The following is a 115,343-nucleotide window of genomic DNA, read 5'->3' on the forward strand; positions in this document are numbered from 1 at the left end:
TCTATTCTCTCCTCCTCAAGTCGTTAGAACTAGCGAATGGGGACCTACTGCAAGCCTCAGTTAAATTAATAGCCATCCCGCCGCCATGCTCCGCTCACCGATCATCAAATGCCCAAAATAAGGCATGAAGCAAAAACAACCGGATGGGCGTTCCGACTTGCTTACCAAGCAACAACTCGGCGAGCTAAGGCACCCATGACGATCGCGACGAAAATGAGGCCCTGCAAAGTTGTGCCGCATATGAATTCGAAACGCCCCAGCACCAATGTGCCGGAGCCTTGAGGTGTCGATTTATACAGTGGATTGGACATTGCGCAGGCCTATACGACGCGGTGATTTTAAAAGGATTGGCCGGAAGTTGCCTCGAATGTTTATCATTCTGATGAGTCTTTCTACGAGGCCGCGACTGACATTGAAGCCTTCTCGCTGCAACTGTTGCCAGACTTTCCTTACGAAATAGAACTGGAAAGCCTCACTAAGCAATCCGGAGAACCTCAACTTTCAAAGGCAATATCAATTCGTTCACGAGCAGATAGGCGATCCACGTCGTTGCGCTTGGCAGTGGCGTCATTGTAAATGGGCAGATCAATCTGAAGCAGTTTGCAGATCTGCTCGACCCGGAGCGGCGTTCTTGATTAATCATTGCTCACACCGGCGGGCGAGATTCTCAAGACAATAAACGCGGAGGATTTAAGTGAAATCGCACGCGCCCAACGGAGCTAACGATTCTCTCGTTACAGAGGCTTCATTCTCCTCCGCCAAGTCATTTGACAAACCTACGCGTATATGAAGTAAATCGACCTCAGAGCAGTCGATACAAAATGTGAAAAGAACAATGTCCCTTTCACATAATTAAGTCCCTCCCGCGGCTTTCTCTTAAAAGCCCGGATTCCCAAACAACCCAATTTCCTCAATGATTTCAATAAAACCATTTTTCGCATTCGTCTAATGGGTCGTAGCTTTGTGCTACACTCGATGCAACTCGTCAAGAGCGAGCAGTGGCAGCATTTATTTCTGTCTCCTTGGCTTCAATCACATCGACACCAGATCTGTTCCATTCTAATCGCCGTCGTGAAAAAACTTATGAGAAACTGGAAAGACCACATGGCTCTGATTGAGTGAGAGTATGGCGAATAAGTCTTTAGGGTGAAGGAGGCATATAGGGCTCATCTCCATAAATGTCGCTTTGCTTTTTTAGTTTATGCTTTTAAAGGTATTTTCTATAGCGCGTAGGAGAGCGTCTTGCTGATATACAACATGTGTTAAACATCAATTTTTGATCGTGTATTTCGTCGCAAGCCAAAGATAATTGCTTTGTATGCTTACAGACATGACCCTCACCTTGTTCCTGACATGCTTGCAAACCTTCAGCCCTTCATTGACGGATGGATTGCTTGGGATGACACAAAGCGGGATACGCTTTGGTATCATGAGGGTAAGGCTCGCCAAACACTAATTAATGCCGCTCGCCAACATAAAGCTGATTGGGTTTTATGGGTTGCCCCAGATGAGCGTTACGAAGTTGGCACTAAGGATAAAATTGCAGACTTGGTTAAACGTGAGCGCCACATTATTTGGGGCTTTAAACTTCGGGAGATGTACACTGTTTGCCAATACCGTACAGATGGCTTGTGGGGTCAAAAAAGTCTTGGCGCTTATTCGCGCTGAACAAATGTCAATGTGCACTCCCCGTGGCACCCGACCAACCCAGAATATAAAATGCAGATGACTGATATCAATCTGTACCATCTTAAAAAGATTGAGCCAGAAAATAGAAAAGCTCGCGTCGAACTCTATAACGTCGTCGACACTACGGGCGTTCAAGCTATTGGTTATGACTATTTGGCAGACAAATGTGGAATTACACTAGAAACGATACCATCTGGTCGCTACTATTATCCTTATTCCAAAATACCACCTAAAATATTTCAAGCCACACCTGAGAAATATATATCGAAATAAGAAACGAAACACGTAGGTACATCTTGTTAAACATCAATGGAGACAAAACATTAATACGACAGTGTTCAACTTATATAAATTTATCATGCCGTCAAAATTCTTCCTGGATTTATTTTTAATGAATAATTGTCTGAATTTTTTTCGAGAAAGTGCTATTCGTAATTTAGTATATTAAACAATTGGAAAAATATAATAAAATAGACGAGAGAGCCGAACAAATATATGACTTTCTGTAAATTGGTGAAAGAACTGCTTATCCCTACAAGGTTTATTTCAGACGAGAACCGATAGCGAAAGACAGAAGGGTGCTCCACCAAGGAGCAGGTTTTTCAGGAGCATGCACTAGCACTGGAATTTGCAGCGGTGGTGCATTGACCTCGACAAACCAACGCATACCTTCTTCTGCTAAGTCTATTTCCAACAAAGTCGGGCCTAGAATAGATGGAGCCGTAATTCCGAGAGTCATTGCAATGGTTTCTTCTGGTTTCAGAAGGGAGTGTAAAGGCAGTTGGCCATCCGACCAGACTAGAATCTCACCTTTTGTAGTCAGCCAGTGATTACCCACGGCGAGGCCGCTCTGAGTATATGGCATCCAAGGCGTATTGCCAATGTTAGTCAGTTCCAATTGTAGATCATATTTTTGACCCGCGATTAGGTCCAGGCTATGATGCGACGTGCTAATCTTACGGTTATAAAAACCGCTTGCTAGCGGTAGAGGGCTGGGCAAACTCACTGTTTCCAATGTTTGTTTACACCAAGCTATGGCGTCAAGGATCAGTTTGGCCACTGAATGATGATTGGGCTTTTGCCATGTCTCGCTATAGCGCCCAGGATGAATACTAAACATTAGACCCTTAGGCGCTATTTTTCTAAGACCGACAATTGGATCTTTGAACCAACGCTGTGGGTTAAAGCGGCTGCCGCTCATTGCAATTAAGCAGATCGGCATATCAAAAGCCTGATCTTTACTGAGCCGCAAAAAATCCGTATCTGCAATGATGAAAAGTTCGACCTCCCGGCCCGCATTGCGTAAAATTGGGATGATTTCATTCATCATGGTCGCCCCTTGGCAATTCCCCCCTAGAATCAGTGGGCCTTGCGGGGCAAGAATTTGGATTTCGCGCGCATATTGAGCAGCGGCAGCTTGCGATTGTATTGTATCGTAATGGAATAAATATGCGCCGGAACGCAGGATGAAGCTGTTAACTTTTGTATCGAGTGCTTCCTCGATATTTGCCGCTTCGACAGAGGTTTGCGCGCACCAAAACAAGTTGCTTATTCCCGGTAGGAGTTGACCACTGCCAAGTTGACGTATTAATCCGCGCTCCATTCCTGGCTTTCCGGGCCAAGACTGCATTAGATTTTGCATCTTTTCATGCCAAGGTGCCAGCAGAGGTGGATCGTCGGAATTTGAGCCGTTTAGATGCTCTGTAAGGGTGCGCAAGCTTATGACTTCAGGAAAATCTTGGAAATTTAGGCTCTTTGCGTAAACTCGCTCAACTTCGGCAACTAATTGCATTGCCATCAGAGAATCCCCGCCCATAAGGAAGAAATCCTCGTCAGGATCAATGTCGTCTTCAATGTCCAGTATTTGACGCCAAACATCCTGAAGCGGTCCAAAATCCTCGCGAGTTGAGTTTTTCCGGGGGCGTTGGTAGGCGATATTGGGGGCTAACAATTTCGGCAGATACAAGCGACGTATTTTACCCAAAGCCGTGCGGGGAACTTCATCGGGGAGTAGCAAGGATACGCGGGCGGGTACGAATTTGAAAGTTTTGGCCATGGCGAGAGCAATCTCTCGGCCAAGACTTTCGGGATCAGAACAGGTTTCGCAAACTACAAAAATCCCGCACGGTGCACCTTGGGAAGTGGTATTCTCGGTGGACAAAGGAGCAGCGTATATCTCGGGATAACCGGGGATTTTGCGCAATTGAGCTTCGATCTCTTGGCAGGTGTATTTCTTGGCATTAACGAGAATCAGTTCCTTGTCACGACCCGTCACCGTTAATTTGCCTTGATGCAGTAGTCCCAGATCTCCGGTGCGCAACCAATGATCGGCGGTAAAAAGCCTACTATTTGCCTCTAGATCACCGATATAGCCAGAGGTCATCGTCGGGCCGCACACTTCGATGGCCCCGATAGTGCCTTCAGGCAAAAGCGCGCCTTCCTCGTCAGTAATACGTATCGCATGGCCTGCGGTGGGTCCGTCTAATTCTTGTGGACCATCGTCGGATTGATTTTGAAGTATTAGGGAAGTGCCGCCTCCAACAACAGGGCCACATTCCGAAAGCCCGTATCCAGCAATCAGAGCATCCTCACGCAAACCAAAGGGAATGAGTGCCCGTAAAGCAGTTTCGGCAGTTGCGCGTGAAACAGTCTCCGCACCTATCCCTATGCGCTGAACGTGACGCAGGTCCCAAATCCTGTCCGGGGCTCGCGCTAAAGCACTAACCAAGCGGTCGAGGCCAAAATTGGTTGTGGTAGCATGTGTTGCACCACTTATAACCAAAGCATCTAGCCATGTCAGCGGGTCACTCACAAAACGTCTAGTGTCCAGATGCACTTTGATTGGAAGATCGGGCATCGCAAGGCCGATGCCCATCACATGATCGAAAGATGTCCAGGACAAAAAGCCTTTGGCTTGGTTGGCCTGCGGTATTCTGGGCCACCAACGTGCCAGGGCAGCAGAATCGGATAGGCTAACCAATCGTGATGAACCTGTAGTACCCGAAGTGGGAATGCCGAAGCGTATATCCTTGGATGTGTCGAGTATGGGAGTGGAAGGTGCGGCCGTTGCCCCCCCGAGTAAGGCGTTGGAACGCAGCAGCATCAATGTCGACAATTTGAGGAAACTCAGCCGACACCGCTGGGGACAAAGGTTGGTCTATCCGCGCTGTCATTGGCAAGATGACATAGCCTCCCAATATGCCAGCATGGATGCACGTCACGATTTCATCTGCCTCTTGAAGACGCAGAACTAGGGCCGCACCCGCGGCAATGCCTTCGAACTTCAGATTTTCAATTATCATCCAAGCTCGGGCAAGACTCTGTGCCCACGGCATTTTCACTTGTCGGCCGTCAGTCTTGATACTCAGAAAGTAGCCGTTTTCCGCCTTTTTAATCCCAGCCATAAGGGCCTCGGCCAGCGAAGCGTAGGGTAATTGTATGTTGTCGCCAAAGGCTATCGCAGGTTTCGTGGCAATATCTTTCAAGAACTTAGCTCCTCAGCAGCGTAGTATCTCCGATTTTTGGATGCTTCATTTGTAATATCTTGTTGCGCACGGGCGGACTCACGCCAATTCTCTGCGGTGTAATGGCAACTAGGATAGCAACTCCAACCGCATACGGCATCAGGTCCATGCCAGCGCGCTACAGCCAAACATGCACGTTTTAGATGGAAATGAATCGTGACGATTAATAAGCGAGGTGCTGAGGGATACTGTGCTAAAAGTTGTGCGGAAAATTCGGCGTTTTGATCAGTATTACAAGCATTAGGCTCAATCAAAATCGCATCTTCAGGAATGTCTGCGTAGCGGGCGGTTTCCGCCATAACCTCTGCCTCCACCGCGCCAAGCTGATGATTGAACCCACCGGTGAAAAGTAAGCGATTAACATAGCCCTGACGCCATAGGTTGATGGCGTGGCTGGCGGGTCGCTGGGGAGAATTCATGCCAAAAACTAGGGCTATATCCGCAGGTGCAAGGCGGTCGGCTGGAAACGGATTATCGTCCTTCTTTGATTTCCCAAAGTCCATAAAGTTCAGCATCCCCATTGCGAATATTTTCAACTTTGGAAAAGAGTACATACACAATTATTGACTGAGTTGCATAGGGAGAGTGGTATAAGTAACCCGTGATTGGATCAGACCTATCGCCCAGCCTCCTATCTAAAGGATTTCTGTTGGCCGGTTGGGCTAATCCACTTTAGCCCATGCGACTTAGGCCGGATCGAGCCACTGACGACCCATATTAACAATCTCTTTGTTAGCGGCAGATCACTAGATCCTAACGATGAAGCGTTTCAGATACGAAAACGCTGCACCGTTCGTTGAACGATGTGAGATTGGAGGGCATACCAATTGGATATTACACCAGTCTGATTATAACATCCCGCAATGATTGTTGCCAATGGGGTGCAGACCAGTTGAACACTTCCTGAAAGTGCTTGGTCGACAGGCGGGAGTTAGCCGGACGCATAGCCTTGGTTGGATAGTCTACCGTCGCAATATCAGTAACAGACGCAGTCGGCCCGCCAAGCTTAGCGCTCTCATCGAAAATAGCGCGTGCAAAACCACTCCAATTTGTGTCGCCTGTACCCGCTAGATGGTAGACACCATAAGCGGAAAAATCTGGCATGCCTGCCAAATGATCAGCCACCTTGATAATTGCATCTGCGATATCCAGCGCATTTGTGGGGTTGCCCCATTGGTCGGAAACAACGGATAGAGTGTCCCGCGTCTCAGCAAACTTCAGCATCGTTTTGACGAAATTCTTGCCAAAAGGGCTATAGACCCAAGCCGTTCTTAAAATGATATGCTTGGGATTGGCCTGTGCTACGAGCCGCTCGCCTTCAAGCTTTGAGCTTCCATAAACGCCGTGGGGCCCGGTAACATCTGTTTCCACATAGAGTTTGCTGGCATCACCCGCGAAAACATAATCCGTCGAGATGTGAATGACAGGAACACCGCAAACCTTTGCTGCTTCAGCGACGGCTTGCGCACCTGTCGCATTGATGGCAAAAGCCAATTCAGGCTCATCCTCAGCCAAATCGACCGCCGTATAGGCGGCAGCCGAAACGACTAAATCAGGCTTGATCGCTGTGATAGCGCGACGCACCGTCTCCGGGTGAGCCAAATCCAGCTCTGGGCGCCCTAGTGCGATAACTTGCATATCGGGCCGTTGGGATGCTTTTTCGAGAAGACTCTGTACAACCTGTCCTTCACGCCCGGTTACAACGATCTTCATGCTTTTGTCACTTTTGAAACAGTGCTGCCAAGCCGCTCGCCCGCATAATTGCCGCTGCGGATTGGTCCCCACCACCAGCCATTATCTAGATACCACTGGATGGTTTTCTCCAAGCCCGTCTCAAACGTCTCTTGAGGCTTCCAACCCAATTCACGTTCGATCTTTGAAGCGTCAATTGCATAGCGGCGATCATGGCCAGGACGATCAGTTACAAATGTGATCAGATCAGCATAGCTTTTGCCATTTGCGCGAGGTTGTTTCTTATCAAGAATGGCGCAAATCGTTTCCACGACATTCAAATTTGTACGTTCAGCACGACCACCGATATTATAGCTTTCTCCAAGTTTGCCTGTCGTCGCAACCAATGCCAACGCACGTGCATGATCTTCGACATAGAGCCAATCCCGCACATTTGCACCTGCGCCGTAAACAGGCAAAGGCTTCTCATCGAGTGCGTTTAGAATAACCAGTGGGATCAGCTTTTCAGGGAAATGGAATGGTCCATAATTGTTCGAGCAATTGGACAATACGACCGGCAACCCATAAGTCTCATGCCAGGCGCGCACGAGATGGTCAGATGCAGCTTTCGAAGCGGAATAAGGCGACGATGGCTGATAAGGTGTTTCTTCAGTGAAAATGCCGCTATCGAACGGCAAATCACCGAACACTTCATCAGTTGAGATGTGATGAAAGCGGAACGATGATTTGCGAGGCTCTGGCAGTTCCCGCCAATAAGCGAGAGCGGCATTCAATAGCCGAAATGTACCAACGATATTGGTTTCAATGAATGCGCCAGGGCCATCAATGGAACGGTCAACGTGGCTTTCGGCAGCCAAGTGCATAACAATATCGATCTCATTGTTACGCAAGGCTTCCAAAACACCAGTGTCATCACAGATGTCGGCCTGAAGAAAGTTGTAATTGGGATAGTTTTCAATCTGTCGGAGAGAGGCCAGATTGCCCGCATAGGTCAGTTTGTCGAGATTGATGACATTAACCTCGGGATCGGCTGCGAGATGACGGCAAACTGCAGAGCCAATAAAACCAGCACCACCGGTAACAAGAATATTCATATTATCCCTCAAGCAAAAACCTCCGCATCGGCGAGAAATGGAGCTTTTTGATCTTTGTCTGATAGCTGCACGCCCGATGAAGGAATTGGCCATTCGATACCAATTGCGAGATCATCAAAACGGATCGAACGATCATGCTCCGGAGCATAATAATCAGTAACTTTATAAATGACCTCAGTATCTTCAGTGAGCGTGATGAAGCCATGTGCAAAGCCTTTTGGTACCAGGATTTGGTTCCATTTCTCCGCCGAGACCTCCAGTGAAACCCACTTACCGAATGTCGGCGAGCTTTTACGAATATCAACGGCGACATCGAGAATTGCACCGCGAATAACACGGATCAGCTTATCCTGTGCAAAAGGTGGAAGCTGATAATGCAGACCACGAACCACACCTTTTGCAGCGGAATAGGAATGATTGTCCTGAACGAAATTAAGGTCGATGCCAGCCTCTGCCAATGCTTTGACCTTATATGTTTCGGAAAAGAAACCGCGGTCATCGCCGAATTTTCGCGGAATTATCTCAAAAACACCGTCTAAACCTAAAGGGCGGACTTCCATCAATCTTTTCCTAGTTCATCAACACGTCGACGCAGATAAGCCGCATATTCAGTTTTGCCAAGTTTGGCTGCACGCTCCAAAACGGCTTCGCTGGTCAGCCACCCCTTATCCAACCCAATCTCTTCTGGGCAAGCTATCTTGATGCCCTGTCGTTTTTCAATGGTTTGCACAAATGACGATGCTTCATGAAGGCTGTCGTGAGTACCGGTATCCAACCAGGCATATCCCCGTCCGAAACGCTGAACATTCAGTTCGCCTCGTTCGAGATACACGTTATTCACAGTAGTAATCTCAAGTTCCCCGCGAGCGGACGGCTCGATCGAGCGTGCAATGTCGACGACTTGATTATCGTAGAAATAGAGCCCTGTGACAGCCCAGTGTGACTTAGGCTTTTCCGGCTTTTCTTCAATCGACATTGCTTGGCCTGTCGTGTTGTCAAACTCCACGACACCATAACGTTGCGGATCATCGACGCGATAAGCAAAAACGGTCCCGCCCTTCATTGGCTCGGAAGAAAGCTGAGACAGCTTGGAAAGGCCGTCACCAAAGTAAATATTATCCCCAAGGATCATGGCCACGCTGTCATCGCCGATAAATTCTCGACCAATGATGAATGCTTCAGCCAGACCATTCGGATGCGCCTGTTCAGCATAGGAAAAATTGATGCCGAATTCACGTCCATCGCCAAGCAGCTTTTGAAACAGCGGCAGATCATGAGGTGTGGAGATCACAAGAATGTCTCGAATCCCGGCTAGCATCAGAACGCTAAGCGGGTAATAGATCATTGGCTTGTCGTAGATCGGCAAAATTTGCTTGGAGACAGCTATTGTCAGAGGATACAGTCTTGTACCACTACCACCGGCTAGAATGATTCCCTTCATACGAATTGATTTCCTAACATCTTACTTCTCCCACATCGTTATTGTAGACAGACATTACGCCTAAGATAATGGCTCCGTTTTGGCGATAAGCAGACCATAACGCGGAGATAAACGGAACTAACGGTGAACAGATACTTTCAGCTTATCGTATTAATTTCAAAGCCGAACCCCACCTTGTAAACTGAGAATTATCAGAATGATTAATAGTGTTTCAGCGACATATCAACCAACCAATAAACAATCATTGCTGACAATTTCAATCGTTACGTTTAATCCAAATTTTGTTGAACTCGAAAAAACGTTGAATAGCCTGAAAATGGCACTCAATGGATTCGCAGATGGCTCCTTCTTGATCACGGTTGTAGACAATTCTGTCAGCAATGAGGTTGCCTCATTCTTACTGCGCAACTATGCTAAATTGCCCGTCAAATTAATCCATGGACAAGGCAATGTTGGTTTCGGCAGAGCCCACAATATCGCAATTCAACAGATGGGCGAATTTCATCTCATTCTCAATCCGGACATTCAACTTGCCCCGGATGCACTGGTAAACGCTCTCGCTTTCATGCGCGAAAATCAAAACTGCGGCTTGTTAAGCCCTCACGCCTCTTGGCCAAATGGGCAAAGGCAATACCTTTGTAAGCGCTATCCCGCTGCCTTTGATTTAACACTGAGAGGGTTCGCGCCGAAAAAGATACGCTCGCTTTTTTCTGTTCGATTAGCACAATACGAGATGCAAGCCGAAACACAAGACGCCGTATATTGGAACCCTCCAATTGTAAGTGGGTGTTTTATGTTTTTCAAAAGCGCTACCTTAAAAGACACAGGCGGCTTTAGTGATAAATTCTTCCTCTATTTTGAAGATTTTGATCTAGCCTTGAGATCTCGCAAAATCGCCGATACGGCATATGTCCCCACAATACGAATAGTGCATGCAGGTGGTCACGCCTCCAAAAAAGGATTCTGGCATATTAAGGTCTTCATCCGATCCGCAATTAAGTTTTTCAGGATACATGGCCTTAAAATATTCTAGGCAGCGTGGACGAATTGGTTGACGTATTGATGGGAGCTTGATTCAAGACTGCTTTTTGGAGGCAGTTATAAGCCGAGGCGATCTGAGCGACACCAAATTGCGTGTCTTGAGGGATTTGCTTCCGATTGAAGCCGTCAATTGGGGAGATTGCCAATCCCTACATTCTTCGTTATCTTTTTGGCAACTAATAGCTACTGCCTTATTCGTTTTGAACCTCCCATGTTATATGATTACGGCTGTATAACGCTGTGCTTGTTTAAAGATGCTCTCAAAATTAGACGCACCATAAAGAGAATGAAGTGGGTGAAACACCGCATGCCTAATACAACAAAAACGACAGGCCCATATTTGCTACTGTGAAAGCCGCCAATTGTGCACCAAAGCTTCTAACTTCCTCTGTGCTTCTACAATCATTGGGGTGTAACGCGCATTATCGAAGCCCCACAGGGTCGAGGAAAGAACCTCTTTATGGCCAGCTATGAATGGAATGACAACAACTATTTTAAGATTATCCTGACGTTCCATGTATCGATCAATTGTATTATTAATGGAATCGGTATCAAGAGGATTCCATTTGGACAAAATTTCTAGTGAATGTTTATTATATATATTGAAAACGCAACTCATCATCTTGTCGATGGTAACATAGGTGCGTCCACCTACCTTTTCGACAGATAGAATTTTTGTTCTAGGATCAACATCGGCCATTAATCCTGAAAAAACATCCCAGCTTTCTTTTCGTGTGTCGAGGTATTCGTTCACCTCATGAAATATGCTATTAAAATTGCTGGGAAGCTCCACGTCATCTTCAATAACGGTCAACCTATTTATATTATTGGCAATTGCATAACGCGATAACGCGCTAAAACTGCTTCCACATCCTATCCAGCCCAAATTGTGTCGAATCCCATCAAATAATTCGCAACCATCCGGCAGTGACTTAGATATAGCTCTGCGTCGTTCGATAGTTTCTGGCAACGACAGAGCAAAAAAATCACTTTTACGCGCCAAATATATAGGTTCATCAAGAATAATGTTGGCGGAAACAACTCCAATTGCCACTAGAAACCGGTCGAACATAAAGTTGAAACGCGTTGCGCTTAGTGAGACCGCGCCTGCGATATTTTTGTTTATCGCTTCAATATTGTTGAGCATTTCTGACGCGCGAGCCATCATGTCGTCAATGGAGCCTTCATCGAAAAATGCTACGGCACCTTCCAGTTCCGGATATTCGTTCTGGTCGCTAGTGCCTTCAGAAAGAACCGGCACACCTAATGAAATACATTCGCATATGCGCGGCATTTCCAATAATGCGCCTTCATAGTAATGAATATTGATAACAGCTTTGGCTTCTTGAATAGCGACGTAAAGCTCACGACCAAACAAATCATTGCATATTTTTACATTATATTTTTCTTGGAGCTTTTCGAGAAATTTTCTTCTTCTTTCACTGCTCAAACTATCGCCATAAAAAATAAAGTCATATTTTTTTGGCGTTGCATTATCTCCAAGTGTCTCATCTTGAGAAGAACCTATAGGCAGATAATGCACGCTGGGATACTTCACACCATTTCGCGCCAGAAAATCTATATTCGTTAATGAATACTCCAAAACACCCAAAGAACTGTTAAGCGTCTTTATGTATTCTTGTGTAAACCATCTTGAACTCACTGATTGCTCAAGCTGAAATATGACTCGTTTGTTAGCTGGTGGAAGACGTTTGAACATCTGTGCGCACAGAACGACATAAAAATCATGATTAAAACTCTTTACAGAGCCCATCACGATTTCACTTTCAATTCCATGGAACGCCAAACGATCAGCTATTGTGCGTGCAACAAAGAAGGTATGTGGGGTGCAAAGAATGCCCCACACAATGCCGTTTCCATTTGCGAGCCTTCGACGCAATTTCACATGAGAGTATTCTCGTCCATACCACTTTAGGCGGTTCGCCAGTCCCGAAAAATCTCCCCGAGCCAGATAGCGCAACGCATTGGTCAACTGTCTGAAGCGGCTAGCGAATTTTGGCATAGTTGTACAATATCCTACAATGGAAACGAAAACTCGCACACTGAAAATCTTCAGTGTTATCAGCTACCCTTCCCTTCACATATATGAAGGGAAAGCGCTGCCGGCTTTAAATACCAAAAGAATTTGGTATTTATCAAATACTATACAAAGGCATATTGCCTTCATAATGCATATTCAAAGTTATAACTTCAAGAAATGCAGACGCAATCTTATCAGTCGCCAAAGTACGTTTTGAGAACCTCATCAGGAGGGCCATCCATTTTAACTCTTCCGTGTTCAAGCCATATTATTCTGTTGCAGTTCTTTTTCATCAAATCTTTTGAGTGACTTGCCAGAACAAGTATTTTCGTTGAATCAACGAGTTCGCGCATACGTGCGTTGGCTCGCTCCTTAAAATCCTCATCACCGGTTGAAAGCCATTCATCCATTATCAGGATTTCAGGTCGAACTGCAGTTGAAGTTGCAAACGCCAACCTTAACTGCATGCCAGAAGAGTAGGTTCGGAACGGAACATCCAAGAATTCGCCAAGACCCGAAAAATCAGCGATTTGATCAAACTTTTCAGTAATTTCTTCTGGCGGCATACCCATCATTGCAGAGCGCAGACGAATATTCTCTTTTCCCGTCGCATCTGGATCTATTCCAAGATTAATATTAATTAACGAGACACAGTTGCCGTTGATGACCGAACTTCCATGCGTTGGCGTGTAAATTCCAGACAAAACACGAAGTAATGTGGTTTTTCCTGACCCATTATGGCCGATCAATCCAACTCGATCTCCATCCCTAAATGTCAGAGAAATATTGTCCAGACCACGCACAATCACCAGACGATCACTGCGCCTTTCGATTTTCCCACCCGTCGCGATACTAAGAACTCTATTTTTAAGCGAACGGCTCGTCGAGTTATAGATCGGAAACTCGACGCTAACATTTTGAAGCTGAATTAAACTCATTTTCTACAACCAATACGCTACGCGCCAACGATACCGCCCGAAAAAAATAATTGCGATGATCCAACCGATTATCGCGCATGCGAAACCAAAGGTCCAATCTAGCAGTGAAGGGGGAGAGCCGAATAACGGTGCTCTTACAAGCTCGATAAAATGATAAAACGGATTCAACTCGATGAATGCGCGTGAAACATGATCAGGCAGGATCTTAACCATCCACATAATTGGCGTGGCATAGAATAGAACTTGCAGAATATTCGTTACAACCTGAGTCATATCGCGAAATCTAGCACAAAGAATTGCTAAAATTAGCATCATCCATGATAAATTTAGGCACAATAATATAAACCCGGGAACAGCCCAAAGTGCATTTAGACTGATCATTTTACCCAAAATCAAAAGAAGAACAGGAAAAATAACGATGTTATGAGCAAATATTATTACATTTCTCCATATCGCGCGCATCACGTGAGTAAATAGGGGCATACGAACTTGGAGAATTATGCCGTCGGAAGAGGTAAATGTTGTACATCCCTCATTCAAGCATGTTGAGATAAAACCCCACGTAATAACGCCGGCACACAGATATGGCAGAAACTCACGCATTTCACTTTGAAAAAGTGTTCCAAATATAAGTCCAAGCGCACCAATAAATACGGCCATATTTAACGTTAGCCAGAAAGCGCCTACACGGGATCTGCGATATCGCTGAGCGACATCTTGCCATCCGAATATCAAAGCCAAACGATATTTCGATAGAGCTTCTGAGATATCACGAAGAGCAACCCTTGCGCCTTTTGTTGGCTCGGCGATTACAACCTCATGCGTTGAACTTGCTGCAGAAATGTCGGTAATCATTATCTTATCTGGCCCGATCTTCTATTTTTCACGACTGCCACTTTCTCAAATATTTTTTATCAATGTGTTATAGCGTAATTGAAGAAATAGCGCTCCTAAGTCAACTGCGTGGTTAACATTGAATAAGACCCTTTTGGGGCCTTAGTCTGCATTCGATTCTGTCAACAGTAAGAATGTACTAAGAAAGATGTCAAAACGAGCTTTCAATTCGATACTTGGCTACTCAGAATTGGCTCGGGGAATCTCTACGGTGGGTGCGGATAAAAACTTGGGCTGGTTTTACGTCACAATGCCAAGACTGTTTCGATTTTCGATTGGGCTTCGTGCGCCAAGTGATATCTTGATCCGCTTCTCGTTGTACCATCGAATGTGGGTATCAACTTCTTTCATAAACTGCTCGAGCGTGGTCGCCTTCCAATCCCTTGGATAAACGAGTTCCGTTTTCAGTCTGCCAAAGAAGCCTTCACATGCTGCGTTATCTGGGGAACAAGCCTTGCGAGACATTGAGCGTACTAGCTTCGCATCACTGATCCTCGTTAGCCAACCCGGCCGGCGATAATGTGCACCGCAGACGCCCTTCTAAGAGTCAAGCCGCGATTTGGCTTTGATTGATTTCCTATGCCGCTGCATGAGGATGGCGAAGACTTCGCGGGCGATGTAGCGTTTGAGGCAGCGAATTGTCTCGAGCTTCGAATTTTCGGCGGCGATCCGTCGAGCGACGTAGGCCTGCGTGCGTGCCTCCAATCGAAGCCTCCCGATAGCGATGATATGGATGGCACTGTTTGCCGCGCGGTCCCCACTCCTGTTCAACCTATTCCGAACCGTTTTCCCGGAAGAAGCGGGGACGGGGCTGACACCGCACAACGCGGCGAAGCTCACCTCGGACTTCAACCGTTCGGAGTTATCGCCCGCCGTGAGCAGCAACTGCGCCGCACTATTCACGCCGATTGCGGTTTGAGCAAGAAGTTCAGGAGCAAGATCCTTGACGATATGCTCAATCATGTCGTCCAGATCGGCGATCTCGTCATGTAGCTCGAGATAATGTCGCGCCAGAGACTTGAGTGAGATGCGGTAGGCGTCTTCGACCTGGCGATATGCAGTGAGGTCAGGTCTGGCGGCTGCGAGTGTAGGGATCAATTGCATCCGCGTCATGTTGCGTAGCGGATCGCGGATTTTCTCCAGTGCACAAACGATTGTCATCTGGATCAGCTGCAGGGCAATGCGGCGCGCCTGAATAGCAGTTTTGCGGCAAACCCTTAGAACGCGTAAACTTTCTACCATGCCGTCCCTGCTACGTGGTGTTACGGTATGTCGTCTTGCAAAGCCTGCATGGGCAGCACTTTCGGCATCGAAGTCGTCATTCTTACCACGGCGGCGGCGGTCGAGTTTGTCAGGTGCAGTTACCTCCAAAATTTCGACACCCGCGGCTTACATGTAGCGCAGCAACCCCGCGCCCTAACTGCCAGAGCACTCGATTCCGACCCTCTGAAGGTTTCCGAAAGATCGCATCAAGCGATAGCCAAGTCGATTTGTCGGAAAGCTCTCGGTACCGATAACGCGGTCGCGATTATCAACGACTATTGCTACATGCAAGTCCTTTTGTGTATCGACACCACCAATGACGTGAGTTTCTGCTCGGTACTCAGCTAACTTATTATCCTCTCCTGCGGCATAAGAATTATTTGTTTGAAGGATGCAGGGACAGGACAGTCATGGGACCAATTGGTCACGCCCTTCTTGGGTCACAGCAGCACCTTCGAGGCAAAACCTCACCGCAGGGCATTCCCAGATGATCGACAGGTCCGCGGAAAGACACATATTGGTCGACCAGAATGAGGGTCAGATCATACTGGGAAGCTATTCGGCACCAGCACAGAGAATGTTCACTCGGTGCTTGATTCAAACCATCAAATAACTGGTATCAATTACATGACTGTCACTTCTAAGCGGCAATCAACATCGTTGATGATCGTGTAGCCACCGGTGAAACCGCATTCAGCACAAAGGCGATCGAACACCCGTTTGGCCGTATGGCGCTGCCTGCGCGGAACCTTCGCGTCCTCATCCAGCTAATGGTCGATCGTCAAAACAAACACATCAAGCTTCGGACGACGGAGTGGTGATCGACGCTGATAACCGGGCGGCGTCGAACAGGCCATCATCTTGGCGACCGTATCGCGCGAAATGTTAAAATGCTTCTCTGCCTGTCGTTTCGTCATGCCTTCCGAAACAGCCAGACGCACCTTCAGATATAAGTCCACGGTAAAAATCCCCTCATCCCTCCTGCACTAGTTGCAGAAGGAAAACAGGTGGCTGAGTTTACTGCGCCGAAGCGGGATTATACCGCTGCTTCCGAGGGCTAATTTTGCGCCGCCGCTCTCACGCCACGCACTTCTTAATTCCCCATTATGAGAAAAATGGATAGCAAAATACCTTGGACGAAAGGGGCATTTACGAAGATTGAGTTTTTGGAGCTAGAAGATTACTTAAGTATTCGTAGCAGAGCACTCCTTAATTCCCAAGTTTTTAAAAAGCAGATAAATGGAGAAAATTCCTTTTTTATGCCAATGGATTGTTCCGAAAATCCGTATGAAAATCACTGCAAAAGCCTTTTACAATCGTTATCCGAAATTTTCAAAGTTCGGAAATAAGGCCCAATTTAAGTTTTTACTGATATTGTCGTTAATCATGGTTCAATTTCCGCGATATTTTTTAGGTTAAGAATATCTAGAAAGAATATGAGCACCTTTAGCACAGGGAGCTTATGGACAAAAGAGAGGGGGGCATGAGGAATGCTGCGCGGAGCGCAAAGAAATACCGGAATAGTGGGTTTTGGGCCGTTTAAGAGCATAAGTAAAAGGCTTCGTAACTCTCGCAATAAAAGGATGTGTTTTGGTCCATATACTTCAAAGTATGATGGCAAAAAATGGACCAAAAATTAGGTCGATTTAAGAGAAATTGAGATATGCGAGATGTGTTTTTACCCAATTTCGGAGGGCTCAATACCTCAAATCTGATGCACGCATCACATTGGCTTGAGTGACAGGGCTCAATACCGCAAAAGTGGCGCTGCGAGCCGCTTTTGCTATTTGTATTTCAGCCCGTGAGTAGCCTACCACCCGTCGCTCCTGCCGCTTCATCGGGGCAAGCGAGCGATTGACGACACCGTCGTTGCTGGTGATAAAATTGCTGGTGGCTCGATCTATCATCTAAACGATGAGTTCGACACGGGTGCCATGGCTTTTCAGGAATGGTGCTTTATTCGTTCAGGGGAGACTGCGGCAGAGCTTTAGCGTCGTGCCCTTGGGCCTCTGGGCGTTGAATTGATTCTCCGGGCGGCCAGTGATTTAGAGGCTTACGGCTTTATACTAGCGAATGATCAAGAGTGTTTAGAAGCCGTATTGGCTTAGGAGACTTTGAAGCGGCTTTTAGAGTGCCTTTAAAGGTCGCTTAAAAATTTTGTTTAGTCTAATAACCAGCGTCAAAATGTCAGGACGAGCGACACGCTACAGCTCGTCAGGTCGCCATACACATTCTTGCAACACAATTTGGCGTGCCTAAACGCCGTATTGTCACATGGCGGAGGGGGTGGGATTCGAACCCACGGTACGGTCTCCCGCACGCCGGTTTTCAAGACCGGTGCCTTAAACCGCTCGGCCACCCCTCCACGTAATTGAATTGGTTACACTTTTCTCGGTTTCAGAAAAGCTTCAAATCAGTGATTGCTACCGATTTGCTACCCATTCACTTATCGAGTGAGTTCTTATCAGCTTTTATGCGGACGTCAACTTGTTCTGCACCATTTGTCTGCATTCAAAGCATGTCATGTGAATAAAATTCCGACGCAATCCCATTCTGAAGCGCGATACACATGAGCGTGCGCTCTTTGCCTCCCCCGCTCATAACTTAATGAAATTAGCTTAAAGGGAGGGCCGTCAATCAATGCCTGTTCGAAAATCATGTGCGGCAGCATAATCGGCCAAGATAGTCGTTTAGCTTAAGTAGGTTCATGTCTTTTTATATGGTGTCGACAATCGCATATTTGCTCTTTTATGAGCTTGTTTTCCCTCATTTACACGGACTCTGCTGCGTTGAGAACAGACTAATAGACCGTAGAGTAACCCTAAACAGTGATAAGGTGATGCCCGACGGAGCGATGTCTTCAAATTAAATTGTTAAAATTAAGCTGTTTGAATGATCGTATTCTGCTAAAGCTCACGGCGAAATTAACAGCATGGAAATATTCATAAAATGGAATGGTTCCCGATAGTCGCCGGTGGATTCAAGCTTGTCGTTTTAGGCATCGCCATGTTTTTTGCCATCAAGTGGCATTACGACAAAGACAAAGAGGCAAAAAAACAAGAAGCTGATAAAGCTATTGAGCCAAGTAATTCATAATTTACCCATTACAACATCGGATTGCCCCTTCCCCAAACAGGAAGGGGTATTGCGATAAATAAATATATACCCCAACGTCCGAAGATAATTATTGATGACTTTTAAAGTCCAGCAATAATACGATAAATAAAATACTATATAAATAAATGCAACTTAGACAAAAATTTCCAAATTAAGCAATCTCAACATAATAGAGATCAAAAATAAAGGCAGCGGCAATCTGTCACTTATATAGATTTGTAAAAACTCGCTCTACGGATTGAACTCTCTATCCATAATGCATAAACTTGATATTCATACTCATAAAAGAAAAGGGAACCTATGAGTCTGGAATCGGTCAAAGCGTTCTTTTCGGAGAAGGCACCGGAAATCGATATTATTGAATTACCAACCAGCACAGCGACAGTCGCACTTGCTGCTGAGGCGCATGGCGTGCAACCGGGGCAGATCGCGAAGACATTATCGTTTACGGCAAGAGACCAGACCATTCTCATCGTTACGCGTGGCGATGCGCGTATTGATAACCGCAAGTTTAAACATCACTTCGGAAGCAAGCCACGCATGCTGGACGCGGAAAGCGTGGTAAGCGAAACAAGCCATCCAGTCGGCGGGGTATGTCCGTTTGGTTTACCAAGCGCCCTGCCTGTTTATTGCGACTTGTCGCTCAAAAGCTTTGAGGAAGTTGTACCCGCAGCAGGCGCAACAAACAGCGCTGTGAGAATAGCTCCGCAAAAAATGGCCGAACTCGTTTCGGCGCAATGGATTGATGTTTGTCAGTCGACCGACATTGATTTGAATACGTGATCGCGATGACGTGATAAAAAGAAGTGTTTTTTTGCCCTTTAAAGGTGATAAATCACTTCATATATTTTAAGAATAGTTCTAAAGTGGAATCGAAATAAACGCACGCGCTTGGCACATACGCTCAAAAGCTAACCATCTACGGTTAACCCGCGGGGTATGTGACGTAACAAAAGCAGAGCTCTTGAATGGGAAAGTCCCTGTCATAAAGTTCGAGGATGTGCTGAAAGGAATAATAAATGCGTCTTACTCGTCAGACGAATTATGCCATTCGCATGCTTATGTATTGTGCCGCCAATGACGGCAAATTGAGTCGTGTTCCGGAAATCGCCCGCTCTTATGGCGTATCCGAACTCTTTCTTTTTAAGATTTTGCAGCCGCTTGTGGAACATAAGCTGGTTGAAACCGTGCGCGGTCGCAATGGTGGTGTCCGCCTTGGACGTGCGGCAAAAGATATTTCACTATTCGACGTTGTACGCGTGACAGAAGAAAACTTCGCCATGGCTGAGTGTTTTGAGAACGACGCCACGGAATGTCCGCTCGTTGATAGCTGCGGTTTGAACTCAGCTCTGCGTGAGGCGCTTAATGCATTCTTCGGCGTTTTGATGAAGTACAGCATCGACGACCTCGTAAAGGCTCGGCCGAATGTTCGTGCTTTGCTTGGCCTTGACGAAGATCTTGAAGTTGAGCGCGTAGCCAGCTGATTTTTAACAATGAGAAGAATTGAAAAAGGCAGAGAACCGACCTGGTTCTCTGCCTTTTATTTTACGATTTAGATCAGAGCGACGCAGCGTAGGCCGATTGCGGCAACACAAATGGAACGCCTTGTGCCGGTGGGACACCGACCCGCAGCGTGCATTCATAGACCCGTTCAAGCCGATCATCGGTCAGGGCATCTTGCGGCGTGCCGATCGTATCAAGCCTGCCCTTATGCATGACGGCAATGCTATCGGCGAACATGGCGGTAAGATTGAGATCATGAAGAATGGCAATGACGCCACCGCCTGCTGCCGCAAAATCGCGTGCAATTTCCATCACCGTGATCTGATGTTTTATGTCGAGGCTGGAAATTGGTTCATCTAAAAACAAATAGCGGGGTTGCCCATCCACGACGGGCTTCCACACCTGACACAAGACGCGAGCCAGCTGAACGCGTTGCTGTTCACCACCAGATAATTCTTGATAAAGCCGACCGCTGAAGCCAGCGAGATCGACCTTTTCCAATGCGAGATCTGGCAGTTTTTCCTGTTCCGGACCGGTCACGCCGCTAAATCCGCCTGTCAGACCAATATGTACGATTTCACGAACTGTAAACGGAAACGACAAGGCACTTGCTTGCGGAAGCACGGCACGTCGTGCTGCCATACGCCATGGTTTAATGCTGCTAAAATCCTCGCCATCCAGATATGCGGATCCAGTATAAGCGATATCGCCCGACAGTGCGCGCAACAATGTCGTTTTGCCCGAACCATTCGGACCAACGATGGCTGTCACCTCGCCGGGACACGCAACAAAATTGACATCCTCGATGATCGACTTTTTGCCAATCGAAACGCTTAAGTTTTTAGTTTCAATCATCTCGCGCCTCACAGGTCCAGAACGCCGCGCTGACGCAGCAATATCCAGAGGAAGAAGGGAGCGCCACAAACTGCTGTAATAATGCCAATAGGCAATTCAGCGGGCGCAACAATGGTACGGCTGACCGCATCGGCCAGCAACAGCATGATCGCACCGAGCAGTGCTGCTGCAGGCAGTAAATAGCGATGATCGGGGCCAATGCTCAAACGCAGCATGTGCGGTACAACGATACCAATAAAGCCAATGCCACCCGATATTGCGACAGTAGCACCAGTAGCAGCTGCCACTGTCACGATAGCCACATTTTTAATACGTTGAACGGGAATGCCAAGGTGCCCCGCAGCCGCCTCCCCCAATGCAAGCGCATTTAGACCACGTGCAAGAAACGGCGTAGCAAACAGGACAACCATAATAATCGGGCCGGCGGTTCCAATCTTGCCCCACGTAGCGCCCGCAAGTGAGCCTAGCCCCCAGAAGGTCAGATCACGCAACTGACGATCATCGGAAATATAGACAAGAGCACCAGTCGCAGCGCCCGTCAGCGCGCCAAGCGCAATACCGGCAAGCAACATTGTGGCGACGGACGTACGACCGCGTCGCGTCGCAACGCGATAAAGCACAAGCGTGGTGATCAATCCGCCAACAAATGCAGCCAATGGCAGCGCATAAAGCCCGAGCAACATGTAAAGAGGTGCAAGCGTCGTACCACCGAGAACAATCATCGAAACGGCACCCAAGCTGGCACCAGCCGAAACACCCACAAGGCCCGGATCAGCGAGTGGGTTGCGAAACAATCCCTGCATCACAGCACCTGAAACAGCAAGCGACGCGCCCACCAAGATGCCTATGATGATGCGCGGCAAACGTATTTCCATAATGATCAGATGATCGCGCCTGAAAGCGTCGGCACTTTCCTGTGTACCGAAGACATATTCACGCAGAACAGTCATAACCGATGCATCTGAAGCACCCGCAGTAAGACTGAAAAGCGCAGTCACGCAAAGGGCTATCGCAAGAACAACGATAGCAAGGCGTGCACGGGCTGAACGATCACCGACATGGTTATCGGCGGCTTGATCACGCACAACAAAGCCCCCGGGTTTTGCCGTGCGGTCATGGCTGGTCATTTCTCTATGTCCTTATTGCGCGTTTCCGCGATATGCCTGCCCGTATTTAAACGTAGCAGGCACTATTCTTAGTTTGCAGCCTGCTTGCCATAGAGCTTTTCAGACAATTCACGGCTGGCAGCGCCAGTACGTGGACCAAAGCCAAGCAGATAGAGCGAGTCCATCTGAACAATGTTACCGCTGCGGCCCGCAGGCGAATTGGCCAAAGCGGGATTTTTCAGAAGGTCTTCTTTCTGAACGCTGTCTTTACCGATGTTCATCGTCAAGATCAGATCAGGCGCCGCCTTTTCAACGGCTTCATCTGTCAGCTGCTTATAACCCTGATATGAATCAATGGCATTTACACCGCCCGCAAGCGTGATGATGCCATTGGCACCAGTACCAGTTCCAGACGCCATGATGCGTCCTTCCTGTGCAGACATAATGAAGAGCACACGCTTACGCGGGTTCTGATTGGCCGAAATCTTCTCAGCCGCTTCAAGATCACGCGAGACATCTGCTGCGAGTTCTTTGGCCTTGTCTTCAAGACCAAGCGCTTTACCGACAGCATCAATCTTGGCAATAACCCCCTCGCCCGTAAAGGCTTCCGGGACCATAACAATGGGAACAGATGCCTTCTTGAGAACTTCCAGAGTTTCCGGCGGGCCACTGCCTTCCGACATCAAAATGCCAGTCGGATTGACCGAAAGAACGCCTTCCGGTGAAAGACGACGCATATAGCCAACATCAACCAGTTCACGCGCTTGTTCAGGATAGGTGCTGGTTTGATCACGTGCGACGAGCTTATCGCCCGCGCCTAACGCATAGACGATTTCCGTCACAGCACCACCGACAGAGACGATCCGCGATGTATCCCCAAGTTTCTCAACTGTATCCGCTTTTGCAAACCCGCTAAAAGCAACGGTCGTAGCGAGAACAGCCAAAGCCGTATAGCGACCGACGCGAGAACCAATCATTGACATTTTTGTACCCTTCACATGCATATTCCGGAAATGGAAACCATCTCCGGAATGCGCATTAAAACAAAGACTTAAATCCTGTTGAAGTTAAGCAGCAGACGATTGTGGCAAACGAGGAAGATTTTCTGCGATCATGCGCCAATCAGCGAGTTCAGCCTCACCTTCATGACGTTCGCCAAAGAACTGGATAATCATCTCACCATTGGCATCGTATGCTTCAAGCGAAGTTACATGACCGTCCTTCGTAGGCTTACGCACAACCCAAGCATCAGCGATGTGATCCGCACGCAGATGAAGATGGAAAGTTGGATCAAGAACATTGAGCCATGGGCCCATGGTCTTAATTTCCGCAATCTTACCCGTGTGTATCTGAATGCAACCGCGACTTCCGACGAAACACATGATCGGAATCTGTTCCTGCACCACATGGTTCATCATGGCTTCAACTGCTGACAGATCAACGCGCCATGCAAAATCCTGACCCGCAAGATGCACAGCCTGATGACGGTCGACGCCGAAATCTTTCAGGAGGCCGATAAATTGGTGAACATCGGTGAGTGCACCCCAGCGTTCGCGGAACGCATCGCCATCAACAGTTGAAACATCAGCTTTCTCAGCTTTGGCAGCGATTGGCTTTGTTTCAATCGCAGGCGTCTGATCATCAAGAAGCAACTCAGCGACAAGCTGCTCATAGACTTCCAGATTGGATGCAGGGCGCAAATGGATCTTATGAACCGCTTCACCCGAAGCATCAAAAAACTGAAGGCTACGACGAATATGTTCGCCATCCGGCTTTGCGACAGCAAAACCATGCACCCAGTGCTTTGGGAAGATGCGAAGATCAATTTCTTTGCCGAGTGTCAGCGATGCATGTGGACCCCATATCGTTTTCTCGAATGGGCCAATCTTTTCATGCACAGCGCTTTCATTGCGCGTCAGCGCCATGACTTCGCCAAGCGAAGGCGCATGTTTAAGCAGAGTTTCCACATCGGCACGGATGCGGCGAGCAGAAATTGAGCTTTCAGCATCTACACCTGTGTAAGCCGCAATAAAATCGGCTTCTGATATCCCGAGGCTTTGCGCAAAATCGCGTTCGCGCATTTTCGGGTTATCTGCCCGTGCCTTGAGTATTTGCTCTGGGGAGGGCTTGGTCTGGGTCGTCATCTTTTGTTGCCTACTTGTTAAGGATGAGCTTGCCTTGACGGGTGATTTTCAAACGATAGAGAGAGCCGCCGTGCTCTATCGCCACTTCACGTGAGCCGTTGAAGAGTTCACGGCTGCCATAAGTTTTGAGCTGCGATTCATAAGACTGTTCAGAAGTGTGCGATTTAACCTGTCCGGTCGCATCAAGACGCGACTGGAGTTCGGGCATGCGGCTGGAGACGCGCTCACGCGGCAACCGCACCTGCATGTCGATATGGATTCGCCTGTTCATTTCACTGCCTCTGCACCAGTTATGGAGCCGTTTTTGTTAACTGACCTAGTCCCAACAAATCATTAGTTGACATCATAAGTCATGTTTAATAATCACTGCCTTACTGGATTAATCGAGTCAAGTTTAATTCTCTTTTTTTCCAGAGCAAGCCCGAAGGTTCTCCTTCCAGCCAGCGCCACCACTTCCCTCGGGATGGGAAGAGAATAACCTATTGAGATAATTAATTTTCTCGCGCCCAAGCGGCTGCGAGAATTTTCTGTGGCCTTCAGGAGAATTCAGGCAATGCGGGTAATAAACGGGGAATATAAGCGGTCATTTCTAGCGAGCACAGGCTTAGCAGTGATCCTTACAACAATGGTATCAGGCGCCTATGCGCAGCAACAAGCTGCTGCAAGCGACGCCGATGGCGTTGAGTTGAAAACAATTACAATTCAGAACCCAACTGCAACCAAAGGCGATGCCCCATATTCAACGCCTGCTGCAGTCAGTGCGGTTTCAAAAGAAGAAATTAATCGTCATGGAGATGTAAAACTCGATGACTTGCTTCGCGATGTTCCGGGTACATTTACACGCATCAACGGCTCCCAACCCGGTGTTGCTGTAAATATTCGCGGCTTCGAAGGCTCTGGACGCGTCAATACAATGATTGACGGCGTTCGCCAGAATTTCCGTTTTACAGGTCATGAAGCTTCTGGTTTTACATATGTAGATTCTAATCTTCTCGCAGATATTGATGTGAGCAGAGGCGCAGTTACTGGCCTTGGCGGTGGTGGTCTCGCCGGCAGCGTCAACCTTCGCACGTTGGGCGTTGATGACATTGTGCGCCCAGGCCAGCAGTATGGTGTTTTAGGTAGAGCTTCATGGGGCAGTAACGGCGTTGGATTCTCGGAGATGATCGCAGGTGGTGCCCGCGTCAATTCGATGGGCATTGCAGGAGCGATCAGCCATAGGGATTCCGATAACTATAAAAATGGCGATGGCATTGAGCAGAATAATACTGGGCAAAAGCTGACGTCTGGTCTTATTAAAACTGAGTTCGGCTTTGGTGAAGATCATAAACTGTCTTTAGGTGGCGTCCTCTATAACAACGATTTCGGTGCCAATTCGTATAACCAAACGATCAAGAACCAAACGCTCACAGCCAATTACAGCTATAATCCAGCAGATAACGATCTGATCGATTTTCATCTCAATGGTTATTACAACCGTCTTGATATGAACTATTTTGAAAATTTGAGTGGATCATGGAGCGCGACAACAAGTGGTCGCGAAATTAGAGACACAGGCCTCGGTTTCGATATATCCAACACTTCACGCTTTAACGTCAACGAAGTTGCCGTTAAATGGAACTATGGCGTTGAATATTTCCGCGATAAAGTGACTGGAGAAAAAACCGGCGTTAATCCTGACAATGGGCGTAGCACAACTGGCGCGGTCTTTTCTGATACGACCTTATCATACGGAATTGCTGACCTGACTGTCGGTTTGCGTTATAACTTCTACAGTCTTGAAGGTGATGCAACTGACGGCACCTCTCTTGTTGACAAGTCGTTTAACGCGCTTGACCCGCGTATTACGCTCGCAGTCAATGCAACAAGCTGGCTACAGCCCTATGTGACATATTCACATTCAATGCGTAGTCCAACTCTTCAGGAAACGATGGTTGGTGGCGTGCATCCAGGCAGCACTCAGGTCGGTTTTCGCGCAAATCCAGCCTTAGAGCCTGAAAAGCAGAGAGGCTGGGAAATTGGCGCGAATATTCGCAAAGACGACCTATTGACTGCAGGTGACAGCCTGAGAATTAAAGCCAACTACTATAACATGAACGTGGAAAACTACATTGTAAGCACCGGCTACAATGGCTGCAATCCATTCGGCCCGAACTGCCAGACATGGTACACAAATGTTGATGGGGATTCACGTGTACAGGGCGTAGAACTTCAGGCAGCTTATGATGCGGGATTTGCATTCGCTGGCGTAACATACACCTACACCAAAGCCGACTTACCTCCAATTATGCCTGGACTGGGTGCAAGCCAGTATCTTCCAGACAACATTTTCTCTTTGTCAGGTGGCGCTCGTTTCCTCGAACGTAAGCTTACCGTCGGCGGACGCTACAGCTACGTTTCAACGGGAGAAGTTGCAGGTTACACAGGTGTTACGACAACAGATAAAAGTTATGGGCTCGTCGACATCTTCGCAAACTATAAGTTTACTGAGAATGTTGATCTGACGCTCAAAGTAAACAACCTTTTCGACAAGACTTACACGCCATTCCTCAGCACATCTGGATCAGGTCAGGGACGTACATTCCTCGTCGCAACACAGTTCCAGTTCTAAAAAATTCGGGAGGCCTAAGCCTCCCGAACATCAATCGTCGTGTCTACGAAGTCCACTCATCTCTGACCGCTGTGGTGGTCTTCATATCCCGAGATACGACGCGGCGAGTGCGGTCCCTACCACTGCACTCGCCGGAACTTTATCAGGACTTACCACACCATCTGTGCAATTGTCCTGCGACCAATTTGTAGCCAGTCCCTCTTTGAAAGTAAGGATCAGCAATGTTCATCGCAATGAACCGCTTCAAGGTAATTGTCGGCAATGAAGCCGAATTCGAAACCGTTTGGCGCAGCCGTGACTCGCAACTGTCAGAGTTGCCAGGCTTTGAAAGCTTCCATCTTCTGCGCGGCGCAACGAATGAGGAAGAAGGCTATACGCTTTATTCCTCGCACACCGTTTGGAAAACGCGGGACGATTTCGTGTTCTGGACGAAATCTGAACAGTTCCGCAACGCGCATCGCAATGCCGGCAACACCAAGCCGCTTTATGCTGGCCCACCTCAGTTCGAGGGATTCGAGGCCGTCGAAGGCATCTAAACGGCTTCAAAAGCTAGTTTTCCACACGATGCGGCGAAATAGCGCATAATTTCAAAACAGGGCTAAAACGGCCCTGTTTTTCTTTATGTAAAAGTCTAATTCGCGTTTAAAGATGGGCGGTTAACTCATATTTAGAATAATTCTAAGTTATTGATTTTTAGAACGTTTCAAAAACATAAAATTTGACACAATGGCCCACATCCAGCCATAACCTGACTGAAACTGGTGGGTTTTTAAAGACTTACCTAAGACTACCTTTGATGTTCGGGCCTTTAACCCCTGCGATTGGAGGAACCTTTGTTCGGTTCAGAATGGCATAATGCCAATATTGAAGTAAATTCGTGCGTGTATTCCGCAGATTTCAATGTTGACCACAACAACGAACAAAGAATCTCACTCCGTCTTGTGAATTTTTTACAATCACAGAGCATTGCAGATGCTGGAGTTACTTTTGAATGCTAGTCTGCAGCTGCAACGTTATTACACAAAAAGATATTGAGGCCGTTGTCACGCAACTTCTTGATGAAGATTGCTGGCGTTTAATCGTGCCTGGAACCGTCTTCAATGCCATCTCCAAGAGCGGCCGCTGCTGTGGCTGCTTCCCAAATGTCGTAGAAACGATCATAAGGGTGACCGAAGAATATCATCTTCGTCACAATCAAATGGACGAAAACGTGATCCTGTTTATGGATCGTGTACGTTCTCTACGAGACAAATTCGGGAGTTCTTGGAATGAAAGGCGAACCAAAGGTCATCGAGCGGCTTAACGAGGCACTGTTTCTCGAACTGGGCGCTGTAAACCAGTATTGGTTGCACTATCGTTTGCTTAACGATTGGGGTTTCACGCGTCTTGCTAAGAAAGAACGCGAAGAATCCATCGAAGAAATGCAGCATGCGGACAAAATCATCGACCGCATTATCTTCCTTGAAGGCCATCCAAACCTTCAGACGCTCGCGCCATTGCGCATTGGCGAGAACGTCAAGGAAGTCCTCGAAGCTGACCTTGCTGGCGAGTATGACGCACGCGCTTCCTATAAGAAGTCACGCGAAATCTGCGACGAACTCGGCGATTATGTTTCCAAGCAGCTTTTTGATCAGCTTCTCGCTGATGAAGAAGGTCACATCGACTTCCTCGAAACGCAGCTTGAACTGCTCGGCAAGATTGGCGAAGAACGCTACGGCTTGCTCAATGCAGCCCCTGCTGACGCAGCTGAATAATTAAAAATACATTTTAAAAAAGGGCGCTCTAAGCGCCCTTTTTTATTCTTTGCTTGCAGCTTATTGCGGCAGTTTATCGTCTACGCCTTCGACGTAGAAGTTCAGACCGAGCAAGGTCTTGTCGTCAGCCTGTTCGCCTTCTTTGAGCCAGACGGAGCCGTCCTGCTTCTTGATAGGACCAGTGAAGGGCTTGAACTCACCAGACTTGATCTTAGCTTCGGTTTCTTCAGCCAGTTTCTTAACGTCATCAGGCATATTGGTGTAAGGCGCCATTTTAACGAGGCCTTCTTTCATGCCCCACCAGATGTTCTGGCTTTCCCATTTACCATCGAGAACAGCTTTAGCGCGGTCGATGTAATATGGACCCCAATCGTCAACGATCGCGGTGAGCTGAGTTTCTGGACCAAACTTGATCATGTCCGAAGCCTGACCGAATGCCTTGATACCACGCTCATGTGCAACCTGGATCGGTGCAGTTGAGTCGGTGTGCTGGGTCAGAATGTCGACACCCTGATCAACGAGAGCCTTGGCGGCATCAGCTTCTTTGCCCGGATCAAACCACGAGTTTACCCAGATAACCTTGACCTTGAAATCAGGATTGACTGACTGTGCACCGAGAATGAAGGAATTGATGCCCTGCACAACTTCCGGCACAGGAACTGAAGCAATGTAACCTGCAACGCCTTTTTCCGACAGCTTAGCTGCGATCTGGCCCTGAATATAACGACCTTCATAGAAGCGCGCGTTGTAAGCTGAAACATTGTCGGCGGTCTTGTAACCGGTGGCATGTTCAAACTTCACGTCCGGATATTTAGCAGCAACCTTGATGGTTGGGTCCATGTAACCGAAAGAAGTCGTGAAGATCAGCTTGTTGCCTGCACGGGCAAGGCGCTCAATCGAACGCTCAGCATCCGCACCTTCTGGCACGTTTTCCAGGAACGTCGTTTCGACCTTATCGCCAAGAGCTTCGATCATTTCCTTACGTGCAACGTCATGCTGATAAGTCCAGCCGAAGTCGCCCGGAGGTCCGATATAGATGAAGCCAACTTTCAGCTTGTCTTCTGCATGAGCCGCTCCGCCAAGCATAAAGCTGGCTGCGGTGGCAATCGCCAACAGCGTCTTTTTCATGTTCCCTGCACTCCTTGTTATCACCCTCAAAACAAAACGGCAGGCCGTGGGAGCCGGACCGCCGTTCAGAACTCGTATCTATCTGTCCGGCACAAAAGGTTTGCCGAGCGACGCAGGTGTGTTCATCATCGTCAAACGTCTGTTGCGCGAGATGATAACCAACACCACGATGGTCGCGATATAGGGCAAAGCCGACAGGAACTGTGACGGAAGACCAAAACCAAGCGCCTGCGCATGAAGCTGACCAATGGTCACGGCACCAAACAGATAAGCGCCGATCAACACGCGCCAAGGACGCCATGAAGCGAAAACCACAAGCGCAAGTGCAATCCAGCCGCGCCCTGCCGACATATTCTCAACCCATTGCGGCACATAAACCAGTGAAAGCTGTGCACCGGCAAGCCCCGCACAGGCACCGCCAAAAAGTACCGCCAGATAACGTGTGCGCACAACATGCACACCCAGCGCATGGGCTGAGCCGTGATTGTCACCGATAGCGCGCAATTGCAGCCCTGCCCGGGTGCGGAACAGAAACCAAGTTACACCAATGACGAGAAGAATGGAGATGTAAAATATCGGGTCCTGACCGAACAGGAAGCGACCGACATAAGGAATATCGGTGAGATACGGGATGCTGATTTCATCAAGCTGCACACCCGGCATACCGACAAAACTTTCGCCAAGCATAGCAGATGCGCCGATACCAAGAATGGTGAGTGCCAGACCCGTTGCAACCTGATTGGTAACAAGCGTTAGTGTCAGAAATGCAAATATGCCGGAAAACGCCATCCCTACAAAAATGGCAGCAATCATGCCAAGCCATGCCGAGCCAGTGAATTGTGCAGCGGCAAAGCCTGAAACAGCACCCATGAGCATCATACCTTCGACGCCAAGATTGAGTACGCCGGAGCGTTCAACAACGAGTTCTCCAATGGCTGCAATCAGCAACGGCGTTGCAGCAGTCGCAATGGTGAGAAGGATTGCCTGTGTCAAATCCATTGATCAGGCCTTTCCTGCTGCGCGTCCGCCAATAAAGCGAATGCGATAATGAATGAGTGTGTCGCAAGCGAGCACAAAAAACAGGATCATGCCCTGAAACACCCGCGCAGACTTTTCGGATATACCGATGGAAACCTGTGCAGCCTCGCCGCCCAGATAGGAAAGCGCCAGCACAAATCCCGCCGCAATCGCGCCAATTGGGTTGAGCCTACCAAGGAAGGCGACAATAATGGCCGTAAAACCATATCCCGGTGAGATGACGGGGCGAAGCTGGCCAATAGCGCCGGATGTTTCAGCAATGCCAGCAAGACCTGCCAGCGCGCCCGAAACTGCGAAAACGAAAAACACAAGCTTGCCACGACTAAAGCCTGCAAAGCGCCCTGCCCGAGGGCTTTGGCCTATGACTTTGATCTCAAAGCCTTTCAGCGTTTTGGCAAGCAAAAACCAAACGACGAGTGCAGCAACAATTGCAAAGATAAAGCCCCAATGGGCACGGCCTGATGCACTCCAGATTTCTGGCAGTACAGCGCTTGCATTAAACTGGCGCGTTTCCGGGAAATTATAGCCTTCCGGATTGCGCCAAGGTCCACGTACCAGCCAATCGAGAAAAAGCTGGGCTACATAAACGAGCATCAGACTGGTCAGGATTTCATTGGTATTGAAGCGGACTTTCAACAAAGCCGGGATCGACGCATATGCAGCGCCACCAGCCATGCCCATCAGCATCATCAAAGGCAGCACAATCCACATCTGGAGATCGGGAAACATAACGGGCAAGATCGAACCAGTGACTGCGCCAATGATGAACTGGCCTTCCGCACCAATATTCCAGTTGTTGGACTGGAAGCAGACGCACAGCCCGACCGCGATCAAAATAAGCGGCGTCGCCTTAACCAGTAACTCATGCCACGACCAGATATCAAACAGCGGTTCGACAAAGAAAACGTAGAGCGCATGAAGCGGGTCTTTGCCCATCAGCGCAAAGGCAATACCACCAAAAACCAGTGTCAGCGCCAAAGCCAGCAAAGGCGAAACGGCGCTAAAGATTTTTGAAGGCTGCGGACGTTTTACGAGTTCAAAACGCATCATGCTGCCCCCGCCTGATCCGAGCCGGAAACGCCGCCCATCAGCAGGCCAATCTTTTCCAGCGTTACGTCTGCGATAGGCATTGGATCGGAAAGCGAACCATGGTTCATGACAGCGATACGATCACTGATTTCAAGCAGTTCATCCAAATCCTGACTAATCACAAGTACGGCTGAACCCGAGCGGGCGAGATCAACAAGCGCTTGACGAATATGCGCCGCAGCACCCGCATCAACACCCCATGTTGGCTGATTAACAATCAACACCGATGGAGAACGATCCAGCTCGCGCCCGATAATAAATTTCTGCAAATTACCGCCGGACAAGGCGGAGGCTGGCGGGTTTTCTGCACTCTTGCGCACATCCATCGTCTTGATGATGCGCTGTGCCGCTGAGCGCAGCGCGCTTTCAGCAATGAGCTTCAGCTTGCCGCCGCGCATGAAGGCTTTGGCATCAGTTTTATAACGCGAAAGGAAGAGATTATCGGTCAATGAGAGAGCCGGAACAGCACCATGTCCCAAACGTTCTTCCGGCACAAAGGCAGCACCCATCATTCGGCGTTCGCTGATGCCGAGCTTGCCTGCATCCCTGCCGCGAATGCGCACAGCAGATGCAGATGATTGCAGAACCTCGCCAGAAATGGCTTCAAAAAACTCGCCCTGCCCATTGCCAGCAACGCCCGCAATACCGACAACTTCACCAGCTTTGATGCCAAGCGAAATATCATTGAGTGCAGTTGAGAAAGGACCACGCGGCGCTTGCGACAGATTTCTTATCTCAAAAAGCGGTGACGCGGGTTGTTCAACAGCTTCAATCGGACTGCGCGCCACGACTTTAATATCATTGCCGACCATCATGCGGGCCAGTGACGCCGCAGTTTCCTGTCGCGGATCACAATGTGCGACGACTTTGCCATGACGCAGCACAGTGGCGCGATCACAAAGCCGCTTCACCTCTTCCAGACGATGGCTGATATAGAGGATTGACTTGCCTTCTGCCTTCAAACGCTCAAGCGTTTCAAACAGACGATCAGCTTCCTGCGGTGTCAGAACCGATGTAGGTTCATCAAGGATAATGAGGTTTGGCTCTTGCAGCAGACAGCGCACAATCTCAATGCGCTGGCGTTCACCGACAGAAAGATCACCGACATGGGCCTGCGGATCGATGGGAAGACCGTAGGCCTGCCCCACATCGCGCGCACGTTTGGCAACTTCAGGAAGCGACAAAGAGCCGTCCAAAGAAAGCGCAATATTCTCGGCAGCCGTGAGCGAGTCAAACAGCGAAAAATGTTGGAAAACCATACCAATGCCAAGTTTCCTTGCCATTGCGGGTTCGGTAATCGTAACGCGCTCACCCTTCCAGACGATTTCGCCTTCAAGTGGCTGTAGCGCACCAAACAGCATCTTTACAAAGGTCGATTTTCCCGCACCATTCTCACCCAGAAGCGCGTGAATTTCCCCTTCCGCGATAACCAGATCAACGGCGTCACAGGCCCGAAGCTGACCAAATACTTTGGTGAGCCGGCGGACATCCAAAAGAGGTCGGTCGGTTGAAAGCGTTGACATTATTCCCCGAGCTTATTTTTGGATAACCTTATCCAGCAAGGTCACACTTGAAAAGCTAAAAAGAAAACGGCGGAGGACATATGCACACCGCCGTTATAATTGCGAACTGAATAAAGACCTAAGGCAGGAGGATACTCGCACCCGTCGTCTTACGGGCTTCGAGGTCTTCATGGGCCTTACGCACATCTTTCAGCGCATAAGATTGATTGATTTCGATCTTGACGGCACCACTGGCAACGACGTCAAACAGATCCTTGGCTGTTTTTTCAAGATCAGCGCGCTTTGCCACATAATTGAACAGCGTCGGGCGGGTCGCGAAGAGTGAACCCTTTTGCGCCAATAGGTTAAGATCAAAAGCTGGTATAATCCCGGATGACTGACCGAAACAAGCAAACATGCCAAGCGGTTTCAGCACATCGAGCGACCCCATATAGGTATCGCGACCAACTGAGTCATAGACGACGTCTACGCCCTCGCCGCCGGTCAGTTCTCGGACGCGTTCGACAAAGTTTTCCGTACGGTAATTGATCACATGGTCATAGCCATGCGCTTTAGCCAGCGCGACTTTCTCCTCGGAACCGGCAGTGCCGATAACTGTCGCTCCAAGATGTTTAGCCCATTGACCCGCAATTAGCCCCACGCCACCGGCTGCGGCATGGAAGAGAATTGTATTTCCCGGCTTCACAACAAAAGTCTGCCGCAGAAGATACTGCGCCGTCATGCCTTTCAGCATCATTGCGGCAGCAGTTTTCAATTCAATGCCATCCGGCACCTTCACGAGCCTGTCAGCAGGAAGAATGCGCTCATCCGCATAAGAGCCCGATGTGGCGGCATAGGCAACGCGGTCACCCAATTTGAGATTTTCAACGCCGGAGCCGATGGCAACAACAGTGCCAGCGCCTTCATTGCCAGGCGTGAACGGCATCTGAGCCGCCTTATAAAGCCCTGTGCGGAAATACACGTCGATGAAGTTAAGCCCTATCGCCTCATGGCACACCTTAACTTCGCCAGCGCCCGGTTCACCAATTTCGATCTGTTCGTATTTCAGAACTTCTGGACCGCCGGTCTGATGAACCCGAATAGCATTGATCATGATCTAGCCTCTCTTCTTCGCTTCAGCAGCCTGTTCAGCCGCAATGACAGCAGCAGTACGACCCAGATTAGGGAAGAACTGCATGATTGCGCCGATGAAGTAGATGTAAAGTCCCGTCACTGTGATGCCGACGCGCACCCAAAGCGGTGCATCGAGCGTATAATAAAGGCCCGCTGCGCCAAAGGCGCACCACAGTAAAAAGATCGTCAGATTAAGCGGGCGCAGACGCACCACTCGCACCGGGTGCAAAAAACTGATTGGCAAGAACGAAAGAATTGCCGACAGAACAACAATGGCAAAAGCCTCCCATTCGCCCGGACGAACGATGAAAAGCGTAAACACCACCATATTCCAGACAACGGGAAACCCCTTGAAGAAGTTTTCCTTCGTCTTCATGCCCGTATCGGCATAATAAATTGCGCTGGTGATAACGATGATCGCGCCGGATATGAAGGATAGGTTGGTCCCCATAAACCCGCTTTGATAAAGCGCAAAGGCAGGTATTAGAACGTAAGTCACATAATCGATGATGTTATCAAGCAGTTCGCCTGACCAGTTGGGCAACACATACTTGACTTCAAGCTTACGCGCGATCGGCCCATCAATGCCATCCACGAACAGCGCCAATCCCAACCACCACCACATAGCGGTATAACGACCATCGCTTGCAGCGACGATAGACAAAAAGGCCAGAAATGATCCCGATGCAGTAAGCAGATGCACGGAAAATGCCTTAGCCTGCGGTGCCGTCACTTTCTTGGCTTTTAATTTTCCGGTCAGTTTGCTTTTCACGCCGCTCGCCATTTCTCTTGATCGCCATCCCACACGCCAAAACAGCAGGAGAGGGCAAATAAGACTTTCAGGCTCAAAGCCATTGAAAGCCATACTCTGTTAAAAAAGCTTTCCCCGAATAAGGCCAAAAGCGCAAGTAAGTGATGAGACAAAACCGCCCTCATTCCACCAAAGATTGGGTTTTAGTAGTCGCGGCAATGGCGTTTGACGCTCACTTGGGATTAAATGAACATAAATACGATGCGATAAGAATCGCTTTGGACCGAAGCTTTTCGGTCAGGGATAGAGCATTATGAACGATCTAATTGTCGATAAGCCCCTCACTGAAATCACGGTCAGCGGCGGCGGCCCTGCCGGAATGATGGCGGCACTTGCACTTAGCGCCAAAGGCTATCGCACAGCATTGCTCGGCCCTGAAACAGACATAAACGACCGCCGTACAACGGCGCTTATGATGCCGGCCATCCGCTTTCTTGAAGACATCGGCGTGTGGGAAGATATCGCCCCGGTCGCTGCTCCCCTCGCATCAATGCGTATCGTTGACGCAACAAAGCGGCTTATTCGCAGCCCAACGGTCACGTTTCGCGCGGGCGAAATTGATGAAGTCGCATTCGGTTACAATATCCCAAATGCAGCGCTCAACCAGAAGCTCTCTGACGCTGTTGCGAGAAATTCAAACATCACGCGGATAACGAACACAGCGATTGAATATCGCAATAACGATGATCACATAACCATCACGCTTGCAGGTGGAGATACACTACATACGCGATTAGTCGTCGCCGCTGATGGACGAAATTCTGCAGCACGCGAAGCTGCAGCTATTCGCACTCGCCGCTGGAGCTATCCGCAGACAGCGGTCGTGCTTTCTTTTGCACATGAAATCGAACACGAAAATATCTCGACCGAGTTTCATACCGAAGAAGGACCATTCACGCAGGTTCCACTCAAGGGAAAGCGTTCAAGTCTCGTCTGGGTCGTTAACCCAGAGCGGGCAGAAGCACTGCTCGCTCTTGATGAAAACATCCTTGCTCAACGCATTGAAGACATGATGCAATTCATGCTTGGCAAGATCACAATTGATGTTCAACCTCAAGCGTGGCCGCTATCCGGTATGGTGCCTCTCTCATTCGCGGCAAAGCGCACCATTCTAATCGGTGAAGCAGCACATGTCTTTCCGCCTATCGGCGCACAAGGGCTTAATCTTGGAACGCGCGATGTCGAGATGCTCGTTAAAGCTATTGCAAGCGATCCTTCCGACCCAGGTTCAGATCGCGTGATCCGCGCTTATGATCGTGGTCGCCGTCCAGATATTCTGGCACGTACTGGTTCAGTCGACGCACTCAACCGTTCTCTATTGTCTGCCATGCTACCCGCACAAATTGCTCGCGGTGTAGGCTTGGAGATGCTGCGTTCGTTTGCTCCTCTTCGTGCGTTCTTTATGCGCGAAGGTTTGCGGCCCGGTAGCGGATTTTCCAAATTTCTACCGCAGTTTCCGAAACTATCTGATCGCGGAAGCCACGCAAAAAAGTAGCCAATCGCTTTAAAATTCGATCCTGAAATCTCCCGCAGCTTTATTTTCGCGAGCGGTGAACTACATATGTCTTATGAGTATGGCACAGATAAAACACGCTAAGTTTCAGATCGGACAGGTTGTCAAACATCGTCTGTTTCCCTTCCGCGGGATCATTTTTGACGTTGATCCTGAATTTGCGAACACGGAAGAATGGTACGAGTCCATTCCAGAAGAAACGCGTCCGCACCGCGATCAGCCATTCTATCATTTGCTGGCAGAAAATTCAGAGTCCGAATATACGGCCTATGTTTCCGAGCAAAACCTTGTGCCGGACTTTAGTGATGAACCTCTGCGTCATCCGCAAATCAGCGAAATGTTTGATAAGCTCGAAAATGGCTCTTATCGCGTCAAGCTTCACGCAAACTGAGACACATAAAAAACTGACAAACAAAAAGGGCGCTTAAAGCGCCCTTTTTTATTCTCGCATGTTGCGCTGCTTAGTTAGCTGCGCCTTTTGCCTTGGCCTGTTCAGCCTTCATCTTTTCTTCGAATTCCTTCTGGCGCTTTGCAACAGCGTCCTGAAGTTCCTTCTGGCGTTCTTCAAGTTCAGACTGCTTAAGGCCTGGACCAGTAAGCGCTGCCGAGAAACCGGTCAGTGCAACAGGAATCGGGTTCTGCTTGTTCTGGTAGTTAACCGAAGTCAGCGTAACCTTAGTGCCCTTCTTAAGCGCATTGATCAGCTCGTCCGAAAGTGGTGCTTCCGCAATGCAGCGATCTGGGAAGCAAATGCCATATTCAAGCTTGGTTGGCTTGGCATTGTCGATCTGAAGACCAACACCCGCAGGAATCAAGCGACCGATTGGCACGGTAACCTGAAAAATCTTACGGTTAATCTTACCCTTGATCTCGATGAGGTTGACAGCGGTCAGCAACTGGCCGGAGTCAGCAGTGATAATGTTCTGCGTGTTGCAGATATCATTGTCTTCCTGCTTCGAGCAAACTTTGAACCAGCCCTGTGGCGGCTGCTGCTGTGCGGCTGCAGGCATCGTCGCAGAAGCAAGCAGGGCGAACGCGCCGGCAAATGCAGATGCGGCAGCGATTGTCTTCGTGCTGGTCATGATCAACAGTTTCCTTCCAAGGCTTTGATCTTCCGGTCTCTGGTTTGAGTCAGCGATAGACCGTCACTGATTTGAAAATGCGGCAACAGCGTGACCTCTGGGATTTAACATCCCAATCCGAGGCCGTGTTACAACGACTTCTCACATGAATCCAGATGGTCGTATGCAATCAAAGAGCAAAATACGACATATTTTTTGTTTTAATCTGCACTGTCACGCGCCAGACACGCTCTTAATCCGCACAAGTTCAAGGTTCATGCTAATTTCGCCATACGAATCAAATGTAAGTTCTCACACTTATTTACAATGAACCAATTAAGTTGAACGAGGACGCGAGAAAGTTGACTGAATTGTTTGCTCTTTTCCGCACCACGGCTTTGGCGAGCCTGATCGGCATTTTTACAGCGATGGCTCCCACGCATGCACAAACTAATGCCGCGCCAGACTATGCACTTTCAATGCATGGTGATGTGGCCCTGCCCGCTGACTTTACGCATTTCCCATACGCCAACCCCGATGCGCCCAAAGGCGGAACGCTCAGAATGGGCGTTGTTGGCACTTTCGATAGCCTCAATCCATTTGTGCTGAAAAGTATGCGCACGACAGCTCGCGGCTTGTTTGGTGATCAGGACTTTGGCAATCTTGTCTATGAAACGCTGATGCAGCGCTCCCGCGATGAACCTTTCACACTTTATGGATTGTTGGCGGAGAAGGTTACAGTTGACCCTGAACGCAAATGGGTTGAGTTCACACTAAATCCAAAAGCCAAATGGTCTGATGGTGAGCCTGTCACTGTAGATGACGTGCTCTTCACATATGATATTCTAACTGAAAAGGGCCGCCCTCCCTTCAACAATCGCATGAGCCGCATCGACAAGATTGAAAAGACCGGTGAACGCTCGGTGCGATTTAACTTTAATGAGCAATCTGATCGCGAGTTTCCGATGCTGATTGCCGGAACGATGCCGGTTCTGCCAAAGCACGCCATTGATCCGGCTACCTTTGGCAATTCCACGCTTAAGCCACCGGTTGGCAGCGGACCCTATATTGTGACGAGCGTCCAACCCGGCCAGCGGATCATCTACAAACAAAACCCCGGTTATTGGGGTAAAGACCTGCCGGTTCGGCGTGGCTTCGATAATTTCGATACATTCAGCATCGAATATTATCGCAATGAGACAGCGCTATTTGAGTCTTTCAAAAAGGGGCTTCTTGACGTTTTCATTGATGCCAACCCAACCCGCTGGGAAAAATCCTATAATTTCCCCGCCGTGGCACATGGCAAAGTCGTTAAGGAGAATTTTGAAAAAGGCACACCAGCAAACATGCTGGGGTTCGTCTTCAACACGCGACGCCCGGTGTTTGAAGATCCACGTGTCAGACAAGCACTCGGCCTTCTGTTTGATTTCGAATGGGCTAACCGAAATCTCTTTGCAGATCAGTACAAGCGATTGCAAAGCTTCTGGGAAGGTTCGGAACTGTCATCCATTGGCAAGCCTGCCGATGCGCGTGAACGTGAATTGCTTGCCCCTTATCCAAAAGCGGTGCGCAACGATGTCATGGAAGGCACTTGGCATCCGTCTACCACTGATGGCACAGGCCATGATCGCGGACCGGCCAAGCAGGCTTACGAGCTTCTAACGGAAGCTGGCTTTTCTTTCGAACACGGCAAGGCAATCGACCCGTCCGGCAAGCTGCTGCAGTTTGAAATCATGACGCGTTCGCCAGATGAGGAAAAAGTAGCGCTGGCCTATAAGCGCAATCTCGCACGTCTCGGCATTGCAGTGGAGATCAGAAGCGCTGACGATGCACAGTACCAGCAGCGGCTGCAAACCTTCGATTATGACATGATCCTTGGAGCTTTGACTGGCTCTCTGTCGCCTGGCAATGAGCAATGGCAGCGCTGGGGTTCTGCATCGCGTGATGCTCAAGGTAGCTTCAATTATCCGGGCGTTGCTGATCCAGCCGTGGATGCCATGATCGAAGCTATGCTCGCGGCGCGTGAGCGGGCAGATTTTGTCAGTGCCGTACGCGCACTCGACCGCATTCTGATCTCAGGAGATTATTACATTCCACTGTATTATCTGCCTTATCAGTGGGTTGCGCGTTGGGATCAGATCGGTCATCCGGAAAAGACATCACTCTACGGCTATCAATTACCGACATGGTGGAAACTCACCCCCTGAGACCGGTTGAACGCATTATAATTCACCCTACATCTTCAAAGTAAAATCTATGCAAGCGGGAGCGCTGCAATCCCGCTTGTCGAACGGAGCACCTTATGACCGGAAAAAAAATCACCATCGACGTTGTGTCTGATGTCGTCTGCCCGTGGTGTTTCGTAGGCAAGAAAAGACTTGAACAGGCACTTGAATTAGCACCTGAGGTTGATGCTGAAGTGCGCTGGCGTCCTTACCAGCTTGACCCTGCCATCCCGGCACAAGGCAAGGATCGTCAGGCCTATATGCGCGAAAAGTTCGGTACAGGTTCTAAGATCGATGACATTCACAAGCAACTTGTCGAACTGGGCGAAGAAAACGACATCGTTTTTGATTTTGAGGCAATAACGCGGGCGCCCAACACACTTGATGCACATCGCATAATCCATTGGGCTGCACAGGCTGGTTCGGGATTGCAAGACAAGCTGGTGGGCAGACTGTTCTCCCTCTATTTCGAGCAGGGGCAAGATATTGGCGACCACGATGTGCTTGTTGATGCTGCTGCAAGCGTCGGCATGGAAGCGCCAATCGTTGCTCGCCTCTTGCAAAGCGACGCCGATAAAGATGCGATCCGCGAAGAGATTGACACGGCAAACCGCATCGGCGTACGTGGCGTACCTTGCTTCATCATCGACCAGAAATATGCAGTCATGGGCGCGCAGTCGGCTTCGGCATTGGCCGATGCCATTAGACAGACAGCGGAAGGCTTTGAGCCTGGCATTTCCGAAGACCGCTGAACCCGAATAAGCAACGAAAAAGCCCGCGCATTCAGTCGGATGCGAGGGCTTTTTCTTTAATTATCAAGAATTTGCTTACATGCTTTCGTCTGATACGCGAACCAGTGTCCAGCATGGCTGCTTGGCAAATTCAAATTCCATATACTCGCCATTGTCGGTGCCTTTGATTACGACAATCTTATTGCCGTTTTCACCATCTTTGTACTCAGCCTGCTTTTTTCTTCCAGCCAATGTTTCAACATCTGGCATCACCGGCCATTCGACATCAACAAGCGGAACTTCGGTGCTGACCTTCTTTGGCTCAGGGTCAGCTTCCATATCCAAGCTCTCAAAGATGACGGTCTTTGCGGTATTGGCTTCCTGAATCGAAATATCGTGGCTGAAAGTTTTAACGAAATTCTCAATCGTCTCAACCTTACAATTCGGCGTAGTCAAAGCGAAAGCCGATTGAGAAACAAATACGAGTGCAGCAGCGGTGCAGGAAACGCGCAAAGCATTCTTTAGCATCAAAGTTCTCTCCGTTTAAACTTCAGAGCCGGGGAATGGCTCGGAACCCTCAGTGTTTAATAGCGAACTGTTTAGCTGTCGCTCGCAATCTTGGCCAGCTGAGTCATGATAACAGCAGAGCCGTTCAAACGTTTCTCCGGCGTTGCCCAATCGCGAATAAACACGATGCTCTGATCTGGCCGGATCTTGGCCATAGAACCGTGTTCACCGATCATTTTCACCAGTCCAACTGGATTGTTGAACGTCGCATTGCGGAACTGGATCACCACGCCCTTCGGGCCAGCATCCAGTTTTTCGACATTGGCGCGACGGCACAGGGCCTTAATGTAAACGATCTTGAGAAGGTGTTGCACTTCTTCCGGCATTGGGCCAAAACGGTCGATCAGCTCTGCACCAAAAGCATCAATGTCCTGCGGCTCTGCAAGATCGGCAAGGCGACGATAAAGCCCCAGACGCAATTGCAGATCCGGCACATAGGCTTCCGGGATCATCACGGCTGTACCGATTGCAATCTGCGGCGACCACTGGCTGTCTTCGACTTCAATTGTACCCTTAAGCGTAGCAACAGCTTCTTCCAGCATTTGCTGGTACAGTTCAAAGCCCACTTCCTTGATATGGCCCGACTGCTCCTGCCCCAGCAGATTACCCGCGCCGCGAATATCCATATCGTGGCTTGCAAGCTGGAAACCTGCACCGAGCGTATCCAGCGATTGCAGCACTTTCAGACGTCGTTCAGCGGTTGCCGTCAGCGTACGGCCAGCTGGCAGTGTAAACAAAGCAAAAGCACGCTGCTTCGAGCGGCCAACGCGCCCACGCAGCTGATAGAGCTGCGACAGGCCAAACATATCAGCGCGATGCACGATCATCGTATTGGCAGTCGGAATATCAAGGCCCGATTCCACAATTGTCGTGGACAAAAGCACATCATATTGCCCATCATAAAACGCGTTCATGATGTCGTCGAGTACACCCGGTGCCATCTGGCCATGCGCGACGGCAACTTTCAGCTCCGGCACATGGTCTTTCAGGAAGTCAGCAATCTCGCTCAAATCAGCAACACGCGGGCAGACATAGAAGCTTTGACCACCGCGATAGCGCTCGCGAAGCAATGTTTCGCGGATAACAAGCGGATCAAATGGCGAAACAAACGTGCGCACTGCCATACGATCAACGGGCGGCGTCGTAATCAGCGAAAGTTCACGCACACCAGTCAGCGCAAGCTGCAATGTGCGTGGAATTGGCGTGGCCGAAAGTGTGAGGACGTGAATATCCGACTTCAGTTCCTTGAGCCGTTCCTTATGCTTCACACCAAAATGCTGCTCTTCATCAATAATCAACAGGCCGAGATTTTTGATCTTGATCGAATTGCCGAGCAGCGCATGCGTGCCGACCACAATATCAACCGTACCGTCTTCAAGACCCTTCTTCGTAGCAGCCAGCTCTTTGGTGCCGACAAGACGCGATGCATGCGCAACATTGACCGGCAGACCATGGAAGCGCGTCGAGAAAGTCTTGAAATGCTGGCGTGACAGAAGCGTAGTTGGTACGACCACAGCCACCTGAAAGCCACTCAGCGCCGCAACAAATGCTGCGCGCAGTGCCACTTCTGTTTTACCAAAACCAACGTCGCCGCAAATGAGACGATCCATCGGTTTGCCGGCGCTAAGATCATCGCTGATGGCATCAATAGCGCGAAGCTGGTCCTCAGTTTCGTCATAAGGGAAACGCGCAGCAAACTCCGCATACAACCCTTCCGGCGGCTGCATGACCGGCGCGCCACGCATCTGCCGCTCGGCTGCAATCTGGATCAGATGACCAGCAATCTCAAGCAAACGCTTCTTGAGCTTGGCCTTGCGCATCTGCCATGCGCCACCACCAAGCTTGTCTAAAGTTGCTTCTGAGCCTTCTGAACCAAAGCGAGACAAAAGCTCGATATTTTCGACCGGCAGAAACAGACGATCATCGCCCGAATAATGAATTTCGAGACAGTCATGCGGTGCACCCGCCGCTGTGATTGTCTTAAGACCGATGAAACGACCGATACCGTGATCTACGTGAACGACGACATCACCGGCTGAAAGCGACGCAACTTCGGAAATGAAATCCTGATCGCGCTTGCGACGTTTGGAACGACGCACAAGGCGGTCACCAAGAATATCCTGTTCAGCAACAACGACCAGATCGCCCGCATCAAAGCCGCTTTCGACGGCCAGAACAGCAGCGGTGATCTTGTCACGCGACAGAGCCTTGACCATTGAGAGACGATCAACGGTTTCGATCTTCTCAAGGCCATGCTCGTCCAGCACCTGCAAAAGACGATCAAGCGAGCCTTCAGACCATGCGGCAATCAACACTTTTTTGCCTGCAACGCGCAGATCAGCGATGTATTTCACTGCCGCTTCAAACAGGTTCACATCGGTTGCAGCGCGCTCTTCCGCGAAGCTGCGCCCCTTATGCACATCTGCATGAACAACAGTGCGGCCAGCGACTTCTGGAGTACCGAATGGCGTCAAATCAATCCGCAAGCCACGGCTTGCGGCAATTGCTTCCACTTCTTTCGGAGTGAGATAAAGCGTTTCGGGCTTTACCGGCTTATAAGGCACGGCATCACTGCCCGGCTCTTTGCCTTCGGCCTGTCTCAGACGCGCTTCATAATGATCGACAACCATCGTGTGCCGTTCAGTCAGCGCTTCATGCACCAGATGATCGAACACCACCGGCATATCGCCCGCATGATCGAAAATGGTTTCTAGATTGTCGTAGAACAGCGGCAACCAATGTTCCATGCCTGCAAAGCGACGACCTTCGCTGATCGCCTGATACAGTGCGTCGTCGCGCTGCGGCGCGCCAAACATCGCCACATAATTCTTGCGGAAGCGGCTGATCATATCCGGTGAGAGCGAAATTTCGCTCATCGGCTGAAGCACGAATTCCTTACGCGCGCCCGTCGTGCGCTGCGACGCTGGATCAAATGCGCGGATTGTTTCAAGCGTATCGCCAAAGAAATCAAGCCGCAGCGGCTCTTCCGATCCCGGTGCATAAAGATCGAGAATGCCGCCGCGAACCGCATATTCACCAATGTCACGCACGGTCGATACACGTTCAAAACCGTTGCGCTCCAGCCGCGCACTCAAATCATTCATATTGAGCTGATTGCCGGGACGCGCTGAAATAACTTGCTCGGCAATTGCTGCCTGTGGTGGCAGCTTTTGCAGAATAGCATTCGCAGTTGTGATGATAACAGCTGGATGCGGTGAGGTTTTAAGAGAAGCCAGAGCGCCAAGTGCTGCGAGCCTGCGCGCAGATGCATCTGCCCCCGGCGAAACGCGATCATAGGGCAGACAATCCCATGCAGGCAGGTGCAAAACCGGCAAGTCAGGGGAAACGAAATTCAGCACTTGCTCTAAATCGGCAATGCGCTGACCATCACGGACTATATAGAGAACAGGCCCGCGTTCACCAATCTCCTCGACCAGACGTGCAAGACAAAAAGCTTCAAAACCATCGGCAACACCGTCGATGACGATATTCTTGCCAGTTTTAACGCCTGGACTGGTTTTAAGACCGAGTTTGCTGAATACGGGCATGGGCACTTATTCTCAGAATTCTATGCGGTCACGGAAAGCGATGATATCACGGAACAACGGCGTATCATGTTCTTCAGGCGTCGGGCTTTCGCCTGTTACCCACTTCAACAGATCGCGATCAAGCACTTCAAGAAGCTGTTCAAACTCATCAAGCTGCTCATCTGTGAACTCAGGAAGATACTGGTCTGCATATTGCCCGAGGATCAAATCCATCTCACGCATACCACGATGCCACGCGCGAAACAGAAGCTTGCGACGCCTTACATCAAGATTTCCTGCCGCAAGTGTGCTGCCAGTCATTGTTTGAGCGCTCCATTAACAAATATGTTGCCGGTATATAGCATCTCAGGCGCAAGTGGGAACCCGTTTCCGCAACAAGAACAAAAATAGTACAAAACTATTTCAAAGGCTTGCACAGAAAAGCAAAGCGGTTAATGCTCCCGCCATGCGTCCGTCTGTACTTGATCCGTTTTTCGCTTCCGTCCGCTCGCTTTCCGGCATTGGCCCGAAAGTTGCAGCTTTGCTTGGCAAACTTTTAGGCACAGATGTGCCTGGAGCCGAGCCAAAAGTTGGCCAGCTTCTTTTCCTGCCGCCTCACGGTGTGATCGACCGGCGTAACCGCCCCGGCATTGCTTTTGCGCAGGAAGGTGCAATTGTTACGCTGGAAGTGAAAGTAGATCAGCATCAGCCAGCACCGCGCGGAAAAGGCAATGTCCCGCATCGTGTGATCGCACATGATGATACAGGCGAAATTGTCCTCACCTTTTTCCATGCGCAACTACCATGGCTTGAAAAGACGTTGCCCGAAGGCGAAACTGTCATCGTCTCAGGCAAGGTCGAATGGTTTAACGGACGCGCCTCGATGGTGCATCCCGATTATATTGCAAGCCTTGTAGATGCGGCCAATCTACCAATGGTCGAGCCGGTCTATCCGCTGACGGCTGGGCTTTCATCGAAAACGCTTGGCCGCGCGATGAAAGAAGCACTAACCCGCGTGCCTGTTTTGCCTGAATGGATTGACGGACCGCTGATTGCGCGGGAGCGTTTTACCGCTTTCAAAGATGCGCTCGACACAATGCATCTGCCCGAGGATCCGAGCGATATAGCGCTTGAAAGTATTACACGCCGCAGGCTGGCCTATGATGAGTTTCTGGCAGGCCAACTTGCGCTAGCACTGGTACGTGCCAAAACCCGCCGCCTTTCCGGACGTCCGCTCGAAGGTAATGGCCGCATTGTTACTGAAATCATGCGCCACCTGCCCTATAAGCTGACCAAAGGTCAGGATCAGGCAGTTCGCGAAATCATCTCCGATCTTAAATCACCGGAACGCATGCTGCGACTGCTGCAAGGGGATGTGGGCTCCGGCAAGACAGTCGTTGGCCTTTTATCAATGGCGCATGCAGCTGAATCTGGCGGGCAGTCAGCATTGATGGCGCCCACCGAAGTTCTGGCGCGGCAACATTTTGCAACGATTGCGCCACTTGCTGAAAAAGTCGGTCTGAAAGTGGCTCTGCTTACTGGCCGCGATAAGGGCAAAGAACGAACTGCTACACTCGAAGGCCTGAAAAGCGGTGAGATCGATATTATCATTGGCACACATGCGCTTTTTCAGGAAAAGGTCGAATATCACGATCTGGTCTTCGTTATCATTGATGAGCAGCATCGCTTTGGTGTGCATCAGCGTCTGATGTTGACGGCCAAAGGCACAGCACCTGATATGCTGGTTATGACGGCAACGCCGATCCCGCGCACACTCGTGCTGACAGCCTTCGGTGACATGGATGTTTCCAAGCTGACCGAAAAACCAGCTGGACGTCAACCGATCACTACCGCAATTCTGCCAATGGAGCGGATGAACGAACTCGTTGAGCGCATTCGGAAAGCGATTCACGAAGGCCAGAAAATCTATTGGATTTGTCCACTGGTGGAAGAATCCGAACTCGTTGAACTGACTTCTGCTGAAGAACGGTTTGAATCATTGAAACCTGTCTTTGGCAACAAGATCGGCCTCATTCATGGCCGCATGAGCGGTGCTGAAAAAGACGAAGCCATGCGCGCTTTCAAGCAGGGCGAAACGCGGCTGCTGATTGCAACAACTGTTATCGAAGTCGGTGTCGATGTGCCGGATGCAACCATCATCGTCATCGAGCATGCGGAACGCTTCGGCCTCTCGCAATTGCATCAGTTGCGCGGACGCGTTGGTCGTGGCGACAAGCCCTCCACCTGTCTTCTGCTTTACAAAGGTCCGCTTGGCGAAATTGGACAGGCAAGACTCAAAGTGATGCGTGAAACAGAAGATGGTTTCGGCATTGCCGAAGAAGACCTGAAACTGCGTGGTGAAGGCGAACTGCTCGGTACAAGGCAATCAGGCACGCCGGGCTTCCGGCTGGCGTCGATTGAAGCACATGCTGATCTTCTGGAAATCGCCCGCAAAGATGCGCGTTATATTCTGGCGAGCGATCCCGATCTTGAAGGCGAACGCGGGCAGGCTTTGCGTGTGCTACTCTATCTCTTTGGTCGCGACGAGGCGATCCGTCTGCTTCGCGCAGGGTAAAAAAAATGGCCGCATCGCTGCGGCCATTTCTGTTTTTATTCTACCGTCACAGACTTCGCCAGATTGCGTGGCTGATCGACGTCCGTCCCCATCAGCAATGCTGTGTGATAGGCCAACATCTGGATTGGCAGAGCATAGACCAGCGGTGTGATGAATTCCGGAACGTCAGGCAGGACGATTGTAGCCATCGTATCGATGCTCGCAGACGCAGCACCCTTCTTATCAGTGATGAGAATGATACGACCGCCGCGTGCCGCCACTTCCTGCATGTTGGAAACGGTTTTCTCATAAAGACGATCCGACGGCGCAATAACAATAACCGGCATGGTCTCGTCAATGAGTGCAATAGGGCCGTGCTTCAATTCGCCAGCCGCATAGCCTTCAGCATGGATGTAGGAAATTTCCTTGAGCTTTAGCGCGCCTTCCATAGCCAGCGGGAACGATGTTCCGCGACCGAGATAAAGCACATGATTGACCTTGGCCAGCTCGTGGCAGACCGCAGCAATCTGGTCTTCAAGCTTCAGAACCTGATTGATGAAACGCGGTGCTTCGGAAAGCTGGCGCACCAGTTCCTGTTCGCGCTTGTCATCAATCGCACCCCGTGCTTTTGCAGCAGCAATGACAAGCGAAGCCATCGTTGAAAGCTGGCACGTGAAAGCCTTGGTCGATGCAACACCAATTTCAGGACCGGCAAGCGTCGGGAACACGGCATCCGATTCACGCGCAATGGTCGAGCCGGTGACATTGACCACCGAGGCGATCTTCAAACCCTGTGACTTACAGTACCGCAGCGAAGCAAGTGTATCCGCCGTTTCACCAGACTGCGAAACGAACATAGCGAGCGAATCTTTTGAAAGCGGCATTTCCCGATAGCGGAATTCCGACGCAATATCGCTATCGACCGGCAGACGTGCGATCTGCTCAAACCAGTATTTGCCAACCGACGCCGCATAGAAAGCCGTACCGCAAGCAGAGATCGTCAGACGATCAATCTTGCTGAAATCTATGCTGACTGCTTCCGGGCGCACCTTACCAGTGGTGAAGTCGAGATAATTAGCAAGCGTATGGGAAATCACTTCCGGCTGCTCAAACATCTCTTTTTGCATGAAGTGGCGATGATTGCCCTTCGAGACCTGCATGTTGGCTGTCTGCGACTTCTGGATCGCGCGCTCAACCTCTACATTGTTCTCATCATAGACGGTCACTCCCTTTCGCGTCAGCACGGCCCAGTCGCCATCTTCAAGATAGGCAATCGTATCTGTAAAAGGCGACAGTGCAATAGCGTCGGAGCCGAGGAACATTTCACCGTCACCATAGCCAACGGCCAATGGTGGTCCCTGGCGCGCTCCGATCAAGGTTTCTTCGTCGCCCTCAAACAGGAAAGCGAGAGCAAAAGCACCCTGCAACAATGGCAGACAATCGCGCACGGCTTCAACCGGCGATTTGCCCTTATTCAGTTCGCGCGTCACGAGATGCGCAACAGCCTCGGTGTCGGTTTCTGTCTCGAACTTGTAGCCTTCAGCAGAAAGCATAGCGCGCAGTTCGGCAAAGTTTTCGATAATACCGTTGTGAACAACAGCCAAACGCGGCGTGATATGCGGATGTGCATTGCGCTCAACAGGCTTGCCATGTGTGGCCCAACGGGTATGTCCAATGCCAATCACTCCCGGAAGCGGTTCACCTGCAAGGCGCTTTTCCAGATTGACCAATTTGCCTTCCGCGCGACGGCGATCAAGCTTTCCACCCAACAGCGTAGCGATACCAGCGGAATCATAGCCGCGATATTCAAGCCGCTTCAGCGCATCAACCAGACGCGGTGCAACTTCGTCATTGCCGATGATACCGATAATTCCACACATAGAGTGCTCCAAATCCAAGATTCACGCATATAGCTGCGATTTAAAACTTATAAAGCAGAACGGCAACCCGGAGGATTGCGGCTATTGTCATCCAATAGTCTTTTATTTCTTCGCCGTTTTAGCCGCTTTGATGGCAGCGTACTTCTCACGAAGCAGCTTTCCACGACCTTCTTTTGTTTCCTGTCGCGCACGACCAAAAGCCAAAGCGTCGGCAGGAACGTCATCCGTGATCGTGCTACCAGACGCGATATAGGCATTGTTACCAATCGATACGGGCGCAACGAGCGAGCTATTTGAGCCGACAAACGCGTTTTCACCAATCACGGTCTTATATTTGTTATAGCCATCGTAGTTGCAGGTGATCGTGCCAGCGCCGATATTGCTTGAAGCACCCACCACCGCATCGCCAATATAGGTGAGATGGTTGATCTTTGCTCCCTTACCGACTTCTGCATTTTTGACTTCACAGAAATTACCGACTTTTGATTTTTCGCCAAGATTTGCACCCGGACGCAAGCGCGCAAACGGTCCAATCTCAGCGTTGACACCAATCTTTGCGCCTTCAATATGCGAAAAAGCATGGATAAGCGCACCTGATGCAACATGAACCTTCGGTCCGAAGAATACATTCGGTTCGATGACAACATCAGCTTCGACCAGCGTATCATGCGAGAAAAACACGGTTTCAGGCGCGATCAACGTGACACCGGCGAGCATCATTTCCTGACGCTTGCGATTCTGCCAGATGTTTTCCGCAACAGAAAGCTCTGCGCGATTGTTGATGCCAATCACATTATCGACCGGCACTTCAATCGCTACAACATTCAGGCCCTTGCCATGAGCAAGGCCGACAATATCCGTGAGATAATATTCACCCTTGGCGTTTTTGTTCTCAACCGCATCGAGCAATGCAAGCGCGTGGGCGCCGCGAACGGCCATCAAGCCGCCATTGCAAAAGCCGATTTTCTTTTGCTCGTCGGTCGCTTCTTTTTCCTCTATAATGGCGACAAGCTTGCCGCCTTCTTCAATCAAACGACCATAGCCGTGCGGGCTTTCAGGACGGAAACCGATAACGACAACATCAGCACCCTCTGAAAGCTTGTTACGAGCAGCTTGTAACGAATGCGCCTCGATCAGTGGTGTATCACCAAAGACGATCAGCAAATCATCATAACCGCGTTCAATCGCGTCACGTGCCGCCAGAACAGCATGCGCCGTGCCAAGCCGTTCCTTCTGCTCAAAAGCAGAAACAGCATCGGCAACTTTTTCGACAGCGCCGCGTACTTCATCAGCACCACGTCCGACGACCAGCGCAACGTCACTCTTACCGGTGCCCTGCACCGCTTTGACCACATGCGACACGAGCGGCAGGCCAGCCACCTGATGCAGAACTTTTGGCAGGTTCGACTTCATACGTGTGCCTTCGCCAGCGGCAAGCACGATGGAAAGGCAGGTACGGTCTGTCATGATATCGTCCAGAATAATTGAAGGCTTATCTGCTCAATAGCATCAAAGCGTATATGGAAGCTTACAGTGCGTTATCCAAGTCTGCCCAATGCCGGGAAAGTTTCTAGCAGCCAGAAAGAGAACGACTGCATTCCGCCTGTCAAGAAAAGGACGCCAGCGGCAATCAAAAGAACGCCCATCGCTTTCTCGACTTTGCCAAGGTGCACACGAAAGCGCGACAAAAACCGCATGAAAGCGCCAGAGAAAAGCGCTGCGATCAAAAACGGAATCCCAAGCCCAAGCGAATAGACTGCCAGCAGTGCAGCGCCCTCACCGACAGTGCTGCTGCCACCTGCTAAGGTGAGGATTGGCCCCAACACCGGACCGATGCACGGTGTCCAACCGAACGCAAAAGCCAAGCCCATAACATACGCGCCTAATGGCGTGGCAGGTGCGCTGCGCGCCTGAAAGCGCGCTTCGCGGGACAGGAATGAAAAGCGAAGAACGCCGAGGAAGTTGAGGCCCATCAGTATAATGACAACGCCTGCAACCATTGCGATTTCCTGCTGCCACATACGCAGGAATGCGCCGATAGAAGACGCTCCAGCGCCAAGCGCGACGAAAACAGTGGTAAAGCCAAGAACAAAGCAAATAGCAGCAAAAGCAAGCGAGCGACGATGGTTTGGTGCCGCAGCGACTCGCGTTTCCTTTTCCGCGCGAAAATCTTCAACGCTCACACCTGCCATATAACAAAGATATGGCGGAACCAGCGGCAATACACAGGGCGAAAGAAATGACAGTGCCCCTGCCCCGGCCGCCGTTAAATAAGAAACACTAAGCACTAAAACCTCTTAATATCAGACCGGATGTTTGTTATATCAAACATACAAACAGCTCTAGTCATTTGTTTTTGAACAAAGTCCGGAGGGGTTTGTAAAAATCTCTCAATTTATCTCAAAACTTTTGCGCTCACGCTATTTCATTCAGCCTTATAGCCCAACTTCGACATTAGTTTAAATATTTTCAATGCGGCATCTCGTTCGAACACAAGTTCGCCCTAAATCAGGATCATTTGCCAGATTTTAGATTGCTCCAGACTGGACAACGCTCCGATGAGCTTAATTGACGATGAAGAACCTTCTTTAACACCGCCACCTGCCAAAAGTTCTTTTGCGTGGCTGAGACGTTACCAGCATTTTCTGTTTCCGATAGCAGGCATCGCAATCGCGCTGCTCGCGATCTATGTTCTGGGTAACCTGCTTCAGAATACGTCGCGTAAAGAAACGCTTGATGCTTTCCATGAAATGCCATGGAGCATCATCGGCCTCGCCGTCTTGTTTACGATGCTCAGCTATGCAGCAGTCGCACTTTATGACGTCGTTGCAGTGGATACCATCGCACCCAATCAGATTCCGCGCCGTATCGCTGCGGTTGCGGGCGCCGCAGGCTATGCGATCTCAAACGCTATTGGCTTTTCGCTGCTGACTGGCGGTGCACTTCGTTACCGTATTTATGCAGCCGAAGGCATTAGTCTGGCCGATATCGGCAAGATCGTTGGCACTTCATGGTTTGCAATCTGGTTTGCGCTCATCATCATGGTGGGTGCTGCCCTTCTGATCGATCCACAAGATGTACCGTGGATTTCGACTATTGATGCTCGTATTGATATCGTCGCAGGCATTATTATTCTCGGTGGGATCGCCTGGCTGATCTATTGGCTTTCCCATGGCCAGCGGACGTTACGCGTTGGGTCGCTCAGCCTGCGCTTGCCAAACTCAAAGGGCGCGATCACACAAATTCTCGCTGGCCTCGTCGATGTGGGTGCTGCCGCAGCAACGCTTTACGTTCTGATGCCACAGGCTGCTGTTCCAAGCTTCGCAGTTTTCTCACTCGTTTATGTGATTGCGATTGTCCTTGGTATCGCAAGCCATGCGCCGGGCGGCCTTGGTGCTTTTGAAGCAACCATCATCGCAGGTCTAGGGATTGGCGATAATCCGCAGGCGATTGCCGGTCTGCTGGCCTATCGCGTGATCTACACCGTCATGCCGCTCGTGGTTTCGACAATTGGCCTGCTCATCTGGGAAGCTATGCGCCGCAGGCAAATGCTTGGGCGACAAGCGAAATTTGCCAAGCGCCTTGTTGAGCCGCTGATACCGGGGCTTTCCGCCAGCATCATCTTCCTTGGCGGAATTATATTACTCGTTTCGGGCGCGACACCCGATATGCGCTATCGCGTCAAAATCCTTTCAGGCATTGTACCGGAATTTTTTGTAGAGACATCGCATCTTGCTGCCAGCCTTGTTGGCGTTGCTCTTCTCATTGTCGCTCGTGGCTTGTTCAAACGGCTAGAGCGCGCTTGGATTGCGGCCATCGTTCTTCTTCTGTTTGGTGCTGTTTTCTCGATTGCCAAGGGGCTGGACTGGGAAGAAGCAAGCATTCTCTGCGTCTTTGCGCTTGCTCTATGGGGTTTCCGGGACTCCTTTTATCGGCGTCCGATTTCCGGTCCCTTTGAATTAAGCTGGAGCTGGATTGCTTCAGTCGGCACGACGGTGATTGTCTCGACATGGCTCGGTTTCTTCGTCTATCGCCATGTCGAATACTCCAACAATCTATGGTGGGATTTTGCGTGGAACGATAACGCACCGCGCTTCTTGCGCGCAACTGTGCTGGTCTTTGCGGTTGTCGCAGCATTCGGTTTGCATTCAATCATCAACCGACATAGTCAGCGTAAACGCAAACGCGACTATTCAATCCCCGATGCAGTTCCAACGCTCGTCGCAGAATGTCCGCACACCGATGCAGCACTTGCTATGCTGGGCGACAAGCAGTTTTTGCTGGCACCCGACGACAGCGCTTTCATCATGTATGCGCAGTCAGGCGGAAGTCTCATTGCCTTGGGCGAACCAATAGGCACAGTGCAAAGCGGCAAAGACCTCGCATGGGCATTCCATAGTCTTGCCGACAAAATGGCGCTTCGCACAGTGTTTTACGGAGTTGGTCCGCAAAGCCTACCGCTATTTCTTGATATGGGGCTTGTTGCTCTTAAGCTAGGCGAAGTTGCGCGCGTAAACCTGGCAGACTTTTCTCTAGAAGGTCCACGCAGACAACCATTCCGTTATGCAGACCGCAAGGTTGATAAGGACGGACTGACTTTTGAAGTCATCGACGTAGAAGACGTGCCGCCACTCTTGCCACGTCTGCGCGAAATCTCTGATGCATGGCTGGACCATAAGTCAGGCAGCGAAAAAGGCTTTTCGCTAGGCTATTTCGACGATGATTACATGAAGCGCTTCGATGTTGCCGTTCTCAAAAAAGACGGTGAGATTGTCGCCTTTGCAAATCTTTGGCGCGGAGCCGAAAAGTATGAAATCACCGTCGATCTCATGCGTTACATGCCGAATGTTCATAAGTTGCTGATGGACGCACTTTTTGCCAAACTGCTCATGTATAGCAAAGATCAGGGCTACAAGTGGTTCAATCTGGGTGCCGCGCCGCTCTCGGGCTTAAACCGCAGCAGACTGGCGTCACGGTGGAACCGCTTTGGCTCGTTCATCTACCGGCGCGGCGCTGATCTTTATCACTTTGATGGCCTGAAAGCCTTCAAGGAAAAATTCGATCCCGTCTGGACACCGCATTATATGGTTTGTCCCGGCGGTCTCGAAACACCGCGTGCACTTATCGATGCAACAACCCTGATTAACGGCAGCCCCCTGGAGTTTATCCGCAAATGAAGAAGCGACGCATTCTTTTGACAGTCTTCGGATTGGCGCTGCTCGGTGCAGCAGGTGCATATGCTGCAATGCATTCAGGCAAAATCGCTCGTCATTGGGCACAGTTCTTCAATGCTGACGAGCCAGTCATCCATGCAAGTGCAGAGCGACTTTCAAACATTCCGGTCTATATGCCGAAAGGCGATCCAGTCGGGCTTTCCATATTGCTGAGCGACGAAAACGGCATCGGCGATAATGAACGCAACTATATGGATGCAATGCTTGCACGCAACATCATCGTTCTTCCGGTCGAACTCGGCCCATGGCGGGCGGCACTCGATAAGGAAGACGGCGAGTGTAATTATCTCGACTCAGACTTTGAAGCCATTGCAAAGGAAGCACTGCGCGGACTGGATCTCGATGTCTATTTCCATCCAGTCGTAACCGGCATTGGACAAGGCGCCACAATCGCTTATGCAGCCGCTTCTGACTCTCCAGATGCGACGATTGCCGGCGCAATCGCTCTCGACCCCACGCCAGCAAAAACCCGTCTGCCTTCTTGCACGGAAGAGGCTGATGCCGTCAAAGCACCGGGCGGTGGCTTCACTTATGAATATGATGCGAAAATGCCTGTATCCACACTTGTAATTGGGCCAACAGGCTCGCCAGTCAACAATCCGTTGGAAGCGCGACAGAAAAAAGTAGCTGTGTTGCAATCCGGGCCAGATTTCGCTTCCCGTATGAAGATGGCGGTCGACAATGTGGTTGCCATGGCGGATCAGGACGCCAAAAACGAAGCACTGCCTATCGTTGATCTTCCAGCTAAAGGCGGAAAGGCTGAAATGGTTGCGGTGTTTTACTCAGGCGACGGCGGCTGGCGCGATCTCGACAAATCCATTGGTGAATGGCTGCAAGCAAATGGCGTTCACGTTATCGGCGTCGATTCACTCCGCTATTTCTGGTCAGAGCGCACGCCTGAAGAAATTGCGCGCGATACGACAGCAATGATCCAGAAAGCCGATCCGACAAATAAACTGCCGGTCACGGTTCTGGGCTACTCGTTCGGTGCGGATACATTCCCCTTCGCATGGAAATATCTGGACCCGGCAATGCAAGATCGCACAAAGATGATTGGCCTATTGGGTGTCGAAACAACGACGACGTTTCAGGTTTCAATCGAGGGTTGGCTTGGTATGGATGGCGACAAAGATGTCGTGCCAGCCATCTCGACCATCCCGCTTGATCGCGTCGTCTGCGTTTATGGCGAAGAGGAAGACGATACAGCTTGCACCGCACCAGAACTTAAAGGAGCAGACCTGATGAAGCTCGCTGGCGGTCATCACTTCGATGAAAACTATGAGCCAATTGCAGCTGCGCTCTATGAGAAAATGCGCTCACACGCTGGCTTGCCACCACGTCCAGCAAGTTAAATAATGGGATCCGAAGTCTGACGATGCTTGTTGGGGCTTACAGGGAAGATACTGTCGCTTCTCTAAAAGCTCGGTATCGTTTGGCTTCGGATAACCTCCATACAGTTTTATAAAACGCTATCCCGCATTTGTGCCGTTTGCTCCTGAACGCCTCCTTATATTGAGGCGTCACAGACAAACGCTTAATAAAGCAAACGAAGAGAAATCTTCATTTTTTTTCAGAAGAAATCCATAACATTTTGGGTGAATGAGATTACCTAACTACCCTGAATCATGGACTAATTCTTCATAGTTCGATGCCTAATTGACATTATACAATTTTGATTAATTCGATCCTCAGAATATGATTAAGCATTCCATTTACAGGCGCATTTCATTTGAGAGCTTCTGACGTCCCCTCCTAAAACATACGAGTTTTGTTCGTAGCGCTGCATCACGCCAGCATAGCATTTAATAGTTCAACCGAACTGCCGTCACACGTTCCCAATTATTTTTTGCAATTTATTGCAAATGATTTGCAAAAGCGATTGAAATTGGTCTATTCCTACTTTATGCAAATGATAATTATTCGCATCTGAGATACAGGGTGCATCAAAACCACAACTATCGCGCGCCACTTACGACCAATGTTTTACAGGCTTGGCAAATACCCCGAGGAGAAGGCAATGCACCGTCGCTTAAACCGCAGCTTTTTTTCTATTATCTCCATCAGCTTAAGTTTGCTTTTTACATCAGGGGCCGCAATTGCTGGCGAAAAATTCAAAGCCGTTACGACCTTTACAGTCATCGCTGACATAGCCCGGAATGTTGCTGGCGATGCTGCGACGGTTGAATCGATCACCAAACCGGGCGCTGAAATCCACGAATATCAACCAACCCCCGGCGATCTTATCAAAGCACAAGGCGCAGACCTCATTCTTTGGAATGGGCTAAATCTCGAACTCTGGTTCGAGAAATTCTTTTCGCGACTCAAGAATGTACCAAGTGTGGTGGTGAGCGACGGCGTTGTGCCAATGGGAATCACCGAAGGTCCTTACAGCGGCAAACCAAATCCCCATGCGTGGATGTCCCCCACCTCCGCACTCATTTACGTCGACAATATCCGCGACGCATTCGTGAAATATGACCCGGACAATGCTGACACTTACAAAGCCAACGCCGAAAAATACAAAGCCGAAATCACTGCGACCATCGATCCAATTAAAGCTGAATTCACGACAATCCCAGCGGAGAAGCGCTGGCTTGTAACGAGTGAAGGTGCATTCTCCTACCTCGCCCGCGATTTCGATCTGAAAGAGCTTTACCTCTGGCCAATCAATGCCGACCAGCAAGGAACTCCGCAGCAAGTGCGGAAGGTGATTGATGCTGTTCGCGCCAATAACATCACAGCCGTTTTCTCGGAAAGCACCGTTTCAGCAGCTCCAGCAGAACAAGTCGCACGCGAAACTGGCGCGAAATATGGTGGTGTTCTCTATGTCGATTCACTTTCTGAAGCAGACGGCCCAGTTCCGACCTATATTGATCTTCTGAAAGTCACTTCGGACACGATCGCCAAAGGCCTCAAACAATGAATGCTCGAGTAAATCATCTCACTCAGGAGCAAGCCACGCTTAGTCAAAGCGCGGCTCAAGGCTTGAGCGTGAAAAATGCGACTGTCACATATCGCAACGGCCATACAGCACTGCGCAATGCCAGTTTTGAAATACCAACAGGGACGATCACTGCGCTTGTTGGAGTGAACGGCTCCGGTAAATCGACGCTTTTCAAGGCGATTATGGGCTTTGTCCACCTCGCGAAGGGCAATATTTCGATTCTGGGACAACCGGTTAAGCAGGCATTGAAAAAAAACCTCGTCGCTTATGTCCCGCAGAGCGAAGAAGTTGACTGGAATTTTCCTGTTCTGGTCGAAGACGTCGTCATGATGGGGCGCTATGGGCATATGGGAATGATGCGCATTGCACGTCGCGCCGATCACGAAGCGGTTGAAAAGGCTTTGAGTCGCGTCAACATGCTCGATTTTCGCAAGCGGCAGATCGGCGAACTATCGGGTGGCCAGAAAAAGCGCGTATTTCTAGCTCGCGCGCTTGCGCAGGATGCGCAAGTCATCCTCCTTGATGAGCCTTTTACGGGTGTGGATGTTAAAACTGAAGAAGCAATCGTAACCCTTCTGCGTGGCCTTCGCGATGAAAGTCGGGTGATGCTGGTTTCAACGCATAATCTTGGCAGCGTGCCTGAGTTCTGCGACCGCACCGTTCTTGTTAAGAATACAGTGCTTGCCTATGGGCTTACAGAAGACATTTTCACGCAAGCAAACCTCGAAAAGGCTTTCGGAGGCGTATTGCGCCACCTCATTCTCGATGAGAAGACCAGCAAGAATCGATCAGCCATTGGCGTGATAACAGACGATGAACGCCCCTTTGTGCTTTATGAGCATAAACAGGAAGGGCAGAATTAATGTCCCTGCTGCTCGAACCGTTTTCTTATGGATATATGCTCAATGCCATGTGGGTTTCCGCGCTCGTCGGTGGTGTTTGTGCATTTCTGTCAGCCTATCTGATGCTCAAGGGCTGGTCGCTCATTGGTGACGCCCTCTCCCACTCCATCGTGCCAGGCGTCGCAGGTGCTTATATGCTGGGCCTGCCATTCTCTATCGGCGCATTCTTCTCGGGTGGACTTGCGGCAGCTGCAATGCTGTTTCTCAATCAGCGAACAAAACTCAAAGAAGATGCGATTATCGGGCTAATTTTCACGGCCTTCTTCGGTCTTGGCCTGTTCATGATTTCGCTGCGGCCAACCTCAATCAGCATTCAGACCATCGTGCTGGGCAACATTCTGGCGATCACGCCCGGCGATATTTTACAATTAGCAATCATTGGCTTCGTATCGCTCGCTCTGCTTTTGCTGAAATGGAAAGACCTCATGGTGGTGTTTTTCGATGAAAGCCATGCGCGTTCCATCGGCTTAAAGCCAACAGCGCTGAAAATTATGTTCTTCACACTGCTTTCAGCATCGACGGTTGCTGCAATGCAGACAGTAGGCGCGTTTCTCGTCATCTGCATGGTGGTGACGCCGGGCGCGACTGCGTACTTGCTTACAGATCGCTTTTCACGGCTTTTGTGGATTGCAGTGCTTATTGGCGCGATAACGAGTTTCATCGGCGCTTATGTCAGCTATTTCATGGACGGCGCAACAGGCGGCATCATTGTTGTGCTGCAAACGCTCGTGTTTCTCACTGTATTTTTTTTGGCACCCAAGCATGGCATGCTTGCAGCACGCAGGCGCGCGGCCAAAGCATTGCAGGAGGTTGAGCTATGAGCTTTTCCGAAATGCTATTGATGCCATTTCAATTTGACTTCATGCTCTATGCGCTGATTGCATCAGTGTTGATTGCCATTCCAACCGCCCTGCTCTCTTGTTTTCTGGTTCTCAAGGGTTGGTCGCTAATGGGAGATGCCATCAGCCATGCAGTACTACCCGGCGTTGTGATTGCCTATATGGTCGGCCTACCGTTTGGAATTGGAGCCTTTGTTGCCGGTATGGTCTGCGCACTGGCTACTGGTTTTCTCAAAGAAAACAGCCGCATCAAACAAGATACTGTCATGGGAATCGTCTTCTCAGGCATGTTTGGGCTAGGGCTTGTGCTTTATGTTTCTGTACGCGCCGAAGTTCACCTTGATCACATTCTATTTGGAGACATTCTGGGCATCAACACGGGCGATCTTATCGAGACCGCAATTATCGCCGCTGTGACCGCAGGCGTTTTGATTGTCAAATGGCGCGACTTTCTGCTTCACGCATTTGATCCGGCCCAAGCGCGTGCCGTCGGATTGCCGGTACGACTTTTGCACTATGGGCTGCTCTGCCTGATCTCACTCACCATCGTCGGTGTTTTGAAGGCTGTTGGAATCATCCTCGCAATCGCCATGCTGATCGCGCCCGGAGCAATTGCATTCCTGCTCACGCGCCGGTTCAGCAGTATGATGATCGTCGCTGTTATCGTTGCGGTATTCTCGTCGTTCATGGGCGTCTATCTGTCATTCTTTATCGACAGTGCACCAGCACCAACAATCGTTCTGCTCATGACGGGCATATTCATTGCAGCTTTCCTGTTTTCATCGTGGCGCACAGCAAAGACAGAAGCACAGCATGCGGTTGAAAGTGCATAACTAATTTACCAGTGAGCTGTCCTTTCTTGTCGGAACAGCTTGCGTGCAGCGTGGACAGCTTTGCAAAGCTGTCCACGTTTTTGCACAGCTGCGCAGCCTCAGTCATATGGTTGTTATAAATCCTCGGTAGATAACGACAACAACAGGCAGCACATAAAAACTGCTCCCTAATTCTCAGCACATTAAAATTGTTGCTTGTCGAGGTAAAATAAAAATGCTTCAATCCCAATTGCACGGCTGTGCAGAAAAAATAAAACCGGCCGTCGATCCTGGGGAGGATACGCAAATGCCTGCGTTTTTGGAGGTAGCGGATGCACGCGTCCGTTATGGCAACAATGAGATTCTTAAAGGTGTAGACCTTTCGGTTAAGAAGGGTGAATTCGTAGCGCTGCTTGGCTCGTCAGGTTGTGGTAAAACCACCTTGCTGCGCGCCATCGCGGGTTTCAATACACCGAGCGAAGGCGCGATCCGCGTCGGCGGAAAAGATGTCACCCGCCTGCCACCTGATAAACGCGGCATGGCCTTGGTGTTCCAGTCCTACGCGCTCTGGCCACATATGACAGTGGCGCAAAACATAGGATACGGACTGCGCATTCGCGGCACAGCAAAAGATACAATCCGCAGCAAAACTCAAGAAGTTGCGCGGCTGTTAGGGCTTGATGCACTGCTTGATCGGAAACCAGCTGCCCTTTCCGGTGGCCAGCGCCAACGCGTCGCCCTTGGCCGTGCATTGGCGATAGAGCCAGATATTCTGCTGCTGGATGAACCGCTATCTAATCTTGATGCACGCATTCGTCTCTCTGTTCGACACGAAATTAGCGCATTGCAGCGCCGCCTTGGCATCACGGCGGTTCATGTGACCCATGACAGAGAAGAAGCCATGGTCATGGCTGATCGCATCGTCATCCTGAACAATGGTGAAGTCGCACAAGCTGGCGCACCAGAAGAAGTCTATAATCATCCAGCATCTGATTTTGTTGCCGCTTTCATGGGCGCTGAAAACAACGTCGAGTTGCCGATAAGCGTGACAGCTGATCGTATCGAGATCGCAGCCGGGCCACATAACAAAGCAAGCACAATTCCCGCTGGCCGTCGCAATCTGTCAGACGGCATTGCAACTGCCCGTTTCCGTAGCGAAGCTGCAAAGCTGACCAATCCGGGCACGCCCGCTTCTACCACGGTGCCAGAACTTATTCTGTCAGGAACAGTCGACCAGACAAGCTATCCCGGCGGCCTCTGGCGTCACATGGTGAATGTCGGCGGAAAACATCTTTTGGTCGATACACACGAAAGCCATCAACCCGGATCTCAGGTTGAAATACGCATTCCAGAACAGTCACTTTTCCTGTTCGACAAATAATCTGCTTAGCTCAACCGGCTTTCATTTTTCTATGCACACCTGTGCATTTTAAACCAAGCCAATCGCAGCAGACATAGCAGATCAACACAGAATTGCGGGCCGTAAAACGCCCTCAAACGCTCAAAAATTCCCGATCACGCATCCACTGATACACACTAATCATCCGTCGACACCTTCCGCTAAGCGGATAAAAAGCAGGATTTATTCGATGAAAACGATCCTTAAAACAGCGCTCATCCTTGGCCTCACGGCGTCACCAGCGACAGCGCAAGAACTGACTGTTCTAACTGCAGGCGATCAAAATATGGTCGACTATGTGAACGAATATCTCGGCCCATTGTTTGAGAAAGAAAATCCGGGCACAACGGTTCGTGTTGTTGGCACCGGTCCAGGCGATGCTGGTTCACAGAAGATTCTCGAACGCTTTGAAGCACAGTCAAAAGCTGGTGTTGAAAAGTGGGACGCAGACGTTGCAGTCGTCCATGAGAAATTTGCTGGCCCAATGGTCGAAAAGAAATTTCTCGAAAACTATCGCGGCAAAATCGACAGCGGTAAGCTCGTCACACGCGACAATGCTAAAATGGCGCTCGGCACCAATGTTGATGGCTATGTCATGCCGATGTTCAACAGCCAGACAGCTCTCGCCTACAACCCGGCACTCGTTGCAAATCCACCAAAGAGCTATGACGAGCTGGTCACATGGGCCAAGGAAAACCCAAAGCAGTTTGGCTATAACGGCATCAAGGGTGGCGCATCAGGCGTGAGCTTCGTTATGGGCTGGATTTACGCCTATGGCGGCGATGCCGACAAGCTGATGAAAGGCCCGTTTGAGGAAGGCGAAGCGAAAAACTGGGACAAGGCTTTTGCCTCGCTCAAGGATTTCACAACCAACGCAACATTGACGCCGGGTAATGCCGGAACACTCGACATGCTGAGCCGTGGTGAAATCGCGATGGGGCCAGTCTGGGTTGATATGTTCTACTCTTGGAAGGCCAACGGCCAGCTTCCGCCAGAAATGAAGCTCGTTCTGCCTTCGCCGGGCATGCCGGGTCAGCCGATGCATTATGTCATTCCTGAAAAGAGCGCCAATAAGGAACTCGCTGAGAAGTTTGTAGCACTTGCCACCAGCCCGAAGGTTCAGGCTGAAGGCATCGTCGAACGCTTTAACTGGTATCCGGGCATTGATGCCGACCATGTCAAAGCAGAACTCAATGCCGATACGTGGAACAAGCTCTTCACGGATATTTCGCCTGAAGAACTTGCAAACTACGGAAAGCCGTTCCCAATCGCCCCATACAACAAAGCCATTCTGGAAGCTTATGAGCGTCAGGTCGGCAACTAACAAAGGCTTAGACCGGGTGCGCCAGCGCACCCGGTCCCCTCACCTCAATTAAGGAATATCCATGTCGCAGAGAATGACGGGTTTTCTGCTGGTCGCACCCGCACTGGCAATCGTGTTGTTTCTGTTCATCGTGCCGCTGTTTGGCGCGATAACCGGGGCATTTCACGTTGGCGAAGATTGGGGCTTCGGCAATTTCACTAAGGCTTTCGAGCTTTATTCCAGCGACATGCTATTCACGCTTGTGATCGTCACACTTTCTTCTGCACTCATTGCGCTTTTCGCAATCGCTATTGGTGGCTATCTGACACTCGGCTCCAATCAGCGCGCCGTTACCGTGCTCCGCTGGCTTTACCGCTGGCCACTGTTCATTCCATTCATTGTGGTTGGCCAAATATTGCGCACATTCCTTGCCAAAAACGGCCTGATGAACAGCTTGCTTATTGAAAGCGGCATTCTCACGCCACTTCAGGCAATGAGCTTTCTCGACTGGCGCGGAATTGTCATTGCGTTTGTCTGGAAACAGACACCGTTCGTTACGTTGTTGCTAGCTGGCGCCATGGCATCGATTGATCGCAGCACGATTGAATCTGCGCGTAACCTTGGTGCCGGACGCTTGCGCATCCTCATTGAAATCGTGCTTCCGCAAGTGCGCCCAACCTTGCTCGTAGGTTTGATCCTGAGCTTCGTTACAATGATGTCAGTGCTTTCCGTACCTTTGATGATCAATGCCCAATCGCCAACCATGATCACCGCGAATATGGCGTTCCGCATCAATGCTTACGGCGATTACGGCGTTGCCAATGCGCTTGGCACGATCTCGCTCCTGATGACCAGTCTGGTTGCATGGGTTTATCTGCGCCAAACCATGAAGGAGCATGGCTAATGAGCAATGTATTTGACTGGCGCTGGATACCGCGCGGCATCGTGCTTGGTTCGCTGGCTTTTGCAATCTTTGGACCGCTGGCGAACCTTCTTCTCTGGGCCGTGGCAGAACGGTGGTATTTCCCGCATACACTGCCCATTCAATATGGCTTCTCCTTCTGGGCGAATGTGTTCTCCCCGCGTGGCAATGCACTGTCTTCGCTCGGCACAAGCGTTATCATCGCAAGCCTGACGGTGGTTGTTTCGCTCGGCCTTGCTATCCCTGCTGGCTATGCACTGGCACGACTGAAACTGCCATTCCGGGGACTTGTGTTGCTTATCCTGCTGATTCCGCAGGCATTTCCGAACCTGCCAATCTACGTCAATATTGCGCAGATGTTCTATTCGTTGCGTTTGAACGGTACGATTACCGGCGTCGTTTTGGTGCATGTAACGCATGGTCTGGTCTATGCAGTATGGATCGCAACAGCCGCTTTCTCCGCGATTGATCGCGAACTGGAAGAGGCCGCACGCTCCATGGGCGCTTCAGCCATGAAAACCTTCTTCCACATCACATTGCCAATCGCCGCTCCGGGCCTGCTTGCAAGTGCAATCTTTGTGTTCCTTGAATCACTAGATGAATTCACCGGGACATATTTTGTGGGCGCACCTGACATTACAACATTACCGCTGATGCTCTATACAGCAAGCTCGGGTGGTAACTATCAGATCGCGTCCATCAGCGCGCTGATCCTGCTGGTGCCGTCCATTGCATTCATGTTTGTTGTCGAGCGCTTCCTGCGCGCCGATGTTCTCTCGAAAGTGGGTCGATAGTTATGGCCGACAAAGATCGTTTTCAGGAAGAACTTCCCGAAAACCAGCCGCGCTTTATCAGTGCGCACGAAGTTGCTGTAGAGGCTGGCGTATCTCGCTCGGCGGTCTCGCGCACTTTCACTCCCGGCGCGAGCGTTTCGCCTAACACGCGAGAAAAGGTGTTGAAAGCGGCGGAAAAGCTCGGCTATCAGGTCAATGATCTGGCGCGCGGTTTGCTTGCCAACCGCAGCCGCATTGTCGGTATGATCGCAGCAGATCCAGCAAGCCCCTTCCGCTCACGGCAGATCGCTGCTTTGTCCCGTCGGTTGACTGCGCGTGGTAGCGTTCCCGTTCTCATCCCGACCGGGCAACATGGTGAGAACCTCTCTGCCGCACACCAGACCTTGCTGCGCTATAGAGCCGAGGCGACAGTTGTTCTCTCTGGGATGCCGTCATCATCCTTTGTCGAACTGGCACAGCGCAATGGTCAAACTCTAATCGTTGTCGGACGTAACGAAGACGGCCCGGACCATATTCGCATCAACAACAAACAAGCAGCAGAAACGGCGGTCGATGTTTTTGCTGCGCGTGGCATGAAACGACTGGGACTCGTCACCTCCAATGTTCGCAGTCCCAATCTTCTGGAGCGCGAAGAGGCCTATATAGCGCGAGCCAAAAGCTTTGGCCTTGATGTGAGCGTACAACGTGGCGAACTGACCGATTATGATGGCGGCTTCGCTGCGGCGTCACTCTTGCTGAGCGAACGGGATCGTGTTGAAGCAGTGTTCTGCGTCAATGATCTAATGGCCTTTGGGCTGATTGATTGCGCGCGCGATGTGTTCAATCTCTCGATACCTGACGATCTTTCCGTCATCGGCTTTGATAATGTCACCGAAGCGCGCTGGGGCGCTTATCGCCTTACGACGTTTGATCAGAATGCAGAGCGTCTATCCGCAGAAATCATCCGTATGCTTGATGAGCGGCAAAGCGCGCCCAATGCGCCACCGCAGATGGTGATGATCGACACGCCACTGATCCTTCGAGGCAGCGTTCGCCCGCTCAAAACCGAAAATCCAACGAACGGAAGCAAGTCCTGAATGTCCGATCATTCTATCTGGCTTCGGCCTGCACATGACGATCTTATTTTTCTTGAGACCATCGTGAGTGATTTGGGTGGGCGCTTTAACTCGCCGATATTTGAACCGCATGCGACGCTGGTGCCAGATATGAAGCGATCGGCAGAAGAGCTTCTGCCGCAGGTATTGAGTCTCGCAATAGGCCGCAAACCGCTGGAACTGCTGATTGAAAACGTCACGGGAAGCGAAGCCTATTTCCGCTCTTTCTATGCAGCACTTGAGAAAGCACCTGCATTAGTGCGCCTAAAACAGGACTCACTTGAAATCTCAAGTGATGCAAGCTTGCAGAGCTTTATGCCGCATGTTTCGCTTGCCTATGGCATTGAGGAAACAACCCTCAAACAAATGGAAATAGATCGGCTTAAAAAACAGCTTTCGGGCCGCAAGCTTCAGTTTGACCGGTTAGTGATCGTGAGTTCATCCAGTGATACGCCGATCGACCAATGGCACGTCAAACACGAAGTTTACCTGAAAGGTTAAGCCGGCCGCACATCTATGCGGCCAGCTGTTATTAATTAAAGAGGACGCGGATAAGAGCGATAGACGCTTTCGATGTCTGCCAGAACTTCGTCTGAAAGTATCAATTCGCTCGAAGCAATGTCGGTCTTGAGCTGCTCAACAGATGTTGCGCCAATGATTACCGATGTCATAAACGGCCTTGATGCAGAGAAAGCAATCGCCATCTGTGCAATATCAAGACCATGCTTTTTAGCGACATCAATATAAGCGCGGATTGCTGGCTCGGAATAAGAATTATCCCGCCACATGCCACCATCCATTACGGATGCGCGTGAACCTTCAGGGACTTTTCCATCGAGATACTTGCCCGTCAGCACACCTGCGGCAAGCGTGGAGTAAGCAAGTAAACCAACATCTTCGAACAGTGATACCTCAGCCATGTCGTGATCAAATTCACGCTGCAAAAGGCCATATTCGTTCTGGATCGATGCCATGCGCGGCAGATTGTGTTCTTCTGCAATCTTGAGCCACTGCATTGTGCCCCAAGCCGTTTCGTTGGAAAGGCCAACGTGACGGATTTTGCCTGCACGCACGGCATCTTCAAGACCGAGCAAAACATCATGGATTTGTTCGCGTTCAGCTTTCGGATCCACATTGGATGGATCAAAACCCCAGCCCTGACCAAAGTGATAATGCGGGCGCGATGGCCAATGAATCTGGTAGAGATCGATATAGTCAGTCTGCAAACGTTTCAGGCTGTCATTAACGGCTTCAGCAACGCTTGCACGGCTCGGCTTCGCTCCACCGCGAATCCATTCCTGACGACCGCCGCCAGCAATCTTACTAGCGAGAATAACGCGATCTCGCTTACCAGACTTTTTAAACCAGTTGCCGATGTAGGTTTCGGTCTTGCCATAGCTTTCCGGGCTCATCGGAATGGCATAGCCTTCAGCCGTATCGATAAAATTGACACCCGCATCGACAGCAAAATCAAGCTGTTCATGCGCGTCGCTTTCAGTGTTCTGAACGCCCCAGGTCATAGTGCCGAGGCAGATATCGGTAACATTGAGGCCTGTGCGGCCCAAAGGTTTCATTTTCACGAGATTTTTCCGGATCGATTTGCCCGCAGAGCGCGGATGTGACGGGGGTCAATTGATAACCCCGCTTTGTCGCGCCTGACAAGACCGCTCCGCAAAATTTGAAGACGATTAAAGAAACCGATTTGCCGAATAAGGCGCTGGATCAGTAAATGTTTTCTCAACTGTCATCATCTCGGCCAACAGTCGCCCACTGGCAGGACCAAGCGTCAAGCCATGATGCGCATGACCGAAATCAAACCAAAGCCCCTTGTGGCGCGGCGCAGGACCAATCACCGGACGCATATCTGGCAGACATGGCCGCAAGCCAAGCCACGGTTTGGTTTCAACCGGTGCACCCAGCTGCGGCAGAAGCCGACGCGCAATCTTTTCGGCACGTTTGAGCTGAATGAAATTAGCCGGAGCATCAGGCGAAGCAAATTCGATGCCTGTTGAAAGACGAACACCTTGCACCATAGGCGCAAGCACATAGCCCGCTTCTTCATCAACCACGGTATGACCAAGCCGCTCACCATCCTGCATTTCAAAATGCATATGATGACCGCGCTTAATGCCAAGCGGAATTGCATAACCAAATTTCTGGAAAATCAGGCCCGATTGCGGACCAAGAGCCACCACAACTTCACGCGCAAAAGCTGGACCTTCCTCGGTCGTCACTTGCCAACCATTCGTGCTTTCCGAAAGCGTTGCAGCATCACCATGAACAAACCGGCCACCATTTGATCGAAACAAATCCGCGTAAGCCTGAACAAGACCACCCGGATTGACGATGGTTTTAGGATCGAGCCAATGGATACCGCCAGCAACATCACCAAGCGTTGTTTCGCGCTGTTTCAGCGCCTGTGCATCGAAAACATCATAAGCAAGATTAAAGCGCTGCAACTGCGGCAAGCGCTGAACTGCCGCCTGAAAAGCAGGCTCACTGCGAAACACTTCGATCCACCCCTGCGAGCGCACGAGCCGTTCACAACCTGCCTGTGTGATCAGCGCGTCATGCTCTCGCACACTCGCTTCAACCAGTGGCAACATGGCATCGGTTGCAATCTTCAGGCGTTCTGGTGATGATTCACGCCAATATTGAAAAAGCCAGCGCGCAATGCGTAACACATAAAACGGATCGTAACGAACATCGGAACGGCGGTTTAAACCATAACGCAGCAGCGTGCCAAATCCTTGCGGAAACGAATAGGGAATAACGCTGGAGCGCTCAATCAGCCCCGCATTACCAAAGCTTGTGCCTTGCCCCGGCTCACCACGATCAATCAGCGTGACCGAACGGCCTCGCGCTTGCAAATGAAGTGCTGCCGAAACACCGACGATACCTGCGCCCAGAACGATGACATCTTGTTGCTGCATGGTATCCCCGACCTATCTCTCAAACAAATGCGCGCACCGACGATCTGTCAGTGCGCGCATTCATACATCAAACTCGCGTAACTTTTACAAGTCACTTATCTTCGATCAATAAATATCAAAGTCGAAATATTTCTTCACGATGGTTGCGTAAGTGCCGTCGTCGCGAATTTTCTTGATGGCCACATTGAACTGTTCGCGCAAATCATTGTCACCCTGACGCACCGCAATAGCCGTATCAGTCTGAGTACCGGGCACATCGCCAATCAGCTTGCAGCAATCCGCCCCATCAGCCTTGATCCAGTCAGAAATCGGGAATTTGTCGGAAACCACAGCATCAAGACGACCGCTTTTAAGATCGGCATTGGCTTCATCAGCCGTCGGATACAGTTTTACGTCAGCGCCTGCTTTGCCATAGACGTCTTCAGCATAAGTGCCCTGCGTGGTCGATCCCTGTGCACCGACAGTTTTCCCCTTGAAAGCTTCTGCATCAAGCGAGGTAATCGGGCTATCTTTCGGAACGGCGACAGACAGTGGCGTGGAATAATATTTGTCGGTGAACGAAACCTGCTTCTGGCGCTCTTCCGTGACACTCATCGACGCAATAACAGCATCAAACTTATTGGTCTGAAGACCGGGAATCATACCATCCCAATCATTGGCGACGATCGTGCACTTGGCTTCCATCGCAGCACAGAGTGCATTGGCGATATCAACATCCAGCCCCTGCAACGAACCATCAGCCGCAACGAAGTTAAACGGCGGATAAGCACCTTCCGTTGCAATCTTGATTTCCTTCCATTCTTTGGCTTGTGCTGGAAGTGCGGCGATAATGGAGGCGACGCCTGCAAACAGGATTGATTTCAACATAATATTCCCCTTGACCGTTGTTATGGTTCTGTTTTGCAGGTTTCCCGCCCGCAATATTATGCATTGAATGAAGCACTGAGCGCCGCCAGTTTCAAGTTAAACATTTGGCGGCGCTCATAAATTCTATCAATAAATATCGAAGTCGAAATATTTCTTACGGATTGTCTCGTAAGTGCCGTTGTCACGGATCTTTTTAATCGCTGCATTGAACTGTTCGCGCAGATCATCGTCGCCTTGACGCAGAGCGACCGAAATCTTGGTTTCCGAGCCCGGAATATCGCCCAGGAACTTACAGCAATCAGCGCCCTGCTTCTTCAACCAGTCCGCAGCCAAGAACTTGTCAGCCGCAATCGCATCGATACGACCGTTTTCGAGATCGGCATTGGCTTCATCGGCAGTTGGGTAAAGCTTCACGTCCGCACCGGCCTTGCCATAGACATCATCGGCATAATTGCCCTGTGTCGTGCCAGCCTGTGCACCGACGGTCTTGCCATCAAATGCTGACGGTTCAAGCGAGGTAATGTCGGTGTCTTTCGGAACTACAACTGCCAGGGGCGTCGTGTAATAGCGTTCCGAGAAAGCAACCTGCTTTTCGCGTTCAGGGGTAATTGCCATAGAAGCAATAACAGCATCAAATTTTTTGGCCTGAAGACCCGGAATCATTCCGTCCCAATCATTGGCCACGATTTCACACTTGGCTTCCATCGCTTCGCAAAGCGCATTGGCAATATCGATATCAAAGCCAATAAGCTTGCCATCCGGCGACATATAATTGAAGGGCGGATACGCACCTTCACTGGCGATACGGATTTCTTTCCATTCTTTTGCCTGCACAGGCATGGCAAGAACGACGGAGGCCAGACCGGCCAGCAAAATTGTTTTAAACATCGCTTCCCTATTCCACTTTTTAGTCACGGGCCTTGTCATTGCTCTATCCGGATTGCCCGCAAAGCCGAACAAATTCAATTGCAACTTTGGTCATATTCAAATGCAAAATGACCCGCTGCGTGTAAAACGCAACGGGTCTTGATATGGCCTTAACGGTGCTTTCAGGCAACCAAACGCGTTGCATGATCTTCCTGAGCATAGGCTTTGCCGAAGCGGTTTGCGAGGAATGCATCAAGAGTGATGTCTTCCTGACGAACAAAGCCCTTCTGCGCAATTTCGCCTTTAGCAAGCATGTCGAGCACGGCACAGATTGCCGAAGCAGTTGTGATCTGGATGCCCGAACGAACGATCTTGCCAACCTGATTGGCATAGACTTTATTCGCATAAGTTTCCTGAACCAGACGGCCGTTCTTCATTCCCGAAACAGTAACGAAGATCACGATAACGTCCTGCAATGTGCTTGGCAGAGCGTTTTCAAAAATGTCCTTGAGCACTTCACGACGATGACGCAGGCCAAGATCGTTCAGCAGCGCTTTCATAAGTGCTACGTGACCCGGGTAACGGATCGTGCGGTAGTTAAGCGTGCGAACCTTGCCTTCAAGTGTATCGCAAAGTGTGCCGAGGCCACCCGAAGTGTTGAACGCTTCGTAGGTTACGCCGTCGAGCGAGAATTCTTCGCGCTCTTCAAGAGCCGGAACCTTGGTGAGCTGGCCGTTGACGATGGCTTCGCATGGTTCGATATATTCGTTGATCAGGCCGTCGGTGCTCCAGGTCAGATTGTAGTTAAGAGCATTCGATGGAAATTCTGGCAGAGCACCAACGCGCATGCGCACGTTTTCCAGTGTGTCAAAGCGCTTTGCGAGATCGTAAGCAACGATTGAAATGAAGCCCGGAGCCAAACCGCACTGTGGAATGAATGCGGTGTTTGCATCCTTCGCCAGTTCCATGACGCGCTTGGTGCTGGCAACGTCTTCGGTCAGATCAAGATAATGCACGCCAGTCTTGGCTGCGGCTTCTGCGATCAGTGTGGTGAGCTGGAATGGAGCAGCGCTGAGAACCGCAAACTTGCCGGTCAGAACAGCTTCAAGTGCTTTGGCGTCTGCAATGTCAAGCGCCTGCGTCTTAACTTCCGCACCCGTGTCCAGTGCATCAAGCTGTGCCTGCGAGCGGTCGATAACAGTTACAGCATAGTCACCAGTTGAAGCCAGAAGATCGGCAATGGTCGCGCCAATTTTGCCCGCGCCTACAACAACGATCTCTTTCATGTCTTTTCCCCTATAGGTCTGTTTGGGTAATGCAATTTCGATAGACAAAGAATCTCACATTTTTCGGCGAAAAGAAGCGTGTAAACTGACGATTTCACGTTGTTTTTTTGTGCAATTTGACGTATCTAATATGCATTATGACGACAAACGCCGACCTCGCCCTTATTGCACTGCTACGTGAAAACGCACGTGCATCCACAGCCGACCTCGCACGGAAGCTCGGTGTGTCACGCACGACCATACAAAGCAGGCTGGAAAAGCTGGAAAAGCGCGGTGTAATCGAAGGCTATACCGTTCGAATCGCTCCAGAATTTGAGCGTGATCTGGTGCGCGCGCATGTGTTAGTTACGGCGCTGCCGAAGTTTGCACCAAAGGTTGAAACGGCATTGCGCGGCATCATGGCTGTGCGCACATTGCACTCCGTCAGCGGTCATTTCGATATGATTGTGGTGGTTGAAGCGCCGTCAATTCAGGAGCTGGATATTGTTCTCGACAAAATCGGTGCGCTTGAAGGCGTCGAACGCACCATGTCGTCGATCATTCTATCGACACGAATTGATCGCTAATTAGTCTTTCGAACTACCTTCCCATCCTGCATAAAACACACCCGGATGCTTTTCCATAAACTGCGTAACAGCATCAATTTCTTCCGGGTCAATCGACGTACTCACGAGGGTCGCAAGAATTTCGACCGTCTCAGCATTGCGATCCGAAATCTCCACATCCCCAACGGGATATTTTGCCTCTTCCAGCTTCTCGACGAGCAGCTCGCGCATTTCCTCCATCGCCTGGTGAGAGGCGATAACACGCACTTCATAGGTTTGTTCAAGCGCCTGTTGATCGACGGGTATGCGATTGATGAGATTGACCAGCGGGCGAAGCAGCGTATTTCCCAGCAAAACGAACACCGTCAACAGTGCTGCCTCGGCCAGCATATCAGTACCAGCACATGCGCCAACTGCTGCCGAACACCAAAGGGTCGCAGCCGTGTTAAGGCCGCGAACATTCATGCCCTCTTTCATGATGACGCCAGCGCCAAGGAAACCCACGCCAGAAACCACATAGGCAATGACCCGTAAAGCTTCCGCATTGCCTGCGAGGCGCGCTGCCAGATCAACAAAAGCGGCAGCGCCAAGTGCGACCAGCGCATTGGTTCGCAAGCCCGCCGTTCGCTGACGATACTGACGTTCCGCGCCGATCAATGTACCAAAGATGAAAGCGGCAGTGTAACTGACTGCCGTATCGAGAAACGGAAAAAAGTCAAAAGTGTTCAAAAATTGCATGTCAAAAACTCGATTTCTGCCAGTGCTTTAGCAGATTAGATTAATGCAATTATGACGAGGACGTCAGCCTATTCAATTGCCAACAAATTCAAACTTATCGACATCGACTAAACCGCGATCTGTGATTTTCAAATGTGGGATAACCGGCAGAGCTATGAAAGCCAATTGGAGAAACGGCTCTTCCAGCACGGATCCGAGTTCTTCCGCTGCATGACGCAGAGTGCGCAATTGTTCGCGTACTGTTTCATATGGCTCAGCACTCATCAGCCCTGCTATTGGCAAAGGCATTTCTGCAAGAACTTTTCCATCGCGCACAACAACAAACCCGCCTTCGATTTCACCAAGGCGATTTGCAGCGGCTGCGATGTCCTCATCCGAAACACCAACCACGCAGATATTATGACTGTCATGGCTCACCGTCGATGCGATAGCGCCAGCTTTCAGACCAAAACCATGCACAAAGCCCGTTGCGATATTGCCATTTTTGCCGTGGCGCTCGACAACTGCGATTTTCACAACATCGCGCTCAAGGTCGGGTTCAACGCCATGCGGCCCGACTTTTAGGTCGAACTCTAAGCTTTCCGTAATGATCTTTCCGGGAATGATACCGATAGCACGGGTTTTGCCGCTGTTAGATTGCGAACGGAAGTTCGTTGCGCTGACCCTTTGCGCCTTAACGCTGTTACGACCAACTTCGACGACCGTTTTGCGGGTTGCGAACAATTCTTCCGAAACCACCCTGCCCGCAGAAAGCACGATTTCTGGGTGACAACCTTCAAGGCTATCAATAATCACAAGATCGGCGCGCTGGCCCGGAGCAACCAGACCGCGATCATGCATCCCAAACGCGCGCGCTGCCGAAACACTTGCTGCGCGATAAATCGCCAGCGGATCAACGCCTCCCGCGATAGCTGTGCGGATGAGATAATCCAGATGGCCCTGATCTGTGATATCGAGCGGATTGCGATCATCGGTGCACAATGACAAGAACTGCGAGTGGCGTTCCGTGATGATCGGCATCAAAGCATGCAGGTCTTTTGAAACCGAGCCTTCACGCACGAGCACATGCATGCCCTTGCGCATTTTCTCCAATGCTTCTTCAGCGCTGGTTGCTTCATGCTCTGTGCGAATGCCTGCTGCGATATAGCCATTAAGATCAAACCCGCGCAGAAGCGGCGCATGACCATCAATATGACGTCCCTGAAAGGCTTTGAGCTTCGCCAGACATTCTGGGTCTTTCGAAAGAACGCCGGGGAAGTTCATAAATTCGGCAAGGCCGATTACCTTTGGATGGCCAGCGAACGGCAAAAGATCATCGATCAGAAGTTCTGCGCCCGATGTTTCCATATGCGTTGCTGGCACGCAGCTCGAAAGCTGCACACGAATATCCATGATCGTCTCAAGCGAACTATCAAGGAAATATTTTAAACCTTCTGCGCCCAGCACATTGGCAATCTCATGCGGATCGCAGACGACAGTTGTAACACCCTGCGGCAACACGCAACGATCAAACTCATGCGGTGTAATGTGTGATGATTCAATATGGAGATGCGTATCGATAAACCCCGGAACGACAATACGCCCGCTGATATCGATCTCCTGCTTGCCATGATATGTACCGAACGTACCAACAATGCGATCACCACAAATCGCAATATCGCTTTCAACCAGTTCACCAGTTACGAGATCGAAGAAGCGGCCACCTTTCAACACGATGTCTGCGGGTTCGCGTCCTGCGCCCTGATCAATCATCTGTTCCAACATTGGCTCACTCCATTCAAATCATTTTCGGAATCAATTTCCCGAAAATAACACAATGAAGCAACTTCAACGCTGATATTCGATGACCCGGCTTCGATTGAGAACCAATTCAAGCCTGTTTACGTCCAGAAGATGCATGCAGATGCGCTTGTTCCAAGGGCCATCCTGCAACGTAAACAAAGCGTGACCATTGCCTAAATCTTCAAGCGGCATGATCTGACGCGCCGGGCCTATACCCATAATAATGTGTCCATTATCCACGGTGAACGATGCTCCATAAAGCGGCGCATTCCAGTGCCCATCGAACTCTTTTCCAACTGGCTTTGGATGCACTGGCCGCAATTCACGCCTCACATGACCAATTTCACCTTGCAGAACATCACCATCCCAGCGCAACTTCATAGGCGACGATGGTGACAAGGAAGAAGCCCAACCTTCCCCCGCATTATAAAGCCTGTCTTCCGCGCCGAGATAACTTGCAACGCCGTCACGCATCTCAAGCCAGAATGGGCCTGCGTCAGCGACATACAAACCATCCGGGATAGCTGATGTCTTTCCAGGCAGTGACAACCCATGGAGTGCCGCCATGCAATCACGTGCGATCGTATATGTGTCGGCATCTTCGCGATTACAGACAACAACTATGCCGGTTTGATCAACTGGATCGAGCAAGAAATAACTTTTATAGCCCGGATGCGATCCGCCATGACCAACGAACTGCTTCCCGTCAATGTCATTCCAACGCAAACCAAGGCCATATCCTGTCGAACGACCATCACTGAGAAAATGCTCAGCAGACAGCGTCGAGAGCAATCCGCTATATGCGCCCTCACCAGCCAAAAGGGCTTGCACCCATTTTGTGAGCGCCATACCACTGCCAGCGACACTACCCGATGCGGAAAGATGCAACCCCGCGCTGCTTTGCTGCCATTTTCCGTTGGCTTTAAAGTAACCAGGGACAAGACCTTTGACGGGATCAGCCCACTCATCTGGGGCTTCCATACAGATATTAAGAGGCTGACTTATTTCCGAGCGCACAAAGTCTTTGAAAAAGATACCTTTGCGTTCGAACGCCGCTTCAACCAGTCTATAGCCTGTATTGGAATATGAGATTTCGGTGCCAGCAGGAAAATTAAGCCGTTCTAAACTGGCAAGAAACTCCATCAAGCTTACTGCATTCGTATGCGAATATACGGATAGTCCCAACAGCGTCAGGCATTCACGCGCATCCGGTAAACCGCCGGTCATATCGAGCGCACGCGCAACGGTAACGTCAGCGAGTGGGCTCTGCAATTCTGGTAAGTGATCGCCAAGACGGTCATTGAGACCAATCAACTCAGAATGGCGCAGTAACATCGCGCAGAAAATATGCTTCGTAATGGAAGCATAGCGAACAACGGTGTTTGCCGTAAAAGGAGTACCTGTCGAAAGGCTCTCAAGCCCTCCGGCATAGGCAAATTTTACGCCATCAAGATCAAAGCCAATGATAACCCCGCCCGGTTCATCTTTGCTCCATGTTCTGGAATAATGCTTTGCAGACAACGAGGCTGCATTCCAGTCAGCATGGGGGGGCATAAGATCTCCGTCGGGCATTCTCGGACAATAAACTGTCCGCATGTGAAAATAGTGTTTATTCAAAACTGCTTAAGATTGATCAAAAGCTAATTAGCAATTTTGAAGAAGGTCACTTAATTGGGATTCGACTTGTGGTGCAAGTCCATGAGTTTGCTGATTTTTTGATTGGGCTTTATAAGGGTGATAAAAGTTTTTTCGACAATCGTGAAAACTGGAATCTAAACCCAAAACCAAGAATGCAAGCTTGAACGATGGTCGGTTCAGGACACTATCCACATCTTCTGCACAAAATTATCGTTTCTTTTTCGTTTTTTTTCCTTTCGCCGATTAACATTTTCGGTTTTATTCTATTAAGGGAGAGAAAAGTTGCCCTATAGCGAATTTGCAGTCATATAAGTGTAATAACCATAATGCAGGTATCGGAACCTTGAGAGTGGAACGAATCCGTTCTTGAAGTTCACGAAACCTCATTTCCGAGGAGGAAATATGCTTACCCGTCTGATCACAACTTCAGCGCTGACTGGCGCCCTTGCCCTAACTCTCGGTTCACAGGCTTTCGCACAGACAGAGCTGAGCTGGTGGCACGGCATGACTGGCGCGAACAACGAAATGATCAATGAGCTTTCGAAAGAGTTCAACGAAAGCCAGAGCGAATACAAGATCGTTCCAGTCTATAAAGGCAGCTATCCAGAAACGTTGAATGCAGGCATCGCCGCGTTCCGTTCCAAGCAGCCACCGGCAATCATTCAGGTTTTTGACGCTGGTAGCGGTGTGATGATGGCTGCTGAAGGCGCTATGGTGCCAGCAGCAGAAGTGCTCGAAAAAGGCGGCTACAAGTTCGACAAGTCGCAATATCTGCCGGGCATCGTCGCTTATTACTCCAAGCCAGACGGCACGATGCTGTCGTTCCCTTACAACTCCTCCTCGCCAATCCTTTATTACAACAAGGACGCTTTCAAGAAAGCTGGCCTTGATGAAAACAACCCGCCAAAGACATGGCCGGAAGTTTTTGAAGCAGCCAAGAAGATCAAGGCAAGCGGCGCTTCCGCTTGCGGCTTCACCTCGACATGGCTGACATGGATTCAGACTGAAAACTTCTCCGCATGGAACAATGTTTCCTACGGCACCAATGAAAATGGTCTCGGTGGCACCAATGTTGAGCTCAAGATCAACGAACCGCTTTTCGTAGAACATTTTCAGGCTATTGCTGACCTCGCTAAAGACGGCACTTTCCGTTACGGCGGTCGTACTTCAGAAGCCAAACAGCTTTTCACCTCTGGCGAATGCGCCATCCTGACTGAATCGTCAGGTGGTCTTGGCGATATCATCAAGTCCGGCATGAATTACGGTATCGGCCAGCTTCCTTATTACGAAGGTCATGGCCCGCAGAATACCATTCCAGGCGGCGCAAGCCTCTGGGTCTTTGCTGGCCTCAGCGATGACCAGTACAAAGGCATTGCACAGTTCTTCAACTTCCTTTCGCAGACCAACATCCAGCAGAAGCTACATGAAAAATCAGGCTATCTGCCTGTGACGATGGCTGCTTATGAAGCAACGAAGAACTCCGACTTCTATGAAAAGAACCCGGGCCGTGAAACGCCAATCCTTCAGATGATGGGCAAGGCACCAACCGAAAACTCAAAGGGTGTCCGCCTCGTCAACCTGCCGCAGGTCCGTGATATTCTCAACGAAGAATATGAAGCGATGCTTGGCGGTAAGCAGGATGCAAAAACTGCTCTCGACAATGCTGTTAAGCGTGCAAACGACGCGATTGCAGCCGCACAATAATCTGATGAACTAGAGCGTGCCGCCTGACCTCAAAGGGTTTGGCGGCATTGCTATCCGCAAGGAAACTCCCCGTGCAAAATGTTACGTTTCCAAACAAAATCTTACCCTATTTGCTGCTGGCCCCGCAGATCATATTGACTGTGATCTTCTTTTTCTGGCCAGCAAGTCAGGCTATTTATCAGTCCTTCATGCGTGAAGACGCTTTTGGATTGAAATCGACATTTGTTGGATTAGCCAATTTTACCAATGTTCTGTCTGATCCGAATTACCTGCATTCTGTTCAGGTGACGATTGTTTTCAATCTCTTGACCGCATTTGTCGCGATGGGCGCAGCCTTGTTGCTTGCAACCGCTGCTGACAAGGTTATTCGCGGTAAGACGTTCTATCGCACGCTTCTGATCTGGCCTTATGCAGTCGCACCCGCTGTTGCTGGTATGCTTTGGCTGTTCATGTTCAACCCTGCAATGGGTACGCTGGCTTATATGCTGCGTAGCGCAGGTTTCGCATGGGACCCGCTGCTAAACGGCAATCAGGCAATGGCGATGATCGTTGGTGCTGCCGCATGGAAACAGATTTCCTATAATTTCCTGTTCTTTGTTGCGGGCCTTCAGGCAATCCCAAAATCGCTGATTGAAGCTGCGGCCATCGACGGCGCACGTGGCGCACGGCGTTTCTGGTCGATTGTGTTCCCGCTTTTGGCACCGACGACCTTCTTCCTGTTGGTGGTCAACACGGTTTATGCCTTCTTCGACACATTCGGCATCATTCATGCTGTCACCGGCGGCGGCCCAGCCAAAGCCACCGAAACTCTGGTCTACAAGGTTTATAACGACGGTTTCGTCAATCTTAACCTCGGCTCGTCCTCGGCGCAGTCAGTTATTCTGATGATTATCGTGATCGCCCTGACCGCATTCCAGTTCCGCTTCATTGAGAAGCGCGTGCATTATTCGTGAGCGAGGCGACCATGATAGAAAAACGCCCAGTCTCAAATCTGCTAGGTCATCTGATCCTGATTATCGGGATCATCGTAGTTGCCTTTCCGATTTATTATACCTTTGTCGCATCGACACTCACTTCAGGTGACATTCTTCGGCCCCCAATCCAGCTTGTTCCCGGTGGGCATATGCTGGAAAACTACAACGAAGCCATTTTCGGTGGCGTCGAACGCGTAGTCGGCGTGAGCCTAGAACGTCTCCTGTGGAACTCCTTCGTCGTTGCGATGCTCATCGCAGTAGGCAAGATCATCATCTCGTTCATGTCGGCCTTTGCGATTGTGTTCTTCCGCTTTCCGTGCCGCATGTTCTTCTTCTGGATGATCTTCGTCACACTGATGCTGCCTGTCGAAGTGCGTATTCTGCCAACCTATAAGGTCATTGTGGATCTTGGCATGATCGACACCTACGCGGGGCTGACACTGCCGCTTATGGCATCGGCAACGGCAACGTTCCTGTTCCGACAGTTCTTCCTCACAATTCCTGGCGAATTGGTGGAAGCAGCACGCATTGATAATGCAGGACCCTTCCGTTTTATGCGTGATATCCTGCTGCCACTGTCGAAGACAAACATTGCGGCTCTCTTCGTCATTCTCTTCATTTATGGCTGGACCCAGTATCTGTGGCCACTGCTCGTCACCAATGATGCGAAAATGAATACGATCATCATCGGCCTGCGCCGGATGGTCGATTTCGCCGATGCTTCCACACCGTGGAACTACGTCATGGTTACGGCCATTCTGGCTATCATACCGCCGATCCTCGTTGTTGTTCTTATGCAGCGCTGGTTCGTCAAAGGTCTCGTGGAAACGGAAAAATAATGAGCAAGATCACTCTTGATAATGTCCGCAAGAGCTATGGCGGCGGCATTGAAGTCATCAAAGGCGTTTCGCTGGATATTCAGGACGGCGAATTTGTCGTCCTCGTCGGCCCATCAGGCTGCGGCAAGTCCACGCTTCTGCGTATGATTGCAGGCCTCGAAGGCATTACTGGTGGCACGATTTCCATCGGTGACCGCGTCGTCAACGATGTGGAACCAGCCGAGCGCGACATCGCAATGGTGTTCCAGAACTATGCGCTTTACCCGCATATGACGGTGCGCGAAAACCTCGCTTACGGCCTTAAAAACCGTAAAACACCAAAGGATGAAATCGAACGCCGTATTGCAAAAGCTGCGAAGGCGCTTGAAATCGAGCAGTTCCTTGATCGCAAACCGCGTCAGCTTTCCGGTGGCCAGCGTCAGCGTGTTGCAATGGGTCGCGCTATTGTTCGTGAACCATCGGCGTTCCTTTTCGACGAACCGCTGTCAAACCTTGACGCAAAATTGCGTGTGCAAATGCGCGTTGAAATCAAGCGCCTGCAGCGCTCGCTTGGCACAACCAGCGTTTACGTGACACATGACCAGATGGAAGCCATGACCATGGCAGATCGTCTTGTGGTGTTGAACGCCGGTAATATCGAGCAGGTGGGTACACCAATCGAGCTATACGAAAAGCCAGCTTCGACCTTCGTTGCGACCTTCATCGGTTCACCATCGATGAACCTGTTGGAAAGCGGCGAAAACAATGTCTGGCAACCGGGCAAAGCGGTAGCGCTTCCTTCAGACAAATATACCTTCGGTGTACGTCCGGAAGACATTCGCATTATCGAGACTGGTGAAGCCGAAGCTGACGGTTTCAATACCGAAGTTCGTATTGAGGCAATCGAGTTGGTTGGTGCAGAAAGCTATATTCATAGCTCGCTCACCGATGGCAAGCCGCTGATCTTCCGCGTTCCGGGCCGCTCTGAGCATTCGGTGGATGAAGTTGTGAAGATTGGCGCGTCTGCAAAAGACGTGCATATTTTTGGTGCTGACGGTCGCCGCGTAAGCAACTAATTTCAATGTCGGGCGTTCAGGAAACTGAGCGCCCGAAACATAATAATTCCCTTTTATTAGCCGTTTTCGTTTTGGATTTTATGCGCTACACAACAGTAGAATATTTTTCTCTTTTTGAGGAATGCGCATAGAATGACCCACCAGCAGATACTGTCCTTCGCCGTGATTATTCTCATGATGGGGGCATTTATCTGGGGCAGATTTCGTTACGATATTGTGGCCCTGTGCTCGCTGCTACTGGCCGTAGCTGTCGGCGTCGTTCCATATGATCAGGCCTTTACAGGCTTCAGCGATGACATTGTCATCATTGTCGGTAGCGCACTGATTGTAAGCGCTGGTGTGGCGCGCTCCGGCCTCATGCAGGAAGCAGTTCAGCGCTTTCTTCCCGATCTGAACAGTGTCCGATTACAGCTCGCAGTCCTTGTAGCAATCGTCACGGTTCTATCCGCCTTTGTTAAAAACGTCGGCGCATTGGCAATTATGATCCCCGTCGCTTTTCAGTTTGCCCGACGTTCAAATGTCTCGCCTTCAACTTTTCTGATGCCAATGGCATTTGGTGCGCTTCTCGGCGGACTGATGACACAGGTCGGCACTTCACCCAACATCGTTGTTTCGCGCATTCGCGGCGAAATGGTTGGCGAACCTTTCACTATGTTCGACTTCACCCCCGTCGGTGCTGTTCTGGCAGTTGTTGGCCTTATTTATCTGGTCACATTCTATTGGCTTGTGCCACAGCGCACGCGTGAAAGCGTATCGCTGGACGATGCCATCAAGATTAAAAACTACGCCTCGGAAGCGAGTGTTGCCGCAAATTCCTCTGTCTTGGGAAAGCGCATCAGCGACCTCATAAAGCCTGCCGAAGGCGAGGCTATGGTGACGTCGATCATTCGTAAGAAAAGCCGCATCACGCCCCTGCCCGACACGGTACTTGCCGAAAATGACATTGTGCTTCTCGAAGGCGATCCGAAAGCCCTCGATACGGTTGTCAGCTCCGGCAAACTCACACTGTCCAAAAATCGCAACCCATCAGAGACAAGTGGCTCGACCGAGATCGAAACAGTAGAAGCTGTTATTGGAACCAATTCCCGTCTCGAAGGTCTTAATGCTCAACAGCTTGATCTATATGCACGCTACGAGGTCAATCTGCTCGCCGTCAGCCGTCCCGGACAACGTATTTCTGAACGTCTGAGCGAAGTACGGTTAAGCTTTGGTGATGTCGTCGTTCTTCAAGGCAGACAGGCCAATCTTTCGAGCTTTCTGACAGAATTTGAATTGCTGCCGCTGGCTCGTCGCAAGCTAATGCTCGGCAGTGTCCGGCGCGCGCTCATACCTCTTTCGATACTTATCGCAGCGATTGGGGCCACGGCCTTCAGCATCGTTCCAGTGGCTATTGCGTTCTTTGCGGCAGCAGTTGCGATGCTGCTATTTAAAGTCATTCCGATCAACGAGGTCTATGACGAAATCGACGGACCAATTCTGGTCATGCTTGCAGCACTGATACCCGTATCAGATGCGCTGCGCACGTCTGGCGGCACCGAACTCATCGCACAATGGCTTTCAGGAATCGGCCACCAATTGCCACCCTATGGTGCACTGGCGCTTATTCTGGTCACAGCCATGATGGTAACGCCATTTCTCAACAATGCCGCTACGGTGCTGGTTATGGCACCGATAGCCACAAGCTTTGCCTCCGGTCTTGGCTTCAAGCCCGAAGCATTTCTGATGGCCGTAGCAATTGGAGCAGGTTGCGATTTCCTCACACCAATCGGACATCAATGTAATACGCTGGTGATGGGACCCGGTGGCTATAAGTTCAGCGACTATCCGAGGCTTGGGCTGCCATTGTCGATCATCATTGCACTGGTGACTGTACCAGCACTAATGTTCTTCTGGCCTTTACGCTAACTCGTCCTTTACAGAACGAACCCAGTCGAGACTTTCAGCAACGATTTTCTCGATTGGGTCAGCTACATCGGCGCGGAAAACCAGCGCTTCACCGACGGGGCTTTCAAGCGTTGCAAGCTGGCTTTCCAGCATTTTCACCGGCATGAAGTGGCCAGTTCTTTGCCCCATATGCTGATGCAAAACGTCAAAACTACCATCTAGAAAGACAAACATCAGTGGACCGCCTGACGCGGCACGCATCCGGTCGCGATAGCTCTTTTTCAACGATGAGCAAGATACAACAATACCGTTATGCGCAGAAGCCAGCCGTTCACCGATCTGATCCAGCCAAGGCCAGCGATCTTCGTCCTGCAATGGAATTCCAGCAACCATTTTATCGACATTGGATTTAGGATGCAGGCTATCACCCTCCAGAAAAGGCAGGTTGAGCGCCCCTGCAAGCTTTTCGCCAACAGTCGACTTTCCAGAACCAGAAACACCCATCACAATAATATGCACGTTGCAGATCCTTAAAATGTTTCCAGCTGAAGATTGACGCGGTTTGCAGCTCCCACGACATGGAGGCGCATAACATCGCGCGCTTTCAGCGGATCTCGCGCCGCAATCGCATCGCGAATGGCGACATGCTCGGCAATTGTAATCTCAACAATCTCTTCAAGCACTGCACGCGCTCGCGCTGCACGGATGGCCTGACTGATACGTTCCGCAATGAAACCAAGCACCAGGGGGAAATACTCATTATGTGTAGCGCTCGCAAGCGCCCGATGGAATGTGAGGTCAGCTGCAATCCCGTCATCAGACCATTTTTCACCACCTGTCATGTCAGCTAAGGCTTCATCCAACTTTCGTAAATCGTCTGCGGTATGATGCACAGCAGCAAGCCCTGCGGCCTCAATTTCCAGCGCCATACGCAATTGAAAGAGACTGCGAAAATGATCACGGTCAGCAAGTGTTTCAGGCTCAATCCGAATAGCATGGCGGCGATCAGGCTCGGTGACAAAGGCACCGACACCCTGCCGCGTTTCAATAAGCCCTTCGTTGCGCAATTGGGCAATCGCCTCACGGATGACAGAACGGCTAACGCCAAAACTTTGCGCGAGACTATGCTCTGTGGGCAATTTATGCCCAGGCAGCCAGCTGCCTTCACTAATCTGTCGGACTATTTCGGAAGCAATACGAGCGGGAAGCTGTTCGTTACGCCTGATTTCACCGAACATCGTATGCTGCTCCCCCTTTATTGTCTGCCATTGATTTGTCGTGAGTTTTTCATCAAGTCAAGCGAAAGCTACCAGCCCGATTTTACTAACCAGTCATGCGCCAAATTGCGAAAGCATGCCGCATAAAATGATCATGTTTCGAACGAGCTACGCATAAAAGTAGTTTTCAAATGCTGATTATACAGTTATCAGACAACCCAACAATCTAATTTGGAGGAGTTAAATTGTGATGCCGTTTGCTGTGCCAAAAGCACGCCTGCCTGATGTTCCGGCATCTCTTCGCTCCGCGCCACAATTTAAATTCGAATCGTGAACAGAGCACACCGGGAGGAATACCTGTGCAAGACAAGCATATTCTGAACTCATCCGTAATTTTACCTGAAGACAGCGCTTCAGCAGTGCTCGTTGGACGCGTATGGTCCAAGGCCGAGAACGGCCCATGCCCTGTCCTCGTCGCGAACGGTCATGTTCATGATCTATCCAGCATTTCGGCAACCGTTTCAGGGCTTCTGGAACGCAAGGATCTGGTAGCCGAGTTGAAAGATGTAAGCGGCTTTGCTGATCTTGGTGCGCTTGATGATTATCTTTCAGGTGAAAAAGGTGAATTGCTTGCGCCGATTGATCTCCAGTCGATCAAGGCAGCGGGCGTAACCTTTGCCGACAGTATGCTCGAACGTGTTATCGAAGAACAGGCGAAGGGCGACCCAACACGTGCGCTGGAAGTGCGCAAGCGCCTGGCGCCTGTTATCGGCGACAGTCTGCGTGGCGTTGCCGCTGGCTCTGAAAAAGCTGCGCAGGTTAAAGATCTGCTGCAGGATATGGGTCTCTGGTCACAATATCTCGAAGTCGGCATTGGACCCGATGCGGAAATTTTCACAAAATCGCAGCCAATGTCGTCAATGGGGTGTGGTGCAACAGTCGGCATTCTGCCAATCTCGCAATGGAACAACCCAGAGCCGGAAGTTGTGCTTGCTGTCGCCTCAGATGGCCGCATTGTCGGTGCCACACTTGGCAATGACGTCAACCTGCGTGACGTTGAAGGTCGCTCGGCCCTTCTGCTCGGCAAAGCCAAGGATAACAATGCATCCTGCGCCATTGGCCCATTCATCCGTCTCTTCGACGGCGAATTTACCATGGATGTTTTGCGTAAGCTCAAGCTTTCGTTGCATGTCACCGGAACTGATGGCTTCGAAATGACGGGCGAAAGCCCGATGGAAGCAATCAGCCGCGATCCAGAAAACCTCGCTGGCCAGATGATGAACCGCAATCACCAATATCCGGATGGTGCGGTTCTTTTCCTCGGCACCATGTTTGCGCCAGTGAAAGACCGTCGCGGCGCAGGCCAAGGCTTCACGCATGAAATCGGCGATAAGGTTGAGATTTCCACACCGAAACTCGGACGCCTCGTCAACTGGGTCGATCGTACCGACAACTGTGCTGAATGGACGTTCGGTATTCGTGCACTGATCCAGAACTTGCAAAAGCGCAATCTGCTCGACAAGATTTAAAACTTAAAAGGCCGCATTGTACAGAATATGCGGCCTTTTTATTAATTCAGTGGAATAGCATTTCCATCTTTTGAACTCTGATAAGCATTCGACATCACGTCATACTTGGCGCGGATGGCATCAAGCCGCTTTTCGAGACGAGCACGATCTGGCTCAGGCAGTGATGCGACCATTTTCGGAATAGAATGGCTGTGCCAGAAAATATTGTCGTGGTTGTAACCGCCCGGCTCAAGAGTAAAAACTTCCTTGAGAATTTTCAGATCATGCGGAATTGAAAACGCATCGCGTGAATCTTCATGGCTAAACAGATAATAGAAATTATCAAAACCGCTCCACGTGATTGCAGAAAGACACATTGAGCACGGCTCATGCGTGGAGAGAAAAATCATGTCCTTCGTTTCAGGACGTCCTTTTTCAGACATTTCGTAGAAGCGCTTGATGGTGTGAACTTCACCATGCCAGAGCGGATTCTCTGTCTCATTATTGGTTTCAGCAAGCACCAGCGACAAATCGGACTTGTTCAGCAATGCTGCGCCAAAAACCTTGTTGCCGTCAGCAACGCCCTGCTCGGTTAAAGGTATGACGTCGTTTTCAATGACATCAATCAGTCTCTCAAGCAGTTTCAATTCATCCGATGCCATAGCTTAACTCCTCTCGTGCTAAAGAAAAACGCCGGGGCGTTGCCCCGGCGTTTAAGTTTTATTCTGGGAAGAATGCGAAGCGGATCACGAAGAGCGCCGCGACGATCCATGTCGCCAGGTGAACCTCACGAACCTTACCCGTCACCGTCTTCAAAACAACGTAGCTAATGAAACCAAAGGCCAGACCATTCGCAATCGAATAGGTGAGTGGAATTGCAAGTGCAGTGAGTGCAGCAGGTGCAGCTTCAGTGATTTCGTCCCACTTGATTTCGGACAGTTCGCGCATCATCAGGCATGCAACATAAACCAGTGCTGGTGCTGTTGCGACAGCAGGCACCGACCCAGCCAAAGGCGAAATGAAGAGCGCTGCGAGGAACAGCAGAGCAACAACGAGTGCCGTCAGACCTGTACGACCGCCAGCTTGAACGCCAGAAGCGCTTTCAACATAAGCCGTTGTTGAAGACGTGCCGAGCAGTGAGCCACCGAGAATTGCGGTGCTGTCTGCAAACAAGGCTTTACCAAGACGGTTTGGCTTACCCGGTTCGATCAGACCACCACGCTTGGCAACGCCAATCAGTGTGCCGGTCGCGTCAAACACTTCAACCAGTACAAACACCAGAATGACGTGCAGAATGCCTGTATGCAGCGCACCCATAATATCGAGCTGCATGAAGGTTGGCATCAGGCTTGGAGGCGCGGAAAATACACCATTAAACTGTGTAATCCCCAGCGAGATAGATGCGACAGTGATAACGAGAATACCGATAAGGATCGCACCACGGACCTTAAGTGCATCCAGAGCCGCAATAATGAAGAAACCAGCAATCGCCAAAAGCGGACCTGCTTCACGCAGATCACCAAGGCCGACGAGCGTTGCTGGATTATCGACAACGATGCCGGCCGTCTTGAGACCAATAAGTGCCAAGAACATGCCGATACCAGCAGCAATCGCACTTCTGAGCGAATGCGGAATGCCTTCAATCAACCAGCGACGGATACCTGTCACTGTCAGGAACAAGAAGATAATGCCGGAGATAAACACCGCACCCAGCGCCTGCTGCCATGAAAAGCCCATCGCGCCAACAACGGTGAATGCAAAGAAAGCATTCAGGCCCATGCCCGGAGCCATACCAATCGGCCAATTGGCAACGAGCGCCATGACGATCGAACCGAGTGCCGCCGCAAGACAAGTCGCGACGAAAACCGCGTTTCGATCCATGCCCGTGCTGGACAGAATATCAGGATTTACGAAGATAATGTAAGACATCGTCAGGAAGGTTGTCAGACCAGCGATCACTTCCGTTCTCACCGATGTTCCGTGTTCCTGCAATTTGAACAGCTTTTCCAGCATGATCCCTCCAGGGCAAAAAGCGCGCGTTCAAAAGCACCCATAATCCGCCAAAAGCAATTGCTTGCGATTGGACGATGAAATCGGTGCAATCTATTGCGATTGCCGTATTTGTTAGCCGCAGCCGCTTATCAGCGAGCGGATTTGTTCCCCATACACCCAAGTCGACAAAAAACACAGTTCTGCCGCAAGAATGTCTGTTTATTAACGTGATTTAGTTTGGTCTGACTTAAGCGATAACGCTAGTCAGCTATTCAAGGGCATATTTTTGAAAGTGCTTCAAAAATGGCAATAGACTAAGTTCGTGTCTCTGTTGCTATCAGATTGATTAAGATACAATTTTAAGCACGACACCAGTGCCATACAAACCGAACGCAAAAAATGTATGCGCAACAAGGTTGAGAACGCGAACGTTTCCCGCATTGGGCAAACGCGAAGCGGCCCAACCGATTCCCAGACCAGGCTGTAATAAAAACCATCCAGCAGCCACCGTCATAATACCAAATATCCAAGCCGGAAGAAAAATGGGATTCGCAAACCACGCGGCACCACCATATAGCGCAAAAACAACACCATAAAGAATGCCGACCACATAATGGCCAACCCAGCCTAATGCGACTTCATGTATATAAGGCTTCGTGGCAGCAATATCGTCGTGAAAAATCTGACCGTGTCGCAAATGCCAAAACCAGCGTCCGACCAAACCCCAATTGGGGCGTGATTGACCCGGAAACTGAGCAAGAACCAATGCCCATATGTCCATGACGACTGTAGCGCCAACTCCAATCACCGTACCTTTAATGATAAGCTCAAGCATTTTATGATCCTAAAAGTATTGGGTAGCCACATACGCTTGTGACTACCCAATAAGCAAGATCTAATAATCTATCGGGCAAATGCCCCGCAATATATTAATTGCTTGATCACTAAATATAGCATGAGAAGAACATATTACGGAATGAAATCAGCAATCTGGCGGCGACGAAAATTGCACATCAAGTCGGATATGAGGATGACCATCTATTTGTCACGGGCACTGCAAGGTAAATGATACAAGACGGCGTATAGTTTACAAGCGCGATACGTCTCAAAAATACACGAGAAATGTCTCAACATTTAGCGAAAACAATGATTACACAATCAGCAAAAATCAATGAAACATAATAAAATATTTTATTATCGGCATTTAAAATTAAATTTATAAAACAAAAGCGCCGGGACTGGAGCACCGACGCTTTGTTATATTACTTCTGTTTCACTTACGGGGCGATCTTCTATCAGCCGCGCCATCAGTGATTACTTACCGAACACTGCGCTCTGGATCTGCGAACGCGATACGCCGATATCGGCAAGAAGATGATCGTCCATTGCACCGAGTTCACGGATAGCGCGACGACGGGAAACATACTGATTGAATTTCTGACGAATGTTCATTTCTTTTCTCCTCGTTGGATGCCCTATATTTAATCTTTTGCACAAAATTCCACCACGGATATGATTGCAAATGAGGCATGCGTTTTCGCTAGAGCTCGTGCTCTTGAAAATGCCGCAATCGCCTGTCCCATAGGGGATAGGGGGAGTTCATTTTTTTGATTTTTAGGGCATTTGCCTTTTGCCAAACCGGTCTTAATCGATTAATCCGGTCGGCGGAGGAGTTTATCTCTAGCCTTTTGCGGACACCACTATGCTTTACGGTATTTTCCTCGCGTTTGCGTCCTATGCTGCATTCGCTGTCAGCGATGCGTGCGTCAAGTTTCTTGACGGCACATTATCCCCCTATGAGATCGCGTTTTTTGGTGCCGTACTCGGTATTCTTGCCATCCCATTCACCAAGAAACCCGAAGATCAGTGGCTCGATATGTTTCGAACCACAAATATAAAACTGTGGTTACTTCGCACAGTAACCGCTGCAATGGGTGTGATTGGCAGTGTTGTCGCCTTCACACATCTATCAATGGCTGAGGCATTTGCGCTGATATTCCTGCTTCCGGCATTTGTGACAATCCTGTCCGTTCTGTTCCTTAAAGAGCAGGTTGGCTGGCGTCGCTGGTCGGCAGTCATCATCGGCTTTATTGGTGTACTTGTTGTGCTGCGCCCCGGTTTTCGCGAATTATCGATCGGTCACCTTGGCGCACTCGGCGGCGGCCTTGGTGGAGCCTTCAGCATCGTAATCTTTCGTGCAATGGGAAAGAAAGAAAAGCGTATCTCGCTTTACACTGCGGGCCTTATCGGCCCGATCCTCATCTGCGGCGCATTGATGATTCCAAGCTACCAGGCACCGTCTGCCATTCAATGGGGCTATCTCGCCGGTTATGGCCTGCTTGCGGCACTCGCCAACATTCTCCTCATGCTTGCAGCACAGCGCGCACCAGCAAGTGCTATCGCGTCCCCGCAATACAGCCAGATGATCTGGGCTATTCTATTCGGATATTTCGTTTTCCATGATCACATTGATCTTCCGATGCTTATCGGCATCGTTCTGATCACGATTTCTGGACTATTCACTTTCGTGCGCGAACGTCAGCGCGGCGTTCCGGGGCCAGCGGCAGTGGCAACATCTGATCCTTCGCCAGCATTGGCGGAAGAAAAGTAGACACACGCTCTCGTAAGCTTGATCAATATAAAAATATATCAAACCCGAAACTGGTTTCCAGTTTCGGGTTTGATGCTATAAAAGCGCAGATTCATATCCTACCCCAGCTCTTTCCAGCAATTCAGTTCAAAACTGAAAGCGCTCCGCGCGGGATTTGACACGAAACGTAATTGATCAAGGATGAAAACGATGGCTGAGAAGCGAGCAACTTGGACCTATTACAAAGGCGAATGGCATCAAGGTGATGTGCGCATTCTCGGTGCAGCTTCGCACGCGACCTGGCTTGGTTCTCTCGTATTCGACGGTGCGCGTCTTTTTGAGGGCGTAACACCTGATCTCGATCGCCATTCTGCACGAGCAAACGACTCTGCACGCGCGCTTGGACTTGCGCCGATGCTCAGCGGTAATGAGATTGAAACTCTCGCCCGCGAAGGTCTGAAGAAGTTCGCACCGGGGACAGATGTTTATATTCGCCCGATGTATTGGGCCGAAGAAGGCGATAGCACGACGGTTGCCGCAGCACCGGAATCGACCGACTTCGCGCTTTGTCTCGAAGAAATCCCAATGGTTGAGCCAAAGGGCTTTACCGTTACGACGACTTCGTTCCATCGCCCTTACCTGCAAGTCATGCCTGTGAATGCCAAGGCTGCATGTCTCTATCCAAACAATGGTCGCATGCTGCGTGAAGCCAAAGCCAAAGGCTTTCATAACGCGCTGGTGACTGACGTTCTTGGCAATGTTGCAGAAACTGCAACGTCGAATGTCTTCATGGTTCGCGGTGGAGAAGTTTACACTCCAATTCCAAACGGCACATTCCTGAATGGCATCACACGCCAGCGCGTTATCGGTCTGTTGCGCCAAGCCGGTGTCAGCGTTCATGAAACGACGCTTACGCTTCAGGATTTCCGTGAAGCAGACGAGATTTTCTCAACAGGCAATATCAGCAAGGTTGTGCCAATCATTGGCTTTGATGATCGTGCGCTCGAATATGGCACTATTACCAAGCGCGCGCGCGCGCTTTACTGGGAATGGGCGCATAGCTAAGAACTCGGCTATAAACCATTGTTTCAATGATATAACGGTTGCTTTCTAAATGCTTGAACATACCCCGCTGTTTATGACAGTAGCCGTTATTGCAGCCTTTTTGGTCGGCCTGTCCAAAGGTGGCTTGCCATCTGTCGGCACGCTTTCAGTGCCGTTGATGGCTCTGGTTATATCCCCCGTGACGGCAGCAGCCCTGCTGCTGCCAATCTATGTCGTCAGCGACATGTTCGGGCTTTACCTCTATCGCCATCACTTCTCAGCACGAAATCTGGCAATTCTTACGCCAGCGGCAATTGTTGGGATTGGATTGGGCTGGTTTTTCAGCTCCCATCTTTCCAGCACATTTATCGGAATGATGGTCGGACTTGTGGGGCTTTTCTTCTGCTTCAATGTCTGGGTTGGCGCAAAATACCGCCGTGCGGCGCGCAAAGCAGATATTCCGGGTGGAACATTCTGGGGCATTATCACCGGCCTCACCAGCTTCGTTTCACACTCCGGCGCACCACCCTTTCAGATGTATGTACTGCCACAGCATTTGGAAAAGCTGGTTTTTGCAGGCACATCGACCATTTTGTTTGCAATCGTCAACGCGGTTAAGCTGATCCCTTATTGGCAGTTGCAGCAGTTTTCTAATGTCGACTGGTCACTTGGTCTCTGGCTTTTGCCTGCCGCAATTATCGGTACATTCGTCGGTGCGAAGCTCACCCGTATCATGCCGGATGGACCGTTTTTCCTGCTCGTTCAGCTCACGCTCTTTGGGCTGTCTATCAAACTCATAGCAGATTGGGTTATGCCGTTTTTTGCGCACTAACTTTTGAAAAACCGAGACCAATCCAAAATCAATATTTTGTAACAAGCCTAATAAACCTTCGTGACGGCTCTATATCTTTTATAGAGCCGCAGCACAGAATTTCTGACGAACCGTTTCTAACGGAACCACAGACATCTCACTGCGTTCGATAAACAGCGACGTTACGGAGGCAAAGATAATGGTCGAGCTGGTCAACAATATCGAAAACATTGAATTCATCATCGCCAAGGCGCGTGAATATGATGTTCAGGTTCCCGCTGTGGACGAAGATTCCGGCTCTAATGCATCGGATGATGGCGACGTTGACATTCTTGATGCTTCCATCACCAATCCAACGCGCCGAGAAATGGTCGCCGCAATTCGCTCTCTCAATGAAGACGAGAAGATTGAGTTGCTTGCCTTGGTATGGGTCGGACGTGGAGACTTCAGCGCTGAAGAATGGGATGATGCCCTTGCCACCGCAAGCGATCGCCACAATGGGCGTGAAGCGAAGTATCTTCTCGGCATACCACTTTTGGCCGATTACATCGAAGAAGGCTTGGAAACGCTCGGCGTAGAATTCGAAGCCTACGATAACGAATAAGAAAAATTGATGTTTCCATTGATCGTTCTGTTTTGACGCCGTCACAGCTGGCGAGTAGTCTGCGCGTCGACAAGGGAAACAAAAGCAAAGCATTGGAGGATTTCATCATGCTTCAAAAAAATCTGGATCAGAAAACGGATTTCTACATCGATGGCGCATGGCGCTCTCCCCTCGAAGCAAAGACGATTGAAGTCATCAATCCGGCCAATGAAAAGCCATATGCAGTGATTTCTGCTGGCTCGGCTGCCGACATTGATCTCGCTGTCGCTGCGGCAAAAAAGGCATTTCCTTCATGGAGTGAAACGCCTGCTGAAGAACGCATTGGCTATCTGCGCCGTATCGTTGAAATCTATGAGCGCCGTCTTGAAGAAATGGCACAGGCTATTTCCAAGGAAATGGGTGCGCCAATCAAACTGGCGCGTGAATCTCAAGCAGCAGCTGGCATCTCGCACACCAAAGCTTTTATCGCGGCTTTCGAGAATTTCGAATTCGACGAAATCCTTTCGCCAAAGCATTCCAATCAGGCGATTGTGCGTGAACCAATCGGTGTGTGTGGTCTCATCACACCGTGGAACTGGCCAATGAACCAGATCGCGCTGAAGGTCATCCCTGCCCTTGCAGTAGGTTGCACAGTTGTGCTCAAGCCGTCCGAAATTGCTCCAATGTCAGCGATGCTCTTCGCTGAGTTTGTCGATGAAGCAGGCTTGCCAAAGGGCGTTTTCAACCTCGTTAACGGCGAAGGCCCAGTTGTCGGCGAAGCGATGTCGCAGCATCCTGACATCGATATGATGTCGTTCACCGGTTCAACCCGCGCCGGAACTGCTGTTTCGCGTGCTGCAGCCGCGACCGTTAAACGTGTTTCGCTTGAACTTGGCGGCAAGTCTCCAAATATCGTGTTTGCCGACAGTGATCTCGAAAAAGCGATCGAACGCGGCGTGAACCATTGCTTTGAAAACACTGGTCAATCCTGCAATGCGCCAACCCGCATGCTGGTCGAACGTTCAGTCTATGATCAGGCAGTTGAGTTTGCCAAAAAGTCAGCATCGAAAACCACGGTCGATGATCCATCCAAAGAGGGCGAACACATCGGACCGCTCTCATCCTCTATCCAGTTTGACAAGGTGCAGGCACTTATTCAAAAGGGTATTGATGAAGGTGCGCGTCTGATTGCTGGTGGCACCGGACGTCCTGATGGCATTTCAGAAGGCGACTTCGTCAAGCCGACCATCTTTGCCGATGTAAACAACGAAATGACCATTGCACGCGAGGAAATCTTTGGCCCAGTGCTGGCAATGATCCCCTTCGATACGGAAGAAGAAGCGATCGCTATCGCCAATGATACGCCTTACGGTTTGGCCGCGTATATTCAGACCGGAAGCCCGGAACGGGCGAAGCGCGTTGCTCGCAAACTCCGTGCTGGCATGATCCAGATCAACGGAACTTCACGCGCGCCGGGAAGTCCTTTTGGCGGGTACAAGCAATCTGGCAATGGACGCGAAGGCGGCAAATGGGGCCTTGAAGACTTTATGGAAGTAAAGCTCATAAGCGGCTGATTATAAATAATGTAATAAAAAAAGAACGCCGGTTCTCCGGCGTTTTTTATTGCTATTTTTACCAGCTATTTTTCGTCAATTGATAGGCACATCATGCTTTTGTGCCCCCGAACCTGTTCCTTGACGGAAGAAAGAAAAAACAAACAACCGTCAAGGAATGGGTTCATTTTAATTATGGGCTGATCCCAATTTAAGACTGGCAAATTCTGGGGAATCCAACAAATCCTGATGATGAGCACGTGCTACATCCGGATGTGAACGCAAGCGACTTTTCAGATTATTCTGTCCCACTTCACGGAAGAGCGTATTCAATGGATCCACGCTAACACCGCGTTCTTTTGTCTTCAGCTCTTCCGGGAGATCAATCACAGGGATTGTCGCATCATAACGCGAACCAAGGAAGAACGCGACTGAGAAGCGTTCTGTGCCTGCTGGTGGAGCTACCACACCATGCACGTCAGCACGAACAAATCCATTCGTCGCCAATTCAAGCAGCTCGCCAGTATTGATTACAAATGTTCCCGGTACAGGCGGTGCGTCAATCCAAACACCATCTTCACGCTGCACACGCAGACCCGGCACAACATCCTGCAAAAGAACTGTTACAAAACCGCCGTCCTTATGTGCGCCAACACCCTGCTCACTTTCCGCAACATCCCGACCGGGGTAACGAATGATCTTCAAAAGCTGCGATGGATGCGGCTCATAAATCTGCGCAAAGAAATCTTCACTCTGCCCCAGTGCTTGTGCAATAGCTTTCAATACATCAATGCCAACACGGGTAACCTCTGCTTGATAAGCGAGCAAAAGAGGCTTCAATTCAGGAAGTGCATCAGGCCACTGATTAGGACCGATCAGGCGTTTCCATGCAGGACTATCGGGACCAATTTCAGCTGGCTCGAGTTCAGTGTTGATATCGAGTTGCTCACGCCAATCCTGTTCGCCTCGCGTGCGCTCCAAACCAGCGCGATTATAGCCACGAAAATGCGGCGTATTAATCATCTCGATCTTGAGCTTTTCTTCGGTTGGCAGCGCAAAGAAACGCTTAGCAGTAGCAACAACATTTTCGATGAGTTTCGGATCAACACCGTGCCCAGTAAGATAGAAAAATCCATGATCATGCAGCGTATGGCGCAGCTGATCGATAAAGCTTTTTCGGTCTTCTGCGGTGCCATTGTAGCGTGAAATGTCGAGCAACGGCAGATTGAACGGGTTTGATTGGACGGTCATTAATATTTTCCTTGGAATTCCTGCGCAAGCGATTGCCCGCTGAGTCCCGATTGTCTGGCGAAACTTAGGGCATATGAAAGTCACAAACAAAGCAACAACTTGCTGACTCATTCGATTGACAGGAGTTATTTTCTAAACATCTACATAAATAGAATATTTTTCTCCTATCACTCTAAGGCAATCACGAAGCTGCGTGACGTGCTCGCCAAAGCTCTTCTGCCTTTTTGTAAAACTGCCCATAACTATCGTTATCGGCGGCGAGAGCAGTCATCAATGCCATTGCTGTTGATGCAATTACCGTGAGTTCAGCGCGCTCATCGATAGCCGCACCGGACCACACTGCGAGCCAATATTCAAACGTGCTCTGGCTGGCATGTCGGTCTGTTGCGGCCTTTGATAAGGTCGGGAGATTGATGTCGGTTTTCTGCGAGCCAAGCCATCGATAAACCGTGTGCGTATGATGAGGAACCAGCTCTGCAACATCGCGGCTAGTCGAAACAGCAGAGACAGACTTCATGTCCAAAAGCGCCCCTGCATCGCGATGCAGTTCCCGGTAAGCAGGCTGTGTCACCCCGACAAAAGACGCTGAAAGCCTCAAAGGATTGAGTAGATGGGCGAGACTATTTATTGATGAGCGCGAATTAAACAACGGGTAGAGCGCCAACAGGGAATGAACCTGCGATGCAAAGCCTGCCAGCGGCATGAAGCAAATGCCATGAGCAGTCAAAGCGCTTTTTCCAAGCGCCAGCGACGTTGCAATCGGAATGTTTACGGCCTGTGCAGCAAGTTCAAGCTTTCCAGACAATTCACCCATACCGCAATTGCCATGCAACACCACGGGATACCCCGCGCGGGAAACGAGAATAGCTGCCAGCATAAACCAGGGCGACTGATTGGAATTGGGCGATAGATAGGCTGGCCAGTCGAGCGCTGGCGTCTCTATATTCGCATCTAGCGCATAATAGCGATGCGCTGCACGAGCCATCCCTGCTAACTCCGGCGCAGTTTCACCCCGATAGTGAATAAGACGCAACAAAGCACTGATTTGCATAGGGTCTGCCTCACCAGCAAAAATCGTGGTGAAGGCGTCTTCCGCCTCATGCATTTCAAGCGGGCGCGTATAGCCAATCTTACGGCCAATAATCGCTATGTATTTTGCCAAGCGGAGGGACGGATCGTTCTCATCCTGAACATTGGCGAATTGCGCAGCAAGTTGTTCTGGCGTCGGGTGGTTCTCAAGCTGTACCACTTTGCGGATGCCAAGCGGTGGTGGGGCAACAATCATGCTTGTTCTTTCCCAGCCCCGCTTTCGTTCGCAATGCACTTCAGCAGCATCCTTGCCGTCGAAATTCATCAGCGCTTCTGTTTCATTGGCAAGCCTGCGAAGTCGTCCCCGTAATGCCTCCGCCTTCGGCGTTGCAATCATATTGCGGCCAGAACGAATGAAAATCGGATCGTCAAATTTTTCGCGGATCTGTCCAAGCAGTCGACTCATGGCCGCCATGCTCAAGCCCATTTGCCGAGCGGCACCACCAACACTGCCTTCCACAAGAAGTGCATCCAGCGCAATCAACAAGCGAAGCTCACCCAATTTCAAGCCTTCGCCTGCGATAGCCTCTGGCTCTGTCTGTGTTTTCATGCGCTTGCCAGCCATTGCTGCTTTATCCGTTCAGTTGCGTTTTTCGAAACTTGGAATTGTTATAAAAGATGACCGTTGACGTCATCTTATTGCCATACATAAGGGGAGCTGAAAACTCAACTTAAAGGGTGAAATTTATGACCAGCTTGTTTCGGGGATCGCGCGCCACTGGCTCGCAGAACAGGCACTTGGCCAGCAAATCGCTTTTTGCAAAAGCTGTTCTTGCGGGCACCTGTCTTTCCACTGCACTTATTCTGAGCGGCGCAGTTTCCTTCGCACAGACCTTAACCAAGGCAGAGGAAGAAGCTGCCAAAAAGAAACAGGCTGAAGCGCAAGCGGCTGAACAGGTTAATGCTGGGGGTGGCATTACACTTAATCAGATCGTTATATCGGCAACAGGTTTTGAACAAAACATCACTGATGCACCAGCCAGTATCTCGGTCGTTCCGGGCGAAGAGCTTGAAAAAGGTGCTTATCGTGACCTAGGCGATGCACTGCGTGATGTGCAAGGCGTTGCCGTAACTGGTGCCGCTGCCGAACGCGATATCTTCATTCGCGGTCTTCCCGGCACTTACACGCTTATTCTCGTCGATGGAAAGCGCCAAAGCACACGTGATGCGCGCACCAACGGCAATTCCGGCTTTGAACAAAGCTTCCTGCCGCCAGCCAATGCTATTGAGCGCATCGAAGTCATTCGTGGTCCAATGTCGTCGCTTTATGGTTCCGACGCGATGGGCGGCGTTATCAACGTCATTACCAAAAAAGTTGCAGACAAGTGGAGCGGCTCGCTGAGTGTCGACACGACAGTCCAGCAGCATTCCAAATATGGCGATTCCTATCAGGGTTCATATTACATAACCGGCCCGCTCGTACCCAACCTCGTTGGTGTGCAGCTCTGGGGACGTGGTATGAAGCGTCAGGAAGACCAGATCATCAGTGGTACGCCTGAGCAAAAAGACATCGACATTACAGGTCGCGTGACCATCACTCCAAACGCTGATCACGACATTGTCTTTGAAGCAGGCAAGACACGCTTGCGCCGTGACTCTTCGGTTGGAAACACGATCAATCCAGTCTCCACCAACAGCACCGCGCCTGTTGATGCTTACAATCTGAATGACCGCAACCATTGGTCTGTCAGCCATACAGGCCGTTGGGGTCCAACGACTTCCGAATTCTCCTTCATGCAGGAAACAGCTGAAAGAACAAATTTCAGCTGGAATAATGCGCGCAGCGAATTCGTGGAAAACCTGCGTTCGCCACATATCCGCAATTCAACGCTTGATGGTAAATTTACAACCCCATTCGAGCTTTATGGCAATCATACGCTCGTAACGGGTGGCCAGTTCATCGAAGGCACGCTGACCGATCAGAATCCCGGCCGTCGTACGGGATTGGACGAACAGTTCACGATTAAGCAGTGGGCACTTTTTGCTGAAGACGAATGGTGGATTACACCGGATTTCGCCCTCACGGGCGGACTGCGTATGGATCACCACGAAATCTACGGTTCACATTGGAGCCCACGTGGCTATGCTGTTTGGCATGCAACCGATCAGCTCACCATCAAGGGCGGTATTTCAACCGGTTTCCGTGCACCTGAACTGCGCACCATCGCACCGGGTTATGCTTACACCACCGGCGGCGGCAATTGTACCTATGGTCCAACTGGAAACTGCGGCGTCATCATTGGCGATCCTAATCTCCAGCCAGAAAAGAGCACAAGCTATGAAGCAAGCGCGCTCTGGGACAACCAGCAGGGTCTGCGCCTTGGCGCGACGTATTTCTACACCGACTTCAAAGATAAGATCGCCAGCAACATCCAGTATGATCCAATCACTGGCCAGCCGCTTCGCTGGGCACAGGATCCAAACTATGTCCTTTATTACAGCTATAACATTGACGAAGCTGTCATTCAGGGCGTTGAGTTGACGGCGGATTGGGAAGCGACCGACACAATTAAACTTCGCGGAAGCTATACTTACACCCATTCAGAACAGAAGACTGGTGAATATGCCGGACTACCACTGGCACGCACCCCTGAGCACATGGCAAGCCTTCGCGCCGATTGGGAAACGCCTGTTGACGGCCTGAGTGCCTGGACAGCGGCCAACTACCATGGCGAAGAAATCAATGCCGGTCTTCGTATTGGTACCGTCGGCGAGCCTTATGCTTATAACAGCCGAGGTCAGGTCATTGCACGCAAATACAAGGGCTATGCGACACTGGATTTCGGTGGCTCGTATGAATTCAGTGAAAACGTCACACTGAATGCGGCGGTCTACAACATCTTCGATAAGAAGGTGACTGTTGATGAAACCAACAATGTTGTCGAAGGCCGCCGTCTCTGGCTCGGCATGACTTCACGCTTCTAAGATACGCAATGACGCCAGCCGATTTTGGCTGGCGTCATTTTTTATGAATTGGATGCTCTGATGAGCAAAATGAAGAATGTCATTCTAAAGGTCTGCCTCATGCTCGGAAGCATCCTCGTGAGCGCATCCGCGCATGCTCAGACATCGCAAGTCAGTTCATTTGACCTGCAAGCGAACGGCATCGACTATCGGATTTTCGTTGCGGCTCCCGCAGAAAAAGCGCCTGCTGGTGGTTTTCCTGTCGTCTATATGACAGACGGAAATCGCATGCTGCCGATTGCCGCAAAGCTTATGGAGAAAGATCCTAAGCTTAATGCGGTTTATGTCGGCATTGGTTACCCGACCGAAGACAAAGACGAAATCGTCCGTCTGCGCTATTTCGATCTTACGCCGCCAACGCCTGATGAACTCATTCCTGTTCAAACGAATATTCCAAAGACCGGCGGACGTGATGCTTTCTTCGATTTCATCAATCATGAAGTGAAATCGGAAATCGAAAAGCGTTTTGTCATCGACAAGGGCAAACAGGCCCTATTTGGGCATTCACTTGGTGGCCTCTTCACGCTTTATGCGCTGTTCAATCACAGTGACTCATTTCAGACTTATGCCTCTGCCGACCCATCGATCTGGTGGAATGGGCGTTCGATTCTTGCTGACAAGGATCAGTTTGTAAAAGAATTCAAAGCCAATCCTCGCCCTATTCGTCTGTTGATTGAAAACTCTGGAAAGCGCGGCGAGCGTCCCGGTCAATCAAAGGAAGACACGAAGCGCTTGAAGAAGCTGCGCGGCGGCCCATCGGGAGCCGATATTCAAACTGAACTCAAACAACTGCCAGAGTTTGAAGTCGCTTATCGTCGCTTCGACAATGAAAGCCACGGATCTATGATACCGCTTACTGTTGAAGATAGTTTGAGATTTATCCTGCTTGATGAAAAACCAAGCGCCGAAAAACACTGAATTATGATCTTCCAGCTTTCACTCTCGGAAAACTGGACTATAAAACACAGGATTGACGAAAGGATTGAACGCCATGCTGAAATTCGGCCAACATTTTTCCCGTCTGCTCGGCGCAGCGCTTGTTGCGACGGCACTTGCTTCTGGCGCACATGCGGCTGATGTCGCGGTAAAACACGCACAGGGCGAGACGACGGTTAAGGCCAATCCAGAAAAAGTCGTGGTGTTTGATTTTGCTACGCTCGATAATCTTGATCGTCTCGGCGTGAAAGTTATCGGCGTCCCCGGCAGCATTGCTTACCCTGAATATCTCAAGAAATATGACAGCGCCGATTACGAAAAAGTCGGAACATTGTTTGAGCCAGACTATGAAGCGGTCAATGCGGCAGAGCCGGATCTCATTATTGTGGGTGGCCGTTCGGCAGCGAAATATGGTGAACTCGCAAAAATCGCACCGACTATCGATCTGACTGTTCCAGCCAAGGAATTCATTTCCGGCAGCGAAGCCAATATCGAAAAGCTTGGCCAGATTTTTGGCAAAGAAACCGAAGCGAAGGCCGAAGTTGAAAAGCTAAACAGCGAACTCGCTGCGCTCAACGAAAAAACAAAGGGCAAAGGCAAGGGCCTGATGATCCTGACCTCAGGCGGCAAGATCAGCGCCTATGGTCCGGGTTCGCGTTTCGGTGTGTTGCATGACAGCTTCGGCATTGAACCGGCAGCGCCTGATCTTTCTGTCGGCAATCATGGCCAGCCAATCAGCTCGGAATTTATTCTTGAAACCAACCCTGATTGGCTTTTCGTTCTTGATCGCGATGCAGCGATTGGTCGTGAAGGCACCTCTGCCAAGCAGTTGCTCGACAACGAACTCGTGCGCCAAACAAATGCATGGAAGAACAATCAGGTCGTCTATCTGAATGGTCAGAACTGGTATCTCGTGGGCGGCGGCTTTGGTGCGCTCCACAACACAATCCAGCAACTTTCGGAAGCCTTTAGCAAGGCTAAGTAATATCTTCTGACCCAGTCATTTCGGGCCGCACAAGTTGTGGCCCGAACTTATGACAAGGCAAGAGAACGGGAATTTAGCGTGAAGGCACTCGCCGCAGCTGTAATTGTTGTCGTCATACTGGCTTTCATCAGCCTGTTTATTGGCGTCAGCGATGTATCGCTTAGCACGCTGTTTGGCGCAAACAGCACCGACCGCGCGACCGAAGTGCTATTAATCAGCCGCATACCACGCACACTTGCGATCATCCTTGCAGGCATGTCGATGGCCGTTGCTGGCATGATCATGCAGATGCTCACCCGCAATCGCTTTGTCGAGCCATCAACGGCCGGAACAGTTGAATCTGCAAGCCTCGGTATCCTGCTGGTCATTCTATTTGCGCCCGACACTCCGGTCTTTGGCAAGATGCTGGTGGCATCCGTCACAGCCCTTGCAGGCACCGCGCTTTTCCTGCGTATTCTGCGCAGTATTCCTTTGCGTTCCGTTCTGGTAGTGCCGCTTGTCGGCATTATGTTGGGAGGCGTCATTAGCGCGGTCACAACCTTCATTGCCTATCGCTATGATCTGCTGCAAGCACTCAATTCATGGACGACAGGCGATTTCTCAGGCGTGCTGCGCGGACGTTATGAATTACTGTATCTTTCATTCGTCCTCACCGTCATCGCATATATTGCAGCTGATCGTTTCACAGTTGCTGGCATGGGCGAGGACTTCACCACCAATCTCGGTCTCAATTATCGCCGCGTGGTTACGCTCGGACTTGTGATTGTGTCCATGGTGAGCGCCAGTGTCGTGGTAACGGTTGGTATGATCCCGTTTCTGGGGTTGATTGTGCCAAATGTGGTCAGCATGTTTATTGGCGATAATATGCGACGTGCCGTGCCATGGGTGGCCGTGCTTGGCGCCGGATTGGTGCTTGCCTGCGATATCGTCGGGCGCCTGATCCGCTTTCCTTATGAAATTCCTATCGGCACGATGATGGGTGTCGTTGGCAGCGCGCTGTTCCTTTATCTGCTTCTGCGTCGGGGATCACGTCTTGCTTAAACGTCCCGGCATCATAATCGCATTTCTTGCAATCCTTACGCTCGTTTCCTGCCTTGCCTTCATGACATTGGGCGCAAAAGGAAGCTGGTCTTTTATCCTGGCTTTCCGCGGCACCAAACTCGCCGCAATGATACTGGTTGCCTATTCGATTGCTGTCTCTACCGTTCTCTTTCAAACAGTCACCAACAACCGCATTCTCACGCCCTCGATCATGGGCTTTGATGCGCTTTACATTCTGATCCAGACATTTGCAGTTTTTGCCTTTGGCGCCATCCATGTGAACGGAATCGGTCCCAATGGCCGCTTCTTTGCCGAAACCGCAATTATGGTGATTTTTGCCAGCACGCTTTATGCATGGCTATTTTCGGGAGCGGCGCGCAGCCTGCATCTGGTTATGTTGGTCGGCATTGTGTTCGGTGTCTTCTTTCGAAGTGCATCAAACCTCATGCAGCGCATGATTGACCCAAATGAGTTTGCGGTACTTCAGGACCGTTTCTTCGCCAGTTTCAATAGTGTCAACGCAGACATTCTGTTGCTGGCAGCGATCATAGTGGGAGTGGTGACGCTCTACGGCCTGCGTTTTCTCAATGTCTTTGATGTCTTGTCGCTTGGACGTGATCCGGCGATCAATCTCGGCGTCGACCATAGCCGTGTTGTGCATCGCATTCTGCTGATCGTAACAATCCTTGTTTCAGTGTCGACCGCCCTTGTCGGCCCCATCACCTTCTTCGGCCTGCTTGTCGCCAATCTGGCTTACATGATAGCGGGAACATCTAAACACCGCACGGTTTTACCCATCGCTGTGTTACTGGCTATTCTCTGCATCGTCGGCGGACAAACCATTCTTGAGCGCATTTTCTCATTCAACACCGCGCTCAGTGTCATCATCGAGTTTCTGGGCGGGCTCGTCTTTATTATCCTTCTTGTGAGGGGGAACGCACGTTGATCGAAATAACCGAAGTCAGCAAATCTTACGCCAATGCAGTTGTCGTTGATGATGTGACGCTACAGTTGCCCGCACGCGGCATTACCTCGATCATCGGGCCAAATGGTGCAGGAAAGTCGACGCTGCTTTCAATGGTCAGCCGTCTGTTGCCGATGGACAAAGGCCGCGTGGCGGTCGATGGGCTGGATGTTTCAACAACTTCCGGCGATGTTCTGGCAAAGCGTCTGTCGATCCTGCGACAAGATAATGCGATCAATTCACGCCTCACCGTGCGCGATCTGGTTACATTCGGACGCTACCCGCATTCCAAAGGACGCCCAACGCGCGAAGATCTCAACCATGTCGATCAGGCGATCGGCTATCTTGGACTTGAGGAACTGGGTACGCGCTTTCTCGATGAGCTTTCTGGCGGGCAACGGCAGCGCGCATTCGTAGCAATGGTTCTTTGCCAAAATACGGATTACGTTCTGCTCGATGAGCCGCTTAACAATCTCGACATGAAGCATTCGGCCTCAATGATGAAACTGTTGCGGCGAGCGGCAGATGAACTCGGCAAGACGGTCGTTCTGGTTCTACACGACATCAATTTCGCATCCTGTTATTCCGACCACATCGTTGCCATGCGCAAGGGTAAGGTCGTGCATCAGGGAACGCCGGAACAACTCATTCAGCCCGACATTCTGCGCGATATTTACGAGATGGAGATTGCCGTCGAAATGATCGGCAGCAATCGTATTGGTATTTATTATCTTTAGAGCGCCAATCCGATTAAATCGGCTCAACGCTCTAAAATTTTCTTTAACGCGCATCTTTTCCGAAAACCGCTTCACACTTTTCGGGATGCGCTTTTAGTTAAGCAATCGGCTCGGTCGGAAAGAGCAGTTGCAAGGCATCATAAGCAGAGAGAACGGTTTCCATCTGTGCCGTATGGCCTTTGACGAAAGCATCGCCATAGATCGTTTCATCGGGGTATTCGGTAATCAGCGTCAGCGGAACCGTGTGGCGATCATCCACACCAACCAGACATGGGAAGCCGTTGATAATGCGGAAACCCGTTTCGCCCGCGTGTTGTTCGAAAAGCTTGATCTGTGCATCGTTGTATTCAAGCAGACCATCGATCGCACCAAGATGCTTGGTGACATGATCCATCAGCTGTTCAGCTTCTTTCTCCCATGACGCGTGGTGACGTATAATCAGGAAAAAGCCCTTTGGCAGCGTCCACATTGCAAAGGATCGTGGAACATAGCCCGATAGCGGGCGCGTCCATTCATGCGATGGATAGCCGTGCAGATTGACGTGAAGTTTCGCGTTTGTGCGAGCCTCAGCCTCTACACGAATGGCCTTTTCAAAAAGTCCTTCTCCTGTGCGATATTCCAGATCATCGCCCAGAGCCGTGTAGCGAGACGCGTGATGCATATGATGTGGCTGCAAAACACACAGACGCTTATGAATTTCATATCCGTCCGGATTTTCCTGCGGAGAGATCGTAAAATGCCCGCCATTGCGCGCGGCAAGGCGGCTTGCGGCACGCAACGCACCAACGATGCCCGTCGTTTCATTGGCATGCTGGCCAGCACTGATCATCATCGGAAGATCACTACCAGAAACATAGGTCGCGCGAACTGTGCGGCCTGCACGCGTCTTCGCCTCAAAAGGTGAACCGCCCAGCTTTACAATTTCGCGCCTGATCTGATCGGCGGAAAGCGGTGCCTGCGCATTTTCCAACACCTGCTCAGCAGTCATTGCATCTGCCGTTGCAAGCGGGCGCGTCTCTACTTTCACATATGGGTCGGCATCACGGAAACGAACTTCCGGCACAATCTGTCCCGGCTGCAAGCCGCGATCCCCAACAGGTCGGCCCGACTTTTTCTGAAACACTTCGAGCAGTGAAAAATAGATATCTTCGTGCAGAGCTTCCGTAAGGCTCAATGCTTCTTCATCATAGGCAAGACGACGGTCTGTTATCGGCAAGCTAACAGAAATGTTCAGCTCTTCAAAATAGGGTTCGCCCCTGCCCCAGTCATGAGATGCAATGGTCGAAATCGTGTCATGAAAGAGCTTTTCATAGGCTGTCTCAAAGCGCACATTTTCGACGCTGCCCTGATGCTCGACAATCAGCCAACCGGTTGGTGAAACAAGCGTTTCGCCTATGAAATCTTCATGCACGCGATTGGGTGCGAAAACACGATGATTTTCCGTGAGGCCATCGGCAAATGTAAGGTCGACTTCATAGTAGAAATCATCTTTACCAGATGCGCTAAAGCTAATTTTTGCATCAGGCAAAAGTGCGGAAAGCGGATAGGTTTCAAGCAGAAATCGGTTTTCGACGCAATTATCATGGCGCGGATAGCGAATTGTTGCAGCTTTGAGAGCTGTACCATCCACCTCTTCAAGGAAGAAATGCAGAAGCGGCTTATAGGCTGAACGCAGATGGGCATCAATGCCAGCCTCACGTAGTTTCGTTTCCGCGGCAAAGCGGCTTGGCTGATCATCGAACAGCCAGGCTTCCACTTTAGCGCCGCGCAATCCCGGCTTTGCAAATCGTTCGATCAATACATTGATTGAACGTTGATAAGTCTTTTCAAAAATCAAACTCATCGCGAAGTCCTGCCGGTTGGATCGAGACTGTCACGCAGCCAGTCACCCAGAAGGTTGAGGCCAAGCACGGTGAACAGAATGGCAAGACCGGGGAACAGGCTCACCCACCATGCTGTCTGGAGATAGGTACGGCCATCGGCCAGCATTCCGCCCCAGCTTGGAATGGTTGAATCAATACCGAAGCCAAGGAAGGTCAGGCTGGATTCCAGCAGGATATTGTTGGCCACATTCAGCGTCATCAAAACGATCACGGGTCCAAGCAGATTTGGTAGCAAATGTTGGAAAATGATGCGCCAGTCTTTCACGCCGATAGCGCGCGCAGACAAGATAAACTCACGTTCACGCAGCGACAACACGGAGCCGCGCACCAGTCGGGCATATTGTACGCATTGAGAAACGATCAGCAGAATAATCGTGTTGACCAAGCCACCACCGAGGATCGCCATGAACGTGATCGCAAGCAGAATGAATGGCATGGCAAGCTGCACATCGACAAAACGCATTAGCGCCATGTCCCAGAAGCCACGATAGTAGCCCGCAACCAATCCCATGATCGTGCCAATAATGACTGAGCCCAAGACCGAGATGAAGCCAACAAACAGCGAGATCTTGCCGCCGATAATGACGCGGGCAAGAACGTCACGACCGAGCGGATCAGTTCCAAAAATATGTGCCGGATTAACAAATGGCGGGGTCAGGCGCGCCATAAGGTCGATCTTATTCGCACCTGCCGGAAACAGATAGCCAGAGAAGATGACCGCCAGGCAGATTGTTCCAGTCAACAAAATGCCGACAACGAATTCCATACTTGCAAAGCGCGAAAGCGGGAGAGTTGATGTTTTGGAAGCCATTGCTCTACTCCGTCCGAATGCGCGGATCGACAAGGCCATAGGCGATGTCCACCAGAAGATTAACGCCGATAATCAGCATCGACAGAATTGCGATTGTCGCCTGAAGAACAGGGTAATCGCGCCCGGCAACGGCATCAAACGCCAGCGTTCCCATGCCCGGCCAGTTGAACACGCGTTCAACCACAACGATGCCACCGAGCAGCCCGCCGAACTGAAGGCCGATATAGGTAATGAGCGGAATGGCGCAGTTTCGCAGCGCATGCTTGTAAAGCACCTTATTTTCGCTCAAGCCCTTAGCACGCGCGACCATGATATATTGTGACTGCAGGGTTTCAAGCATGGACGTACGCACCAAACGAACATTGGTTGCCGTCAGAATGATACCCATCGTCATGGCTGGCATGATGAAACTTGCAAATCCGCTCATACCGCTTGGCGGCAGCCATTGCAGAGAAATGCCGAACAACAGAACCAGCATCGTTGCGAGCCAGAAGTTCGGGAACGACAAGCCAACCAGCGAGCAAATGCGAATGAGCTGATCAGCCCATTTGCCACGAGATACAGCCGCTTTAATGCCAAGCGGCACCGAAATCACGATAGACACAAACAGCGATGCAAAAGCCAGCATCAGCGTTGCAGGCAAGGCACTTCCGACCAGAACAGAAACGGGCGTTCCACCCAGAAAACTGCGTCCAAGATCGAGCGTGAACAGCCCTTTGAAGAACTGCCAATATTGCACAAGGAATGGCTGATTGAGGCCAAGCCCTTCGCGAATGCGCTCAAGATCAGCTTCAGTGATACTGCCCGCACCTTGCGTCAGCATCAGCGCCGGATCGCCCGTAAGCCGGATTGCATAGGATACAAGCATTGTCATAGCTATTAGCACAAACAACGCCTGCAAAATTCGTTTTATCAGAAATCCGGCCACCAGAGCGCCTCCGAAATGCGGTGGCAAGCCGATGAACGGCTTGCCACATTAGTCTTATCAATCAACAGTCACGTCGGTGAGACGCAGACGGCTATCCGGAACCGGCGCAAAGTTCTTCACGCGCTTATTTACGCCAAAGATTGCCTTGAGGTTATAAAGCGGCATTTCCAGAGCACGGTCGGCTGCATAATGCGCGATTTCCTGAAGCAGCTTTTCGCGCTCGCCACGATCAAGAACCGAACGCTGCGCTTCGAGCATCTTGTCGAGCTTTTCGTCCTTGTCGTATGGGTTCCACTTTTCGCCCGAATGATACATCGAGTAAGCCGTGTTATCGTAATCGAGCGTCCAGCCACCCCATGACTGCTGGAACATCGCGCCAGTCTTACCCTGCGGAATGATATCGTTGAGCAGAACATTGGTGTCATAAGGCTTGATGGTCGCATTAATGCCAACCATCTGCAGGAAGGAAGCTACAGCCTGTGCGACTTCATTGAAGGTCGCTTCGTTACCACGAACGTCGATCTGCACTTCTGCACCCGGCTGAACGCCAGCTTCTTCAAGCAGCTTCTTCGCCTGTTCTGGGTCGTAAGGCAACGGCTTCATTTCCGGATCAAAACCAAAGGAAAGCGATCCCTGGAAGCTTGCAATCTGCTCTGCCTGACCTGCAAGAATGGACTGAATGATCGCATCGCGATCCACAGCCATGATCAGTGCCTTACGCACGCGCTCATCCTTGGTGATGCCGTCGCGTGTATTGAAACGAAGCGCATAAACAGTCGGGCCAGCAGTTGTGACGAGTTCAAGCTTCGGATCGGCTTCAATCGTTGGGATCATGCCAATTGGAATAGTCGGCGGAATGACGAGATCAACGCGGCCAGCCTGAAGTTCGGCAACAGCTGTCGAAGGCTCAGTAATAAAGCGATATTCAAGTTCCGAAAGCTTTGGTGCGCCACCCCAATGATCAGCAAAAGCTTCGAGCTTAATGTTGACCTTTGGCTCATAGGACACAAACTTGAACGGGCCAGTACCAACCGGATGCGTGTTGAAATAATCATCGCCCTTTTCGGTGATGTATTTCGGCGGAACGATCATCGCACCATAAGCGGCAAGCTTAGTGATCAGAACCGGATCAGCAGCCTTCAGATGAAAATCAACCGTCTTTTCGTCGATGATTTCAACCTTGTCGATTGCGGTATAATTTGAACGCTGCGGACCCTTCGCGCCTTCATCGCCGAGCAGACGATCAAAGGTAAATTTCACAGCTTCTGCGTTGAATGGCTCACCATCGTGGAACTTCACGCCTTCGCGCAGAGTAAAGCGAATGCGCTTGCCCTCATCCAACTCTTCCCATGAAGTTGCAAGGCCGGGAACGATTTTCAGATCAGGACCGCGATACACCAGACCGTCGAAAATATTGGTGCCGACAGATGCCCAGTTGACGAGGAACGTATCAATCGGATCCCAGCTGCCCGGATCCTGCGGCGACGAAACGGTGAGCTTGCCTGCGGCGAAAGCCGGAGCCGACGCAATAACAGCCGCCGAGAGCGCGGACGCCAGTAGAGCGGCTTTTAGTGCTTTCTTTATCATTAGTTTCCCCTTTGGGTTTCGTTAAAATTCAGGACTTCAGGCGCTTTCAGCGACGAAATGGCCTGATGAAATCTCGCGATAATTATAGATGGTCGGCTTGTCATCGATGCGACGCGTCGTGCTTGGAATTTCGCCTTCGAGCGCTGCGCGCTCCGTGCGCGCCGAAGGATCGGCAACCGGCACAGCTGACAACAAACGCTGCGTGTAAGGATGCGATGGTGTTTCAAACACCTGACGACGCGAGCCAAGTTCCATGATCTGACCAAGATAAAGCACAGCAACGCGATGGCTCATCTTTTCGACAACAGCCATATCATGGCTGATGAAGAGATAGGCCAGACCCTGCTCTTTCTGAAGGTCCATAAACAGGTTAATCACCTGTGCCTGAATGGAAACATCCAGCGCAGACAGCGCTTCATCAGCGATAATCAGTTTCGGCTTTGAAGCAAGCGCACGTGCAATGCAGATGCGCTGGCGCTGTCCACCCGAAAACTCGTGCGGATAACGTGACGCATGTTCCGGGCCAAGCCCCACACGTTCAAGCAGTTCTGCCACACGCGCATTGATTGCTTTGTTGTTGTCGAGAAGACCATGCGTGCGGATTGGTTCTGCAATTGAAAAGCCGACGGTTTTACGCGGATCAAGCGACGCAAACGGATCTTGAAAAATATACTGCACTTCGCGACGCATCGCGTAGCGCTCTTGAGCACTCATTTGCGAATAAGCTTTGCCATTAAAGCGGATATCGCCAGCTAACGGCGACTGGAGCTGCTGAATTGTGCGCCCAATGGTCGATTTGCCCGAGCCGGATTCGCCAACAAGTGCGAGCGTTTCTCCCGGATAAATGTCGAAAGCAACCTTAGAGACCGCATTGCAAACATGCGTGACTTTGCCGAACATGTTCTTCTTGATCGGAAAGCGGACATAGAGATCATCGACGGCAAGAAGCGGATTTTCGCTATAACGTGCAGTGTCCTGAATGCGCTCTTCGCCCGACAGAACCGGCACACCATCGCGCATCATCATCACCGGCATACGCTTTGGAAACGCCTCGCCCGTCATGCTGCCAAGCTTCGGAACTGCCGACAAAAGCGTCTGTGTGTAAGGATGCTGTGGTGCTTCAAAGATACGGCCTACCGGACCTTCTTCAACCTTTTTACCCTTCCACATCACCACAACATCGTCAGCCATTTCCGCCACCACACCCATATCGTGCGTGATGAAAATGACTGCCATTTCAAGCTCTTTCTGCAAATCTTTGATGATGTGCAGAATCTGGGCCTGAATGGTGACATCGAGAGCGGTCGTTGGTTCGTCAGCGATCAGCAGTTTCGGACGGCAAGCGAGCGCCATCGCAATCATGACGCGCTGGCGCATGCCACCGGACAGCTGGTGCGGATAACGCTTGAGCAAGCCCTCGGCATCAGGCAGACGCACCATTTCCAGCAGCCGCTTGCCTTCAGCCAGAGCAGCACTCTTCGACATGCCTTCATGCAGCATAAGCACTTCTGAGAGCTGATTACCGATAGTGAAAACCGGATTGAGCGACGTCATCGGCTCCTGAAAGATCATCGCAATGTCTTTGCCGCGAATACCGCGCATTGCTTTTTGATCGGCTTTCAGGAGATCACGTTCGCCGTCAGGACCGTTGAACAGAATACGGCCATTGGGGAATTTCGCGCCGCTCATATCAGCAAGGCGCATGATCGAAAGCGACGTGATCGACTTTCCTGACCCGGATTCACCGACAACCGCAAGTGTGCGGCCAGCAGCAACAGAGAAATTCAGATCATCAACAACACGATTGCTGCCAAATTCAACGCTTAGACCCTCAACTGTCAGCAGAGGCTTAGACACAGTTCCGCTCAAACTCGTAACTCTCTTATAGTGTTATGGCAGACCGTGTGGCCTGATTGAATGCACCGGACATGAAGCGCAACAATGCAGCCACTTCCGAAAGCGTTTCTTCTGAAGGGCGGGCATTGGCGGTCGATTCGACCAGTAGACGCTCACGAATCTCGCGATAGCGCGCGCAAGCCTCTGCACCCTTTTCAGTAATCTTGACGGTCTTTTCCTTGGACGCCTTACCTGTCGTCAGAAGCCCGGCTTTTTCCAACTTACGGATGGCGTATGTCGCGATATGCGTGTCTTCTATATCAAGCACCAGACAGATATCAGCCAGCTTCTTTTCGCGTCCGCGATGCCGGATGGAATGAAGGATCAGCACTTCGATTGGCGAAAGCCCCGGCAAACCAGCTGCGGCCATACAACGGACCATCCAGCGCGAAAACGCATGGGAAGCGAGAATAAGCCCATACTCGACTTCGGACATGCCCGGCGAGCCGCCTTCGGCAAGGTGAGACGACGACACAATCGGGCCAAGCGTTGCAACGGAACGAAGATGCTTTGGAAGAGAGACTTCATCAAAGCCGAACGACTGCATATCTGCTGGCGCTTCCGCCATCAGTTCGCCATCTCCGTTATTCCCCATTCAAGTTGCTCCCTTTTTCTTATGCGTTTTATGTCATCATCTTATCGACATTTTGTCAATAAAGTGGCGCTATATTTTAATGACTATGATTTATGCCACCTACCTATTGGACATGCTAAAATCAGAGACATTCATTAGATTCACGGTAAGTTCAGACGCAATGAACCCGCTTGAGCTCTCCATTTTTAGAACCAGAAATTGCGAATTTCGATTATTCGGATTCAAATCGCTATATAAATTAAAAAATTAGAAAATTATTCTACTTGTGACAAAGCCGCAGCTATTTTCGACGCATCATTAGAAAATAATTCCTGTATTTTAAATCCATCGAATATTTTTACAGGTGACCTTAAAATGAAGTTCGCAAAAATCCTCGCAACAGTCAGCGTTCTCCAGGCTGCTCTCCTTTCGACAGCACTGGCTGGCGACAATCTTGAAGCCATCAAATCAGCTGGCGTTCTCAAGATCGGCACAGAAGGCACCTACGCCCCATTCACCTTCCACGACAAAGACAACAAGCTTGTTGGCTTTGACGTAGAAATCGGCGAAGCCATTGCTCAGAAGCTCGGCGTGAAGCCTGAATTCGTTGAAGGCAAGTGGGATGGCCTTATTGCTGGTCTCGATGCAAATCGTTATGACGCCGTGATCAATCAGGTCGGCATCACCGAAGAGCGCCAGAAGAAGTTCAACTTCTCCAATCCTTACATCGTGTCCAAGGTCGTTCTCATCGTCAATGACAAGAACGATACGATTAAAGACTTTGCAGACCTGAAAGGCGTAAAAGCCGCTCAGTCTCTCACAAGCAATTACGGTAAGCTTGCCACCGAAGCCGGTGCAGAACTCGTTGCAACAGACGGCTTTGATCAGTCAGTCCAGCTTGTTCTGACAGGCCGCGCCGATGCAACACTCAATGACAGCCTCTCTTTCCTCGACTTCAAAAAGCAGCAGCCAAATGCTCCTGTAAAAGTTGTTGCAGAAAAGGAAAACGCCACGGCTTCCGGCATTATCGTGCGCAAGGGTGATGACGAGCTTGTAGCGGCCATCAACAAGGCGCTTGATGACGTCAAAGCTGACGGCACCTATGACAAGATTTCTCAGAAATACTTCGGTCAGGACGTTTCGAAGTAAGCTCTGGATAGTGTCTTCAAGGAAAGCCGGAACCAGTTTCCGGCTTTCTTTCATTGTGTATATGTTACTTCCTGATAATTGAGTTTTCAGGTCCTATCCCAGCTAAGGAATTTGTGACGTGCCCGATTGGCTTCAACTCATGGCGGATTCCCTGCCCACCCTGCTTTGGGCCGGGCTAAGATTCACCATTCCACTGACGATATTGTCATTCATTTTCGGGCTGTCACTCGGATTGCTTACAGCGCTTGTGCGCTTGTTTGCGCCGATATGGGCATCACTCATTGCACGCTTCTACGTGTGGATTTTCCGTGGCACACCAATGCTGGTGCAGCTGTTCGTGATTTTCTATGGCCTGCCAAGCGCAGGTATCTATCTCGACGCCTTCACTGCAGCTGTCATCGGCTTCTCGTTGAATGTTGGTGCTTATAGTTCAGAAGTTATCCGCGCCGTAATTTCTGCAGTTCCGAAAGGTCAGTGGGAAGCAGCCTATTCCATCGGCATGAGCTGGCGTCAGGCATTGACCCGCACCATCCTGCCACAGGCAACACGCACTGCGGTTCCGCCTCTGTCCAACACGTTTATATCGCTGGTAAAAGACACATCACTTGCGGCTGCGATCACCGTGCCGGAACTGTTTCAGTCGGCACAGCGCATCGTTGCCACCACCTATGAACCACTTGTGCTTTATATCGAAGCAGCGCTTATCTATTTGGTGCTCAGCACAATTCTGTCCAACCTTCAGGCACGGCTGGAAAAGCGTTTCAAACGCTATGGTGGCACACTGGAGACAAATTCATGATTGAGCTGAAAGATATCGTCAAAAGCTTCGACGACGTTGTCATCCTCAATGGCATCAACGTGAAAATCGCTGAGGGAACGGTGACAGCTCTTGTCGGTCCCTCAGGCGGCGGCAAAAGCACACTTCTGCGTTGCATCAACTTGCTCGAAGTTCCAACGTCCGGCACATTGACGCTCGGCGGACAGAGCCTGACGTTCGAGCCCAACCGCAAGCCAAGCTGGCAAGCGATCCAGTCCATTCGCCGTCAAACGGGCATGGTGTTTCAGAATTTCCAGCTATTCCCGCATCAGACTGCCATTCAAAACGTTATGGAAAGCTTGGTAACTGTCCTGAAATGGCCAAAGGAAAAGGCAAAAGAACGCGCCATGGAACTGCTTGTAAAGGTAGGCATGGCACACAAGGCTGACGCTTGGCCTGCAACGCTTTCTGGCGGCCAGCAACAGCGCATTGCTATTGCGCGTGCACTCGCCCCCTCGCCGCGCGTTCTGCTTTGCGACGAACCGACATCTGCTCTCGATCCTGAATTGGCATCGGAAGTTGTGGACGTGTTGAGTAAGCTTGCAAAGGAAGGCACGACGATGGTCATTGCCACGCATGACCTGCGCCTTGCTTCAAAAATTGCGCAGAATGTCGTGTTCTTGGAAGCGGGCAATATTGTCGAAACCGGCACCGCACATGATGTATTCGTCACGCCAGCGCGTGAACGGACCAAGCAATTCGTGGCAACAATCAATGCCGCGCATACCTACGACATTTGAACTGAACATCTCTTTTGATTCTGATGATGGGGCTTTTGCAGACAGCGAAAGCCCCTATTCATATTAGCCCTATCAGATTCATGCGTCCTTTTATCAATTTTCCCACGACTGGTCCTCGCCTGCCCCTTGGTAAATGCCCAAAGCGCTGCTACATTAAGGACAACGTAAAAATTGAAGCGCCTTGCTTGCGTCCTTTAAAGGTTCGCGCGGCGCCATAAGGATAAAAACCTTGAAAAACCCCGAGGAGCGCCCCGCAGCAACGGCGCAACAAGGGGCGTCCGGCGGACAAACGGGCAACCAACAGGCTCGGAATCCGTCCGAGAACGGCAAGCGCAAATCGCGTAAGCAAGCCGTTCCAGAAGTCGGCAAGGCAGCGAAAGCCCCCGATTCAGGACGCTCAGACGCAGAAAACAAGGGCTCCCAAAGCCAGCGCAAGCGTGCGCGCCGTCGCAACCGTGGGAAATCCCCCGGTGCCGCAGATGCGCGTGGCCAAAAGCCAGCAATTGCAGAAACCCAGAATGCGGAAGCTAAATCCGCAGATGGAAAGCCCGGCGGTAAAATATCGAATCGCCGCAGGCGCGCCCGTAAGAAGAAGCAGGCTCGCCAGCAAGGAAGTGCGCCTGTAAATTCGGATAATGGTGCAAAGCTGCAAAACGCGACCGCGCGCCCGGAAATGTCGGGTAGCGCTTCGCAGCCATTAAAGCGCCATTCCGCCAACACGCAAAGCCTGCGCAATCATGCACCACATGAAGCACCGCTTTATGCGGCGCTTGATCTCGGCACTAACAATTGCCGTTTGTTGATTGCTTCACCAACACGCCCCGGACAATTTCGTGTTGTGGATGCATTCTCGCGCATTGTGCGACTTGGC

The 115,343-nt window shown here is 50.3% G+C and carries 99 protein-coding genes, 1 tRNA gene and 4 pseudogenes (1 of these 104 only partly in view); 49 read left to right on the plus strand and 55 right to left on the minus strand.

Annotated elements, in window-relative coordinates:
* Nucleotides 1-161 precede the first annotated feature (161 nt).
* Complete coding sequence (locus tag J2782_RS09940) at nucleotides 162-311, minus strand: hypothetical protein (protein ID WP_310011925.1); 150 nt, start codon at nucleotides 309-311, stop codon at nucleotides 162-164.
* Nucleotides 312-1,353: 1,042 nt separating this feature from the next.
* Here J2782_RS09940 and J2782_RS09945 point away from each other — a divergent pair.
* The gene (locus tag J2782_RS09945; protein WP_310011926.1) at nucleotides 1,354-1,668 is read left to right on the plus strand and encodes a hypothetical protein; all 315 of its coding nucleotides are present in this window, start codon (nucleotides 1,354-1,356) and stop codon (nucleotides 1,666-1,668) included.
* A gap of 562 nt (nucleotides 1,669-2,230) precedes the next feature.
* Here J2782_RS09945 and J2782_RS09950 read toward each other — a convergent pair.
* The 7 genes from J2782_RS09950 to rfbA form a co-directional block, all read right to left on the minus strand.
* Nucleotides 2,231-4,735, minus strand: coding sequence for a non-ribosomal peptide synthetase (locus J2782_RS09950; protein WP_310012306.1), 2,505 nt, complete (start codon nucleotides 4,733-4,735; stop codon nucleotides 2,231-2,233).
* The gene (locus J2782_RS09955) at nucleotides 4,662-5,174 is read right to left on the minus strand and encodes a hypothetical protein (protein WP_310012320.1); all 513 of its coding nucleotides are present in this window, start codon (nucleotides 5,172-5,174) and stop codon (nucleotides 4,662-4,664) included. The genes J2782_RS09950 and J2782_RS09955 overlap by 74 nt, the downstream gene beginning before the upstream one ends.
* Nucleotides 5,171-5,734 (minus strand): YdcF family protein, encoded by a 564-nt coding sequence (locus J2782_RS09960; protein WP_310011928.1) that lies wholly within the window; start codon nucleotides 5,732-5,734, stop codon nucleotides 5,171-5,173. Before J2782_RS09960 ends, J2782_RS09955 begins: the two co-directional genes overlap by 4 nt.
* A gap of 313 nt (nucleotides 5,735-6,047) precedes the next feature.
* A complete protein-coding gene (gene rfbD / locus J2782_RS09965) occupies nucleotides 6,048-6,926 on the minus strand; it encodes a dTDP-4-dehydrorhamnose reductase (RefSeq protein ID WP_310011930.1) in 879 nt (292 codons plus the stop codon).
* Nucleotides 6,923-7,999 (minus strand): dTDP-glucose 4,6-dehydratase, encoded by a 1,077-nt coding sequence (rfbB, locus tag J2782_RS09970; protein WP_310011932.1) that lies wholly within the window; start codon nucleotides 7,997-7,999, stop codon nucleotides 6,923-6,925. Before rfbB ends, rfbD begins: the two co-directional genes overlap by 4 nt.
* An 8-nt stretch (nucleotides 8,000-8,007) precedes the next feature.
* Nucleotides 8,008-8,559 (minus strand): dTDP-4-dehydrorhamnose 3,5-epimerase, encoded by a 552-nt coding sequence (gene rfbC, locus J2782_RS09975; RefSeq protein ID WP_310011934.1) that lies wholly within the window; start codon nucleotides 8,557-8,559, stop codon nucleotides 8,008-8,010.
* Complete coding sequence (rfbA, locus tag J2782_RS09980; protein ID WP_310011936.1) at nucleotides 8,559-9,440, minus strand: glucose-1-phosphate thymidylyltransferase RfbA; 882 nt, start codon at nucleotides 9,438-9,440, stop codon at nucleotides 8,559-8,561. The genes rfbC and rfbA overlap by 1 nt, the downstream gene beginning before the upstream one ends.
* A gap of 196 nt (nucleotides 9,441-9,636) precedes the next feature.
* Between rfbA and J2782_RS09985 the strand changes: the two genes are divergently transcribed.
* Nucleotides 9,637-10,473 carry a glycosyltransferase family 2 protein gene (locus J2782_RS09985; protein ID WP_310011938.1) on the plus strand — a complete coding sequence of 279 codons (837 nt, stop codon included), beginning with the start codon at nucleotides 9,637-9,639 and terminating at the stop codon, nucleotides 10,471-10,473.
* A gap of 351 nt (nucleotides 10,474-10,824) precedes the next feature.
* On the opposite strand, the gene J2782_RS09990 is transcribed toward J2782_RS09985, so the two are convergent.
* From J2782_RS09990 to J2782_RS10015, 6 genes and pseudogenes are all read right to left on the minus strand, one after another.
* The gene (locus tag J2782_RS09990; RefSeq protein WP_310011940.1) at nucleotides 10,825-12,504 is read right to left on the minus strand and encodes a methyltransferase type 11; all 1,680 of its coding nucleotides are present in this window, start codon (nucleotides 12,502-12,504) and stop codon (nucleotides 10,825-10,827) included.
* Nucleotides 12,505-12,716: 212 nt separating this feature from the next.
* Complete coding sequence (locus J2782_RS09995; RefSeq protein WP_310011941.1) at nucleotides 12,717-13,460, minus strand: ABC transporter ATP-binding protein; 744 nt, start codon at nucleotides 13,458-13,460, stop codon at nucleotides 12,717-12,719.
* Between the two features lie 3 nt (nucleotides 13,461-13,463).
* On the minus strand, nucleotides 13,464-14,315 hold the full coding sequence (locus tag J2782_RS10000) for an ABC transporter permease (RefSeq protein ID WP_310011943.1): 852 nt from the start codon (nucleotides 14,313-14,315) through the stop codon (nucleotides 13,464-13,466).
* A 279-nt stretch (nucleotides 14,316-14,594) separates the two neighbouring features.
* A pseudogene (locus J2782_RS10005) lies at nucleotides 14,595-14,882 on the minus strand (IS3 family transposase); the annotation flags it as partial.
* Nucleotides 14,883-14,901: 19 nt separating this feature from the next.
* Nucleotides 14,902-16,010 (minus strand): annotated as a pseudogene (locus J2782_RS10010) (IS110 family RNA-guided transposase).
* Nucleotides 16,011-16,273: 263 nt separating this feature from the next.
* Nucleotides 16,274-16,576, minus strand: a pseudogene (locus J2782_RS10015) (IS21 family transposase); the annotation flags it as partial.
* A gap of 861 nt (nucleotides 16,577-17,437) precedes the next feature.
* On the opposite strand from J2782_RS10015, the pseudogene J2782_RS10020 reads away from it, so the two are divergent.
* Nucleotides 17,438-17,608: pseudogene (locus tag J2782_RS10020) on the plus strand (formyltransferase family protein); the annotation flags it as partial.
* Nucleotides 17,609-17,892: 284 nt separating this feature from the next.
* Here the strand turns inward: J2782_RS10020 and J2782_RS10025 are convergent.
* A tRNA-Ser gene (locus J2782_RS10025) sits at nucleotides 17,893-17,982 on the minus strand.
* Between the two features lie 584 nt (nucleotides 17,983-18,566).
* Between J2782_RS10025 and J2782_RS10030 the strand changes: the two genes are divergently transcribed.
* The 3 genes from J2782_RS10030 to rirA all read left to right on the plus strand — a co-directional run bounded on the left by J2782_RS10030 (nucleotide 18,567) and on the right by rirA (nucleotide 20,218).
* Entirely contained in the window at nucleotides 18,567-18,713 is a 147-nt protein-coding gene (locus J2782_RS10030; protein ID WP_310011946.1) for a hypothetical protein, read from the plus strand.
* Nucleotides 18,714-19,034: 321 nt separating this feature from the next.
* Entirely contained in the window at nucleotides 19,035-19,517 is a 483-nt protein-coding gene (locus J2782_RS10035) for a YbaK/EbsC family protein (protein ID WP_310011947.1), read from the plus strand.
* Nucleotides 19,518-19,753: 236 nt separating this feature from the next.
* Complete coding sequence (gene rirA, locus J2782_RS10040; protein ID WP_310011949.1) at nucleotides 19,754-20,218, plus strand: iron-responsive transcriptional regulator RirA; 465 nt, start codon at nucleotides 19,754-19,756, stop codon at nucleotides 20,216-20,218.
* 73 nt (nucleotides 20,219-20,291) lie between these two features.
* Here the strand turns inward: rirA and J2782_RS10045 are convergent, their stop codons facing one another.
* The 5 genes from J2782_RS10045 to hemP all read right to left on the minus strand — a co-directional run bounded on the left by J2782_RS10045 (nucleotide 20,292) and on the right by hemP (nucleotide 24,613).
* Nucleotides 20,292-21,092: a heme ABC transporter ATP-binding protein gene (locus tag J2782_RS10045; RefSeq protein ID WP_310011951.1), complete on the minus strand. Its 801-nt coding sequence runs from the start codon at nucleotides 21,090-21,092 to the stop codon at nucleotides 20,292-20,294.
* Nucleotides 21,093-21,100: 8 nt separating this feature from the next.
* Nucleotides 21,101-22,219 carry a FecCD family ABC transporter permease gene (locus tag J2782_RS10050; protein ID WP_310011953.1) on the minus strand — a complete coding sequence of 373 codons (1,119 nt, stop codon included), beginning with the start codon at nucleotides 22,217-22,219 and terminating at the stop codon, nucleotides 21,101-21,103.
* A 68-nt stretch (nucleotides 22,220-22,287) separates the two neighbouring features.
* A complete protein-coding gene (locus tag J2782_RS10055; protein WP_310011956.1) occupies nucleotides 22,288-23,181 on the minus strand; it encodes a heme/hemin ABC transporter substrate-binding protein in 894 nt (297 codons plus the stop codon).
* A gap of 84 nt (nucleotides 23,182-23,265) precedes the next feature.
* Entirely contained in the window at nucleotides 23,266-24,342 is a 1,077-nt protein-coding gene (locus tag J2782_RS10060; RefSeq protein WP_310011958.1) for a hemin-degrading factor, read from the minus strand.
* A 10-nt stretch (nucleotides 24,343-24,352) separates the two neighbouring features.
* Nucleotides 24,353-24,613, minus strand: coding sequence for a hemin uptake protein HemP (gene hemP / locus J2782_RS10065; protein ID WP_310011960.1), 261 nt, complete (start codon nucleotides 24,611-24,613; stop codon nucleotides 24,353-24,355).
* A 282-nt stretch (nucleotides 24,614-24,895) separates the two neighbouring features.
* On the opposite strand from hemP, the gene J2782_RS10070 reads away from it, so the two are divergent.
* The 4 genes from J2782_RS10070 to bfr all read left to right on the plus strand — a co-directional run bounded on the left by J2782_RS10070 (nucleotide 24,896) and on the right by bfr (nucleotide 28,707).
* Nucleotides 24,896-26,953: a TonB-dependent receptor domain-containing protein gene (locus J2782_RS10070; RefSeq protein WP_310011963.1), complete on the plus strand. Its 2,058-nt coding sequence runs from the start codon at nucleotides 24,896-24,898 to the stop codon at nucleotides 26,951-26,953.
* Nucleotides 26,954-27,174: 221 nt separating this feature from the next.
* Entirely contained in the window at nucleotides 27,175-27,489 is a 315-nt protein-coding gene (gene hmuQ / locus J2782_RS10075) for a heme-degrading protein HmuQ (RefSeq protein WP_310011965.1), read from the plus strand.
* A 455-nt stretch (nucleotides 27,490-27,944) separates the two neighbouring features.
* A complete protein-coding gene (locus J2782_RS10080; RefSeq protein ID WP_310011967.1) occupies nucleotides 27,945-28,256 on the plus strand; it encodes a (2Fe-2S)-binding protein in 312 nt (103 codons plus the stop codon).
* Nucleotides 28,222-28,707 (plus strand): bacterioferritin, encoded by a 486-nt coding sequence (bfr, locus tag J2782_RS10085; protein ID WP_250042402.1) that lies wholly within the window; start codon nucleotides 28,222-28,224, stop codon nucleotides 28,705-28,707. The genes J2782_RS10080 and bfr overlap by 35 nt, the downstream gene beginning before the upstream one ends.
* A 60-nt stretch (nucleotides 28,708-28,767) precedes the next feature.
* Here the strand turns inward: bfr and J2782_RS10090 are convergent, their stop codons facing one another.
* The 6 genes from J2782_RS10090 to pcsA form a co-directional block, all read right to left on the minus strand.
* On the minus strand, nucleotides 28,768-29,835 hold the full coding sequence (locus tag J2782_RS10090; protein ID WP_310011969.1) for a BMP family ABC transporter substrate-binding protein: 1,068 nt from the start codon (nucleotides 29,833-29,835) through the stop codon (nucleotides 28,768-28,770).
* 78 nt (nucleotides 29,836-29,913) lie between these two features.
* On the minus strand, nucleotides 29,914-30,834 hold the full coding sequence (locus J2782_RS10095; protein ID WP_310011972.1) for an ABC transporter permease: 921 nt from the start codon (nucleotides 30,832-30,834) through the stop codon (nucleotides 29,914-29,916).
* 3 nt (nucleotides 30,835-30,837) lie between these two features.
* The gene (locus J2782_RS10100) at nucleotides 30,838-31,920 is read right to left on the minus strand and encodes an ABC transporter permease (RefSeq protein ID WP_310012309.1); all 1,083 of its coding nucleotides are present in this window, start codon (nucleotides 31,918-31,920) and stop codon (nucleotides 30,838-30,840) included.
* Nucleotides 31,920-33,485: an ABC transporter ATP-binding protein gene (locus J2782_RS10105; protein WP_310011973.1), complete on the minus strand. Its 1,566-nt coding sequence runs from the start codon at nucleotides 33,483-33,485 to the stop codon at nucleotides 31,920-31,922. The genes J2782_RS10100 and J2782_RS10105 overlap by 1 nt, the downstream gene beginning before the upstream one ends.
* Before the next feature lie 118 nt (nucleotides 33,486-33,603).
* Complete coding sequence (locus J2782_RS10110) at nucleotides 33,604-34,578, minus strand: quinone oxidoreductase family protein (RefSeq protein WP_310011975.1); 975 nt, start codon at nucleotides 34,576-34,578, stop codon at nucleotides 33,604-33,606.
* A gap of 3 nt (nucleotides 34,579-34,581) precedes the next feature.
* The gene (pcsA, locus tag J2782_RS10115; RefSeq protein ID WP_310011977.1) at nucleotides 34,582-35,382 is read right to left on the minus strand and encodes a phosphatidylcholine synthase; all 801 of its coding nucleotides are present in this window, start codon (nucleotides 35,380-35,382) and stop codon (nucleotides 34,582-34,584) included.
* 280 nt (nucleotides 35,383-35,662) lie between these two features.
* On the opposite strand from pcsA, the gene J2782_RS10120 reads away from it, so the two are divergent.
* Both J2782_RS10120 and hspQ read left to right on the plus strand, forming a co-directional pair.
* On the plus strand, nucleotides 35,663-36,904 hold the full coding sequence (locus J2782_RS10120; protein WP_310011980.1) for a UbiH/UbiF family hydroxylase: 1,242 nt from the start codon (nucleotides 35,663-35,665) through the stop codon (nucleotides 36,902-36,904).
* 73 nt (nucleotides 36,905-36,977) lie between these two features.
* Nucleotides 36,978-37,313, plus strand: coding sequence for a heat shock protein HspQ (hspQ, locus tag J2782_RS10125; RefSeq protein WP_310011982.1), 336 nt, complete (start codon nucleotides 36,978-36,980; stop codon nucleotides 37,311-37,313).
* Nucleotides 37,314-37,383: 70 nt separating this feature from the next.
* Here the strand turns inward: hspQ and J2782_RS10130 are convergent, their stop codons facing one another.
* Nucleotides 37,384-38,004: an invasion associated locus B family protein gene (locus J2782_RS10130; protein ID WP_250042387.1), complete on the minus strand. Its 621-nt coding sequence runs from the start codon at nucleotides 38,002-38,004 to the stop codon at nucleotides 37,384-37,386.
* 407 nt (nucleotides 38,005-38,411) lie between these two features.
* Between J2782_RS10130 and J2782_RS10135 the strand changes: the two genes are divergently transcribed.
* Together J2782_RS10135 and J2782_RS10140 are read left to right on the plus strand one after the other, a co-directional pair.
* A complete protein-coding gene (locus J2782_RS10135) occupies nucleotides 38,412-40,190 on the plus strand; it encodes an extracellular solute-binding protein (protein ID WP_310012311.1) in 1,779 nt (592 codons plus the stop codon).
* Nucleotides 40,191-40,285: 95 nt separating this feature from the next.
* Entirely contained in the window at nucleotides 40,286-40,960 is a 675-nt protein-coding gene (locus J2782_RS10140) for a DsbA family oxidoreductase (protein ID WP_310011984.1), read from the plus strand.
* Between the two features lie 75 nt (nucleotides 40,961-41,035).
* On the opposite strand, the gene J2782_RS10145 is transcribed toward J2782_RS10140, so the two are convergent.
* From J2782_RS10145 to J2782_RS10155, 3 genes are all read right to left on the minus strand, one after another.
* The gene (locus J2782_RS10145) at nucleotides 41,036-41,467 is read right to left on the minus strand and encodes a hypothetical protein (RefSeq protein ID WP_310011986.1); all 432 of its coding nucleotides are present in this window, start codon (nucleotides 41,465-41,467) and stop codon (nucleotides 41,036-41,038) included.
* A 71-nt stretch (nucleotides 41,468-41,538) separates the two neighbouring features.
* Nucleotides 41,539-45,054: a transcription-repair coupling factor gene (gene mfd / locus J2782_RS10150; RefSeq protein WP_310011988.1), complete on the minus strand. Its 3,516-nt coding sequence runs from the start codon at nucleotides 45,052-45,054 to the stop codon at nucleotides 41,539-41,541.
* Nucleotides 45,055-45,066: 12 nt separating this feature from the next.
* Entirely contained in the window at nucleotides 45,067-45,354 is a 288-nt protein-coding gene (locus J2782_RS10155; protein WP_310011990.1) for an FAD assembly factor SdhE, read from the minus strand.
* A gap of 145 nt (nucleotides 45,355-45,499) precedes the next feature.
* Between J2782_RS10155 and recG the strand changes: the two genes are divergently transcribed.
* Nucleotides 45,500-47,608, plus strand: a complete 2,109-nt coding sequence (recG, locus tag J2782_RS10160; RefSeq protein WP_404989620.1) for an ATP-dependent DNA helicase RecG — start codon at nucleotides 45,500-45,502, stop codon at nucleotides 47,606-47,608.
* Nucleotides 47,609-47,643: 35 nt separating this feature from the next.
* Here recG and glmS read toward each other — a convergent pair whose 3' ends face one another.
* The 3 genes from glmS to J2782_RS10175 form a co-directional block, all read right to left on the minus strand.
* Entirely contained in the window at nucleotides 47,644-49,467 is a 1,824-nt protein-coding gene (glmS, locus tag J2782_RS10165; RefSeq protein WP_310011994.1) for a glutamine--fructose-6-phosphate transaminase (isomerizing), read from the minus strand.
* A gap of 102 nt (nucleotides 49,468-49,569) precedes the next feature.
* Complete coding sequence (gene glmU, locus J2782_RS10170) at nucleotides 49,570-50,934, minus strand: bifunctional UDP-N-acetylglucosamine diphosphorylase/glucosamine-1-phosphate N-acetyltransferase GlmU (protein ID WP_310011995.1); 1,365 nt, start codon at nucleotides 50,932-50,934, stop codon at nucleotides 49,570-49,572.
* A gap of 71 nt (nucleotides 50,935-51,005) precedes the next feature.
* Nucleotides 51,006-51,755 carry a cytochrome c biogenesis CcdA family protein gene (locus J2782_RS10175; RefSeq protein ID WP_310011997.1) on the minus strand — a complete coding sequence of 250 codons (750 nt, stop codon included), beginning with the start codon at nucleotides 51,753-51,755 and terminating at the stop codon, nucleotides 51,006-51,008.
* Between the two features lie 270 nt (nucleotides 51,756-52,025).
* Between J2782_RS10175 and mprF the strand changes: the two genes are divergently transcribed.
* The 12 genes from mprF to J2782_RS10235 all read left to right on the plus strand — a co-directional run bounded on the left by mprF (nucleotide 52,026) and on the right by J2782_RS10235 (nucleotide 66,211).
* Nucleotides 52,026-54,644 carry a bifunctional lysylphosphatidylglycerol flippase/synthetase MprF gene (gene mprF, locus J2782_RS10180; RefSeq protein ID WP_310011998.1) on the plus strand — a complete coding sequence of 873 codons (2,619 nt, stop codon included), beginning with the start codon at nucleotides 52,026-52,028 and terminating at the stop codon, nucleotides 54,642-54,644.
* The gene (locus J2782_RS10185) at nucleotides 54,641-56,053 is read left to right on the plus strand and encodes a virulence factor family protein (RefSeq protein ID WP_310012000.1); all 1,413 of its coding nucleotides are present in this window, start codon (nucleotides 54,641-54,643) and stop codon (nucleotides 56,051-56,053) included. The genes mprF and J2782_RS10185 overlap by 4 nt, the downstream gene beginning before the upstream one ends.
* A 665-nt stretch (nucleotides 56,054-56,718) precedes the next feature.
* Nucleotides 56,719-57,624 carry a metal ABC transporter substrate-binding protein gene (locus J2782_RS10190; protein ID WP_310012001.1) on the plus strand — a complete coding sequence of 302 codons (906 nt, stop codon included), beginning with the start codon at nucleotides 56,719-56,721 and terminating at the stop codon, nucleotides 57,622-57,624.
* Nucleotides 57,621-58,508, plus strand: a complete 888-nt coding sequence (locus J2782_RS10195; protein WP_310012003.1) for a manganese/iron ABC transporter ATP-binding protein — start codon at nucleotides 57,621-57,623, stop codon at nucleotides 58,506-58,508. Before J2782_RS10190 ends, J2782_RS10195 begins: the two co-directional genes overlap by 4 nt.
* The gene (locus J2782_RS10200) at nucleotides 58,508-59,368 is read left to right on the plus strand and encodes a metal ABC transporter permease (RefSeq protein WP_310012004.1); all 861 of its coding nucleotides are present in this window, start codon (nucleotides 58,508-58,510) and stop codon (nucleotides 59,366-59,368) included. The genes J2782_RS10195 and J2782_RS10200 overlap by 1 nt, the downstream gene beginning before the upstream one ends.
* On the plus strand, nucleotides 59,365-60,219 hold the full coding sequence (locus J2782_RS10205) for a metal ABC transporter permease (protein WP_310012005.1): 855 nt from the start codon (nucleotides 59,365-59,367) through the stop codon (nucleotides 60,217-60,219). The genes J2782_RS10200 and J2782_RS10205 overlap by 4 nt, the downstream gene beginning before the upstream one ends.
* Nucleotides 60,220-60,505: 286 nt before the next feature.
* On the plus strand, nucleotides 60,506-61,579 hold the full coding sequence (locus J2782_RS10210; RefSeq protein ID WP_310012007.1) for an ABC transporter ATP-binding protein: 1,074 nt from the start codon (nucleotides 60,506-60,508) through the stop codon (nucleotides 61,577-61,579).
* 208 nt (nucleotides 61,580-61,787) lie between these two features.
* Nucleotides 61,788-62,921, plus strand: a complete 1,134-nt coding sequence (locus tag J2782_RS10215; protein ID WP_310012008.1) for an ABC transporter substrate-binding protein — start codon at nucleotides 61,788-61,790, stop codon at nucleotides 62,919-62,921.
* A gap of 61 nt (nucleotides 62,922-62,982) precedes the next feature.
* The gene (locus J2782_RS10220) at nucleotides 62,983-63,804 is read left to right on the plus strand and encodes an ABC transporter permease (protein WP_310012014.1); all 822 of its coding nucleotides are present in this window, start codon (nucleotides 62,983-62,985) and stop codon (nucleotides 63,802-63,804) included.
* Complete coding sequence (locus J2782_RS10225) at nucleotides 63,804-64,616, plus strand: ABC transporter permease (protein ID WP_310012015.1); 813 nt, start codon at nucleotides 63,804-63,806, stop codon at nucleotides 64,614-64,616. Before J2782_RS10220 ends, J2782_RS10225 begins: the two co-directional genes overlap by 1 nt.
* A 2-nt stretch (nucleotides 64,617-64,618) precedes the next feature.
* Nucleotides 64,619-65,692: a LacI family DNA-binding transcriptional regulator gene (locus tag J2782_RS10230; RefSeq protein ID WP_310012016.1), complete on the plus strand. Its 1,074-nt coding sequence runs from the start codon at nucleotides 64,619-64,621 to the stop codon at nucleotides 65,690-65,692.
* Nucleotides 65,693-66,211 carry a haloacid dehalogenase gene (locus J2782_RS10235; protein WP_310012017.1) on the plus strand — a complete coding sequence of 173 codons (519 nt, stop codon included), beginning with the start codon at nucleotides 65,693-65,695 and terminating at the stop codon, nucleotides 66,209-66,211.
* A 35-nt stretch (nucleotides 66,212-66,246) separates the two neighbouring features.
* On the opposite strand, the gene J2782_RS10240 is transcribed toward J2782_RS10235, so the two are convergent.
* The 5 genes from J2782_RS10240 to J2782_RS10260 form a co-directional block, all read right to left on the minus strand.
* Complete coding sequence (locus J2782_RS10240) at nucleotides 66,247-67,284, minus strand: aldo/keto reductase (RefSeq protein WP_310012313.1); 1,038 nt, start codon at nucleotides 67,282-67,284, stop codon at nucleotides 66,247-66,249.
* Between the two features lie 114 nt (nucleotides 67,285-67,398).
* Nucleotides 67,399-68,643 carry an NAD(P)/FAD-dependent oxidoreductase gene (locus J2782_RS10245; protein ID WP_310012020.1) on the minus strand — a complete coding sequence of 415 codons (1,245 nt, stop codon included), beginning with the start codon at nucleotides 68,641-68,643 and terminating at the stop codon, nucleotides 67,399-67,401.
* Nucleotides 68,644-68,748: 105 nt separating this feature from the next.
* Entirely contained in the window at nucleotides 68,749-69,510 is a 762-nt protein-coding gene (locus J2782_RS10250; protein ID WP_310012022.1) for an ABC transporter substrate-binding protein, read from the minus strand.
* A 126-nt stretch (nucleotides 69,511-69,636) separates the two neighbouring features.
* Nucleotides 69,637-70,398, minus strand: a complete 762-nt coding sequence (locus J2782_RS10255) for an ABC transporter substrate-binding protein (protein WP_310012023.1) — start codon at nucleotides 70,396-70,398, stop codon at nucleotides 69,637-69,639.
* 161 nt (nucleotides 70,399-70,559) lie between these two features.
* The gene (locus tag J2782_RS10260; protein WP_310012024.1) at nucleotides 70,560-71,663 is read right to left on the minus strand and encodes a saccharopine dehydrogenase family protein; all 1,104 of its coding nucleotides are present in this window, start codon (nucleotides 71,661-71,663) and stop codon (nucleotides 70,560-70,562) included.
* A gap of 137 nt (nucleotides 71,664-71,800) precedes the next feature.
* Here J2782_RS10260 and J2782_RS10265 point away from each other — a divergent pair, with 137 nt between their 5' ends.
* Nucleotides 71,801-72,229: an Lrp/AsnC family transcriptional regulator gene (locus J2782_RS10265; protein ID WP_310012026.1), complete on the plus strand. Its 429-nt coding sequence runs from the start codon at nucleotides 71,801-71,803 to the stop codon at nucleotides 72,227-72,229.
* Here the strand turns inward: J2782_RS10265 and J2782_RS10270 are convergent, their stop codons facing one another.
* The 3 genes from J2782_RS10270 to J2782_RS10280 all read right to left on the minus strand — a co-directional run bounded on the left by J2782_RS10270 (nucleotide 72,230) and on the right by J2782_RS10280 (nucleotide 76,282).
* Nucleotides 72,230-72,946: an MgtC/SapB family protein gene (locus J2782_RS10270; protein WP_250042347.1), complete on the minus strand. Its 717-nt coding sequence runs from the start codon at nucleotides 72,944-72,946 to the stop codon at nucleotides 72,230-72,232.
* Between the two features lie 72 nt (nucleotides 72,947-73,018).
* Nucleotides 73,019-74,710 carry an adenine deaminase gene (gene ade / locus J2782_RS10275; protein ID WP_404989621.1) on the minus strand — a complete coding sequence of 564 codons (1,692 nt, stop codon included), beginning with the start codon at nucleotides 74,708-74,710 and terminating at the stop codon, nucleotides 73,019-73,021.
* Nucleotides 74,711-74,773: 63 nt separating this feature from the next.
* Nucleotides 74,774-76,282 (minus strand): serine hydrolase domain-containing protein, encoded by a 1,509-nt coding sequence (locus J2782_RS10280; RefSeq protein ID WP_310012028.1) that lies wholly within the window; start codon nucleotides 76,280-76,282, stop codon nucleotides 74,774-74,776.
* Nucleotides 76,283-76,768: 486 nt separating this feature from the next.
* Between J2782_RS10280 and ugpB the strand changes: the two genes are divergently transcribed.
* The 5 genes from ugpB to J2782_RS10305 all read left to right on the plus strand — a co-directional run bounded on the left by ugpB (nucleotide 76,769) and on the right by J2782_RS10305 (nucleotide 82,843).
* Nucleotides 76,769-78,070, plus strand: coding sequence for a sn-glycerol-3-phosphate ABC transporter substrate-binding protein UgpB (gene ugpB / locus J2782_RS10285; protein ID WP_310012029.1), 1,302 nt, complete (start codon nucleotides 76,769-76,771; stop codon nucleotides 78,068-78,070).
* 71 nt (nucleotides 78,071-78,141) lie between these two features.
* The gene (gene ugpA, locus J2782_RS10290; protein WP_250042341.1) at nucleotides 78,142-79,023 is read left to right on the plus strand and encodes a sn-glycerol-3-phosphate ABC transporter permease UgpA; all 882 of its coding nucleotides are present in this window, start codon (nucleotides 78,142-78,144) and stop codon (nucleotides 79,021-79,023) included.
* Nucleotides 79,024-79,034: 11 nt separating this feature from the next.
* A complete protein-coding gene (gene ugpE / locus J2782_RS10295; RefSeq protein ID WP_310012031.1) occupies nucleotides 79,035-79,883 on the plus strand; it encodes a sn-glycerol-3-phosphate ABC transporter permease UgpE in 849 nt (282 codons plus the stop codon).
* Entirely contained in the window at nucleotides 79,883-80,938 is a 1,056-nt protein-coding gene (locus J2782_RS10300; RefSeq protein ID WP_310012033.1) for a sn-glycerol-3-phosphate import ATP-binding protein UgpC, read from the plus strand. Before ugpE ends, J2782_RS10300 begins: the two co-directional genes overlap by 1 nt.
* Before the next feature lie 132 nt (nucleotides 80,939-81,070).
* Nucleotides 81,071-82,843 carry an SLC13 family permease gene (locus J2782_RS10305; RefSeq protein WP_310012035.1) on the plus strand — a complete coding sequence of 591 codons (1,773 nt, stop codon included), beginning with the start codon at nucleotides 81,071-81,073 and terminating at the stop codon, nucleotides 82,841-82,843.
* Here J2782_RS10305 and J2782_RS10310 read toward each other — a convergent pair.
* Both J2782_RS10310 and J2782_RS10315 read right to left on the minus strand, forming a co-directional pair.
* Nucleotides 82,835-83,326 carry a gluconokinase gene (locus J2782_RS10310; protein ID WP_310012314.1) on the minus strand — a complete coding sequence of 164 codons (492 nt, stop codon included), beginning with the start codon at nucleotides 83,324-83,326 and terminating at the stop codon, nucleotides 82,835-82,837. The genes J2782_RS10305 and J2782_RS10310 overlap by 9 nt on opposite strands.
* Nucleotides 83,327-83,352: 26 nt before the next feature.
* A complete protein-coding gene (locus J2782_RS10315) occupies nucleotides 83,353-84,060 on the minus strand; it encodes a FadR/GntR family transcriptional regulator (RefSeq protein WP_310012036.1) in 708 nt (235 codons plus the stop codon).
* 338 nt (nucleotides 84,061-84,398) lie between these two features.
* Here J2782_RS10315 and J2782_RS10320 point away from each other — a divergent pair, with 338 nt between their 5' ends.
* A complete protein-coding gene (locus J2782_RS10320; protein WP_310012038.1) occupies nucleotides 84,399-85,568 on the plus strand; it encodes a fumarylacetoacetate hydrolase family protein in 1,170 nt (389 codons plus the stop codon).
* Between the two features lie 41 nt (nucleotides 85,569-85,609).
* Here the strand turns inward: J2782_RS10320 and J2782_RS10325 are convergent, their stop codons facing one another.
* From J2782_RS10325 to J2782_RS10340, 4 genes are all read right to left on the minus strand, one after another.
* Nucleotides 85,610-86,209 (minus strand): nucleoside deaminase, encoded by a 600-nt coding sequence (locus J2782_RS10325; protein WP_310012040.1) that lies wholly within the window; start codon nucleotides 86,207-86,209, stop codon nucleotides 85,610-85,612.
* Between the two features lie 58 nt (nucleotides 86,210-86,267).
* Nucleotides 86,268-87,560, minus strand: coding sequence for an NCS2 family permease (locus J2782_RS10330; protein WP_250042328.1), 1,293 nt, complete (start codon nucleotides 87,558-87,560; stop codon nucleotides 86,268-86,270).
* A 325-nt stretch (nucleotides 87,561-87,885) separates the two neighbouring features.
* Entirely contained in the window at nucleotides 87,886-88,374 is a 489-nt protein-coding gene (locus tag J2782_RS10335; protein WP_310012041.1) for a DUF2938 domain-containing protein, read from the minus strand.
* 479 nt (nucleotides 88,375-88,853) lie between these two features.
* Nucleotides 88,854-88,991, minus strand: a complete 138-nt coding sequence (locus J2782_RS10340) for a DUF1127 domain-containing protein (protein ID WP_250042323.1) — start codon at nucleotides 88,989-88,991, stop codon at nucleotides 88,854-88,856.
* A 250-nt stretch (nucleotides 88,992-89,241) separates the two neighbouring features.
* Between J2782_RS10340 and J2782_RS10345 the strand changes: the two genes are divergently transcribed.
* The 5 genes from J2782_RS10345 (at nucleotide 89,242) to J2782_RS10365 (ending at nucleotide 94,141) form a co-directional block, all read left to right on the plus strand.
* Nucleotides 89,242-90,150, plus strand: coding sequence for a DMT family transporter (locus J2782_RS10345; RefSeq protein WP_250042321.1), 909 nt, complete (start codon nucleotides 89,242-89,244; stop codon nucleotides 90,148-90,150).
* A 189-nt stretch (nucleotides 90,151-90,339) separates the two neighbouring features.
* Entirely contained in the window at nucleotides 90,340-91,194 is an 855-nt protein-coding gene (locus J2782_RS10350) for a branched-chain amino acid aminotransferase (protein WP_310012044.1), read from the plus strand.
* A 49-nt stretch (nucleotides 91,195-91,243) separates the two neighbouring features.
* Nucleotides 91,244-92,005 (plus strand): sulfite exporter TauE/SafE family protein, encoded by a 762-nt coding sequence (locus tag J2782_RS10355; protein ID WP_310012046.1) that lies wholly within the window; start codon nucleotides 91,244-91,246, stop codon nucleotides 92,003-92,005.
* Nucleotides 92,006-92,183: 178 nt separating this feature from the next.
* Nucleotides 92,184-92,588, plus strand: a complete 405-nt coding sequence (locus J2782_RS10360; protein ID WP_310012048.1) for a DUF3775 domain-containing protein — start codon at nucleotides 92,184-92,186, stop codon at nucleotides 92,586-92,588.
* Nucleotides 92,589-92,695: 107 nt separating this feature from the next.
* Nucleotides 92,696-94,141 (plus strand): aldehyde dehydrogenase family protein, encoded by a 1,446-nt coding sequence (locus tag J2782_RS10365; protein WP_310012049.1) that lies wholly within the window; start codon nucleotides 92,696-92,698, stop codon nucleotides 94,139-94,141.
* A 168-nt stretch (nucleotides 94,142-94,309) separates the two neighbouring features.
* Here the strand turns inward: J2782_RS10365 and J2782_RS10370 are convergent, their stop codons facing one another.
* Together J2782_RS10370 and J2782_RS10375 are read right to left on the minus strand one after the other, a co-directional pair.
* Nucleotides 94,310-95,371 (minus strand): isopenicillin N synthase family dioxygenase, encoded by a 1,062-nt coding sequence (locus J2782_RS10370; RefSeq protein ID WP_310012050.1) that lies wholly within the window; start codon nucleotides 95,369-95,371, stop codon nucleotides 94,310-94,312.
* A gap of 181 nt (nucleotides 95,372-95,552) precedes the next feature.
* Nucleotides 95,553-97,025 (minus strand): glycosyl transferase family protein, encoded by a 1,473-nt coding sequence (locus J2782_RS10375; RefSeq protein WP_310012053.1) that lies wholly within the window; start codon nucleotides 97,023-97,025, stop codon nucleotides 95,553-95,555.
* A 122-nt stretch (nucleotides 97,026-97,147) separates the two neighbouring features.
* On the opposite strand from J2782_RS10375, the gene J2782_RS10380 reads away from it, so the two are divergent.
* From J2782_RS10380 to J2782_RS10405, 6 genes are all read left to right on the plus strand, one after another.
* Nucleotides 97,148-99,385, plus strand: a complete 2,238-nt coding sequence (locus J2782_RS10380; RefSeq protein WP_310012055.1) for a TonB-dependent receptor domain-containing protein — start codon at nucleotides 97,148-97,150, stop codon at nucleotides 99,383-99,385.
* 60 nt (nucleotides 99,386-99,445) lie between these two features.
* Nucleotides 99,446-100,342: an alpha/beta hydrolase gene (locus J2782_RS10385; protein WP_310012057.1), complete on the plus strand. Its 897-nt coding sequence runs from the start codon at nucleotides 99,446-99,448 to the stop codon at nucleotides 100,340-100,342.
* 73 nt (nucleotides 100,343-100,415) lie between these two features.
* Nucleotides 100,416-101,345 (plus strand): siderophore ABC transporter substrate-binding protein, encoded by a 930-nt coding sequence (locus J2782_RS10390; RefSeq protein WP_310012059.1) that lies wholly within the window; start codon nucleotides 100,416-100,418, stop codon nucleotides 101,343-101,345.
* A gap of 78 nt (nucleotides 101,346-101,423) precedes the next feature.
* The gene (locus J2782_RS10395) at nucleotides 101,424-102,386 is read left to right on the plus strand and encodes an ABC transporter permease (RefSeq protein WP_310012061.1); all 963 of its coding nucleotides are present in this window, start codon (nucleotides 101,424-101,426) and stop codon (nucleotides 102,384-102,386) included.
* Nucleotides 102,379-103,332, plus strand: coding sequence for an iron chelate uptake ABC transporter family permease subunit (locus J2782_RS10400; RefSeq protein ID WP_310012062.1), 954 nt, complete (start codon nucleotides 102,379-102,381; stop codon nucleotides 103,330-103,332). Before J2782_RS10395 ends, J2782_RS10400 begins: the two co-directional genes overlap by 8 nt.
* Nucleotides 103,329-104,087 carry an iron ABC transporter ATP-binding protein gene (locus J2782_RS10405; protein ID WP_310012064.1) on the plus strand — a complete coding sequence of 253 codons (759 nt, stop codon included), beginning with the start codon at nucleotides 103,329-103,331 and terminating at the stop codon, nucleotides 104,085-104,087. The genes J2782_RS10400 and J2782_RS10405 overlap by 4 nt, the downstream gene beginning before the upstream one ends.
* A 97-nt stretch (nucleotides 104,088-104,184) precedes the next feature.
* Here J2782_RS10405 and J2782_RS10410 read toward each other — a convergent pair whose 3' ends face one another.
* The 6 genes from J2782_RS10410 to J2782_RS10435 are packed head-to-tail and all read right to left on the minus strand — an operon-like array spanning nucleotide 104,185 to nucleotide 111,787.
* The gene (locus tag J2782_RS10410; RefSeq protein ID WP_310012067.1) at nucleotides 104,185-105,930 is read right to left on the minus strand and encodes a M14 family metallopeptidase; all 1,746 of its coding nucleotides are present in this window, start codon (nucleotides 105,928-105,930) and stop codon (nucleotides 104,185-104,187) included.
* The gene (locus J2782_RS10415; protein WP_310012069.1) at nucleotides 105,927-106,781 is read right to left on the minus strand and encodes an ABC transporter permease; all 855 of its coding nucleotides are present in this window, start codon (nucleotides 106,779-106,781) and stop codon (nucleotides 105,927-105,929) included. The genes J2782_RS10410 and J2782_RS10415 overlap by 4 nt, the downstream gene beginning before the upstream one ends.
* Nucleotides 106,782-106,785: 4 nt before the next feature.
* Entirely contained in the window at nucleotides 106,786-107,709 is a 924-nt protein-coding gene (locus tag J2782_RS10420) for an ABC transporter permease (protein WP_310012071.1), read from the minus strand.
* 57 nt (nucleotides 107,710-107,766) lie between these two features.
* Complete coding sequence (locus tag J2782_RS10425; RefSeq protein ID WP_310012073.1) at nucleotides 107,767-109,296, minus strand: ABC transporter substrate-binding protein; 1,530 nt, start codon at nucleotides 109,294-109,296, stop codon at nucleotides 107,767-107,769.
* 36 nt (nucleotides 109,297-109,332) lie between these two features.
* Nucleotides 109,333-111,153 carry an ABC transporter ATP-binding protein gene (locus J2782_RS10430; protein WP_310012074.1) on the minus strand — a complete coding sequence of 607 codons (1,821 nt, stop codon included), beginning with the start codon at nucleotides 111,151-111,153 and terminating at the stop codon, nucleotides 109,333-109,335.
* 25 nt (nucleotides 111,154-111,178) lie between these two features.
* Nucleotides 111,179-111,787 (minus strand): winged helix DNA-binding protein, encoded by a 609-nt coding sequence (locus tag J2782_RS10435; protein ID WP_404989622.1) that lies wholly within the window; start codon nucleotides 111,785-111,787, stop codon nucleotides 111,179-111,181.
* A 354-nt stretch (nucleotides 111,788-112,141) separates the two neighbouring features.
* Here J2782_RS10435 and J2782_RS10440 point away from each other — a divergent pair, with 354 nt between their 5' ends.
* From J2782_RS10440 to J2782_RS10455, 4 genes are all read left to right on the plus strand, one after another.
* On the plus strand, nucleotides 112,142-112,915 hold the full coding sequence (locus J2782_RS10440) for an amino acid ABC transporter substrate-binding protein (protein WP_310012077.1): 774 nt from the start codon (nucleotides 112,142-112,144) through the stop codon (nucleotides 112,913-112,915).
* 118 nt (nucleotides 112,916-113,033) lie between these two features.
* Nucleotides 113,034-113,714: an amino acid ABC transporter permease gene (locus J2782_RS10445; RefSeq protein WP_250042278.1), complete on the plus strand. Its 681-nt coding sequence runs from the start codon at nucleotides 113,034-113,036 to the stop codon at nucleotides 113,712-113,714.
* Complete coding sequence (locus J2782_RS10450; protein WP_310012080.1) at nucleotides 113,711-114,472, plus strand: amino acid ABC transporter ATP-binding protein; 762 nt, start codon at nucleotides 113,711-113,713, stop codon at nucleotides 114,470-114,472. The genes J2782_RS10445 and J2782_RS10450 overlap by 4 nt, the downstream gene beginning before the upstream one ends.
* 229 nt (nucleotides 114,473-114,701) lie before the next feature.
* Nucleotides 114,702-115,343: the 5' end (the start) of a Ppx/GppA phosphatase family protein gene (locus J2782_RS10455; protein ID WP_310012081.1), read on the plus strand. Its footprint extends 915 nt past the window's final position; 642 of the gene's 1,557 nt are visible here — the first part of the coding sequence; the start codon lies at nucleotides 114,702-114,704; its stop codon lies beyond the right edge, outside the window.

The organism is Brucella pseudogrignonensis, from assembly GCF_031454375.1.
Taxonomy (GTDB): Bacteria; Pseudomonadota; Alphaproteobacteria; order Rhizobiales; family Rhizobiaceae; genus Brucella; species Brucella pseudogrignonensis_A.

Coding starts and splice junctions, on each gene's coding strand:
- J2782_RS10255 (WP_310012023.1), bottom strand. CDS start 70,398: ATGTTTAAAACAATTTTGCTGGCCGGTCTGGCCTCCGTCGTTCTTGCC.
- glmS (WP_310011994.1), bottom strand. CDS start 49,467: ATGTGTGGAATTATCGGTATCATCGGCAATGACGAAGTTGCACCGCGT.
- J2782_RS10280 (WP_310012028.1), bottom strand. CDS start 76,282: ATGCCCCCCCATGCTGACTGGAATGCAGCCTCGTTGTCTGCAAAGCAT.
- J2782_RS10325 (WP_310012040.1), bottom strand. CDS start 86,209: ATGGCATCGGATGAATTGAAACTGCTTGAGAGACTGATTGATGTCATT.
- J2782_RS10240 (WP_310012313.1), bottom strand. CDS start 67,284: ATGAAACCTTTGGGCCGCACAGGCCTCAATGTTACCGATATCTGCCTC.
- J2782_RS10425 (WP_310012073.1), bottom strand. CDS start 109,296: ATGATAAAGAAAGCACTAAAAGCCGCTCTACTGGCGTCCGCGCTCTCG.
- ugpE (WP_310012031.1), top strand. CDS start 79,035: ATGATAGAAAAACGCCCAGTCTCAAATCTGCTAGGTCATCTGATCCTG.
- J2782_RS10345 (WP_250042321.1), top strand. CDS start 89,242: ATGCTTTACGGTATTTTCCTCGCGTTTGCGTCCTATGCTGCATTCGCT.
- ugpB (WP_310012029.1), top strand. CDS start 76,769: ATGCTTACCCGTCTGATCACAACTTCAGCGCTGACTGGCGCCCTTGCC.
- J2782_RS10330 (WP_250042328.1), bottom strand. CDS start 87,560: ATGCTGGAAAAGCTGTTCAAATTGCAGGAACACGGAACATCGGTGAGA.
- ade (WP_404989621.1), bottom strand. CDS start 74,710: ATGTTGGAACAGATGATTGATCAGGGCGCAGGACGCGAACCCGCAGAC.
- J2782_RS09995 (WP_310011941.1), bottom strand. CDS start 13,460: ATGAGTTTAATTCAGCTTCAAAATGTTAGCGTCGAGTTTCCGATCTAT.
- J2782_RS10000 (WP_310011943.1), bottom strand. CDS start 14,315: ATGATTACCGACATTTCTGCAGCAAGTTCAACGCATGAGGTTGTAATC.
- J2782_RS10045 (WP_310011951.1), bottom strand. CDS start 21,092: ATGATTGAAACTAAAAACTTAAGCGTTTCGATTGGCAAAAAGTCGATC.
- hemP (WP_310011960.1), bottom strand. CDS start 24,613: ATGAACAGGCGAATCCATATCGACATGCAGGTGCGGTTGCCGCGTGAG.
- J2782_RS10390 (WP_310012059.1), top strand. CDS start 100,416: ATGCTGAAATTCGGCCAACATTTTTCCCGTCTGCTCGGCGCAGCGCTT.
- J2782_RS10375 (WP_310012053.1), bottom strand. CDS start 97,025: ATGGCTGGCAAGCGCATGAAAACACAGACAGAGCCAGAGGCTATCGCA.
- J2782_RS10120 (WP_310011980.1), top strand. CDS start 35,663: ATGAACGATCTAATTGTCGATAAGCCCCTCACTGAAATCACGGTCAGC.
- J2782_RS10110 (WP_310011975.1), bottom strand. CDS start 34,578: ATGATCAATGCTATTCGGGTTCATCAGACCGGCGGTCCAGAAGTTCTG.
- J2782_RS10105 (WP_310011973.1), bottom strand. CDS start 33,485: ATGTCAACGCTTTCAACCGACCGACCTCTTTTGGATGTCCGCCGGCTC.
- J2782_RS10055 (WP_310011956.1), bottom strand. CDS start 23,181: ATGTCAATGATTGGTTCTCGCGTCGGTCGCTATACGGCTTTGGCTGTT.
- J2782_RS10310 (WP_310012314.1), bottom strand. CDS start 83,326: ATGGGTGTTTCTGGTTCTGGAAAGTCGACTGTTGGCGAAAAGCTTGCA.
- J2782_RS10095 (WP_310011972.1), bottom strand. CDS start 30,834: ATGGATTTGACACAGGCAATCCTTCTCACCATTGCGACTGCTGCAACG.
- mprF (WP_310011998.1), top strand. CDS start 52,026: ATGAGCTTAATTGACGATGAAGAACCTTCTTTAACACCGCCACCTGCC.
- rfbB (WP_310011932.1), bottom strand. CDS start 7,999: ATGAATATTCTTGTTACCGGTGGTGCTGGTTTTATTGGCTCTGCAGTT.
- J2782_RS10435 (WP_404989622.1), bottom strand. CDS start 111,787: ATGGGGAATAACGGAGATGGCGAACTGATGGCGGAAGCGCCAGCAGAT.
- J2782_RS10225 (WP_310012015.1), top strand. CDS start 63,804: ATGAGCAATGTATTTGACTGGCGCTGGATACCGCGCGGCATCGTGCTT.
- pcsA (WP_310011977.1), bottom strand. CDS start 35,382: ATGGCGAGCGGCGTGAAAAGCAAACTGACCGGAAAATTAAAAGCCAAG.
- bfr (WP_250042402.1), top strand. CDS start 28,222: ATGAAAGGCGAACCAAAGGTCATCGAGCGGCTTAACGAGGCACTGTTT.
- J2782_RS09985 (WP_310011938.1), top strand. CDS start 9,637: ATGATTAATAGTGTTTCAGCGACATATCAACCAACCAATAAACAATCA.
- J2782_RS10080 (WP_310011967.1), top strand. CDS start 27,945: ATGCTAGTCTGCAGCTGCAACGTTATTACACAAAAAGATATTGAGGCC.
- J2782_RS10215 (WP_310012008.1), top strand. CDS start 61,788: ATGAAAACGATCCTTAAAACAGCGCTCATCCTTGGCCTCACGGCGTCA.
- rirA (WP_310011949.1), top strand. CDS start 19,754: ATGCGTCTTACTCGTCAGACGAATTATGCCATTCGCATGCTTATGTAT.
- J2782_RS10130 (WP_250042387.1), bottom strand. CDS start 38,004: ATGACCAGCACGAAGACAATCGCTGCCGCATCTGCATTTGCCGGCGCG.
- J2782_RS09960 (WP_310011928.1), bottom strand. CDS start 5,734: ATGGGGATGCTGAACTTTATGGACTTTGGGAAATCAAAGAAGGACGAT.
- J2782_RS10195 (WP_310012003.1), top strand. CDS start 57,621: ATGAATGCTCGAGTAAATCATCTCACTCAGGAGCAAGCCACGCTTAGT.
- J2782_RS10245 (WP_310012020.1), bottom strand. CDS start 68,643: ATGCAGCAACAAGATGTCATCGTTCTGGGCGCAGGTATCGTCGGTGTT.
- J2782_RS10440 (WP_310012077.1), top strand. CDS start 112,142: ATGAAGTTCGCAAAAATCCTCGCAACAGTCAGCGTTCTCCAGGCTGCT.
- J2782_RS10380 (WP_310012055.1), top strand. CDS start 97,148: ATGACCAGCTTGTTTCGGGGATCGCGCGCCACTGGCTCGCAGAACAGG.
- J2782_RS10340 (WP_250042323.1), bottom strand. CDS start 88,991: ATGAACATTCGTCAGAAATTCAATCAGTATGTTTCCCGTCGTCGCGCT.
- J2782_RS09945 (WP_310011926.1), top strand. CDS start 1,354: ATGCTTGCAAACCTTCAGCCCTTCATTGACGGATGGATTGCTTGGGAT.
- recG (WP_404989620.1), top strand. CDS start 45,500: ATGCGTCCGTCTGTACTTGATCCGTTTTTCGCTTCCGTCCGCTCGCTT.
- J2782_RS10030 (WP_310011946.1), top strand. CDS start 18,567: ATGGAATGGTTCCCGATAGTCGCCGGTGGATTCAAGCTTGTCGTTTTA.
- mfd (WP_310011988.1), bottom strand. CDS start 45,054: ATGCCCGTATTCAGCAAACTCGGTCTTAAAACCAGTCCAGGCGTTAAA.
- J2782_RS10335 (WP_310012041.1), bottom strand. CDS start 88,374: ATGCTTGAGCTTATCATTAAAGGTACGGTGATTGGAGTTGGCGCTACA.
- J2782_RS10205 (WP_310012005.1), top strand. CDS start 59,365: ATGAGCTTTTCCGAAATGCTATTGATGCCATTTCAATTTGACTTCATG.
- J2782_RS10315 (WP_310012036.1), bottom strand. CDS start 84,060: ATGTTCGGTGAAATCAGGCGTAACGAACAGCTTCCCGCTCGTATTGCT.
- J2782_RS10385 (WP_310012057.1), top strand. CDS start 99,446: ATGAGCAAAATGAAGAATGTCATTCTAAAGGTCTGCCTCATGCTCGGA.
- J2782_RS10270 (WP_250042347.1), bottom strand. CDS start 72,946: ATGCAATTTTTGAACACTTTTGACTTTTTTCCGTTTCTCGATACGGCA.
- rfbD (WP_310011930.1), bottom strand. CDS start 6,926: ATGAAGATCGTTGTAACCGGGCGTGAAGGACAGGTTGTACAGAGTCTT.
- J2782_RS10355 (WP_310012046.1), top strand. CDS start 91,244: ATGCTTGAACATACCCCGCTGTTTATGACAGTAGCCGTTATTGCAGCC.
- rfbA (WP_310011936.1), bottom strand. CDS start 9,440: ATGAAGGGAATCATTCTAGCCGGTGGTAGTGGTACAAGACTGTATCCT.
- J2782_RS10050 (WP_310011953.1), bottom strand. CDS start 22,219: ATGACCAGCCATGACCGCACGGCAAAACCCGGGGGCTTTGTTGTGCGT.
- J2782_RS10220 (WP_310012014.1), top strand. CDS start 62,983: ATGTCGCAGAGAATGACGGGTTTTCTGCTGGTCGCACCCGCACTGGCA.
- J2782_RS10250 (WP_310012022.1), bottom strand. CDS start 69,510: ATGTTGAAATCAATCCTGTTTGCAGGCGTCGCCTCCATTATCGCCGCA.
- J2782_RS10145 (WP_310011986.1), bottom strand. CDS start 41,467: ATGCTAAAGAATGCTTTGCGCGTTTCCTGCACCGCTGCTGCACTCGTA.
- J2782_RS10190 (WP_310012001.1), top strand. CDS start 56,719: ATGCACCGTCGCTTAAACCGCAGCTTTTTTTCTATTATCTCCATCAGC.
- J2782_RS09940 (WP_310011925.1), bottom strand. CDS start 311: ATGTCCAATCCACTGTATAAATCGACACCTCAAGGCTCCGGCACATTG.
- J2782_RS10035 (WP_310011947.1), top strand. CDS start 19,035: ATGAGTCTGGAATCGGTCAAAGCGTTCTTTTCGGAGAAGGCACCGGAA.
- J2782_RS10210 (WP_310012007.1), top strand. CDS start 60,506: ATGCCTGCGTTTTTGGAGGTAGCGGATGCACGCGTCCGTTATGGCAAC.
- J2782_RS09990 (WP_310011940.1), bottom strand. CDS start 12,504: ATGCCAAAATTCGCTAGCCGCTTCAGACAGTTGACCAATGCGTTGCGC.
- J2782_RS10360 (WP_310012048.1), top strand. CDS start 92,184: ATGGTCGAGCTGGTCAACAATATCGAAAACATTGAATTCATCATCGCC.
- J2782_RS10265 (WP_310012026.1), top strand. CDS start 71,801: ATGACGACAAACGCCGACCTCGCCCTTATTGCACTGCTACGTGAAAAC.
- J2782_RS10060 (WP_310011958.1), bottom strand. CDS start 24,342: ATGACGACCCAGACCAAGCCCTCCCCAGAGCAAATACTCAAGGCACGG.
- J2782_RS10350 (WP_310012044.1), top strand. CDS start 90,340: ATGGCTGAGAAGCGAGCAACTTGGACCTATTACAAAGGCGAATGGCAT.
- J2782_RS10140 (WP_310011984.1), top strand. CDS start 40,286: ATGACCGGAAAAAAAATCACCATCGACGTTGTGTCTGATGTCGTCTGC.
- J2782_RS10410 (WP_310012067.1), bottom strand. CDS start 105,930: ATGAGTTTGATTTTTGAAAAGACTTATCAACGTTCAATCAATGTATTG.
- hmuQ (WP_310011965.1), top strand. CDS start 27,175: ATGTTCATCGCAATGAACCGCTTCAAGGTAATTGTCGGCAATGAAGCC.
- J2782_RS10155 (WP_310011990.1), bottom strand. CDS start 45,354: ATGACTGGCAGCACACTTGCGGCAGGAAATCTTGATGTAAGGCGTCGC.
- J2782_RS10235 (WP_310012017.1), top strand. CDS start 65,693: ATGTCCGATCATTCTATCTGGCTTCGGCCTGCACATGACGATCTTATT.
- J2782_RS10365 (WP_310012049.1), top strand. CDS start 92,696: ATGCTTCAAAAAAATCTGGATCAGAAAACGGATTTCTACATCGATGGC.
- J2782_RS10090 (WP_310011969.1), bottom strand. CDS start 29,835: ATGAAAAAGACGCTGTTGGCGATTGCCACCGCAGCCAGCTTTATGCTT.
- J2782_RS10185 (WP_310012000.1), top strand. CDS start 54,641: ATGAAGAAGCGACGCATTCTTTTGACAGTCTTCGGATTGGCGCTGCTC.
- J2782_RS10305 (WP_310012035.1), top strand. CDS start 81,071: ATGACCCACCAGCAGATACTGTCCTTCGCCGTGATTATTCTCATGATG.
- hspQ (WP_310011982.1), top strand. CDS start 36,978: ATGAGTATGGCACAGATAAAACACGCTAAGTTTCAGATCGGACAGGTT.
- J2782_RS10070 (WP_310011963.1), top strand. CDS start 24,896: ATGCGGGTAATAAACGGGGAATATAAGCGGTCATTTCTAGCGAGCACA.
- J2782_RS10300 (WP_310012033.1), top strand. CDS start 79,883: ATGAGCAAGATCACTCTTGATAATGTCCGCAAGAGCTATGGCGGCGGC.
- J2782_RS10450 (WP_310012080.1), top strand. CDS start 113,711: ATGATTGAGCTGAAAGATATCGTCAAAAGCTTCGACGACGTTGTCATC.
- J2782_RS10415 (WP_310012069.1), bottom strand. CDS start 106,781: ATGGCTTCCAAAACATCAACTCTCCCGCTTTCGCGCTTTGCAAGTATG.
- J2782_RS10230 (WP_310012016.1), top strand. CDS start 64,619: ATGGCCGACAAAGATCGTTTTCAGGAAGAACTTCCCGAAAACCAGCCG.
- J2782_RS10370 (WP_310012050.1), bottom strand. CDS start 95,371: ATGACCGTCCAATCAAACCCGTTCAATCTGCCGTTGCTCGACATTTCA.
- rfbC (WP_310011934.1), bottom strand. CDS start 8,559: ATGGAAGTCCGCCCTTTAGGTTTAGACGGTGTTTTTGAGATAATTCCG.
- J2782_RS10260 (WP_310012024.1), bottom strand. CDS start 71,663: ATGAAAGAGATCGTTGTTGTAGGCGCGGGCAAAATTGGCGCGACCATT.
- J2782_RS10135 (WP_310012311.1), top strand. CDS start 38,412: ATGGCTCCCACGCATGCACAAACTAATGCCGCGCCAGACTATGCACTT.
- J2782_RS10200 (WP_310012004.1), top strand. CDS start 58,508: ATGTCCCTGCTGCTCGAACCGTTTTCTTATGGATATATGCTCAATGCC.
- J2782_RS10100 (WP_310012309.1), bottom strand. CDS start 31,920: ATGCGTTTTGAACTCGTAAAACGTCCGCAGCCTTCAAAAATCTTTAGC.
- glmU (WP_310011995.1), bottom strand. CDS start 50,934: ATGACAGACCGTACCTGCCTTTCCATCGTGCTTGCCGCTGGCGAAGGC.